Raw genomic sequence first — 115343 nt, 5'->3', positions numbered from 1 at the left:
GCGGTCTTCGCGGTCGGACTCGATCTGTTCCCCTCGGCCGGCTACATACCGGCGCAGCAGGGAATCGGCCCGTGGCTCGCGCACATCACTCTCCCCGCGCTCGCACTGAGCTGCGATGTCGTCGCCGACGTCGCTCGCCAGCTGCGTACCGCTCTCGTCTCCGCCTACAGCGAGAACTACGTGACGGGCGCGGTGGTGCGGGGACTGAGTCCACGAAGGATCTTCTTCGGTCACATCCTGCGCAACGGCCTCGGGCCCACGCTCGCCACACTCGGCCTGAAGTTCCCCTCACTGGTCGGTGCCTCCGTCGTCACGGAGTGGATCTTCGGCCTGCAGGGCTTCGGCAGGTTCGCCAACGACTCCGCCCAGGCCGGTGACGTACCGGCGGTGCAGGGCGTCCTCGTGGTGTCGATCGTGCTGGTCGTCGCCTTCAACCTGATCGTCAACCTGGTGCTGGCACGCGTGACGCCGGCCTCTCAGCGAGGGGTGTGAACATGGTGCGCCGCGTACTCGCACTCACGTCCGGCAGGATCGCCGTCGCCATCCTGGCCGTCATCGCGCTGCTCGCGCTCTTCGGCCCGTGGCTCGCTCCGCAGGATCCCCTGGCCACCAGCGACAACACGCTCGCGGCCGCCTCGGGTGCCCATTGGCTGGGTACGGACTACCTCGGCCGTGACGTGTTCAGCCGCCTCCTGGACGGCTCGCGCGTCAGCGTGCTCGGCTCGCTCGAAGTCGCGTTGATGGCCCTGGTCGTCGGCGCGATCCCCGGCATCCTGTCGGTCTACTTCGGCCGGGTCTTCGAGTGGCTCACCCTGCGCCTGGCAGACACGCTGGTCGCCCTGCCGTTCCTGTTGTTCGCCGTCGCCGTGATCGCACTGCTCGGCAACGGCATCACTCAAGCCATGCTCGTCACGGGGGCGCTGGTCTCCCCCCTCTTCTACCGGGTGGCCCGCGCCGCCACGCTCTCCGTCGCCCGCTCCCAGTACGTGGAGGCCGCGCTCATCTCCGGCGCCTCCATCGGCTGGGTCGTACGCCGCCACGTCTGGGGCAAGGTGCTCCCGCCGATCGCGGTCGCACTCGCCCAGACCATCGGCGTCGGGTTCGTCATCGTCTCGAGCCTGACGTTCCTCGGCATCGGCATCCAGCCCCCCGCACCGACGTGGGGCGGCCTGCTCGCCTCTGACCTGGGCTACCTCAGCCACCAGCCGTGGGCTCCGCTGGCGCCCGCTCTGCTGATCATGGTCACCGTCTGGGCCAGCAATCTCCTGGCCGACGCGATTCGCGACGTCTCCGGCGAGGCGGGCCGGGCGTTGGTCAACAACCGCAAGGCCCGAGCCAACCGCCTCGGCAAGGGCCGTCCCGTCTCCGCCGGAGGTGCCCGATGACGATGCTGTCCCAGAACACCGTTCCGTCCCAGAACACCGCTCCCGAGCAGACACAGCACGGCGTGAGCGCCGATACGACCGGCCCGACGGCTCCGCCGGTACTCGCCGTCCGTGACGTACGCATCAGCGACCGGGTCACGGACGAGGAGATCGTCCACGGAGTCAGCTTCGAGCTCACGCCCGGCAAGGCGGTCGGCATCGTCGGCGAGTCCGGCAGCGGCAAGACGCTCACCTGCCGTGCCGCGCTCGGCATCCTGCCCCCTCACTTCGAGGTCACCGGTGGCCGCGTCGAGATCACCGGCACCGACATCGCCACCCTGACGCCCCCTCAGTGGACGGCACTGCGTGGCTCCACGATCAGCGCGGTCTTCCAGGACCCGGCGTCGTACCTCAACCCCTCGATCCGCGTGGGCGCTCAGATCGCCGAGGTCATCCGGGTCAAGAAGGGGCTGAAGCGGCGCGAGGCACGGCACCGCGCCGTCGAACTGTTGCGGGCGGTGCGCCTGCGTGACCCGGAGCTGGTCTACGGCCAGTACACCTACGAGCTCTCGGGAGGCATGCTCCAGCGCGTCCTGATCGCGGCGGCCATCGCCGCCGAACCGCGGGCCCTCATCGCCGACGAGGCCACGACGGCGCTCGATGTCACCGTCCAGGCCGAGATCCTCGACCTGCTCGCCGAACTGCGCGAAAGGGCCGGCCTGGCGCTCGTGGTCGTCTCCCACGATCTGGCCGTGGTCGCCCAGCTGTGCGATGAGGTCCTCGTGATGCGGCAGGGCGACGTGGTGGAGCACGGCCCGACGCGGGCGGTGCTGTACGACCCGCAGCACGAGTACACCCAGCTGCTCATCGCCGAGCACGACCAGTACGGCCTGGAGAAGTTTCTCGCACCGAAGGAGGAGTCGTGACCACCGAGCTCCCGGAAGGGACGGCGGAGAGCCGCGAGGAGACCCCGAGCGCGGCCCTGGAGGTCACCGGCCTCACGGTGCACTACGGCCGGGGCCGCCGACGCCGCGGCGCCCTGCACGGGGTCTCGCTGAGCGTCGCGCCCGGCGAAACCGTCGGCGTCATCGGCGAGACGGGGTCGGGCAAGTCCACCCTCGCCCGTGCCGTTCTCGGCCTGGTGCCCGCCTCGGCCGGCTCGATCGTCGTCGGTGGCGAGGACGTGACCCGGTACAGCAACCGTCAGTGGCGCGGCCTGCGCCGCCGCGGCGTGATCCAGTACGTCTTCCAGGACCCGCTGCGCAGCCTCGACCCGGACCTCATCATCGAGGACTCCCTGATCGAACCGCTGCTCGTCCGGGGCGTCCCGCGCAAGGAGGCGGCCGAGCGGGCCCGCTCGTTCCTCGACCGCGTCCGCCTCTCCGAGGACTTGCTCGGCCGGCTGCCGGGAGAACTCTCCGGCGGACAGCGCCAGCGTGTCGCCGTGGCCCGGGCGCTGGTCACCGAGCCCAAGCTGGTCATCCTCGACGAGCCGGTCAGCGCCCTGGACTCCGCGAACCGCGTCCAGGTCCTGGAGATTCTCAAGGAACTCCGCGCCGCCGGGGTGGCCCTCGTCTTCATCTCACACGACCTCGGGTCCGTCGCCGGGACCGCCGACCGCATCGCCGTGCTCTACCAGGGCGAGCTCGTCGAGGCCGGCGCCGCCCGTGACGTCATCAATCACCCGCAGCACGCCTATACCCGCCTGCTCGTCGGCTCGGCGCCCACCTTGCGTACGACTCCTGCCGACCGGACCGAGCGCGAAGCCCTTCGCGCGCTGCTGAGCGCCTGAACGCACCACGGAAGGAACAGCCATGTCCCGCAAGATCCACCTCGCACTGCACCCGTACGGCGTCGGAGGCCCCGGCCAGCACGGTCTCTGGAAGGACCCGCGCGTCGCGAAGAACTCCAGCATCGACATCAACTACTACATCCAGCAGGCCCGGGCCGCTGAACACGCGCTCTTCGACGCCCTCTTCGTCGTCGACAGCCAGTTCATCAATGCCACCTATCCGGCGCACTACCTCAACCGGCTGGAGCCGCTCACATTGCTGTCGGCGGTCGCGACCCACACCAAGCACATCGGCTTGGTCGGCACGGCGAGCTCGACGTACAACTCGCCGTTCAACCTCGCCCGCCGGTTCGCCTCCCTCGACCACATCAGCGGCGGCCGCGCCGGCTGGAACGTGGTGACCAGCTTCGACACCGGCACGTCCAAGAACTTCGGGCTCGACGAGCACCTCGACTACACCACCCGCTACGGCCGCGCCCTGGAGTTCGTCCAGGTCGCCCGCGGCCTGTGGGACTCCTACCAGGACGACGCCTTCCCGGCCGACGTGGAGAGCAACGTCTTCCTCGACCCGGCCAAGCTGCACGCACTCGACCACGTCGGGGAGCACTTCAAGGTCGCGGGACCGCTCAACATCTCCCGCTCGCCCCAGGGCCAGCCGGTCATATTCCAGGCCGGGGTCTCCGACGAGGGCCGCGACCTCGCCGCACAGGTCGCCGAGGGAATCTACGCGCCGGGCGGCTCCCTGCGGCAGGCGCAGGAGTACTACGCCGACGTCAAGAAGCGCACCGCGTCCTACGGCCGCGACCCCGAGCACATCAAGATCTTCATCCACGGCGGCCCGGTCGTCGCCGCGACCGACGAGAAGGCAAAGCAGCGCGAGCGGGAGATCTTCGCGGAGGACAACGACTTCGACCGGAACCTCGCGCTCCTGGGACGCTCGTTCGGCGCGTACGACTTCAGCCGGCATGACCTGGACGCGCCGTTCCCGGACGTCGCCCACCTTGCCGAGAAGGGGGGCAGGACGGGCGCCTCCAAGATCATCGGGCGCGCCCGGGCGGAGAACCTCACGCTGCGCCAGGTCGCCGAGTCGATCAGCGAGTTCCGCCGGTCGCCGTTCGTCGGGGCGCCCGAGACCGTCGCGGACAGCATCGAGCAGTGGTTCGACGCGGGCACCTTCGACGGCATCAACCTCGCCTTCCGAACCACCGACGACCTCAGCCTCTTCGTCGACGGCGTCGTTCCGATCCTGCAGAAGCGCGGGCTGTTCCGCACCGAGTACGCGGCCGACACCCTGCGCGGCAACCTCGGGCTGCCGCTTCCCGCCAACCGCCACACCCGCGAGGGCACGCCCGCGGCATGACGGCGCGCGGCGACTCGCCGCCGCCGTCCCCGACCTGACTCTCCGCCGGCTGACCCCTGAAAGGGAATCACCTCATGACCAGCGAGACGCCGCGCTTCAGGCTCGGCTTCCTCACCCATGTCCAGGGCCGCGACGACGACCTGGCCCGGACGTACCGTAACGCCCAAGAACTCTTCGTCGCCGCCGACGAACTCGGCTTCGACGTCGGCTGGGTCGCCCAGCACCACGTCGCTCCCGGAGGTGGCGGCCTGTCCTCACCGTGGACCTTCCTCGCCCACGCCGCGGCGAGAACCACCCGGATACGGCTGGGTACGGCCATCACGGTCCTTCCGCTGGAAGACCCGGTCCGCCTCGCCGAGGACGTGGCCGCCGTCGACCTGCTCAGCGGCGGTCGCGTCGAGATCGGCGTGGGCAGCGGCTCCAGCGCGCTGGAGTACGCCGCGTTCGGCAAGGACGTCGCCCGCAAGCGCGAGCTGACCAGCGAGAACCTCGAGGTTCTCCGCCGGGCCCTGGCCAACGAGGAAGTGCGCACGCCGGGCTTCCGCATCCAGCCGCCGGCCGCCGGCTTCACCGACCGCATCTGGCAGGGCGTCTTCAGCGGCGACGGTGCGGCGTACGCCGCGGCCGGCGGCTCGAACCTGCTGCTCAACCGTGCGGCGTACGGGTTCGAGGCCCCCACCGACGAAGTGCAGCGCCCGTGGGCGGAGACGTATCTCGCCGCGTGGAGCCGGCCGCGCCGCCCGCGGATCGGAGTGTCCCGGTTCGTGTTCCCCGCGAAGGACAAGCGCACGGCGCTCCAGCAGATCGGCGACGACGTCCACCGGGCGGCGCTCCGCATGGCGGAGAGCGGTGCCTTTCCGAAGGGCCTGGACAGGGACGAGGCGCTGCGCCGCTTCCACTCGTTCTACGGCTCTCCCGACGAGGTCGCCGCAGAGCTCCTGAAAGAGAAGGTCCTGCCCGTCGCGACCGACCTGATCACCCAGTTCAACCCCGCTGTCCCTGACCACGACGCCGCGATCCGTGCCCTTGAGCTCATCGCGACCGAGGTGGCACCCGCCTTGGGCTGGAAGCCCGCGACCGCGTCCGAACCCGCAGGAGTGTGAGATGACCGAGTACACCGACCACTACGGCCCCGAGGGCCTCCGCACGCGCGGCACGATCGTGGTGGTTCCCGGCCGGGGAGAGACCCGGGCGACCTACGCCCGGTTGGGCAAGCGGCTCGCCGCCGACGCCTACCGCGTCCGCGTCGTCGACGCCCCGGACATCGACGCCGACGACCTGACCGGCTCGCTGACCCGCTTCGGCGCCCGGCTCGCGAGCGCCGTCGAGGACACCTCGGCCGGGGACGGTGTTGTCCGCCCCGTCGTGCTGGTGGGGGCGGACACCGGCGCCGTCGCCACCGCCGCGCTCCTCGGACGGGAAGAGATCCCTGCCGCCGGGCTGCCGGACGCCGTGGTTCTCGCGGGGTTTCCTGGCCACACAGCCACCGCCGCCGGTCCCTGGGACCACGAGCTCGACGTACGCACCTTCTGTCCTGCCCATCGCCACACGCTCACCGATGACTCCCAGGTCCGGCGAGGCTCGCTCAACGACGCGGTGCCGGACGTACTGCTCGCGGCGGCATACGACAGCGACATCGCCGTCCCCGCGCTGATCCTGATCGGCGACGCCGATCCGCTCGCGGACCGCGAGGCGCTCGTCCGCACGGCGAAGTCACTGCCCCGTGCCCGCCTTTCGGTGGTCAACGATGCCCACCACGATGTCCTGAACGACGTGCAGCACCGCTCGGTGGCGGCTGAGATCGTCACATTCCTGGAGACACTGCGCAATGAACTGGTGCCGGTGATCGCGGTGGAATCGAGCGCGTGGTGAGCGCTGCCGTCCTGCCGGCGCCCCGTTCAACGGCGGAGACGTCGACCGCAGAGACGTCGACGGCGTCATCGGGGGCTGCCCCACATCCTCACAAGCGCACTGTCCGAGCCCACCCGATACTCCTGAACCCCGACCCTGGAAGGTCGCCACATGGCCGCCATACTGTCCGTCTCCGGAAGCCCCTCCGCAACCTCCCGTACCGCCCGGCTCCTGCGTCACCTTGACGACCGGCTCAGGCTCCAGGGGCACGACGTCACCTCGCTCGAGGTCCGTACCCTGCCCGCCGGCGCGCTGCTCGGTGCCGACTTCCGGCACCCGGCGGTCGTCGAGGCCACGGCGCTGTTCGAGCAGGCGGACGGTGTGGTGATCGGTACCCCCGTCTACAAGGCCGCCTACTCCGGTCTGCTCAAGTCTCTGCTCGACCTGCTCCCGCAGTACGCACTGACCGGCAAGACCGTGCTGCCGCTGGCAACCGGCGGCAGCACCGCCCACGTCCTGGCAATCGACTACGCGCTGCGCCCCGTGCTGAGTTCCATGGGCGCCGCGCACATCGTCCAGGGCTGGTTCACGCTCGACAAGGACATCACCGTCGGCGACGACGGCACGCTGACCGTCGCGCCGGGCTCCGCCGAGGCCCTGGAACAGGTGACGGACCGGTTCTCCGCCGCGCTGGGGGGCCGTACGCCGGTTCTGGCCGCCACCCCATGAGTAACGCGGCCGGGAGCTCACACGGCTCCCAAGCCCGCAGCAGTGAGGGATTGCGAACGGTTCTGACTCAGCCGGCGTGGTTTCAGGGCTGGTCATGCGGGACTTGGGTTCGTTTTGGTGTGGCTGAGCTGTGTGATGATGCACGGATATCGACCGGTCCTGGGGAGAGACTGGGCGCGTGAGAAGGGGCGGGAGCGCAGCGTGAGCAAGGGTGGGGCGTCCATACCGGACGAGGAGTGGGAGCGCTTCCTGCGGGAGGCCGAGGCCGGGACTCAGGGCGCGCCCGAGGAGCCGTCGGCGCGGGCCCGGATGGTGGGGCGGCGGCTGCGGGAGGAGACCGGCCGGCCGGAGGGGTGGCGGACCTACCAACCGGCCCGGCATCGACGGGGCAAGGGCTGGTACGCGGTCGGTCTGTTGGTCGCGGTCGGCTTGCTGGTCGTGGCGCTGGATCCGGGGCGGGTGGCTGGATGGTTCGGAGGCGGAGGCGGGGGCGGCGAGAGTGCGCCGCTCGCCGCGGAGTCGGAACGTCCGGATCAGCCGCCCGCGACGGAGGCGGCAGCCCAACTGCCCACAGTGGACGAACCGTTCAGGGGATCGCCCGCGGCGCGGTGGGGCGACGGGACGGCAGGGATCCGCCTGCCTGCGGCACGGGCGACCGGCTGGATGAGCAAGGAGCAGGTCACGCAGGCACTCGATCGGACCCGGGACTTCCTTGTCGCGTCCAGTCTGGATCCTGGCGTACTGCGCGGGGAGCGGCCGAAGAAGGCAATCGCGTTGATCAACCCGCATCAGCAGGATGTCCAGGACTACCTGGCGACCGCGTTCCGCGCGCCCAGCCGGGAGAACGATCCTCTGCTGCTGTTCAGCCGTTTCGCGAAAACGGAGGTGCGGCCTGTCGGGAACGTGGTCAAGACACGAGGACGGATCACGTACCGGGAAGGCAAGCGCGGTGCGGTCGAGGTGACCACGGATGTCACCTACGTCTATCCGGTCGTACGCGCCGCAACGGGCAGCGCCGAAGTCGTGCGCACCATCACGCGCCGCGAGGTCGTGATGAGCTGGGACAACCCGGCGAAGGTGGTCATCGAGCCGGGGACGTTCTCCCTCGTCTCCTACAAGGTGGACACCACCAACGGCGGCTGCGACACCTTCACCGGCTACCTCACCCCCGAGTTCAGCGCCGAACGCGCGGCCACGGGCTCGGGAGACGGCCCCGAGGTCGACCCGTACGACCGGAGCACGTCGATGGACGCGCGCATGCGGGAGACCGGCGAAGCGGGGTGCGGCACCGCCACCCGGTCGTGAGCGGCGGCGGCTTGCGCGTTCGAGAGGATCTCAGGACGGCCCTCAGACGAATCCCTCCCCTCGCATCTAACCTTTCCACAACGAAACCCGGGCATCTGATGGTTCGTCAAGTTCGTATGCCAGGGCGCTTCGTGGACATTCCGCAAGCCGTCAGCCGTCCCGTCGCGCAGGGCCGGTGCGCTGGTCAAGCCGGGTTTCGGTGGGCCGATTCGGTCATTCCGATTGGCCTCGGTGGGGACTACTCTCCGGGCATTCGTGACCGAGTTGGATCGTTCCTGCGCGGTTAGGTGCGCACGATTTTCGGCGATGCACGTCCGTTGCCACGCGCGACCGCTTAAGATCAGGCCGCGCCGCTGGGGCCCCCTCCGCCCCATCCGCAACGACGCACACGATGCACCACAGTTCCCACCGGCGCACCAGCGTCCCCACCGACATAGCAGCGTCCCCACCGACACCCCGCCACAACCCGTTAATAGGTATCTGCGTGTTACCGATACTCAGCACCGGTTCCGGCGATGGAGCCGCTCAGTGAAAATCAATCGTCGCCTCGCCCTGCTCGTCACCGCGCCTCTCGCCGTGGCCGTCGCCTTCTCGGGTCTGGCCCTCGCGCCGGCGACCAACCAGGCGCTCCAGGCCAACCGGCTGACCTCGATGGTCGAAGTCGCGGCCACCGCAGGAGAGTTGACCCACCACTTGCAGCGTGAGCGGGCGGCAGCCACCGCATTGGTCTCCGCACAGGGAGATACGGAGACGTTCCAGGAGAGTTCCAACGCGACCGATATAAGTGTCGCCAAATTCCGCAGCCAGACCGAACAGCTGTCCGAGGTGCCCGGCAACGCACAGGGCGCGCTGGACCGTATCGAGCGCTTCATCGAAGAGATGCCCTCCCTGCGCGCCCAGGTGCGCTCGGGCGGCAGCACCATCTCCGCGCTCGCCTTCGGCTACAGGATCGTGATCGCCGACCTCAACGGCTACCGCGACGGCATCGCGCAGGCCGACGGTGTCGACGCCGACATCGCGGACCGGATCCGCGCTGCCGCCGCCTTCTCCGAGGCAGCCGAGTACACGGCCCAGCAGCAGGTCACGGTGATGAGGGCGCAGGCCGCGGGCGGCTTCACGACCGCCTCGCAGCGGACGTTCGACGCCAGCCGGCTGGGCTACACCGAGTCGATCAGCGTGCTGTTCGACCTCGGCCCCGGCCAATGGCGGACCTGGCTGGAGCGCACCCTCTCCGGCGCGAAGGCGCTGGAGGCCCGACGGCTCGAGGACGAAATCGGGCGTACGGGAGCGGGCAAGGACATCGAGGTCACCCCGAAGGAGTGGCAGAAGGCTTCCAGCGACCGTCTGACGCTGCTGCGTTCGGTGGAGAAGCGGATCGACGAGTCCGTCTTCTCGACGGTCTCCGACGCGCGCACCACGCTCGTCTGGACAGCCGGGGCCGAGATCTCCCTGGTGGTGCTGACCCTGATCGGCGCCGTCGTCGTGGCCATCCGCCTCGGTCGCGTCATGATCCGCCGGCTGCACGATCTGCGTAACGCCGCGCACGAAGTCGCCCACACCGGGCTGCCCGCCGTGATGAGCGAACTGTCCCAGCCCGGCGCGCTGAGCGGCGCGACACCCGAGCAGGTCGCCCAGCGGACCGGCAACCCGATCAGGACCACGGGCGAGGACGAGATCGGCGAGGTCGGTGAGGCATTCAACGCCGTCCACCACGAAGCCGTCCGTCTGGCCGCTCAACAGGCCCACATCCACGAGCAGTTCGCGGAGACGCTGGTCGGTGTCGCCCGCAGGGGCGCGCAGTTGACCACCGTCATGGTGTCCGAGCTGGACATGGTGCAGCGCGACGAGGCCGACCCCGCGCGGATGAAGACCCTCTTCGCTCTCGACCACCTCGCCATCCGCATGGAGCGCAACACCAACAGCCTTCTGGTGCTGGGCGGTTACGGCCAGGCCCGGGTGCGCTCGCAGGACATCGACTGCTCCACCGTCATCATGGCCGCGGCCCAGCAGATCGAGCGCTTCGACCGCGTGTCGCTCGGCGTCATCGAATCGCAAATCGGCATCGCCGCCCGCGCCGTGCACGACGTGGCGCACATCCTGGCGGAACTCCTCGACAACGCGACCCGGTTCTCCCCTCCCGACAAGCAGGTCGGGGTCGCCGTATGGCGGCTGTGGGACCGGGCCGTCGTGCAGATCGTCGACGAGGGAGTGGGCATCACCGCGGAGCGCCGCGCCGTCTACAACGCCGCACTGCGCGAGCCGCAGTCCGGCATCGGAGACGTACGGTCCATGGGTCTGCACGTGGTGGCGCGGCTCGCCGCGCGTCACGGCATCGTCGTCGAACTGTGCGACTCGTCCGGCCCCGGCACCATCGCCGAGGTCGCCCTGCCGGTGAACGTGCTGGCCACGACCCCTCGGAAGGGCGCACCGCCGGAGGGCACGCTCGGCGGGGACCGCGGCAACGACAGCCACGGCATCGGTGTGCGCTACGAGGCGCCTCGTCCGATCACCCAGCCAGGACAGCCCGCACAGCCCGCACAGTCCGGACGGCCCGGACGGCCCGGACAGCCCGGGCGCAGGCAGCCGGCCGAAGCCGGCGGGTGGCCCGACCGTAACGGCGCCCCCGTCGGCGCGGGTGCCGGAGCCGCCACGGGCAGTGCTCCCGCCGGCGGCGACTACACGCCGGGCCGGCCCGGCTGGGCGCAGGGCGCGAACCAGGGCGGAGGCAACCGGGTCACGCCGCCCGGTGGCACCGCCGGAGGCAACGGATTCCGCGATGGCGGATCCGGCGCCGACACGCGCGAGCGAGAGCGCGGCAGCGCGCCTGCCCGCCGTGCCGTGCGAGACGAGCCGGTTTCGCGCATCGCCGGAGTCAGCTCCTCAGGACTGCCCGTGCGACAGCGCAACGCCCCGCAGCAGCGAGCCACCTTGGGCAAACGGGACGGCACCGAACAGCGCTCCGGCGCCGCCGTACCCAGGCCGTCGCCCCGCCGCCGGGACTCCCGGCAGGTCTCTGACGTCCTGGCGGCTTACGCCCAGGGGATCAGCAGGAGCACCAACCAGCGCGGGCGTTCCACCACCGACGACTCCGAACGGAGCAAGAAATGACCTCACCCGCCGACCTGAGCTGGATCCTGAGCGGTTTCGCCGGACGTATCCCGGAAGTCACCCAGGTGATAGCCGTGTCCGTGGACGGACTCGCGCTGGCTTACACCGGTGTGGATCGTGACGACGCCGACCGACTGGCCGCCATCGCCTCCGGCGTCGTCAACCTGCTTTCCGCCGCAGCCCAGTTGACGAACACCGATCCCGTCGAGCACAGCCTCACGGCGATGGAGGGCGGCTACATGTTCTCGATGGCCGTCTCCAGCGGCGCCTCGCTGCTGGTGACCACCACCAGGGACGCGGACATCGGTGAGGTCAGCTACATGATGTCCGAACTGATCAACCAGGTCGGCGACTCACTGTCTCCCCAGGTCCGCGAGGCGACCACCGAGCTTTCGCGCTGATCGCCACGCCGTTCCCGTACGACCGTACCGCCCGGTCTGTCCGTACCACCTGCTCCACCTGCTCCGCCCGCACCGCCCGCTCTGCCCGTACGACCCGCACCACCGCACCACCCCCCGGTCGTCGCCCGGGTCGAGCCCGCTCCACGGCCACTCGGCCCGTTTTGCCCGTTCCTAACGATGAGAGCCCTTATGTTCTTCGACGTGTCCATATCGCGCCGCCGCAGATTCCGGCCGGCCGGCGCTGCCGCCCTCGCCCTCGGTCTGGCAGCCGTCACCGGGTGCAGCAGTGACAGCGGAGCCGGCGACGACACCGTGAAGGTCGGCCTGGTGGCCTCCCTGTCCGGCACCTACAAGCCGGTCGGCACCGACCTGCGAGCCGGCTTCGAGCTGTACCTGAACACCCACGGCAACAAGCTGGGTGGTCGCAAGGTCGAGCTCATCGTGGCGGACGAGGGCGACGGTCCGCCGACCGCCGTTCCCGCGGCCACCAAGCTGGTCAAGAAGGACAAGGTCGACGTGCTGACGGGCCTCGTCGGCGGCGGTTCGGTCAACGCGGTGCTGCCGCTGGTCAACCAGGCCAAGATCCCCTTCTTGGGGTCGAACGGCCGGCCGCCCATCAAGGACCTCGAGTACGTGTGGACGACGAGCTTCCTGTCCGACGAGCCGGGCAAGGCCATCGCCCCGTACGTCAAAGAGAAGGTCGACGGACCGGTCTACGCGATCGGCCCCGACTACCAGGGCGGCTACGACGAACTGCGCGGTTTCACGGACGAGTTCAAGCGTGTGGGTGGTGAACTCGCCAACCCCGACGGCAAGACCACCTGGACGCCGTTCCCGAAGACCACCAACTTCATGCCGTACTTCGCCGAGATCGCCAAGACGGACGCCAAGGCGGTGTACTGCTTCTACGCCGGCAAGGCCGCGATCGACTTCGCCAAGCAGTACGCGCAGTCCGATGTCGCCGATCTGCCGCTGTACACGGCCTTCGTCACCGAGGGCAGTGTGCTCCAGGCGCAGGGCGACGCGGCGAAGGACATCTACTCGGTCCTGAACTACGCGGCCGACCTCGACAACGCGGCCAACCGTAAGTTCGCCGCCGACTGGACGGCCAAGCACGACACGCAGCCCACCACGTACGCGATGGCGTCGTACGACGCGGCTGCCGTGCTGGACAAGGCAATCGCCGACGCCGCGAAGGCCGGTGACGTGACGCCGCAGACCATCAACAAGGCCATCGCGGGCCTGGGCCAGATCGACAGCCCGCGCGGCGGCTGGGAGTTCGGCGACAAGGCGCACTCGCCGGTGCAGAGCTGGTACCTGCGCCAGGTCCGGCCGGACGGTACCCAGCTGGCCAACGTCATGGTCCAGGACCTGGCGACGCTCGGCGGCTGACATGGAACTCCTTGATGCCCACCTCATGCCGGCGGTGGACGGGGTGGCCTACGGGCTGCTGCTGTTCGTGGTCGCCGCCGGCCTGAGTCTCGCCTTCGGCACCGCGGGCGTACTGAACCTGTCGCACGGCACGCTGTACGCGATCGGCGCCTACACGGGCGCCGAGTTGAGCGACGGGACCTGGGGCGGCCTCGCCCTCGGGCTGGCCGCCGGAACCGCGGCGGCGAGCGTCGCCGGAGCGGGGCTGTCCGCCGCGACGCTTCCGCTCGCCCGGCGTGGGCATCTCGCACAAGCACTGCTGACATTCGGGCTCGCCCTGGTCGGCGGTGATCTGCTCATCCAGTTCTTCGGGGCGGACGAGCTTCCGGTACGCGTCCCCGAGGCGCTCGACTCCTCGGTGATGCTGCTGGGCCACCGGTACCCCGCGTACCGGCTCTGCTTCATCGTGATGGCCGTGCTGCTCGCCGCGTTCGGTACGTGGGTGCTGACCCGGACCCGCGTGGGCGCGGCGGTACGGGCCGCGGCCGACGATCCGCAGATGCTCGCGGCCACCGGCCACAACCCCCGGGCGGTGCACACCGGCGTCCTCGCGGCGGCGGGTGCGCTGGCCGGTGCGGCGGGCGTGCTCGGGGCGCCGATCATCGGTCCCGGGCCGGGCACGTCCGAGAACGTGCTGATGCTGTCCCTCGTGGTGGTCGTGCTCGGCGGGCTGCGCTCGCTGTGGGCGACGTTCTTCGCGGCAATCGCCGTGGGCGAGGTCCAGACGCTGGGCATCTCGGTGGCGCCGGACCTGGCGCCGTACCTGCTCTTCGCCGCGATGGCGGCGGTGCTGGTGCTCCGCTCCCGGTTCGCGGATCCGGCGACCGCGCACGGCCCGGAGGGGCCGTCCTCGGACCCGGTGGCCCGGCTCCGCCGCCACCTCGCCGCGCGGCTGCGACCGCGGCCGCGCAGGGCGGCGGGGGCGGGCCGGGCGGCGGGGGCGGGCGGGACGGACGACGCGAAGTCCGTTACGGCGTCCGTTACGGAATCCCTTACGGAATCCCTTACGGAGTCCGTTACGGAGTCCGTTACGGAGTCCGGCCGTTCGGCCGGCGCGGTGGCGTCGCCCGGCAAGGGCGGGGGCGCGCTCACGAAGATCGGGTGGCTTCCGCGCGGGGCTGGGGCGCTTCCGCGCGGGGCGACGTGGCTTCCGCGCGGGGCCGCGTGGCGGCAGGCCGCTCCGTTGCTCGTGCTGCTCGTGGTGCTGATCGCGCTGCCGGGGATGCTCGACGCGTACAGCATCTCGCTGGCCGGTTCCGCCCTGGCTCTGGGGCTGCTCGCGGTCAGTGTCACCATCCTCACCGGCTACGCCGGACTGCCCACCCTCGGGCAGACCGCGCCGTTCGCCGTCGGCGCGTACGCCACCGCGAATCTCGCGCAGGCCGGGTGGACCATGGGCCCGGTCCAGATCGTCCTCTCGGCGCTCACGGCCGCGGTCTTCTCCGCGGTGACGGGGCCCGCCGTGATCCGGGCCCGTGGCACCACCGTGCTGATGATCACGCTCGCCATCGGTGAGCTGACCGGCGCGGTCATCAACCAGTTCAAGTCCGTCACCGGCGGCGCCGACGGCCTCGTCGGCTTCCCGGCCACGCAGGCGCTGTGGGGCGGGGAGGGGATGTTCGAGGAGAGCGAGGTCTACAACTACGCGCTCGTCGTCGCCGTCATCGCCGTCGCCGTCACCCTGCTGGTGCTGCGCTCCCCGGCCGGGAAGCTGCTGACCGGCACCCGGGGCGCCGAGGCGCGGATGCGCGCGTCGGGGCACCCGGTGGGGCGCTACCTGCTGGTGGCGCACATCTGCGCCGGCGCGCTGGCCGGCGTCGGCGGCTCGCTGATGGTCACCGTCCAGCAGTACCTCTCCCCCGCGGACGTCGGCTTCGAGATCGCCGCGTTCGCGCTGCTGGCGGCCGTCATCGGCGGTACGACGTCCGTGATCGGCGCTCTGATGGGCGCCGGACTCATCGTCATCACCCGTGACTGGGTGGCCAGTTCGTGGCCCGGCCACGGGCCGCTGCTGCTCGGCGCGCTGTTCGTCGCCGCCGTGTACCTGCTGCCCCGCGGTCTGGCCGGCCTGCGCGGCGGATCCGGTCGGAGCGGGCCGACGCCCGACGGACCCCGGCCCGACGAGCCCCGGCCCGACGAGCCCCGGCCCGACGAGCAGTCCCCGGCCGCGTCCACGTCCGGGCACACCCCGACCCCCGCCGGGAAGGTCTCCCCATGACGCCCACACCGACCGCCGCATCGGCATCCCCGGTGCTGGACCTCACCCGTCTCACCCGCAGGTACGGCAGTCTCACCGCCGTCAACGACGTCAGCCTGCGGCTCCCCGCGGGCGCCCGGCACGCCGTCATCGGCCCCAACGGCGCCGGCAAGACCACCCTCCTCAACCTCATCGCGGGTACCGACCGGCCCGACCACGGCACCATCGTCCTGGGCGGCGCGGACATCACCCGTACGGCCACTGCCAAGCGCAGCCGTCTCGGTATCGCCCGCAGCTTCCAACAACCCTCGGTGATATCCGAGTTGACGGTGCTGGACAACGTCGTACTGGCCGGCTGGCCGCACCACCCGAAGCGCCGCGGCGCCTGGCGCAGCCCGTCCCGCTACCGGCTGCACGCCGAGTCCGCGGGCCGCCATCTGGAGGCCGTCGGCCTGGCGGACATCGCCCACCGGCCGGCCTCCACGCTCTCCCACGGACAGCGCCGCATGCTCGACCTCGCCGCCGCGTTGGCGGGCGACCCGCGCCTGCTGCTTCTGGACGAGCCGGCGGCCGGGCTGACCGACGGCGACATCGGCCGGCTGCTCGGCGTCCTCGGGGGGCTGCCGGAGAGCGTCGCGATCATCCTGGTCGAGCACCATGTCGAGGTTGTCGCCCAACTCGCCACGACGGTAACCGTCTTGGCGGCCGGACGGGTGATCGTCACCGGCCCGACGCAGGAGGCGCTCGCACACCCCGAAGTCCGCGACGCCTACCACAACACCGGCACGACGGCGGACAAGGGCACGGCCGACGTCCCGAACCCCGACATGGAGAACGGCGGCGCGTCCACCGCCGACCCGTCCGCCGACCCGTCCGGCGACCCGTCCATCGCCCCGTCCATCGCCCCATCCGCCGACGCGAGAAGATGACCGACCCCCGATGCTCGAACTCACCGGCCTGACCGCGGGCTACCACGGCGGCACCGTCCTCCACGATCTCGACCTGTCGGTGCCCGCCGGCACGGTCCACGCCATCGTCGGCCACAACGGCGCCGGCAAGACCACCCTCGTCCACACCGTCGCCGGACTGATGCGCCCCAGCGCCGGCGTCGTACGGCTCGCCGGCCGGGACGTGACGGGGCAGCCCGCACACAGGATCGCCCGCGCCGGGATCGGCCTCGTACCGCAGGGCCGCCGCGTGTTCGCCGGGCTCACCGTCGCCGAACACCTGCGGCTGTCCTACCGTCCGCCGCGCCGTGGCGACACCACGCGCCCCAGCGTGTGGACCCCCGCGCGCGTCCTGGAACTGCTGCCCCGGCTGGGCGAGCGCCGGGGCAACCGGGGGGCGGACCTGTCCGGCGGCGAACAGCAGATGCTGGCGCTGGCCCGCGCGCTGCTCGGCTCGCCGAACGTGCTGCTGCTCGACGAGCCGACCGAGGGCCTCGCGCCCGTACTCGTCAGGCAGGTCTACGAGTTGGTGACCACGCTGGCGGACGAGGGCATCGCCGTACTGCTGGTGTCCCCCAGCCCGGCCCAGGCGGCCGAGTGCGCCCGTACGCTCACGGTCCTCACCTCGGGGCGGACGACGCTGCGACTGGACGGCGCGGACGCCCGTACCGACGCCACCGCACTGCACGCCGCACTCGAACTCACGCCGACGGCGGTCTGAGACACGCGGTCTGATGACGCGAGCGGTACCAGCCACGAGGCGGTGACCAGACCACGGTCACCGCCCTCGGCCCTGTGCGCGCTCGGGGCCTACTCGGCCTTCATGCTGTGGCCGCCGAAGCCGCTGCGCCGGTCGGAGCCCTTGTTCTGGTCCTGCCACCACACGTCGAACTCCGGCTGGCCCATGGCGGACCAGTCCGGCGTGTTCTCGACCTGCGCGCTGCCCATCCTGCGGGCGAGCGCGACCATGGCCGCCCCGACGGGGCGGCGATTGGCGTCATACCTCTCCAGGATCTCCTGCCAACTGCCCCCGGTCACCCAGGCGGCCTCCAGGGCGGTGGCGTCCTGGAGCGCCTTCACGCTGCCGCCGCCGATGTGCGGCCGGGCGACGCTGGCGGCGTCGCCGACGAGCACCATCCGTCCCGAGGTGTAGTGCGGCACCTCCAGGTCGTAGATGGGCTGGATGAAGGTGGTCTCAGGGGGCGTACGGAGCACCCTCGCCGCCCAGTACGGCGGGAAGTTGTCGGCCACCAGGGCGCGCAGGTGCGCGGTGAGCTCCGCGTGCAGCCGGCCCGGCGGCAGGGAGGTCGGGGTCCGCAGGTCGGGGTGGAGGCCGTCGGTCTGCGGGGGCGTCGTGTAGAGCACCCAGTTGAGCCGGTGCCCGCCGACGCCGTCCGGGATGCGGTAGGTCATGCAATGGCCGCCGGGGAAGACGATGTTGTGCGCGTCATAGCCGTCCGAGGGAAGGTCGGCGACGTCCGACGACGTACCGCGCCAGCCGATGTAACCGGCGTACGTCGCGTCGGCGCCGGGGAACATGGCCTCGCGGACGACGGAGCGGTATCCGTCGGCCCCGATCACGACGTCGAAGTGCTCCTGGTACCCGTCCGCGAGCCGCAGCGTCACGCCGTCGGCGTCCGGCTCCACGCCGGTGACCATCGCGCCGGACCGGTAGGAGACCTCCTCGGGCACCCGGCGGCGCAACTCGCTCCACAGGGAACCCCAGTTGTAGGCACGGAAGGGGAACGGCTGCTCGCCGACGGCCCGGCCATGGTGCGCCTCGCCGTCGCGCATGCTCCACACCCGCCGGGTCAGCGGCGCCCAGGGCATCTCTGGGGCCACGTAACCGGCGTCCCTCAACTCGTCGTACCGGTCGTTGTGAAGGGCGATTCCCACTCCCCTGTCACGGAGTTGGGCGTCGGCTCGCTCGAAGACGGTGATCTTCTCGGCTCCACCGCGCGACGCGGCCAACGCCGTGGCACACCCCGCTATGCTGCCGCCGACCACGGCGATGCTGCCTCCACGCATGACTGACTGTCCCCTCACTTGATGTCCCGGCCACCGCTCCAGGCGCTGTCGCACCGACGTGACCGGCCGGAAGTCCACTTGAATGGGCGCTCGTTGCCCCGCTTACCCGCGGTCAGGCCCCAAACAGAATCCTATCGAGCAGCGCCCGCACGCCAGTTGAGCACCGCACACACCCCAACTGCGACTGGCCGTCGCCGACGGAGCAGCCGTCGAACGCGCGCATGCGGGGGTTTCGGACGTAGCGTCGGGATTGGGTGCCGGAATGAGACCGAGAGGATCCCGCCATCGTGGTGCGGCGTTCGAGGTGCTCGCCGTACTCGTAGGTCATGGTGAGGTCGTTGACGGTTTCAGATGTTCCCCGCCGGCGCGCACGCGACGGTGCCGGTCAGCGGCGGCCTCAAGGTCCGTTTCCCCAACGGAACTTCGGGCTGGCACGGGCTCGGACAGGATCGCAGCGGCGGATTTCGTATCGCCCCCCGGGCCGACAGCGTCGCCTCAGCGAAACGTGGCGGGAGGGCGTCGGCGAATTTCGGATCTCCACGCGAGGCCCCGGGACGCCGGACCCTCAGCTCAACCGGAACACCGGGCCGCGCGGTGTGAACGGCAGAGAGGCACCCTGCGGGATCAAGAAGGCGTGCTCGCGCCGGATCCGCAGCGTGTCGCACCAGCCGTCAGTGATGACGAGCACCGGGGCCGCCGGCGGGAAGTCGTCGGCCCTGTGCAACAGGTCGATGCCCGGCTGGAGTTCGGTACCGCCACGGCCGCGCACCCGGACCCGGCCCGCGATCTCGGCCGGTGGTAGATAGCCGGCGTCGTACGGTGCCGCATCGCAGAACACCACGCGCGCCGCGGGTACGTCGCGTGCCTCCGCGTACGAGGCGATGGCGCCGAGTGCCTTGCCGAGCACGGCGGTGTTCATCGATCCGGAGGTGTCGAGAACGACTCCGAAGGTGCAGCGTGCCGTCTCCTGAGGAGGGAAGTACCGGCCCGCGCGCGGGATGTCCGGTGTCGACGCCTGCCGCCGCGCCGGGCGAGCGTAGGACCGTACGGATTCCGGTCGGGGGACGTACTCGTCGAACCAGCGGGCGAGCCTCGCGTCCCACGGCACGGGCGGGTGGGCCAGCGCCCGGATCTCCTGGATCAGCCCGGCCGGCAGCAGGCCGCGCTCACCATACTGATGCAGATCGAAACCCTGCACCAGGCCTCGCCGATAGAAGTCGTCCAGGTCCGTGTACGGGCGGGCCTCCGCGTGCGGCAGCGCCTCGCCGAGGATGTCACCGGCACCCTTACCGCGCAGGGTCGCGAGCCGCCGCTGTCGGCGCAGGTTGACCGCGATACGGTCGTACACCTCCTCGGCGGACAGGTCCCGCAGGTCCGGGTCGTACAGCAGCCCCTCGGGCATGTCGCCGACGCGCATCTGGACGAGCCAGTCGTTGACGACATAGTCGGCCGCGACGTTGAAGAGGAACGGGTCGCGGCCAGCGCGGCGTTCGCCGTGGCGCAGCGCGGCGTGCAGCATCTCGTGGGCGAGGATGAAGCGCCATTCCTCATCGGTGAACGTGCGCAGTGGGTTGATGTAGATCTCACCCGCGGCAGAGCTGACCGCGGCGATGGCGATGCCCTGCGCACGGGCCAGTTCGGCGTCGGCCACGACAGTGAGGCCCGCGGCGAGTCCGCCGAGCAGCGGGTACGAGGAGACGAACCAGTTCAGGGCCCGGTCCCAGGGGCTCTGCGCCGTGCGCTCTCCGGTAGCCCGGTCGAGGCGTCCGCCCGCCACGTCCATGGTGGTGGAGACGCTCCGGGTGAGGGCGTGCGCGAAGGCGGTCTCCCAGTCCGGAACAGAGGTGTTCCATGCCTGCCACGTCGTGAGGACCTGGTCCGGGTGCCCGCCCGCGGTGCCGCAGAGCTCATAGGCGGCGGGGATGCCGTCGCGGCGCCAGCAGGCGGCGAGTTGTGCCTCGTCGCCGCCGGGATAGGACTCCGGCAGGTGTCCAGGGGGACGGCCTATCGGGAAGGTGAGCAGAAAGCGGTTGACGACCGTGCAGCGGGCCGCGAGGTCGAACCGGTCGGGCTGCTCGCGCGGGTCGTCCGTGGCGGCCGGAACGTGCCCGAAGCCCAGATGCAGCAGGCAGTGGGCAAGGACCCAGGCCCATTCGGCCGGATCCGCCCGCTTGGTGGGGTGAAGGTGGACGGTGCCGTTGGAGGTGACGGCGGCCAGGCCCCCGGCCGGGGTCAAGGCACACTTGGCCTGTCTGCAGACGGAAGCCGCGACAGCGGCGAAGGCCGGGTTCCGCTTGACCATCGCGAGCCCCGCCGCGAACGCCTCGGCAGCCGGGTCGGACCTGCCGCCTTTGCCGTTCTTCCCGCCCTTGCCGTTTGGCCCGCCTGCCGTGGCCTTCATCGCCGGGCCTCGACCAGCCTGGGCATGTCACGTGCCGCCTCGACGAGGAACCAGGCGGGCAGCACCGGCCGGCCGTCGGCGTCGTCCGCGATGACAGTCTGCGCGACCTCGACCGAGATCTCGGCAAGCTGCACGAGCAGCGACTTGGCCCGGTAGGAGGTCTGCCGCATCGACGCCGAGACGTGCTCCTTCTGCCGTGGCAGCTCCTTCACCAGCCGTCCGCGGAACGCCTCGGCCAGGTAGTAAAGGAGGTCACGGTCCTCGAGCCGGGCGGGCCAGGAGGCGTCGCCCTTGAGGATCGCTTCGATGCCGAAGTTATGGCGCACGATCTTCATGTAGCCGCAGAAGGAGACGGCATGTGCGGGCGTCAGCGTGCCGTGCACGATCACCTTCAGCGTCTCCTCGTCGATCTCCGGTCCGAAAGAGTGCAGGGCGTCGGAGAGCATGTGCCAGGAGCGGGGCGTGGAGAACGGCTCCTCAGTCTTGGGCGGCTGCGACCACAGGTGGTCGGGGCGGTCGATGACATAGTCCGTCACCCAGGGGTGGATGCCGTTCTCCCCCGCCCACACCAGCCAGTCCGCCGCCGATGCCCGCAGATGGACATGGGTGAGCCGGTTGACCAGAGCGGACGCGATGGGCCTCGCCAGCGCGTTGTCCGTGGCGCGGTTGCCTGCCCCGATGACGATCGAGCCGGCCGGGAGCTCGTACGATCCGATCCGCCGGTCCAGGATCAGCGAGTAGAAGGCCTTCTGGACGTCGGGGGTGGCGGCGTTCAGCTCGTCGAGGAAGAGGCAGTACGGTTCGTCGCGGGCGATGCTCTCCGGCGGGCAGAACACGGACCGCCCGTCACGGATCTGCGGCACGCCAATCAGGTCCTCCGGTGCGAGCTGCGTCCCGAGGAGACTGACGCACTCCAGTCCCAGCGACTCGGCGAAGCCGCGTACGAGCGACGACTTGCCGATGCCGGGCGCTCCCCACAGGAACACGGGCCGCACGGGGGCGAGCCCGAGCAGCAGGTCGGGAATCTGGGCGGGAGTGACGGTGACGGCAGCCTGCACGCGGAGGTGTTCCTTCGGGACGTGGGAGTTCGAGCCCGCTCAGTATGGGAGGCCCCACGGACCGCCGCAGCCGAATATCGGGCCGGTCGGCGCAGGGCCGTCCATACGAGGGGCGGCCGGAGCGCGTCCCGTCATCGCGAGGGGTAATTCCAGCGGGCCAGGCTGTCCTTGCCACCGGAAGATCCGCCGCCGGTGGTGCTTCCACCGGTCGACGAGCTGCCACCGGTGCTTCCTCCGCTGGTGCTGCTCCCGTGGTGCCTCCGCCCGAAGTGCCGTACGAGGGCTCGGGGTCGGGCTTCGGCTCGGGCTTCGGTTCGGGCTTCGGGACCTCGACCGCGCCTGCCGCCCTACTCGAAGAACTTGAGGCTCCAGCCGGTGTCGGCGGTCGGGCCTGGGACGTTGGCTCGGCTGTAGGTGGTGTTGCCCCACCAGGTGAACGTGCCGGTGTACCAGTACCGGTTCTCCCACGCGTACGGCGTTCCCTTCGGAACCGCGTGGAACATCAGGGGAAACTTCGGGCCGGCGGGCGGGCTGGTGTTGATGTCGCCGTTGAGCAGGACGAAGCTGTGGTGGCCGGGGCCGTTGACGTACAGCGTCGGATCCCAGCCGGACATCATCGTCGCGCGGTTGGAGCCGAACAGGCAGCCGTTCGACTTGTACCAGTCCCAGACGTATGTCGGGTCGCCGCCGGCCCGCAGCCGCAGGTCGGCCAGGCAGTACTGGTCGCTCCAGCTGCCGTTGGCGGAGTACACGATGTGCAACTGCCCGTTCGGGTCCTTGATGGCCTCGGGGCTCTCGTTGATGAACGGGTTGCCGACCACCCGTTCCCAGCTCTCCCGCGGCTGCGAGATGACGTACCGCGCGCCCGTCGGCGTGGTGGGACTGCTCATCCGCGCGATGTAGACGTTCTGCTCGACGTTGGTGTCGCCGGCCCAGCCGGACCAGACGAACCAGCGCTGCCCGTTGAAGGTGAACAAAGTCCCGTCGATGGCCCACTTGTTGTCCGGCAGGGCCAGTTGGCTCTCGCTGGTGTATCCGCTGTCCGGGCCGGCCGAGCTGATGACGTACATCCGGTGGGCCGACCCGCGGCCGGCCGAGAAGTAGATGTAGTAGCGGCCCCCGTCCGTGACGATCTCCGGAGCCCAGACCTCACCGCGGCCGGCCGTGTCCGACCACACCTGCCGGGCGGGCGCCGACGCCAGCGCGGCCGTCGACGACGCCTGCCGCACAGCGATGCCCCCACCGGCCGACTCCACCGATACGTAGGTGCTGCCGACCCGGATCACACTCGGGTCCGCGGCCCTGATGGTCTGTTCCGCCTGAGCGTGCTCGGCAAACGACAGGGACATGACGGCAGCGAGGACGCCGGACAGCGCAACGGCGGCGGCGCCGGAAAGAAGGCGAGAGAGCTTCATAGTCCCGTCCGGTTCCATGGTTGGCCTCCGCTGCGACGCCGAGCCGGCGGGGGGATTTACATCGATGGAAGAGTGCTCCCACAGCATCCCGACTAGTCCTGGACATGTCAACGTGTCGCGCGGGCTTGTGCGGCGGGCGCGGGGGCGCGCCGGCGAGGCTCAGGTCGTCCCCGCTCTCGAAGACGAGCGAGTGACCGGCCTTCACGGACGGGACGGCCTTGTACCACGGTCGCCGCTGATCTTCTCGGGCTCGCTGCCGATGGGTGCCATGACCGTCAGGTCGGCGTTGAGCAGGTCGCGGCGGTCTTGGGGGCGGTGTCGATGAGAACTTGCCGCAGGCAGGGGGCAAGCCGTTGCAGCGCCAAGCCCAGCCGCGCACCGCCGGACTCACGAATGTGCTCGAGCCGCGCACCGGTTCCGCCCACGATGTGGCGTGGTCAGCGCCTGAAGCTGTCCTTCGACCTCTCCTTGATGTCCCGGGCCTTGCCGCGGGCCTCCAATGCGGCTCCCTTGGCTGCGGTGGTCTCGTTCCCCACCGCGTGGGCCACCTTCCTCATGGCCTTCCCGACAACCTGCTCGGTCTTGGCCTTGGCCTTCTCTCCGGCACTCATGTCGGTCCTTTCGTAGGCACTCACTCATCCGCCTGCCCCTGGCCCCGGAGCGGAAACCATGGGCATCGCAGCGGCGCATGCCCGCGCGCACCTCAGAGCCGGCCGCACCGGCCTCCTCGACCGTCCCAGAGTTGCATCTGGCCCGCCTGCCCTCCCCGGCCGGCCTCGACCTCCGCGCCCACACGCCCGAATGCTCGCCGATGCCCGGTACTGTCACCGATGCCGTTCTTGCTTTGCGGTGAACTCGCAGGTCGGACCGCCTCCCCAGCCACACCGACCGCTCGACCCGTTGAGCGGAGGAAACAGGCCGAGCGGCCCACCCGAGCTACAAAGCCGCGGGTCAGGCGTCCTTCTTCACCGGCTCAAGGATCGCTACGCACTCCACGTGGTGCGTCATCGGGAAGAGGTCGAAGGCTCGTAGGGTGCGGGGGCGGTAGCCGCCCTCGTGGAAGTAGGCCAGGTCGCGGGCGAGGGCGGCCGGGTCGCAGGCGACGTAGGCGATGCGGCGGGCGCCGAGGCCCGCGAGGTGCTTGACCGTCTGCTTGCCGGCGCCCGCGCGCGGCGGGTCCAGGACGATCAGGTCCGTCTCGGTGATGTGTGTGCGCGGCAGCACCTGGTCGACCTTGCCCTGTTCGATACGGACCCGGGGCAGGTCCTGGAGGTTGTGCCGGGCGTCCTCCACGGCGCGCTTGCCGGACTCGATGCCCAGTACCGCGCCGGTCTCGCCGACGCGCTCCGCGATTGCCCCGGCGAACAGGCCCACGCCGCAGTACAGATCGAGCGCGGTCTCGCCCTTGCGCGGCATCAGGCCCTGCATCACGGCCTCGATCAGCAGTTGGGGGGCCTGCGGGTGGACCTGCCAGAAGCCGCCCATGCCGACGCGGTACGTACGGCCGTCGGCGCGCTCGCGGACGAAGGCGCGGCCGTGGACGCGGTGCACTCCCCCGTCGTGCTCCTCCACCCGCAGCACCGAGACCGGCTTGTCCAGCTCGACCAGCGGGAGCCGGCCGCCGGCCCGCGGGGTGAGGACCACCTGCCGGTCGCCGGAGCCCGACGCGGCGATGGCTTCGACCGTGGCCATCTGCGGCCACTCGCGCCGCTCGATGCCCAGCTCGCTGACGCCTTCCGCGGCGATCATGCAGTGCTCGACCGGCTCGACGTCGTGCGAGCGGTGCCGGCGCAGTCCCGCGCGCCCGTCCTCGTCGACCGCGTACTGCAGGCGCGAGCGCCACGCGGGCACCTCGCCCGCCGGCAGCTTGTCGCCGGGCGCGGGCATGACGGTCCCGTCCCAGCCGGCCTCCTCGGGGGTGAGCCCCGCGAGCCGCTGGAGCTGCTCAGCGATGACCTCGCCCTTGAAGCGCCGCTGCGCGCCGGGCTTGGCGTGCTGCCAGTCGCAGCCGCCGCAGCGGCCGGGGCCCGCGTACGGGCAGGGCGCCTCGACGCGGTCCTTGGACGCCTCGATGATCTCCACCGCGTCGGCGCGGAGATAGCGGGAGTCCGCCTCGCCCTCCGTCACCCGGGCGCGGATCTTCTCGCCGGGGAGCGTGTGCCGTACGAACAGCACCCGGCCCTCGTCGGTACGGGCGATGCAGTGGCCGCCGTGTGCCACGGGACCGACCTCGACCTCGTACACCTCCCCGATCAGCGAAGCCTGCGGTTCTGTTTGCATGAGGGAGTGGCTCCAAAAGATCAAAGGGTACGGCCGGACGACAGCCCACCAGTCTACGTGCGCGTCACCCGTCCGGCCGCCACCCCGAAGGACCGTCCGGCCGCCACCCCGAAGGACGCTCGGGAGGACGCTCGGGGCGACGGCAGGTGGCCGCTCACTCCTTGGGGCCGGGATCCTTCGGCCGCGAGTCGACAGGTCCGCGCCGGACCGAGCCCGGCGCCTGGTACGCGGCCCGCCTCTTCGCCCGCTGCTTCGCCAGCTCGGAGGACTCCAGCTGGTACGGCACCGAGGTCACCATGACCCCGGGGGTGAAGAGCAGCCGGCCCTTGAGCCGCAGGGCGCTCTGGTTGTGCAGGAGGTGCTCGTACCAGCGGCCGACCACGTACTCGGGGATGTAGATGCTGATCGCGTCGCGCGGGTTCTCGCTGCGCAGGCCCTTCACGTACTCGATGATCGGCCGGGTGATCTCGCGGTAGGGGGAATCGAGGATCTTCAGCGGCACATTGATGCCGCGCCGCTCCCATTCGTCCCTGAGCGCCTTCGTCTCGACCGGGTCGACGCTGATGCTGAGCGCCTCCAGGGTGTCGGAGCGCATCAGCTTGGCGTACGCGAGCGCGCGCAGCGTGGGCTTGTGGACCTTGGAGACCAGCACGATGGAGTGCACCCGGGACGGCCGGACGCTGTCGTCGGACGGCCCTTCGGCGGCGGCGATCTCCTCGGCGACCCGGTCGTAGTGCTTACGGATCGCGGTCATCGTCCCGTAGAAGATCACCATGCCGAGCAGCGCGACCCAGGCGCCGTGGGTGAACTTGGTGGCCAGGACGACGACCAGCACCAGGCCCGTGAAGAAGGCACCGAAGGTGTTGATCGCCCGCGAGCGGATCATGTGGCGGCGCTTGGCCACGTTCCGCTCGGTCCTCAGATGGCGGTTCCAGTGCCGGACCATGCCGGTCTGGCTGAGCGTGAAGGAGACGAAGACACCGACGATGTAGAGCTGGATCAGCCGCGTGGAGTCGGCCCCATACACGCCGACGAGCAGTGCGGCGGCCCCGGCCAGCAGCACGATGCCGTTGGAGAAGGCCAGCCGGTCGCCGCGGGTGTGCAACTGGCGCGGCAGATAGCGGTCCTGGGCGAGGATCGAGCCGAGCAAAGGGAAGCCGTTGTACGCGGTGTTGGCGGCCAGGAAGAGGACGAGCGCGGTGGCCGCGGCGAGCAGGATGAAGAAGAAGGTGCCGTCGCCGAAGACGGCGGCCGCGACCTGGGAGATGACCGGGTTCTGGACATAGCCCGAGCCGACCGGGGCGCCGTCGTGGATCAGGTCCGTGGCGGGGAACTCGGCCATCTTGACCTTGGTGGCCATCGCCAGGCCGATGATGCCGCAGAACATGGTGACGGCGAGGCCGCCCATCAGGGCGAGCGTCGTCGCCGCGTTCTTGCTCTTGGGCTTGCGGAAGGCGGGGACACCGTTGCTGATCGCCTCGACACCGGTCAGCGCGGCGCAGCCGGAGGAGAACGCCCGCAGCAGCAGGAAGACCAGCGCGAAGCCGGCCAGGCCCTGGTGCTCCGGCTTGATCTCGAAGTCGGCCGTCGGGGCCTGCATGGTTTCGCCGAGGACGAGCCCGCGGAAGGCGCCCCAGGCGATCATGATGAACACACCGCCGACGAAGACATACGTCGGGATCGCGAAGAGCTTGCCCGACTCCCGTACACCGCGCAGGTTCATCAACGTCAGCAGCACGATTATCGCGATGGCGCAGAGAACCTTGTTCTCCACGACGAAGGGGATGGCGGAGCCGAGGTTCTCGACTCCGGAGGAGATCGACACGGCCACGGTCAGGACGTAGTCGACCAGCAGCGCGCTGGCGACGGTGAGACCGGCCTTGGGACCGAGGTTGGTGGTGGCCACCTCGTAGTCGCCGCCGCCGCTCGGGTAGGCGTGCACGTTCTGCCGGTAGGACGCGACGACCGTGAACATCAGGACCACGACGGCCAGTGCGATCCACGGGCTGAAGTGATAGGCCGACACACCCGCGATGGACAGGACGAGAAGGACTTCTCCCGGCGCGTACGCCACCGAGGAAAGCGGGTCGGAGGCGAAGACGGGCAGCGCGATGCGCTTGGGGAGGAGGGTCTCTCCCAGCCTGTCGCTACGGAGCGCCCGCCCGATAAGAATTCGTTTGGGCACGTCGGTCAGTTTGGACACGCAGAGGATCGTATGCGTTCGAACAGCGAGCCGTGCGGCCACCACCCCTACTGGCTCGGAGTCATACGCCCACGGGGATGACGGGTTCGTGACCCTTGCCGCATAAGCTCGACCCAGGGGACGGCCGTATACGGTGTCCCGCTGGGTACCCGGCACGTCGACAAGGAAGAGTGAACAGGGTGTTTTCGCAGGTCAGCGAGATCAGGACTGCGGGGTAAGGCGACGTGCACATCGTCATCATGGGCTGCGGCCGAGTGGGAGCCGCACTCGCCCAGAACCTGGAGCAGCAGGGGCACACGGTCGCCGTCATCGATCAGGACCCCACCGCGTTCCGCCGGCTCGGTTCCGGTTTCGGTGGCCGTCGCGTGAACGGGGTCGGGTTCGACCAGGACACCCTGCGTGAGGCGGGCATCGAGGACGCCGGCGCGTTCGCGGCGGTGAGCAGCGGCGACAACTCCAACATCATCGCGGCCCGGGTGGCCCGGGAGATGTTCGGCATAGAGAATGTCGCGGCCCGTATCTACGACCCGCGCCGCGCCGAGGTCTACCAGCGCCTGGGCATCCCGACCGTGGCCACGGTCCGCTGGACCGCCGACCAGATGATGCGCCGGCTGCTGCCGTCCGGCGCGGAGCCGCTGTGGCGCGACCCGAGCGGTGGGGTGCAGCTCGCCGAGGTGCACACCTCGGGGAGCTGGATCGGCCACAAGATCAGCACGCTGCAGGAGGAGACGGGCGTCCGCGTCGCGTTCCTCACCCGATTGGGTGAGGCGATGCTGCCGACGTCCCAGACGGTGCTGCAGGAGGGCGATCTCGTCCACGTGATGATGCGGACCGACGAGATCGAGAAGGTCGAGGCGTCATTCGCCGAGGGTCCGGACGGAAGCGGGAACTGATGCGCGTCGCGATTGCCGGGGCAGGTGCGGTGGGCCGTTCCATCGCGGGCGAGCTGCTGGAGAACGGACACGAGGTCCTGCTGGTCGACAAGGCACCGACCGCCATCTCGGTGGAGCGGGTGCCGCTGGCCGAGTGGCTGCTGGCCGATGCCTGTGAGATCACCTCGCTGGACGAGGCGGCGCTGCAGCGGTGCAACGTCGTGATCGCCGCGACCGGCGACGACAAGGTCAATCTGGTCGTCTCGCTGCTCGCCAAGACGGAGTACGGCGTGCCGCGGGTGGTGGCCCGGGTCAACAACCCGAAGAACGAGTGGCTGTTCAACGAGGCCTGGGGCGTCGATGTGGCGGTCTCCACGCCGCGGCTGATGTCGGCGCTGGTCGAGGAGGCGGTGAGCGTCGGCGATCTCGTACGGCTGCTGCGCTTCAGCCACGGCGACGCCAACCTGGTCGAGCTCACGCTGCCCCCGGAGTCGGCCGTGACCGGCACCCAGGTCGGCGATGTGGCCTGGCCGGAGGACACCTCCCTGGTCACGATCATTCGCGGGACGCGCGTGCTCACGCCGAACCCCGAGGAGACGCTGGAGGCGGGCGACGAGCTGCTGTTCGTGGCAGCCCAGGCGCGCGAGGAGCAGTTGGAGGATCTCCTGTCGGTACGCCGCGAGGACGCGGCGGGCTGATCAGAGAACGTAGAAGGGCCCGGCACCACTCGGTGCCGGGCCCTTCTACGTCGTGAAGATCCGCCGGACAAGCTAGCGGCGGTGGCGGGCCTGGCCGTCTGCGGTGGGCGCGGCGGCGGCTGCCGCCTTGCGCTCCTTCTCGGCCTGCTCCTCCGCCTCCATCTCCGCGAACACGTCGATCGGCGGCGGCGCCTTCGCCAGGAAGACCCAGGTCAGGTAGACCGCCAGCAGGAAGGGCGGGATCTTGAGCGCGATCAGCACCCAGCCGAGCTGCGCGGTGTCGGCCCACCAGTAGAGCGGGAAGAGGATCGCGCACTTGGCGAGCAGGATCAGTCCCCAGGCCCAGCTGGCCTTGGCGTACGCCTTCTTGCGGCCGGGGTTACGGGTACGCCAGGAGAGGTTCTCCTTGAAGATCGGACCGAGGATCAGTCCGATCAGCGGCACGCCCGCGAGGGCGGTGGCGATGTACGCGACCGCGAGCCCCAGCGTGTAGAGCATGCCCGGCAGATAGAAGTCCTTGGCGTTGCCCGTCATCATCGCGAAGACGACACCGAAGGCGACTCCGAAGACACCGCTGAAGGCGTGCTTGACGGTGTCCTTGCGGACCAGCCGGACCGCGACGAGCAGCAGCGAGACGATCAGGGCCGCGATGGCCGAGGTGTGCAGGTCCTTGTTGATGGTGAAGATCGTGACGAACAGCAGGCCGGGGAGAACGGTCTCCACCATGCCGCGCAGGCCGCCGAATGCCTCGAAAAGGGCCGCCTCGGTGACGGCTTTCGCGTCACCGTCCTGATCGGGTGAGGCGGGGGCGTCGTTCGAGGCAGGGGCGTCGTTCGAGGCGGGGGAAGCGTTCGAGGCGGCGGGCTTGTCGAGTGACGTCACCGGCTACTCCTGTCCGAGCGGTCGGAGTTCGTATTTGGGATTGAACAGCACCCGCCGGCCGTGGCTCAGGGAGATCCGGCCGGAGGCGATCAGCTTACGGCCCGGCTCTATGCCCACGATGGAGCGCCGGCCCAGCCACACCACGTCCAGCGGCGCGGTGCCGTCGAACAGCTCCGCCTCCAGTGCGGGCACACCGGCCCGCGGACGCAGGGTGACCGTCCGCAACGTACCAGTCACCCGGACGATCTGCCGGTCGTTGCAGTCGGAGATCCGCGTGCACCCCGATGCCTGCGCGTCCTCCCGCAGCTCCTCGGACTCCAGATCCTCCTGGGAGCTGGACAGCCGGTCGAGCATCCGGCGGAAGCGGCCGGTCGGCTTCTCAGCACTCATGCGTTAGAGCGTACCGGGGTACGCGGGTGCCGAATCAACGCTCGAACCTGTAGCCCATGCCGGGCTCGGTGACGAAGTGCCTCGGGTGCGAGGGATCCGCCTCCAGCTTGCGCCGCAGCTGGGCCATGTAGACCCGCAGATAGTTGGTCTCGGTGCCGTAGGAGGGCCCCCAGACCTCCTGGAGGAGCTGTTTCTGGCTGACGAGCCGGCCGGTGTTGCGTACGAGCACCTCCAGCAGATGCCACTCGGTCGGGGTAAGCCGTACGTCCCTGCCCTCCCGGTTGACCTTCTTGGCGGCCAGGTCGACGGTGAATCCCTCGGTCTCGACGACGGCGACACCGTCGTCACCCTCCCCGCCGACGGGCTCGGCCCGCCGGACCGCGGCGCGCAGCCGGGCCAGCAGCTCGTCCATGCCGAAGGGCTTGGTGACGTAGTCGTCGGCGCCGGCGTCCAGCGCCTCGACCTTCTCGTCCGAGGTGTGGCGGGCGGAGAGCACCAGGATCGGGACGCGGGTCCAGCCGCGCAGGCCCTTGATCACCTCGACACCGTCCATGTCCGGCAGCCCGAGGTCGAGCACGACGACATCGGGGTGGCGGGCGGCCGCGAGTTCCAGCGCGCTCGCGCCGTCGGCGGCCGCGTCCACCTCGTACTTGCGCGCCTTCAGATTGATCACCAGGGCACGTACGATCTGCGGCTCGTCGTCGACGACGAGCACCCGCACGGGGGTCCGGGGATCCCCCCCGGAGGGATGCTGCATACCGGTCTGCCTTTCTGCTGTCCCGGTCATGAGACGACCCGGGCGGGTTGTTCGGGGCGTACCGGCGCGGGTCCGGGTGCCGCCCTGAGGGTGAGAACCATGGTGAGGCCGCCGCCGGGCGTGTCCTCGGCGGCGAGGGTGCCGCCCATCGCGTCCACGAAGCCGCGGGCGACCGCGAGGCCGAGGCCGACCCCGGCCCCGCGCGGCGCGTCGCCGTGCCGCTGGAAGGGTTCGAAGATCCGGTCCTTGGCCTCGTCGGGGACGCCGGGGCCGCGGTCCACGACCCGCAGCTCGACCCGCTCGCCGAGCGCGCTGCCGGCGACGTGGACGCGCCGGGCGTCGGGGCTGTACTTGACGGCGTTCTCGACGATATTGGCGACGGCGCGCTCCAGCAGTCCCGGGTCGACGGCCACCATGGGCAGCGATTCGGGGATGTCCAGGTCCACGCTGTCCTCCGGTACGCCGCCGAGCGCCATCGGGACCACCTCATCGAGGTCGATCTCACGGATCAGCGGGGTGACGGTGCCGGTCTGCAGCCGGGACATGTCGAGGAGATTGCCCACCAGATGGTCGAGCCGGTCGGCGCCGTGCTCGATGCCTTCGAGCAGCTCGGCCTGGTCCTCCTCGGACCATTCGACATCGTCGGAGCGCAGGGACGTCACTGCGGCCTTGATGCCGGCCAGCGGGGTCCGCAGGTCGTGGCTGACGGCCGCGAGCAGGGCCGTACGGATGCGGTTGCCCTCGGCCAGTTCGCGGGCCTGCTCGGCCTCTCCGACCAGGCGCTGGCGGTCGAGTACGACGGCGGCCTGGGCGGCGAAGGCCGCGAGCACCCGCCGGTCCTCGGCGGGCAGCACCCGGCCCGTGAGCGCCAGCGCCAGATGGTCGCCGACCGGCATGTCCACATCGGCGGACTCGGGGCGGTCCACCGGCTGCGGTCCTACGCTGCCCGCGCGGGTCCAGGGGTCGACATCGCTCGTACGTTCGAGGAGCGCCACGGACTCCATGGAGAAGGTCTCGCGGACCCGCTCCAGCAGCGCGTCCAGGGTGGTCTCGCCGCGCAGCACACTGCCCGCGAGGAAGGAGAGGACCTCGGACTCGGCGCGCAGCCGGGCGGCCTGATGGGTACGGCGCGCCGCCAGGTCCACCACGGAGGCCACCGAGACCGCGACCGCGAAGAAGATCACGATGGCGACCAGGTTCTTCGGGTCCTGCACGGTCAGGGTGTGGGTGGGCGGGGTGAAGTAGAAGTTCAGCAGCAGCGAGCCCACGGCGGCGGAGGCGAGCGCGGGCCGCAGCCCGCCCAGCAGCGCGGCCAGCACGGTCAGGAAGAGGAACAGCAGGACATCGTTGGCGAGCCCGAGGCTGTCGCTGAGAGCGGTCAGCAGCAGCGCGAGCAGGACGGGCGCGGCGACTCCGGCCAGCCAGCCCCAGATGATCCGGGAGCGGCCGAGCCTGACTCCGCGCGCCACGGGCAGTCCGCGGCCCTTGGCGGCCTCTTCGTGCGTGACGATGTGCACGTCCAGGTCGGGCCCCGACTCCCGGGCGACGGTGGCGCCGACGCCGGGTCCGAAGATGTACTGCCAGGTCCTGCGGCGGCTGGAGCCCAGCACGATCTGGGTGGCGTTCACCCCGCGTGCGAATTCGAGCAGCGCGGAGGGGACGTCGTCCCCGATGACATGGTGGAAGGTGCCGCCGAGGCTCTCGACCAGGGTCCGCTGGACCGCGAGTTCCTTGGGCGAGGCCGAGGTCAGGCCGTCGCTCCTGGCTATGTAGACCGCGAGCACCTCTCCGCCGGCGCCCTTCTCGGCCAGCCGCACGGCGCGGCGGATGAGCGTACGTCCCTCGGGTCCGCCGGTGAGGCCGACGACGATGCGTTCGCGGGCCTGCCAGGTGGTGCGGATGTTGTGCTCGCCGCGGTACTGCTGGAGGTATTCGTCCACCCGGTCGGCGACCCACAGCAGGGCCAGCTCCCGCAGCGCGGTGAGGTTCCCGGGCCGGAAGTAGTGCGAGAGCGCCGCGTCGACCTTGTCGGGCTTGTAGATGTTGCCGTGCGCCATCCGCCGGCGCAGCGCCTGCGGGGACATGTCGACCAGCTCGATCTGGTCCGCCCGCCGGACGACCTCGTCGGGGACCGTCTCGCGCTGCCGTACGCCCGTTATCGATTCGACGACATCGCCGAGTGATTCCAGGTGCTGGATATTGACGGTGCAGACGACGTCGATACCGGCCTGGAGCAGCTCCTCGACGTCCTGCCAGCGCTTGGCGTTGCGGGAGCCGGGGACATTGGTGTGGGCGAGTTCGTCGACCAGGGCGACGGCGGGCCGGCGCTCCAGGACAGCGTCGACATCCATCTCGGTGAAGACGGTCTCGCGGTATTCCAGGTCACGGCGGCGGACCTCTTCGAGGCCGCGCAGCATGACCTCCGTACGCGGCCGGTCATGGTGCTCGACGAAGGCCACCACACAGTCGGTGCCGCGCTCCACCCGGCGGTGTGCCTCGGAGAGCATCGCGTAGGTCTTGCCCACGCCCGGTGCCGCACCCAGATAGATCCGAAGCTTGCCGCGTCCCATGGCCCCATTGTCTTCCAGAAGCGCCGCCGCGTCGGACGCGCCGGCTGAGTCGAATTTACAACCAGCGATTACGGCAAATAGGGCAGATCAGGACCCCGGAATGGGTCTTGACGCGATTCTGATGCGCGGCCCGGGGCCTCGGGCTCCGGCCGGCCCGGCAGCCGGAGACGGCCCGCGGTGGTCGGTACGGAAGGGGACCACCGCGGGCCGCGGGCGAGCCGGGACGGCGTCAGCCGGCCAGCTCCCTGAGGGCGAGGTTGAGCGCGAGGACATTCACCCGGGGCTCCCCCACGAAGCCGAGGACGCGCTCGTCGGTGTGCTCCTCGACCAGCTTCTCCACCCGCTGGACGGAGAGGTGGTTCCGCTCCGCCACCCGGTGCACCTGGAGCTGGGCGTACGCCGGTGAGATGTCCGGGTCGAGACCCGAGCCGGAGGAGGTCACCGCGTCGGGCGGCACGGCGGACGCGGCGACCTGGTAATCGGGCGTGGAGTTGTCCTTCACGACGGCGGCCTTGGCGTCCTTGACCCACTGGATCAGCTCTTCGTTGTCGCCGGCCCGGTTGGTCGCCCCGGACAGGATCAGTGTGTACCGCGTATTGACGCTGTTGCTGCCGAGGCCGTTGGACGGGCGCGGCTGGAACCACTTGAGGTCGGGCGAGGGCGTCTCCTGCCCCTTCTTCAGCGGCAGGTCGTAGCGCTGGCCGATGAGGGACGAGCCGACGACCTTGCCCGCCTCCCTGACCTCGGAGCCGTTCGCCTGGTGGCTGAAGAGCCCCTGCGCGACGCCGGTGACGGCCAGCGGGTAGATCACACCGCACAGGACGGTGAGGACGAGGAGGGCGCGCAGCCCGGCCCAGAGCAGCCGTGCGGTACTGCCTGCGGAGGTGTTCATAGAAGACATGCCGTTCACCCGATGCCGGGGATGAGGGAGAGGACCAGGTCGATGATCTTGATGCCGATGAACGGGGCGATCAGCCCGCCGAGACCGTAGATCCCCAGATTTCTGCGGAGCATCCTGTCGGCGCTCATCGGCCGGTACCGCACCCCCTTGAGGGCGAGTGGCACGAGCGCGACGATGACCAGCGCGTTGAAGATGACCGCGGAGAGGATCGCGGATTGCGGTGAGGACAGCTCCATGACGTTGAGCTTGTCGAGGCCCGGGTAGAGCACGGCGAACATGGCGGGGATGATCGCGAAGTACTTCGCGACATCGTTGGCGATCGAGAACGTCGTCAGCGCGCCCCGCGTGATGAGCAGCTGCTTGCCGATCTCGACGATCTCGATCAGCTTCGTCGGGTTGGAGTCCAGATCCACCATGTTCCCGGCCTCCTTCGCGGCCGAGGTACCGGTGTTCATCGCGACGCCCACATCCGCCTGAGCCAACGCGGGGGCGTCATTCGTCCCGTCCCCCGTCATCGCGACCAGCTTGCCCCCCGCCTGCTCACGCCGGATCAACGCCATCTTGTCCTCGGGCGTCGCCTCCGCCAGGAAGTCGTCGACTCCCGCCTCCTCCGCGATGGCCCGCGCGGTCAGCGGATTGTCACCGGTGATCATCACCGTCCTGATCCCCATCCGACGCAACTCGTCGAACCGCTCCCGCATCCCCTCCTTCACCACATCCTTGAGATGGATGACCCCGAGGACACGGGCTCCGTTGTCGTCGTCCGAGGCGACCATCAGAGGGGTACCGCCGGCCGTGGAAATCGTGTCGGCGAGTGCCCGCGCCTCGTCGGAAACGGTGCCCCCGCGTTCCCTGACCCAGGCGATGACCGAGCCGGTCGCTCCCTTACGGACCGTGCGCCGCTCGGTGTCCACCCCCGACATACGGGTCTGGGCGGTGAAGGCGACCCAGTCGGCGCCGGCCAGCTCGCCCTGGTGCCGCTCGCGCAGCCCGTACCGCTCCTTGGCGAGTACGACGATGGAGCGGCCCTCGGGCGTCTCGTCGGCCAGCGAGGAGAGCTGGGCGGCATCGGCCAGTTCGGCCTGCGTCACCCCTGCGACCGGGACGAACTCGGCGGCTTGGCGGTTGCCGAGGGTGATCGTGCCGGTCTTGTCGAGCAGCAGCGTCGACACATCGCCCGCGGCCTCGACCGCGCGCCCCGACATGGCGAGCACATTCCGCTGGACGAGCCGGTCCATGCCCGCGATACCGATCGCGGAGAGCAGCGCGCCGATGGTGGTCGGGATCAGGCAGACCAGCAGCGCGACCAGCACGATCATCGACTGCCGCTGACCCGCGTAGACGGCGAACGGCTGGAGGGTGACGACGGCGAGCAGGAAGACGACGGTGAGGGACGCGAGCAGGATGTTGAGCGCGATCTCGTTCGGGGTCTTCTGCCGGGCCGCGCCCTCGACCAGGGCGATCATCCGGTCGATGAAGGTCTCACCCGGCTTTGTCGTGATCTTGATGACGATGCGGTCGGAGAGGACTTTCGTACCGCCGGTGACGGCCGAGCGGTCGCCGCCCGACTCACGGATGACCGGCGCTGATTCACCGGTGATGGCGGATTCGTCGACGGACGCGACCCCTTCGGCCACATCGCCGTCGCCGGGGATGATGTCGCCCGCCTCGCAGACGACCAGATCCCCGACGCGCAGCTCCGTGCCGGGTATTCGCTCCTCGGTGGCGCCGCGCAGCCGCCGTGCGACCGTGTCGGTCTTGGCCTTGCGCAGCGTGTCCGCCTGCGCCTTGCCGCGTCCTTCGGCGACCGCCTCTGCCAGATTGGCGAAGAGTGTGGTCAGCCACAGCCAGCCGGCGATGGCCCAGCCGAACCAGTCGCCCGGGTCCAGGGCGGCGAAGACCGTGGTCAGTACGGATCCGATGAGGACCACGAACATGACGGGTGACTTCACCATCACCCGCGGGTCGAGCTTGCGTATCGCTTCCGGGAAGGAGGTGAGCAGCTGCCCGGGGTCGAACAGACCCCCGCCGACACGTCCGCTCACGGAGCTGTGACCGGTGGGCACGTCCTGGTGCGGCGCACGGGTCGGAGTGACTGTGGACATCGAGTCCTCTTGCTTCAGACGAGTGGTCATGACGCCAGCCCCTCGGCCAGCGGCCCCAGCGCCAGCGCCGGGAAATAGGTCAGACCGGTGACGATCAGGATCGTGCCGACGAGCAGCCCGGCGAAGAGCGGCTGCTGCGTACGGAGCGTGCCCGCGGTCTCGGGTACGGGTTTCTGCTCGGCGAGCGAGCCGGCCAGCGCGAGGACGAACACCATGGGAAGGAAGCGGCCGAGCAGCATGGCGAGGCCGATGGTGGTGTTGAACCACTGCGTGTCCGCGTTGAGTCCGGCGAAGGCCGAGCCGTTGTTGTTGGCGCCCGAGGAGTACGCGTACAGGATCTCGGAGAAGCCGTGCGCACCGGAGTTGGTCATGGAGTCGGCCGGAGTGGGCAGCGCCATGGCCGCGGCGGTGAAGCAGAGCACCAGCGCCGGGGTGATCAGGATGTACAGCGCGGCGAACTTGATCTCGCGGGTACCGATCTTCTTACCCAGGTATTCGGGCGTACGGCCCACCATCAGGCCGGCGATGAACACCGCGATGACGGCCATGATCAGAATGCCGTAGAGGCCGGAGCCGACACCGCCGGGTGCGATCTCGCCGAGCTGCATGCCCAGCATCGTGATGGCGCCGCCGAAGCCGGTGTACGAGGAGTGGAAGGAGTTGACCGCGCCGGTCGAGGTGAGCGTGGTGGCCACCGCGAAGATCGACGAGCCGGCGATCCCGAAGCGGGTCTCCTTGCCCTCCATGGCGCCGCCGGCGATGTCGAACGCCGGTCCGTGGTGCGCGAATTCGGTCCACATCATCAGCGCGGTGAAACCGATCCAGATCGTCACCATCGTGGCGAGGATCGCGTACCCCTGCCGGACGCTGCCGACCATCGTGCCGAAGGTGCGGGTGATCGCGAAGGGGATGACCAGGATCAGGAAGATCTGGAAGAGGTTCGATATCCCGTTGGGGTTCTCGAAGGGGTGGGCGGAGTTGGCGTTGAAGTAGCCGCCGCCGTTGGTGCCCAGCTCCTTGATGGCCTCCTGGGAGGCGACGGCGCCGCCGTTCCACTGCTGCGAACCGCCCGTGAACTGACCCACCTCGTGGATCCCGGCGAAGTTCTGGATGGCGCCGCAGGCGACGAGCACGAGCGCGCCGAGGACGGCGATCGGCAGCAGGATACGGACGGTGCCGCGCACCAGGTCCGACCAGAAGTTGCCCAGTTCACCGGTGCGGGAGCGGGCGAAGCCCCGTACCAGCGCCACCGCGACGGCCATACCGACGGCGGCGGAGACGAAGTTCTGGACGGCGAGCCCGCCGGTCTGTACGACATGGCCCATGGCCTGTTCGCCGTAGTAGGACTGCCAGTTGGTGTTGGACACGAAGGACGCGGCGGTGTTGAAGGCCTGGTCCGGGTCGATCGAGGAGAAGCCGAGCGACCCGGGCAGGCTGCCCTGGACCCGTTGGAGCAGATACAGGAAGAGGACGCTCACCGCGGAGAAGGCGAGGACACCGCGCAGATAGGCGGGCCAGCGCATCTCGGTGGTGGGATCGGCGCCGATGGCCCGGTAGATCCACTTCTCGGCCCTGAGGTGCTTGGGCGAGCTGTAGACACCGGCCATGTAGTCGCCGAGCGGGCGGTACGCCAGACCGAGCGCCACCATGAGCGCGAGCAGCTGGAGCACACCGGCGAGGACGGGGCTCATCGCTCAGAACCTCTCCGGGAAGACGAGGGCGAGGACGAGATAGCCCAGCAGGGCGGCGGCCACGACGAGGCCGACGATGTTCTCGGCGGTCACAGCTTTGCCACCCCCTTGGCGATGAGGGCCACCAGCGCGAAAACCGCGATCGTGGTGACGACGAAGGCCACATCGGCCACCGTGTGCTCCTAGATGAGTTCCGGGAATTCTGACTCCCTGAGGAAACCCTCTGATCCGGCGGCCCAGCCGTTTGTTGACGGGTCCTGTACGGCGCGGGCCCCCGGCTTGACGTACTCCATATGGCAACGCGCGTGACCAGCGAAAACGCCGGTGGGCCGCACCCCTGGAAAAGGGATGCGGCCCACCGGCAACGGCTGTGTCGAGTCGGGGTGTCAGCGCACCTCGGTGATCTCGGGACCGCGCTGCAGCTGTCCCATGCCACCGGAGAAGCGGGAGCCCTCCTGCTCGTCCTGCTGGACGCCCTCCGCCACCATCTGCGCGTCGTCCGGCAGCTTGAGGACGATCGGGTCGCGGGGCGCCATCGGTCCCTCGCCGCGTACGACGACGGTGTCCCGGAAGATCTGCTCCAGCAGACCGGCGGCCTCGGGCTGCACCGCGCCCTGCCCGGAGATCACCCCGCGCAGGAACCACCGCGGTCCGTCGACACCGATGAAGCGCACCAGCTGTACGCCTCCGGTGCCGTCCGGCAGCTGTACGGGGACCTGGGCGCGCAGCTCCCAGCCCAGCGGACCCTCGACCTCGTCGATGATGCCGCCCTGCTGGGTAATGCCCGAGGCGATCTCCTCGCGGACCTCGCCCCAGATGCCTTCCTTCTTGGGTGCCGCGAAGGCCTGCAGCTGTACGGCGCTGTCGCGCACGACGACCGTGGCCGCGACGATCGCGTCACCGGCGACCTCGACACGCAGCTCCATCCCCTCGACTCCGGGGACGAAGACGCCGCCCAGGTCGACGCGGCCCTCGTCGGGCCTGGAGACCTCGGAGATGTCCCACGGCCCGTCGGGCCGGGGCGCCGGCGGAAGGTTCGCCCTGCGGGGCGCCGGCTTCGCGTCGGCTCCATCAGCGTCGGCGCCGGCCCCGTCTACAGACTGCTCGGCCTCGCCCGCTGCGTCCGCCGCGTCCTCTGCGGAACCACTTTTCTTGCGACGTCCGAACACGTCACTGTCCTTCCCGGTCGGATACGACCGAAGCGTATCGATTCCCACCCTGAATCCCGCCCACAGCGGCATGACCGCCGGTGGACCCGAAGCCCCCCTCGGCCCGCGCGGAGCCGGGAAGTTCCGCCACCTCGTGGAAGCGCACCTTCTCGACCTGCTGGACGACCAGCTGGGCAATCCGGTCGAACCGCTCGAACCGCACGCTCTCGCGCGGGTCCAGATTGACCACGATCACCTTGATCTCTCCACGGTACCCGGCATCCACCGTCCCCGGGGCATTCACCAGGGCGACACCGCAGCGGGCGGCCAGCCCGGAGCGCGGGTGCACGAAGGCGGCGTACCCGTCGGGCAGCGCGATGGACACCCCCGTCGGCAGCACGGCCCGCTCCCCCGGGGCGAGTTCGGCGGCTTCCGTGGTGACCAGATCGGCTCCGGCGTCGCCCGGGTGCCCGTACGACGGAAGCGGTACGTCCGGGTCGGTACGGCGGATCAGTACGTCGACAGGGGCTCGGCTCATGGGTTCACCTCGAAGGCGCGGACACGCTTGATCTGGTCGGGATCGGCCATCGCCGCCCGGATCTCCTCCGGGCGGCCGTGGTCGGTGAAGTGGTCGACCTTGACCTCGATGAAAAGGGCGTCGGCACGGACGGCGACGGGGCCTTCGGGGCCACCGAGCCTGCCGGTGGCCGTGCAGTAGATCTTGCGCCCGTGAACGCCGGTGGTCTCGGCCTCCAGATACAGCAGCGTGCCCACCGGTACGGGCCGTACGAAGTCGGTCTGCAGCCGTCCGGTCACCGCGATCACCCGCAGCAGCCAGTTCAGCGAGCCGAGCGTCTCGTCCAGCGCGGTGGCCAGTACGCCGCCGTGCGCGAGGCCGGGGGCGCCCTGGTGGGCCGGCTGCACCGTGAACTCGGCGGTGATCCGCACGCCCTCACCGGCGCGGGCCCGCAGCCGCAGTCCGTGCGGCTGTGCCTCGCCGCAGCCGAAACAGTGCTCGTAGTGCGCACCGAGCAGCTCACCGGGGGCCGGGGCATCGGGGTGCCGTACCGGCGGCTTCGCGTAGGCCGGCGGTGTCAGATACCCCGTTCCCGCGGGGGGTCCGGGGGGCGTCCCCGGGGATGGCGCGTTACTCACAGGCGCAGACCTTACCCGCGCGGTCGCCCGTGAACAGCACCGTGCCAAGCTTGGCTTCATGGAGCCATCCACCGCGCACTACGACGAACGCCTGACCGCACCCCGTTCCTGGTGGGCCATCGCCGCCCTGATCGCCGTCGCGGGTGGCCTGATCCTGCTGCCGCTGGGGTCGCTGCCGCTGCTCGGAGGGCTGATCGGAGCGGGCGCGCTGGCCGCGGCGGGGGTGAGTTCCTACGGCTCCGCCCGGATCCGGGTGGTGGCGGACTCGCTGGTCGCGGGCGACGCCAGGATCCCGGTCTCGGCGCTCGGTGCGGCCGAGGTGCTCGGCAGCGAGGAGGCGCGCGCCTGGCGGCTGCACAAGGCCGACCCCCGTGCCTTCATGCTGCTGCGCAGCTATGTGCCGACGGCGCTGCGCGTGGAGATCACGGACCCGGACGACCCGACACCGTACGTATATCTGTCGACCCGGAACCCGAAGGCGCTCGCGGCGGCGCTGGACGCCGTACGGACCGGCTGACGCCGGGCCGGAAGAAGGTGCGGGCCCGCTTCTCCGCGGGCCCGACAAGATCGATAAGACACCCCCAGGGCGCCGGACAGCCCTTAGCGGTCCAACTCCCCGGGCAGCTCGGGCGGAAGCTCCTTGGGCCCCTCCAGCGGGGGCAGCGCCGGCAGCGCGTCCCAGGGGATCTGGCGGGCGCGCAGATCCTTCCGGATGCGCTCGGCGACCTTCATGGTGTCCCGCCGGTTCATCATCGCGCCGACCGCCGCGCCGATCATGAAGGGAACCAGGTTCGGCAGGCTGCGTATCGTGCGCTTCATGATCTGCTGGCGCAGCTCGCGCTTCATCCGGCCGCTCAGCGCGCCGTTGAACGTCGACGGTTTGCTGATGTCGACCCCGCGCTCCTCCGTCCAGGACGTCAGATAGGCGGTGCTCCGCTCCTTGAGGCTGCCGGGCGGACGCTGTCCGTAGACCTCGTACAGCTCGGCGATGAGCTTCATCTCGATCGCGGCGATGGCCGTGATCTCGGCTGCCAGCTCGGCCGGCATCGCGGGCGGTACGGGCAGCATCGCGGCCGCGCCGATGCCCGCGCCGACCGTGGAGCTGCTGTTCGCGGCGCCCGCGACCAGCTTGTCGGCCAGCTCCTCGGGGCCGAGGCCCGGGAACTGTTTGCGCAGGGTCGCGAGATCGCGGACCGGAACCCGAGGAGCGTTCTCGATGATCCGGTCGGCGATATGGGCCAGCGCCGTCTTGGCGCTGTCGCTTCCCTTGCGTACTCCGCGCTTGACGGCGTCCAGGCGCCGGCCCCGGGTCGTGGGGCCGCCGTGGTCGTCCTGAGCCGCTTCGAGCGAGGCCGTGAGGCCCCGCTCGTCGTCGTGCGCGCCGGGGTGGGGCAGGAGGGCGGAGTGCTCGGCAGGTGGCTGAGTGCCATCTGCCGGGCCTGTGCCGCCCTCATGCACCTCCGGTGAACCCTTGCGCCGGAAGCGCCGTTTCCGGGACGGTGAATCGTCTGTCACGCCGACCTGGCCTCAGTCGCAGTCGCGGCAGATGGGCTGACCGTTCTTCTCCCTGGACAGCTGGCTGCGGTGGTGCACAAGGAAGCAGCTCATGCAGGTGAACTCGTCGGCCTGCCGGGGCAGGACCCGGACGGACAGCTCCTCGTTGGAGAGATCCGCGCCGGGCAGTTCGAGGCCCTCGGCCTGTTCGAACTCGTCGACGTCTACCGCGGAAGTCGACTTGTCGTTCCGACGGGCCTTCAGCTCTTCAAGGCTGTCCTGATCGACGTCGTCATCGGTCTTGCGTGGGGTGTCGTAATCCGTTGCCATGTCGCTCTCCCCCTCTGGGTGTCTGTGGTGTCTTCAGCGCACGTAACGCGTGAGAGGCCGGACTTGTGCCCGACCTGAGGCGGAGATTTTGCCTCACATCAAGGTCTGTTACTCAATCGACACCCAACCGCACTCTTGATGAGTGATCGGCTTCAGGTGGCGAAGGGGACCGTACACGGTCCTGAGGTCGCACTCCACGGGCGCCACCCCGTGTACTTCCCGTGATCCCGGCCCCTGGAAACCCGGACTTTACCGGCTTTCCACTGGAGTCCTGATCACGGAGAGTGGATAGGCGGGAATTCGACCCTGTGATCGATCACACATGGCCTCGCCGGAAATCCGTCCTGTAAATTCCGCGCAAAGCGAACAAAATAATCTGTCGCCGATCGCCGAGCGCTTCATCTCAGACCGGAAGAGTGACGCGCATCACGAGGCCGCCGCCCTCGCGGGGCTCCGCGAAGATACGTCCGCCATGGGCGCGGGCGACGGACCTGGCGATCGACAGGCCGAGGCCCACGCCCTTGTCACTGCCGGTCCGCTCCGTGCGCAGCCGCCGGAACGGCTCGAAGAGGTTGTCGATCTCGTACGCGGGAACGACCGGCCCGGTGTTCGACACCAGCAGGACCGCCTGGCCCTGCTGGATCTCGGTGGTCACCTCGACCCAGCCCCCTTCAGGAGCGTTGTACCGGACGGCGTTCTGCACCAGGTTCAGGGCGATCCGCTCCAGCAGGACGCCATTGCCCTGGACGACGGCGGGCACCCGCTCACCGCGGATCTCCACCCCCTTCGCCTCCGCCTCGGCCAGGCACTGGTCCACCGCGTGGCTGGCGACCTCGGCGAGATCGACCGGTTTTCGCTCCACGATCTGGTTGTCGCTGCGGGCGAGCAGCAGCAGCCCCTCGACGAGTTGCTCGCTGCGCTCATTGGTCGCCAGCAGGGTCCTGCCGAGCTGCTGGAGCTCCGTGGGCGCCCCAGGATCCGAGAGATGGACCTCCAGCAGGGTGCGGTTGATCGCGAGCGGTGTCCGCAGCTCGTGCGAGGCGTTGGCGACGAAGCGCTGCTGCGCGGTGAAGGCCCTCTCCAGCCGCTCCAGCATCTCGTCGAAGGTGTCGGCCAGCTCCTTGAGCTCGTCGTCGGGGCCGTCCAGCTCGATCCGGCGGGACAGGTCGGAGCCGACCACGCGACGCGCGGTGCGGGTGATCCGGCCCAGCGGCGACAGGACCCTTCCGGCCATCGCGTAGCCGAACGCGAAGGCGATGATGCTGAGGCCGACCAGGGCGAAGAGCGAGCGGGTGAGCAGATCGTCGAGCGCCTGCTTGCGCTGGTGGTTGACGCAGCTGTTCATCGCCGCGTTGAACTGCTCGGGCGGTGCCTGGTCGGGGAAGTTGCAGACGTCGCTGCTCACCTTGCCGGTCACGATCTTGAAGGGCAGCTCGCTGCCCACATGCAGGGCCTGTGCGGCCAGCAGATAGATGATCGAGAGCAGCAGGATGCCGGCGATCAGGAACATCCCGCCGTACAGCAGCGTCAGACGTATCCGGATGGTCGGCCGTACCCAGGGGAGGGCGGCCGGTTCCGGCCGCCTCGGATCCCAGGTGGGTTTCGGAGGTGCCGTGGGAGGCACCGGGGTCGTTGCCACGGGCATCAGATCCGGTAACCGGAGCCGGGCACCGTGACGATCACGGGCGGCTCCCCGAGCTTGCGGCGCAGGGTCATGACCGTCACCCGGACGACATTGGTGAACGGGTCGGTGTTCTCGTCCCAGGCCTTCTCCAGCAGCTGCTCGGCCGAGACGACCGCGCCCTCGCTGCGCATCAGGACCTCGAGCACCGCGAACTCCTTGGGTGCCAGCTGGATCTCCCTGCTCTCGCGGAAGACCTCACGGCGGTTGGGGTCGAGCTTGATCCCCGAGCGCTCCAGGACGGGGGGCAGCGGCACGGTCGTACGACGGCCGAGCGCCCGCACCCGGGCGGTGAGCTCGGTGAAGGCGAAGGGCTTGGGCAGATAGTCGTCCGCGCCCAGCTCAAGGCCCTCGACCCGGTCGCTGACATCGCCCGAGGCCGTGAGCATGAGGACCCGGGTGGGCATCCCCAGCTCGACGATCTTGCGGCAGACGTCGTCGCCGTGGACCAGCGGAAGGTCGCGGTCCAGCACCACCACGTCGTAGTCGTTGACCTCGATACGCTCCAGGGCGGCCGCCCCGTCGTACACGACGTCGACGGCCATGGCCTCCCGGCGCAGTCCGGTGGCCACCGCATCGGCGAGCAGTTGCTCGTCCTCGACGACGAGTACGCGCACGTCGCTGGTCCTTCCTCTGGGCCCGTCATCGCTGATCAGGGCAGCTTGTATCACTGGTTGTGCGGCTCCATCCTGCCCGTTACGCCCATAAACCGGCGGTAAGACGTTCCCGGTGACCAGGCACATCCGGGAATGGACCGGATTCTTTGCAGGTTGAGGTTTCTCGATGACGGTGCCTGGGCAAGACGACTTCACACCCGAGATCACGCCCTGTTTGTGGCATGCCACACCCTTATCTGTCATCCAGAGGCAGAGGGTGCGTGATCCATCCGCCGTCGGCACACCCCCGTGCCACTGACCAAGACGTCGGCACACCCCCGTGCCACTGACCCACGACGAGGGGGCGCAATGGACGCGTTCACCGCCGGGCTTCTGCAGCGCATAAAGGCCACGGAAACAGATCTCAACCATGCCCGTGAAACGGGCGACGACTTCCTTGTGGATGTCGATCAGGAAGAGCTGGACGATCTTCGCCGGCTCGCCGCCGAACACGGTGTGGAGGTCGGCGCCGCCAGCGTCTGACCCGCACACCCCAGCCGTACAGGTCCTGAACAGCCCTAACGATGGCTAGAGCCGCACAGAGCCGTACACCTGTCGAGCCGCACATCTACCGAGAAGGGCCCCGGTGCCAGGGGATGGCGCCGGGGCCCTTCCATGTGCCCCGCCCGGCGGGGCCACGTCTCAGTCGTGCCAGGCGCCGTACTCCTCCAGCAGCGCCGTCAAGGGCTCGAAGACGCCCGGCGCGGCGGCCACCGTCAGATCCCAGCCGGGCCGGGTGCCGGGGCGGCCGCCGGTGAGCGCGCCCGCCTCGCGGGCGATGAGATCGCCGGCCGCGAGGTCCCAGGGGTGCAGTCCGCGCTCGAAGTAGCCGTCCAGCCGGCCGGCCGCGACATCGCTGAGGTCCACGGCTGCCGAGCCACCGCGCCGGATGTCACGCAACTGCGGGATCAGCCGGGCGGCGATCTCCGCCTGGTGGCTGCGGACGGAGGTGACGTAGTTGAAGCCGGTCGACACCAGGGCCCGTTCCAGGGGCGGGGCCGGGCGGCAGGTGACCGGCCGGTCGTTGACGAAGGCGCCGCCGCCGAGCACCGCCCGGAAGGTCTCGCGGCGCATCGGGATCTCGACGACCCCGACGAGCGTCTCGCCGTCGCGCTCCGCGGCGATGGAGACGGCCCAGGTCGGCAGCCCGTAGAGATAGTTGACGGTGCCGTCCAGCGGGTCGATGACCCAGCGGATACCGCTGCTGCCGGCCGAGCTGGCGCCCTCCTCGCCGAGGAAGCCGTCGTCGGGGCGGTGCTCGGCGAGATAGCCGGTGATCAGCTTCTCGGCCGCGATGTCCATCTCGGTGACGACATCGATGGGGCTGGACTTCGTGGCGGCGACGGCCAGATCGTCGGGGCGGCCGTCCCGCAGCAGCGCGCCCGCCCGGCGCGCGGCCTCCAGGGCGAGGGAGAGCAGTTCGCCGGCCAGGGTGTCGGTCGGTGCGTCGGTCGGTACGTCGGTCACAGCTGGGCTCCTTCAGGCGTACGGGCTGTCGGCGCCCGCGGCCGCGGGCCTGGGGGCACGGGCCGGGCAGCAGCCGACCGGGCAGAGGTCATGGCTCGGGCCGAGCGCGCCCAGCGCGCAGCGTTCCACCGCGCGCCCCCGCTCGGTGGCGGCGCGTTCCAGGACGAGATCGCGTACGGCGGCGGCGAAGCGCGGGTCCGCCCCCACCGTCGCCGAGCGGCGGACGGGCAGCCCCAGCTCGGCGGCCTTGGCGGTGGCCTCGGTGTCGAGGTCGTACAGGACTTCCATATGGTCCGAGACGAAGCCGATGGGGGCCATCACGACGGCCGGGGCGCCCTCGCCGTGCAGCGTCTCCAGGTGGTCGCAGATGTCCGGGTCCAGCCACGGGATGTGCGGGGAGCCGCTGCGCGACTGGTAGACGAGCCGCCAGGGGTGGTCCACGCCGGTCTGCTCGCGCACGCTGTCCACGATCAGCCGGGCGACGTCGAGATGCTCTGCCACATAGGCGCCGCCGTCGCCGTGTGCCTCCGGGGGCCCCGAGGTGCCGGCCGCGGCGACCGGGATGGAGTGGGTGGTGAAGGCGAGGTGCGCCCCGGCGCGTACGTCCTGCGGCAGGTCGGCGAGCGAGGCGAGCACGCTGTCGACCATGGGACGCACAAAACCGGGGTGGTTGAAGTAGTGGCGCAGCTTGTCCACCCGGGGCGGTTCGAGCCCCTCGGCGGCCAGGGTGGCGAGCGCGTCGGCGAGGTTCTCGCGGTACTGGCGGCAGCCCGAGTACGAGGCGTACGCGCTGGTGGCGAGGACGGCGATCCGGCGCCGGCCGTCCGCGGCCATCTCGCGCAGGGTGTCGGTCAGGTAGGGCGCCCAGTTGCGGTTGCCCCAGTAGACCGGCAGATCCACGCCGTGCCCGGCGAAGTCCTTGCGCAGGGCGTCCAGCAGGGCACGGTTCTGCTCATTGATCGGGCTGACCCCGCCGAACAGGAAGTAGTGCTGCCCCACCTCCTTGAGCCGCTCCGTGGGGATGCCACGGCCACGCGTCACGTTCTCCAGGAACGGCACTACGTCGTCCGGGCCCTCGGGGCCGCCGAAGGACAGCAGGAGCAGGGCATCGTAAGGAGAAGTCGCACGCTGTTCGGGCATGTTTCGATCCTGCCATCCGGCCCGGTCCGCCGGACCACCGCGCCCCGGTTCCGCACCCGAAAATCCCGGCGCGCGCCGCGCGGACGCAGCCGTAAGCTGTACCGGCCCAATTCATTCCTTACCGGAGCGTTCCGTTGCCCAGTTCCTACCACGCGATCTTCGCCGCTCCCGGTACCAGGGGATTCAGTACGGCCGGCCTGATCGGCAGGATGCCGCTGGCCATGATGGGCATCGGCATCGTGACGATGATCTCCCAGCTCACCGGCCGTTACGGGCTGGCCGGAGCGCTCACCGCGACGCTGGCGATGTCGGCCGCCGTGCTGGGCCCGCAGATCTCCCGGCTCGTCGACCGGCACGGCCAGGGACGTGTCCTGCGCCCGGCGACCCTGATCGCGGTGGCGGCCGTCGCGGGGCTGCTGGTCTGTGCCCAGCGGGGCGCCCCCGACTGGACCCTGTTCGTCTTCGCCGCGGGCGCGGGCTGTGTGCCGAGCGTGGGCTCGATGGTGCGGGCGCGCTGGGCGGCGATCTACCGGGGCTCACCCCGCGAGCTGCACACCGCGTACTCCTGGGAGTCGATCGTCGACGAGGTGTGCTTCATCTTCGGCCCGATCATCTCCATCGGGCTGTCGACCGCCTGGTTCCCGGCGGCGGGGCCGCTCCTCGCGGCCGTCCTGCTGGTGGTCGGTGTCCTCTGGCTGACGGCGCAGCGCGCCACCGAACCCGTACCGCGGCCGCGCGACGAGCACACCGGGGGTTCGGCGCTCCGCTCCCCCGGTCTGCGGGTGCTGGTGCTGACCTTTGTGGCGACCGGGGCCATCTTCGGCGCGGTCGACGTGGTGACGGTGGCCTTCGCCGAGGAGGAGGGCCACAAGGCCGCGGCGAGTCTGGTGCTGGCGGTCTACGCGCTGGGATCGTGCCTGGCCGGCGTGGTGTTCGGGCTACTGCATCTCCAGGGCCCGGCCCCCCGCAGGTGGCTGGTGGGAGTCTGCGCGATGGCCCTGAGTATGATCCCCCTCCAACTGGCCGGGAATCTGCCGCTCCTGGCCGCGGCGCTCTTTGTCGCGGGCCTCTCCGTCGCACCGACGATGGTGACCACCATGGCCCTCGTCGAGGCGCACGTACCGCGCACCAAGCTGACCGAGGGCATGACCTGGACCAGTACCGGGCTCGCGGTCGGTGTGGCGCTCGGCTCGTCGGCCGCCGGCTGGGTGGTCGACGCGGCCGGGGCCGAGGCGGCGTACGTGGTGCCCGTCGCGGCGGGCGCGGCCGCGGCCGTGGTGGCGTTGCTGGGGTATCGCCGGCTGCGCGAGCCGGTACCGATTCGGGGAGGGCGCGGGGCGGATGACCAGAAACCGGACAGGCACGACGACCACGAGGGCGTGGCGCAACTGGGCGGGTAACGTCACCGGCCGCCCGGCCCGGGTGGTCTCCCCGGCCTCCGTCAAGGAGCTCATCGAGACCGTACGCGAGGCGGCCGAGGCCGGGCTCAAGGTCAAGCCGGTCGGCACGGGACACTCCTTCACCGCCGCCGCGGCCACCGACGGGGTGCTGATACGGCCCGATCTGCTCACCGGCATCCGGGACATCGACCGGGCCGGGGGCACCGTCACCTCAGAGGCCGGCACCCCGCTCAGACGGCTGAACGCGGCGCTGGCCAGGGAGGGTCTGTCGCTCACGAACATGGGCGACATCATGGAGCAGACCGTCGCCGGCGCGATCTCCACCGGCACCCATGGCACCGGCCGTGACTCGGCCTCGATCGCCGCCCAGATCCGTGCGCTGGAACTCGTCACGGCGGACGGCTCGCTGCTGCGCTGCTCCGCCGAGGAGAATCCCGACGTCTTCGCCGCCGCCCGGATCGGGCTCGGCGCGCTGGGCGTGATCACCGCTGTCACCCTCGCCGTGGAGCCGGTCTTCCTGCTGACGGCCCGTGAGGAGCCGATGACCTTCGACCGGGTCACGGCCGAGTTCGACCAGCACGTCACCGAGAACGAGCACTTCGAGTTCTACTGGTTCCCGCACACCGGCAACTGCACCACCAAGCGCAACAACCGCAGCGCGGGCCCCGCGGCCCCGCCCGGCCGGGTCGGCGGCTGGATCGACGACGAATTCCTCTCCAACGGCGTCTTCCAGGTGGCCTGTTCGCTCGGCCGGGCCGTTCCCGCGACCATCCCCGCCGTCGCCAAGCTCTCCAGCCGCGCCCTGTCCGCCCGTACGTACACGGACATTCCCTACAAGGTCTTCACCTCGCCGCGCCGGGTCCGCTTCGTGGAGATGGAGTACGCGCTGCCGCGGGAGGCCGCGATCGGGGCGCTGCGCGAGGTCAAGGCGATGATCGAGCGTTCCCCACTGCGGGTGAGTTTCCCGGTGGAGATACGGACGGCGCCCGCGGACGACATCGCGCTCTCGACGGCCTCGGCCCGGGAGACCACGTACATCGCGGTGCATCTCTACCGGGGGACGCCGTACCGCGCGTACTTCACCGCGGTGGAGCGGATCCTGACCGCGCACGGCGGCCGGCCGCACTGGGGGAAGATCCACACCCGGGACGCGGAGTATCTGTCCGGGGTCTATCCGCGATTCGGTGAGTTCACGGCGGTACGGGACCGGCTGGACCCGGACCGGCTGTTCGGCAACGACTATCTGCGGCGGGTCCTGGGGGACTGACGGCCGATGCCTGCCTTACGGACCCCGATGCCTGTCCTACTGACCCGCCGTGCCGGAGCCGGAACGGGAACCCGAACCGGTGTCCTGGTTCGCCGCACCGCTGTTGCCTGGGCCGGTGCCGGTGCTGTCGCCCGCGCCGTCGCCCTTGCTGTCGGAGGGGGTCGGCGTCGGACTGGGGGTCCGCGACGCGCCGTCACCCCCGGAGGGCGAGGGGCCGGGCGCCGGAGAGTGCGAGGCGCCGCTCCCGTCGCCCGGTCCCGTGCCGGTGCTCGGCCCGCCGTCGGGCGACCCGCTCGAGCCGGCGCTCCCGCCGTCGCCCGGGGTAGCGCCGCCCGGCGTCTGCCCCTGTTCCCCGCCGGGATCCGGGGAGTTGGCGGGATCGTCCGACGGTACGGTCCTGTCGCCTCCGCCGCCCACGACGGAACCGACGGTCGTCCCCCGGCCCCCGCTCAGCTCCTGACCGGAGATCAGCTCGTACCCGGTGATACCGAGCATCGCCACCATGAAGACGGAGACGGCCGCGAGGACCGGGCGCTTCCAGCCCCGTACCCGGGTGCCGTGTGTCGTGGAGTCGCCGAACTCCCCGTCCAGGCCCTCCGGCTGAGGCAGCATCCAGGTCGCGTCACCCGGATCGCGCGGATCACTCGGCTGCGCGTGGTCCGGGGAGCCCGGCTCACCCGGACGGCCCCGTACCGGAACCTGACGGCCTCCCGGCTTCGCCTGGACCGTGACCACGCGAATCTGCTCGCCGGTGCGCCGGAACAGGAACTGGAACACCGAACCGCCACATGTGGCCACCACACTCACCACACCCGCGCCGATCATCGTGCCGTACACGCCGAGCTGGGAGGCGAGCACCGCTGCCGTGACCGCCGCGAGCGCGCTGCCCGCGACCTGCGGCACGCTCAGATCGAGCCGCCGCCCCTTCTGCTCTGCCCCGCTTTCGCCGCTTTTCGCACTGCCGTCCAGCCTCTGATGCATCTCCAGCCCCTGCTTGCCCATCTGTCCCACCGTGCACCAGGAAAGGACAGTTGAGCGAAGCGAATAGTTCCGTTTTTGTAGATTCTGTGAAGCATGCCACTCGTTCGTGGCCGCTTCCGGACCCCAACTCCCCTGCCCAGGGAGAACTTGGGCGGCGCGGCGGTCCACCCGCATGGCCCGAATGGAGTACTGTGGCGAGCCCTGGGGCCGGACTCCCTCATGGGCGTCCGGGACCAACGGGAAGGGGGCCGAACGTGGCACTCGAACCGGCGGCGCCGCGGCACCGCACGGGCGCCTGCTGCACGGAGTGACCAGGTCTGTCACTCCGCGTCGCAAACAGGTAACCGTGCCAGAACGGCGATCCAGGGCCCATGCCCGACACGCCGGGCAACACGGCAATGTTGTGGCAGGCTGCACCCGGGCACGCCACACTCGACTAGCGGAAGCAGCGACGCACGTGACGTCGGCAGGCACCACCCGGGAGGTTCCCATGCCCGAACTGCGTGTCGTGGCCGTCTCAAACGACGGCACACGACTGGTGCTCAAGGCTGCCGACAGCACGGAATACACGCTTCCGATCGACGAGCGGCTGCGCGCCGCCGTGCGCAACGACCGTGCCCGTCTCGGTCAGATCGAGATCGAGGTGGAGAGCCACCTCAGGCCGCGCGACATCCAGGCCCGTATACGTGCCGGTGCCTCCGCCGAGGAGGTCGCCCAGTTCGCCGGGATCCCCGTCGACCGGGTCCGGCGCTTCGAGGGTCCTGTGCTCGCCGAGCGCGCCTTCATGGCCGAGCGTGCCAGGAAGACCGCGGTGCGCCGCCCCGGCGAGAACGCGGGCCCCCAGCTCGGCGAGGCGGTGCAGGAGCGGCTGACGCTGCGCGGCGCCGAGAAGGACACCGTGCAGTGGGACTCCTGGCGCCGTGACGACGGCACGTGGGAGGTCCTGCTGGTCTACCGGGTCGCGGGCGAGCCGCATTCGGCGAGCTGGACGTACGACCCGCCGCGGCGGCTCGTCCAGGCCGTCGACGACGAGGCGCGCGCGCTGATCGGTGACACCGACGACACGGTCACCACCCAGGAACCGAGCTTTCCGTTCGTTCCGCGGATCGCGCGGCTGCCGCGCGACCGTCCGCTGGACCGTTCCCTCGACCGTCAGCTGGAGCGGCCCGCGCTGCCCGAGTCCGACGAGACCAGCGAGCGGGACTCCCTGACCAGCCTGCTGGAGGCGGTGCCGAGCTTCCGGGGCGACATGGTGGTACCCGAGCGGCCCGCGCCGCCGGAGCCGCCGGGTATCGATCCGGCGGAGGACCCCGACGCCGAGGAGCCGATCGCGCCCGCCGCCTCGGCCGGCGCCGGGTCGGCGTACGCGGATGTGCTGATGCCCCGGTCGGTGACCGGTCACCGGGACCGGCTCACGGGCACGACGGACCGGCAGGCGGAGGCGGACGGCGTGCGCCCGGGCCGCCGCGCCGCGGTGCCGAGCTGGGACGAGATCGTGTTCGGTACGCGCCGCAAGAAGCAGGAGTAGCTCCGTACGACGGAACGGAGGGGCCCGCACGCCGTGCGCGTACGGGCCCCTCCGCCATGAGCGCGGGTCGCCCCGCCGGGCGCTCTACTGCGGGTCGGGGCCCTTGGCGACCGGGCGGGACTCGTCCGCGGACCACTCGGACCAGGAGCCCGCGTACAGCGCTCCCCGGTAGCCGGCGATCTCCAGGGCGAGGACCTGGTGGGCTCCGGAGACACCCGAGCCGCAGTAGACGCCGATCTCCTGGGTGTCGTCCGTGGCGCCGAGCCCGGCAAAGCGGGAGGCGAGCGTCCCGGGCGCGAGGAAGCTGCCGTTTTCAGCCACATTTTCCGTTGTAGGGGCGGAGACGGCGCCCGGGATATGGCCGCCGATCCGGTCGATCGGTTCGACATCGCCGCGATAGCGCTCGGCCGCCCGCGCGTCCAGCAGCAGACCGTCGCGGGCCAGCGCCGCCGCGCCGTCCGCGTCCAGCAGCGGGAGGGAGCCGGGGACGGGGTCGAAATCGCCCGCCGCCGGGGTGGGGGTCCGTGTGGAGAGCGGACCGGGCCAGCCGGCGAGGCCGCCGTCCAGGACCCGGACGTCCGCGTGGCCCGTCCAGCGCAGCAGCCACCAGGCACGGGCCGCCGCCCAGCCCTGGCCGCCGTCGTACACCACCACCTGCGTGTTCCGGGAGACACCGGCGCGACGCATCACCGCGCCGAAGGCCGCCACGTCCGGCAGCGGGTGCCGGCCGCCCGCGCCGGGCGGACCGGCGAGTTCCGTGTCGAGGTCGACATAGACGGCGTCCGGCAGATGCCCGGCCTCGTACTCCGGGCGGCCGGGAGGCCCGCCCAGCCGCCAGCGGACGTCGAGCAGCACGGGCCGGCGCGGCCCGGCCGACTCGCTGGCGAGTTCGGCTGCGGTGATGATGGCTGTCATGGGTGCCATCCTCCCGTACGCTCCGCCCTGCCCATAACGGCCGAAAAAAGGGTGGTAAACACCGAATCGAGATCACGCCAAGAGCGGCGCGGCCGGGCAGCGCCGCGCGCCGGCGGGTGCGAGCATCTGCTCCGGCGCACGGCCGTTCCACTCGGGGTCGCGCGCCCGGCCCCCCGCACGGCCGCCCCGATGGTCGGAGGAGAGAGTGACGATGACCGAGGCACCGATCCGGCGCACACCCGGCACACCCTGCTGGGTGAGTCTGATGGTGCACGGCCTTGCCGCGACCGAGGAGTTCTACGGAGCGCTGTTCGGCTGGGACTTCCACCCGGGACCGCAGCAGCTCGGACCGTATGTCCGCGGCACGCTCGACGGCAAGGAGATCGCGGGCATCGGTCAGCTGCCGCCCGACCGCCATCTCCCGATCGCCTGGACGACCTATCTGGCGACGGACGACGCCGATACGACCGCCGATACGATCAGAAGCCGCGGCGGTACGGTCGGCGTCGGGCCGCTGGACGCGGCCGAGGCGGGCCGGATGGCCATAGCCTCGGACCCCACGGGCGCGGTCTTCGGGATCTGGCAGGCCGCGGCGCACGTCGGAACGGCGGTGGCCGGGGCCCATGGCACACCGGTGTGGAACGAGCTGATCACGCGCGAGACGTCCGCGGTCGGCAAGTTCTACGAGGCGCTCTTCGACTATGACGTGGAGCCGGTCGTCTCCGCCGACTTCGACTTTCTGACGCTGCGCCTGGAGGGACGCCCGGTGGCCTCCCTGCACGGGGTGGGCCGGGCCCTCGCCCGCGACCGGGGCGCGCACTGGATGACCTACTTCGAGGTGGACGACACCGATGCCGCCGCGCGGCTGGTGACCGAGCTGGGCGGACATGTGCTCCAGTCGCCGCGGGAGAGTGCGAACGGGCGGCTCGCGACGGTCGCGGACCCGGAGGGCGCGGTCTTCACGATCGTACGGTCGGCCGATCACTGACCTCGACGGGCAGCACGTCCGGCGAGAGCGTGGCCGCCCGGGCGGAGGCCGCGGTCATCCGGCGCCGGTGATGGCGCCGGCACAGCACCTCGTACCCGACCTCGTCCCCGGACTGATGGACGTCCCCGACGACGACCTGGGCGCCCTCGACCACCATGGCGCCGCCTATCGTCCGCGCGTTGTGCGTGGCCCGGGCGCCGCACCAGCAGAGCGCCTCCACCTGCAGGACCTCGACCCGGTCGGCCAGCTCCACGAGCCGCTGCGAACCGGGGAAGAGCTTCGAGCGGAAGTCGGTGGTGATACCGAAGGTGAAGACATCCAGCTCCAGGTCGTCCACGACGCGGGCGAGCTGGTCGACCTGGCCGGGGGCCAGAAACTGCGCCTCGTCGGCGATGACGTAGTCGCAACGGCCGCCCTTCGAGAGCCGGTCGACGAGATACGCGTAGAAGTCGAAGTCCTGGGGGGCCTCGACGGCGTCGGTGACCAGGCCGAGGCGGGAGGAGAGCTTGCCCTCGCCGGCCCGGTCGTCACGCGTGAAGATCATGCCCTGAAGTCCGCGCGCGGAGCGGTTGTGCTCGATCTGAAGAGCGAGGGTGCTCTTTCCGCAGTCCATCGTTCCGGAGAAGAACACCAGCTCTGGCATCGGGGGGTGACGGCCTTTCGGGTCGTGGCTGCGCGAAGGGAGTCGCGATCGGGATGGCGCGAGGCGGCTAGGAGCGTACGTCGAGGAGCGGGACGAGCTGCTCGACCCGCTAGGAGCGTACTTCGAGGAGCGGGACGAGCTGCTCGACGGGGGTCATCGAGCCGTGCATCCCGACCATCGCCGACTCGTGCGGCTCCTGGACGGAGGCGGTGATCACCACATCGTCGTGGGCCGCGGCGACGACGTCGCCGATCCGTCCGTACACCCGCTCGTCCATCGTTCCGGGCGGGCCGAACCAGCCCGCGCTGATCGCCTCGTCCCTGCTCGCCACCCAGAACTGCTCGCCGAGCACCTCGCGCCAGACGGTGAGGACATCGGCGGCGGCGCCCGGCACCGCGTAGACGTGGCGGGCCCGGCCCTCGCCGCCCAGCAGGGCGACCCCGGCGCGCAGTTCCCAGTCCTCGTCGAAGTCGATGCGCGACTGCTCGTCGAAGGGGATGTCGATCATGCCGTGGTCGGCGGTGACGTAGAGGACGGCGCGGGGCGGCAGTTGCTCGGCGAGGCGCTGGACGAGCCGGTCGACGTACATGAGCTGGCCGCGCCAGGCGTCGGAGTCGACGCCGAAGCGATGGCCCTTGCCGTCGACCTCGCTGTAGTACGTGTAGACCAGCGACCTGTCCCCCGCGGCGAGTTGCTCGGCGGCCAGGTCCATGCGCTCCTCGCCGGAGAGCCGGCCGAGGAAGGAACCGCCGCTGAGCGCGACCTTGGTGAGCGGGGTGTGCGCGAAGGTCGGGGAGGACACCTGCGCGGTGTGGACGCCCGCCGCGTCGGCGAGCTGGAAGACGGTGGGGTACGGCTGCCAGACGTGCGGCGCGGTCCAGGGCTTCCAGCGCAGCTGGTTCATCAGCGCGCCGGTCGCGGGGTCGCGGACGGTGTAGCCGGGCAGGCCGTGCCTGGCGGGCGGCAGGCCCGTACCGACGGAGGCGAGGGAGGTCGCGGTGGTGGCGGGGAAGCCGGTGGTGAGGGGGCGGCCGGTGAAGCCGCGCGAACTGCCGAGCAGCGAAGTGAGATAGGGCGCTTCGTCCGGATGGGCCTTGATCTGCTCCCAGCCGAGGCCGTCGATCAGAAAGACGCAGTTCCGGTCGGCGGGGGTCAGCTCCGGGATGGCAGCGGTCAGGTTCGGTACGCCCTGGCCGGCCGCGAGCGTGGGCAGCAGGTCGGCGAGCGAGCCGCTGCCGTACTCGGGCAGCGGCGCGGTGTCGAGGGCGAGCGGGACGGTGTCCTGCCAGAGGGGCTCGGCTGCCATCAGCGGCCGGGCGCCGCGGTGGCCGCGGTGGCTTCTGAGAGGGCCTGGGCGAACGCGAGCGTCTGGCGGACGGCGTCCGGGCCGTCGCCGGCCTCGCTGACGCGCAGGCTCAGGTCGTCGGCGGTGGAGCTGCCGGTGTAGCCGTGGTCCGCCTCGCAGTTGGTGTCGCCGCAGGCGGCGGGCTCCAGATCGATCCGGGAGACGGCGCCCCAGCCGATGGTGAGGACGACCTCGCGCGGCAGTGTGCCGGGGGTGTACGACTCCGGGTTGGCGACGACGCGGCTGACCACGACCGAGGAGATCCGGTCGAGCTTGACCGACTCGGTGGAGGTGGTGGCGTACGGGGTCGGGGAGCTGGAGTCGGCGGTCTGCTCGTCGGTGTGGCTGACGATGAAGCGGTGGGCAGTCAGCACGAGGACGGTGACATGCCGGCGCACCTCGTTGGCGTCGAACGTGGTCTCCTGGTGCACCAGGTACGACCCGATCTGCTCGCCACCGACAGCGGCCTCCACCGCCTCGGCCACGAGAGCCGGGTAGTAGCCGCTGCGCTCGATCGCCGTGCGCAGCCCCTGGGTCGTCGTACCGGTCTTCGCCATGGGCTCCATCCTACGGTGGCCGGATGGCTGCCGGAGACGCTCCCGCAGGCGTTCGGTGGCTGGCTTGTGCGGCCGCTCAGTAGCTCGGGAGACGGCGCGGGCCGAGGTCGTCGCGGGCGGGGGGCGGCGCCAGCCGGACGCCGGCGCCGAGGACGGAGAGTCCGTGCGTGGCGACGACGACGGGCTCCAGGGTGACGGAGACGACCTCGGGATGGTCGTGGACCAGCCGGGACACCCGCAGGAGCAGCTCTTCCAGGGCAGGGGTGTCGACGGGTGCGGAGCCGCGCCAGCCGAACAGGAGCGGAGCCGTCCGGATGGATCTGATCAGCTCGGCGGCGTCCCGGTCGGTGGCGGGGACGAGCCGGTGGGCGAGGTCACCGAGCAGCTCGGAGGGCGCGCCCGCGAGTCCGAAGGAGAGGACCGCTCCGGCGGCGGCGTCGATGGCGGCCCGTACGACGGTGTCCACGCCGCGCGGGGCCATGGCCTGGACGACGGGCCGCAGCTCGGCGGGGGCGCCGAGCTGCTCGGTCAGCTCGCGGTAGGCGAGGCGCAGTTGCGCCTCGTCGGCGAGGTCGAGCCGTACGCCTCCGAGGTCGGCGCGGTGCCGCAGATGGGGCGCGGTCGTCTTCAGCGCGACGGGATAACCGAGCCGGGCCGCCGCGCCGACGGCGGCGTCGGGTCCTGGCGCGGGCAGGGTCGGCCGTACGGAGATGCCGTACCGGGCGAGGAGTTCCCGCGCGTCGTCGGCGGCGAGGGGCACACCGTGGGGATCGGCCGTCCCGCCGAGCAGCCTGTCGATCAGCGCGGCGGCGCCGCCCTCGTCGATGTCCTCGTACTCGGGCACCTTCCCCGGCTCGGCTGCCTGGCGCCGCCACTGCGCGTAGGTGACGGCTTCGGCGAGCGCCCGGACGGCCCGCTCGGCGGCGGGATACGCGGGAACGCGCCCGGGTCCGGGGGCGGGGGTTCCGGAGGCGGGGACCTCGTCGGCGCCGGGCCGGGCCTCCGCTCGCGCCTCGGGCTCCGCGGGCGCCGCGCCGGATCCGCTCCCGGCGCCCGACTCCTCACCCGGTGCGCCGGAGACGTCGACCGCCCGCGGGGCGCCCGCGGTGGCGGGGACGGCTCCCGCGCCCTCGGACGCGTGCCCCGGGCTGTCGCCCGGCGGGGCGGGGCGGGGATCCTGCTGGTCGTCCCCGAGAACGGGCTCCGTACCCGGAGCGCCGGAAAGGTCGGTCAGCGGCGCGACGCTCGTGGCGGCGGAGACATGCCACGCACCGTCACCGTCCGACGGGGCGGACGTGCCGGGCAGGACGCCGGATCCCGGTTCCGTACGGGGCAGGGCGCCGGATCGCGGTGCTGTGCGGGCCCTGTCCGCGGTGTGCGTCGCCGCCGCCAGCGCCTCCGCCAGACCGCCGATCTCCACATGGACCACCGCGACCGGCTTGGCCGGACCCCTCGCCGCCGCTTCACGGAGGGCGGTGCCCAGGGCGCCGCCGTCGGTGGGATCCATCGAGCCCGTCTCGCCCACGCGGGGAATCGCCGTGACGACGACCGCGTCGCAGGCGGGGTCGGACAGGGCCGTCGTGAGGGCGGCGCTGAAGTCCGCCGGGTGCGCGGCGGTCGTGAGGTCGAGGGGCGGGAGGGGGCGCAGGCCCTCCGCGAGGCAGGCGTCGTAGGTGAGGAGGCCGAGGGACTCGGAGTTGCCGAGGATCGCGACGCGCGGTCCTGCCGGAAGCGGCTGGGAGGCGAGCAGCAGGCCGGCGTCGACCAGTTCGGTGACCGTGTCGACGCGGATCACCCCGGCCTGGCTCATCAGCGCGGAGACGGTGGCGTCCGGGATGCGGGTGACGGGGACCGCGTGCCCCGGCGGCGCGCTGCCGCTGTGGCGGGCGCCCTTGACGACCACGACCGGCTTCACCGCCGCCGTACGCCGGGCGAGCCGGGTGAACTTCCGTGGGTTGCCGATCGATTCGAGGTAGAGCAGGACGACATCGGTGCCCGGGTCCTCGTAGCAGTACTGGAGGAAGTCGTTGCCGGAGACGTCCGCGCGGTTGCCCGCCGAGATGAACGACGACAGGCCCGCGCCGCGCCGGTAGAGGCCGGAGAGCAGGGCGATGCCGATCGCGCCCGACTGTGTGAAGAGACCGATGCGCCCCCGGTCGGGCGGCTCGGGCGCGAGGGACGCGTTCAGCCGGACGGCGCCTGCCGTGTTGATGATCCCGAAGGCGTTGGGACCGACGATGCGCATCCCGTACGAGCGGGCCTGCCGCACCAGTTCGCGCTGGCGCTCCCGGCCTTCGGCGCCGCTCTCCGCGTAGCCGGAGGAGAGGACGACCACTCCCTGGACGCCGTGTTCACCGCAGTCCGCGACGGCTTCCGGCACCCGCTGCGCGGGGACGGCGAGGACCGCGAGGTCGACGGGCTCGCCGATCTCCGCGACGGAGCGCACGGCGGGGACGCCGTCGATCTCGCGGAGGTCCGGGGCGAAGGCGCGGTTCACCGCGTACGTACGGCCGGTGAAGCCGGCGTCGAGCAGATTGCGCAGGACGGTGCGGCCGACGCCGCCGGGCGCGCGGCCGGTACCGACCACGGCGACCGACCCCGGCGTGAGGAGCCGCTGCACGGAGCGCGCCTCGGCGCGCTGTTCGCGGCCGCGCTGCACGGCGAGGGACTCGACGGTGGGTTCGAGGTCGAGGGTGAGGTGTACGGACCCGTCCTCGAAGCTGCGTTTCTGGGTGAAGCCGGCGTCCCGGAACACCTTGATCATCTTGTTGTTGGCGGGCAGCACCTCGGCGGCGAAACGACGGATACCCCGCTCCCGGGCGACCGCCGCGATGTGTTCCAGGAGGGCAGAGGCGATACCGCGCCCCTGGTGGGCGTCCTGGACGAGGAACGCGACCTCGGCCTCGTCGGCGGGCGTGGAGGCCGGCCGGCCGCGTCCGTCGATCCGGTCGTAGCGCACGGTGGCGATGAACTCCCCGCCCACCGTCACCGCGAGCCCCACCCGGTCCACGTAGTCGTGGTGGGTGAACCGGTGGACGTCCTTGTCGGAGAGCCGCGGGTAAGGGGCGAAGAACCGGTAGTACTTCGACTCGTCCGAGACCTGCTCGTAGAAGCTGACCAGCCGCTCGGCGTCCCCGGTGGTGATGGGCCTGATCCGGGCGGTGCCTCCGTCACGCAGCACCACGTCTGCTTCCCAGTGACCGGGGTACGCGTGGTCCGGCGGGGTCTCCATGACCCAAGCCTACGGCGCGGGCCCCTGGCGCACGCGCGGGTCGCGGCGGTGGATGCGCCAGGCCACTCTGAGGCACTCTGGGGGAGCCGATCGGCGGCCGGACAGGGGTCCGGGGTCAGCAGGAACGTACTCCGCGGCACATGAGAGACTGGTCTAGACAACATCATGAGACTTGAAGGGCAACACCATGGCTGAGCGCCGCGTCAACGTCGGCTGGGCCGAGGGCCTGCACGCCCGCCCCGCCTCCATCTTCGTCCGTGCCGCCACGGCCACCGGCGTCGCCGTGACGATCGCGAAGGCCGACGGCAACCCGGTCAACGCCGCGTCCATGCTCGCGGTGCTCGGCCTGGGCGCGCAGGGCGGCGAGGAGATCGTGCTCGCTTCCGAGGCGGACGGCGCCGATGTCGCTCTGGACCGGCTGGCGAGGCTGGTCGCCGAAGGGCTGGACGAGCTTCCCGAGACCGTCTGACGCCGATTTTCCCGGACGGCCGGGCCCGTACGGAACATTTCCATGACAGAGCCGCGATGCGCTGAATTCAGCCCACCGCGGCTCTGTTTATTTCGTGCGGGCAGCAGAAAACAGGTCCTGCGGAATTCTCTTCTTTGTATACGGCGCGATTGTTAAGTGCGGGCACTCGCGGTGTTTACATCATGTTGCGAAGCCCTCATCTTTTCCCGGCCGCGCTCGGGGCGCCGCAGCCGGTGCACCCCCGCGGTCCGCTCCGCGTGCAGCGCCGTCAGCGCCCGGGCGCGCTCCGCGTCGCCGCGCGCCACCGCGTCCACGATCGCGCCGTGCTCCGCCCAGGACTCCACCGGATGGGCGGGCTGCTCGACGGTGTACATCCAGGCGATCTTGTGTCTCAGCTGGGTGAGCGGAGCGGTGAGCGCGGGGCTCCCCGAGGCCTGGGCGAGGGTCTCGTGGAACCAGGCGCCGAGCGAGCGCAGATCCTCGCCCTGGCCCCGGCGGGCCCGCTCCTGGCCCAGCCTGACCAGGCCGCGGAGCACCTTGAGATGGGCTTCCGTACGACGCTGGGCGGCGCGCGCCGCACCCAGCGGTTCCAGCAGCAGCCGCACATCGAGGAGATCCGCCGCCTCCTGGTCCGAGGGCTCGGCCACACACGCGCCGACATGGCGGCGGGTCGTCACGAAGCCCTCCGACTCCAGGGTGCGCAGGGCTTCGCGCACCGGGACGCGGGAGACCCCGTAGCGCCGCGCGAGCTGCTCCTCGGTGAGCCGGCCGCCCCGCTCGAATACACCGGAGATGATGTCGTCACGGATCGCTGTGCATACCGAGTGCGCGGGAATGCGCATGTTCAAACCTCCGCTTTAATCCGCGCGAAACGCTGCCGATCGACACCTGTTCCGTGACTCTATTGCAATGCACGCGAATTTCCGATGGGTGCCCGGAATCGTTGGATATCTCTTGGCCGCGGCAGCCGGGCGGACGCGGAAGGCCCCGGCGGGCAGCCGGGGCCTTCGGGCGGACAAAGCGGGACCGGAGCGGTCCGGACGGTCAGAGGCTCACGCCGTGCGCGCGCAGATACGCGACGGGGTCGATGTCGGAGCCGTAGTCCGGGCTCGTCCGGGCCTCGAAGTGGAGGTGCGGTCCGGTGACGTTGCCGGTCGCGCCGGACAGGCCGATCCGCTGCCCGGGGGTGACGGACTGGCCGACCGAGACGCCGACCGAGGAGAGATGGCCGTACTGCGTGTACGTGCCGTCGTTCATCCGGAGGACGATGTTGTTGCCGTACGAGCCGCCCCAGCCGGCCTCGACGACGGTGCCCGTGCCCACGGCCACGACCGAACTGCCGGTCGCGGCGCGGAAGTCGATGCCCGAGTGGCTGCCGGAGGACCACAGGGAGCCGCCGGACTGATAGCCGGTGGTGACGTACGAGCCGGCGAGCGGCAGCCGGAAGGAGTTGAGACGCTTGCGCTCGGCGGCGCGGGCGGCGCGCTCCTCCTCCTCGCGGATCTCCTTGGCCCTGGCTTCCGCCTTGGCCTTCGCCGCGGCCCTGGCGTCGGCTTCCGCCCTGGCCAGGGCGGCGGCCCGGTGCTGCGCCTCGGCCTGGGCCTCGATCACTCCGGCGAGGGAGTCGTCGATGACGATGGCCCGGTCCTGGCCGCCCTGGCGGCCTGACGGGACGTCCGTACCGGCGGCGTGCGCCGGGGCGGCCAGAGTGCCGATGACGCCGGTGGCGGTGAGGGTCGCGAAGCCTGCGATACGCGCGCCCCTGCGGGTCGTTCGGCTCCGGGCACGATGCTTCCCGGTGGCACGGGTGAACGCCATGAAGTGGCTGGTCCTTTCCTTCCTTCTCGCCTACCGGGTTAGCTGACGGGTTCGGAGCAGGAAGGTCTCCTACGGACTCCTCCGCACGGGTGAGCGCGAAGGTGTCCGATTCACCCCAGGGACTGCGTGTGGGTCCCCGGCTCCCCAGGCTCGCGCCTGACGGGGACTCGGCGATGGCTGCCCGATGCCGCGAATACGGCGTAACTGGCGAACAGCCGGACCGACGCTAAGCGGGCCGTCTTTCAATCACCAAACAGACAGGCCCCTTTGTAGCGCACACCACAGGGCAGATAGGCGATCTCTCCAATAAAAGGGACATAAGAGAGCCCCGGCGACGGCGTCGCCGGGGCTCCTCTCACGGCGGGATCAGCCGGTGACCACCGTCACGTCACCGATGCCCAGAGCCGCGACCGGCTCCTTGATCTGCGCGGCGTCCCCGACGAGGACCGTGACGAGCCGGTCCACCGGGAAGGCGTTGACCGCGGCGGCCGTCGCCTCGACGGTGCCCGTCTCGGCCAGCCGCGCGTACAACTGCGCCTGGAAGTCGTCCGGGAGGAACTGCTCGACCTGGTCGGCCAGCGTGCCCGCGACGGACGCCGCCGTCTCGTACTTCAGCGGTGCGACGCCCACCAGATTCTGGACGGCCACATCGCGCTCGGCGTCGGTGAGGCCCTCCGCCGCGAGGGTGCGCAGCACCTTCCAGAGGTCCTCCAGCGCCGGGCCCGTGGACGCGGTGTCCACGGAGCCGCTGATGGCGAGCATCGCGGCGCCCGTCGCCCCGCCCGGGGCGGACGGCGCCGAGGAGCGCAGCACCTGGCCGAAGGACCGCACGCCGTAGGTGTAGCCCTTCTCCTCGCGCAGCACCCGGTCGAGCCGGGAGGTGAGGGTGCCGCCCAGGCAGTACGTGCCCAGCACCTGGGCCGGCCAGACCCGGTCGTGCCGGTCGGCGCCGATACGGCCGATCAGCAGCTGGGTCTGTACCGCGCCCGGCCGGTCCACGATCACCACGCGGCCCGTGTCGTCGGCCGTGATGGGCGGCATCGGACGGGGAGCGGCGGTGTTGCCGGTCCAGTCGCCGAGGGTGTCGGCGAGCACCGCGTCCAGATCGACCCCGGTGAGGTCACCGACGACCACCGCGGTGGCCGTGGCGGGGCGTACGTGCGCCTCGTAGAAGGAGCGCACGCCCGCGGCGTCGATCCGCTCCACCGTCTCCTCGGTGCCCTGGCGCGGCCGGGACATGCGCGAGGAGGCGGGGAACAGCTCCTTGGAGAGCTGCTTGGCGGCGCGGCGGCCCGGGTTGGCGGTCTCGTGCGGGATCTCGTCGAGCCGGTTGCGTACCAGCCGCTCGACCTCGCTGTCCGCGAAGGCGGGGGCGCGCAGCGCCTCGGCGAGCAGCCCGAGCGCCTTGGGCAGCCGGGAGACGGGGACCTCCAGGGAGATCCGTACGCCCGGGTGGTCGGCGTGCGCGTCGAGCGTGGCGCCGCAGCGCTCCAGCTCGGCGGCGAACTCCTCGGCGCTGCGCTTGTCGGTGCCTTCGGAGAAGGCGCGCGCCATGATCGTGGCGATGCCGTCGAGCCCCTCGGGCTCGGCGTCCAGCGGGGCGTCGAGATTGATCTCGACGGCCACCACCTGCTGGCCGGGGCGGTGGCAGCGCAGCACCGTCAGGCCGTTGGGCAGCGCCCCACGCTCGGGGGCCGGGAAGGCCCAGGGCCTGGCCTCGCCGGCGGTCGGCTGCGGGTGGAAGTCCATGGTCACGGCAGCGTCGGTCACTGGTCCGCCCCCTCGTGCTCGTCGGTCTCGTCGGCGGCCGTGTCCTCGGCGGTCACCGGTTCGTACACCAGCACCGCCCTGTTGTCCGGGCGCAGCCGCGCCGCGGCGACCGCCCGCACCTCGTCCGCGGTGATGTCCAGCACGCGCGTCACGGCGGTCAGCGCCAGCTGCGGGTCACCGAACAGCACGGCGAACCTGCACAGTTCGTCGGCGCGGCCCGCGACGGTGCCGAGCCGGTCGAGCCACTCGCGCTCCAACTGGGCCTGCGCCCGCTCCATCTCCTCCGCGGTCGGGCCCTCGGCGGCGAGGCGGGCCAGCTCCTCGTCGACCGCGGCCTCGATCTGCGGGACCTCGACGCCACCGGACGTCTTCACGTCCAGCCAGCCGAGCGAGGGTGCGCCGGCCAGCCGCAGCAGCCCGAAGCCCGCGGCGACCGCGGTCCGGTCCCGGCGCACCAGACGGTTGTGCAGGCGGGAGGACTCGCCGCCGCCGAGGACGGTGAGCGCCAGGTCGGCGGCGTCGCACTCGCGGGTGCCGTCCTGCGGCAGCCGGTAGGCGGCCATCAGCGCGCGCGCCGGGACCTCCTCGTGGATCTCCTCGCGCAGCTCCTGGCCGATGACGTCGGGGAGCGTGCCGTCACGCGGCGGGTTCTTGCCGTCGTGGGACGGGATCGAGCCGAAGTACTTCTCGACCCAGGCGAGCGTCTGCTCGGGGTCGATGTCGCCGACGACCGACAGCACCGCGTTGTTCGGCGCGTAGTTCGTACGGAAGAACGCGCGGGCGTCCTCCAGCGTCGCGGCGTCCAGGTCTGCCATCGACCCGATGGGGGTGTGGTGGTAGGGGTGGCCCTCGGGGTACGCCAGTGCGGTCAGCCGCTCGAAGGCCGTACCGTAGGGCACGTTGTCGTACCGCTGGCGGCGCTCGTTCTTGACGACGTCCCGCTGGTTCTCCATGGACTGGTCGTCGAGCGCGGCGAGCAGGGAGCCCATCCGGTCGGCTTCCAGCCAGAGCGCCAGCTCCAGCTGGTGGGTGGGCATCGTCTCGAAATAGTTGGTGCGCTCGAAGCTGGTCGTGCCGTTCAGGGAGCCGCCGGCGCCCTGAACCAGTTCGAAGTGGCCGTTCCCCGGCACCTGCGCCGAGCCCTGGAACATCAGGTGCTCGAAGAGGTGGGCGAGGCCCGTACGGCCCTTGACCTCATGGCGTGAGCCGACGTCGTACCAGAGGCAGACCGCGGCGACCGGGGTCAGGTGATCCTCGGAGAGGACCACGCGCAGGCCGTTGGCCAGCCGGTGCTCTGTCGCTGTCAGGCCGCCGGAACCGGCCTGCGCTGTGGCCGTGTGACCCATGGGCATGTACGTCCCTTCGATCGCGATATGGAGAAGTCCTGCCACTGTATGCAAGCGTGCTGACACCTGGCGAAGTTCCCGTGCCGCACACGCTCAACGACGGGTCGAGGTCGGCGGTGTCAGCGGCTCGGTCCACAATGGTCCGCGTCAGTTCCAGAAGTTGCCGTACAGAACCTGTGAAGGAGCCGCAGCAGCGATGGCCCGCCGCAGCACGAAGACCCCGCCGCCGGAGGACTTCGAGGAGAAGATCCTCGACATCGACGTGGTCGATGAAATGCAGGGCTCCTTCCTCGAGTACGCGTACTCGGTGATCTATTCCCGGGCCCTGCCGGACGCCCGTGACGGTATGAAGCCGGTGCACCGCCGCATCGTGTACCAGATGAACGAGATGGGCCTGCGCCCCGACCGCGGCTATGTGAAGTGCGCGCGTGTCGTCGGCGAGGTGATGGGAAAGCTGCATCCGCACGGCGACGCGTCGATCTATGACGCCCTCGTCCGGATGGCACAGCCGTTCTCGATGCGACTGCCTCTCGTCGACGGACATGGCAACTTCGGCTCGCTCGGCAACGACGACCCGCCGGCCGCCATGCGGTACACAGAGTGCCGGATGGCGGACGCCACGTCACTGATGACGGAGTCGATCGACGAGGACACCGTCGATTTCGAGCCGAATTACGACGGCCAGGAGCGGGAACCGGTCACACTTCCCGCCGCGTATCCGAATCTGCTGGTCAACGGCGCCTCCGGGATCGCGGTCGGCATGGCGACGAACATGCCGCCGCACAATCTCGGTGAGGTCGTGGCGGCCGCACGCCATCTGATCAAGCACCCGGGCGCGGACCTGGAGACGCTGATGCGTTTCGTGCCGGGCCCCGATCTGCCGACCGGTGGCCGGATCGTCGGCCTGACCGGCATCAAGGACGCCTACGAGAAGGGCCGGGGCACCTTCAAGATCCGCGCCACCGTGACGGTGGAGGATGTCACCGCGCGCCGCAAGGGCCTGGTCATCACGGAGCTGCCCTTCACGGTCGGCCCCGAGAAAGTCATCGCGAAGATCAAGGACCTGGTCTCCGCCAAGAAGCTCCAGGGCATCGCGGATGTCAAGGACCTCACGGACCGCGCGCACGGCCTGCGTCTGGTCATCGAGGTCAAGAACGGTTTCGTGCCCGAGGCCGTGCTCGAGCAGCTCTACAAGCTGACGCCGATGGAGGAGACCTTCGGTATCAACAATGTGGCGCTGGTGGACGGGCAGCCGCTGACGCTGGGGCTGAAGGAGCTGCTGGAGGTCTATCTCGACCACCGGTTCACGGTGGTGCGCCGCCGCAGCGAGTTCCGGCGGACGAAGCGGCGTGACCGGCTGCACCTGGTCGAGGGGCTGCTCGTCGCGCTCATCGACATCGACGAGGTCATCCAGCTGATCCGGTCGAGCGACAACTCCGCCCAGGCCAAGGAGCGGCTCATCGAGCGCTTCTCGCTGAGCGACATCCAGACCCAGTACATCCTGGACACGCCGCTGCGCCGGCTCACCCGGTTCGACCGGATCGAGCTGGAGAGCGAGCGCGACCGGCTCAACGGCGAGATCGACGAGCTGACCGGGATCCTGGACTCGGACACCGAGCTGCGCAAGCTGGTCTCGTCCGAACTGGCCGCGGTGGCGAAGAAGTTCGGCACCGCGCGGCGCACGGTGCTGCTGGAGTCCTCGGGTTCCGTGGCGGCGTCGGTGCCGCTGGAGGTCGCGGACGATCCGTGCCGGGTGCTGCTCTCCTCGACCGGTCTGCTGGCCCGTACGGTCAACGGCTCCCCGCTGGAGGGTGGCGACGGCAAGCGCGTCAAGCACGATGTGATCGTCTCGGCGGTGCCGGCGACGGCGCGGGGCGACATCGGCGCGGTGACGTCCACCGGGCGGCTGCTGCGGATCGCGGTGATCGACCTGCCGCAGCTGCCGGACACCGCCTCGGCGCCGAATTTGTCGGGCGGGGCGCCGGTCTCCGAGTTCCTCGCGCTGGAGGGGGACGAGTCGCTGGTCTGTCTCACCACGCTCGACGAGTCGTCCCCGGGGCTCGCGCTGGGCACGCTCCAGGGCGTCGTCAAGCGCGTGGTGCCCGACTATCCGGCCAACAAGGGCGAGCTGGAGGTCATCTCCCTCAAGGAGGGTGACCGGATCGTCGGTGGCGCGGAGCTGCGGACGGGCGAGGAGGATCTCGTCTTCATCACCTCCGACGCCCAACTGCTGCGCTACCAGGCCTCGCATGTACGGCCGCAGGGCCGGCCGGCGGGCGGTATGACGGGGATCAAGCTGGCGGACGACGCCACGGTGATCTCCTTCACGGCGGTGGATCCGGCGGCGGACGGAGTGGTCTTCACGGTCTCCGGCTCGCACGGCACGCTGGACGACTCGGTGCGTACGGCGAAGCTCACCCCGTTCGACCAGTACCCGCGCAAGGGCAGGGCGACGGGCGGGGTGCGCTGTCAGCGGTTCCTGAAGGGCGAGGACATGCTGGTCCTGGCCTGGGCGGGGGCGAGCCCGGCGCGCGCGGCGCAGAAGAACGGCACACCGGTGGAACTGCCGGAGCCCGACCCGCGCCGGGACGGTTCCGGTACGCCGTTCGCCTCGCCGGTCGATGTACTGGCCGGGCCCGCGCACTGACGGGCCCTGTCCACGACCTGTCCGGGTCCGGTCCTTCCGGCCCGGACCCGGACAGGTCGGGCACGTACCGCAGGGGCCCCGCCCGCCCAGGGCCGTGCCCCGGGCGGGCAGAGCGCTGAGCGGGCGAGGCCCCCGTAACGCCGGACGCTCAGCGGCGGTCCGCCGCCTGCTTTCCGCTCGCCGCGGCCGCGGGCTGCGGCCAGCTGTTGCAGTCGTTCCAGACGGTGTCCCAGCCGGAGTTGCCGCCGCCGTCGGTGACCGCGAAGGTGCCGCTGCCTCCCGGGAACGGGCAGTTGTAGATTCCGGCGGCGCCGAGGCCCGAGGCCTGGACGTTGCTGAACTTCGCCGACCCCGGGGTCTCCGCCTGGACCGCGACCGTGCCCGCTCCGTCGATCGTGGCGCGGTCGACGGTCACGTTCTGGACGGCCTTGCCCGTACCGCTGCCGGAGACGAATTCGAAGGCGCTGTAGGGGCTGTCGGTGAAGGTGGTGTCGGTGATGTTGACGTTCGCGTCGATGGAGCTGTCGTACGCGTCGACGCGCAGCGCCCCCATCGGATGACCCCAGTTGGGGTTGATCGCGCCGGTGCGGACGAGGGTGTTGCCCGAGACCGTGATGGTGCCGGCCAGCGGGAAGAACGGATCGGCGAACTTCTGGTTGGAGATCGCGATACCGCTGCCCAGGGCATTGGTGTCCTGCACCAGGTTGTCCTTGACCGTGATGTCGCGGCCACCGTAGATCGCGATCCCGTTGGCCAGGTTCGGCTGCGAGATCGTGTTGTTGGCAAAGGTGCTGGAGCTGTTGGTCGTATTGAGCGACCACATGGCGAGGGCATCGTCACCGTTGTTGCGCAGGAAGTTGTTGCGCACCTGGACACCGTTGGCGGTGCCGTTGAGGTTGAGGCCGTCGGCCGTCGTGTCGAGAATGCGGTTGTTCTCCACCACGAGGTTGTCGTTGTTCCCCATCAGCCAGAAGCCGACCTTGAGATGCTGGATCCACACCCCGGACACGGACGAGTTCGGACCGAGCGAGCCGTTGACGAAGTTGTCGGGGTTGTTGTCGACGCGCTCGGTGACCTCGCCGAAGACGGCGAAATCATGGAGCCCCACCTTGCCGGTCGGTGCGCCTGACTGGTCGATGAAGCGCGAACTGTGCACCACCGAGTGCCAGTTGCCCGCGCCCCTGATCTCGACATTGTCCACATTGCTCAGCGACTGGGTCAGCTTGTAGTCGCCCGGCGGGATCCAGACCACGCCGCCCCTGGCCGCGCTGATGGCGTCGCGGAACGCCTGGGTGGAGTCGCCCGCGCCGCTGGGGTCCGCGCCCTTGTCGACCACCGAGACCGCGCCGGGCGGGGCCTGGGCGGCGCCCGCGACCTGCTCGAAGTCGGCCACGTCGACGGCGGTCGGGATGGTCGCCTCGAACTTCACCTTGGCGCCGGCCGGCAGGTCCCGGCCGAGCAGCACGCGCGTGTTGTCGAAGAGATGGTGCGTCTTGGCGCCGGCGATCCAGGGGGTGTCGACGTAGGAGTACTTGGACGTGACGGCGAGCGTCTTGTCGATCTTCTGCCCGTCGATGTACACGGCGAGGGTGCCCGACTGACCGTCGGGGACGCTGTACGCGAGGTTCACGGCGTTGGCGGCCGCGGGGAGGGTGAACTCGACGCTCTGGCCGGCGTTCAGCTGGACCGCCCGGCGTCCCGACGCCTCGGAGGCGAGCGTGCCCTGCGTGTAGTCGGGGCCGATCGTGGAGCCGTTCGTGGTGGCGCTCTCCGCTTCGACGGACCTGAAGGGGAGGTTCGCGCCGGCCGCTGCCGCCGCGGTCGCCGTGGGGGCGACGAGGACGAGCCCCGTCGAGGCGACCGCTACCGCGGTGGAGAGAGCTATTGTCATGCGCCTGACATGCGTATTCATGTGCGGGTCCTGCACCTTCCTGTGGGGGGAGGGGTATGGAGGCCTGTGCCTCCGACTCGCGCGGACGGCGAGTGGTCTGCCGGCGGGCCGAGAAGGCCGCCGTGGGGGGCCGGGGCCGTGCGCGACAGCGTTGTCAGAGACGCTGCCACGCACCCCCGGGGCATGGAAGAGAAAGAGGAAGAGTTGAAAGGCCGGCGGCCTAGATCAGGTCCGCAACCAGGCCGCCGTGTCCTGCGGAAGCCGTCCGTCACCGTCCAGCGGGCCACTGGTGAGCAGGACATGGGCGTGACCGGGGAGCTCCGCCGGTTCACCGGCGAAATTGACCACACAGACCAGACCGCCTGCGTCCCCGGTGCGGGCGAAGGACAGTACCCCGGGAGCGGCCTCCAGCCAGTTCATCGGCCCGTCCCCGAAGCCGGGTTCGGTACGGCGCAGCCGCAGGGCCTCGCGGTAGAGGGTGAGCATCGAGGCCGGATCGTCCGACTGCAGGTCGGCGGCGTACGAGGGCCAGGACGCCGGCTGCGGAAGCCACGGTTCGGTGCCGGAGCCGAAACCGGCGTACGGCGCGTCCGCCGTCCACGGCAGCGGCACCCGGCAGCCGTCGCGGCCCGGGTCCGTACCACCGGAGCGGAAGTGCATCGGGTCCTGGATCCGGTCGAGCGGAATCTCTACTTCCGGAAGGCCCAGCTCCTCGCCCTGGTAGAGGTACACGGCGCCCGGGAGCGCCAGCGAGAGCAGCGCGGCGGCGCGGGCGCGACGGGTACCGAGCTCCGGATCCGTCGGGGTGCCGAAGGCCTTGGCCGCGAAGTCGAAGCCGGTGGCCTCACGCCCGTAGCGGGTGACCGTGCGCGTCACATCGTGGTTGCAGAGCACCCAGGTGGCGGGGGCGCCGACCGGCGCGTGCTCGGCGACCGTCTCGTCGATCGCGGTCCGCAGCAGACCCGCGTCCCAGGGACAGGCGAGAAAGTTGAAGTTGAACGCGGTGTGCAGCTCGTCCGGCCGCAGATAGCGGACAAAGCGCTCGGTGTCGGGCAGCCACACCTCGCCGACGTAGATGGCGTCGTACTCATCGGCAATGGCACGCCAGGAGCGGTAGATGTCGTGCAGCTCGTCCAGGTCGACATACGGATGCGGGTCGCGGCCCGCGGTGAAGTCCGGCAGGGCCGGGTCCTTGGCGAGCAGCGCGGCCGAGTCGATCCGTACGCCGGCGACACCGCGCTCGAACCAGAAGCGCAGCACGTCCTCGTGCTCCTGGCGCACCGCGGGATGGGCCCAGTTGAGGTCGGGCTGCTCCGGGGCGAAGAGATGCAGATACCACTCGCCGTCGTCGAGACGGGTCCAGGGCGTACCGCCGAACTCGGAGATCCAGTCGTTCGGCGGGATCTCGCCGTTCTCACCGCGCCCGGTCCTGAAGTGGAACAGTTCGCGCTCGGCGCTGCCGGAGCCGGCGGCCAGCGCCGCCTTGAACCACGCGTGCCGGTCGGAGACATGATTGGGCACGACGTCGATGATCGTACGGATGCCCAGCTCGCGCGCCTCGGCGATGAGCTTCTCGGCCTCGGCCAGGGTGCCGAAGGCCGGGTCGATCGTGCGGTAGTCCGCCACGTCGTAGCCGCCGTCGGCGAGGGGCGAGAGATACCAGGGGGTGAACCAGAGGGCGTCCACGCCCAGTTCCACGAGATACGGCAGCTTGGCCCGTACACCCGCGAGATCTCCGGTGCCGTCTCCGTCACCGTCGGCGAAGCTGCGTACGTAGATCTGGTAGATGGCGGCGTCCCGCCACCAATTCGTGTCGGCGGGCTCCAGAGGGCTGCCTTCCATGCGATGTTCCTTTCGGGCTGCTGCGGTGGCCCTCACGGCGGTGCCTTCCGTGACGAGGCGAGGGTGGTTCGTGAGCTGCGCACCGCCGCCCCACAGCGGGGACTGATTCAGGTGGCGGCGGTGCGCAGGGTGTTCGGCCGGACGTCGGGAGGGCCGGCGGGTAGCTGGTCAGCCCTTGGTGCTCCCGGCGCTGATGCCGGCGATGATGTGCCGCTGGAACACCAGGAACATCCCGACCATCGGGATACTGGCGATCACCATGGCGGCGATCAGTACGGACAGCGGGATGTTCTGCGACAGCTGGACCAGCGCGACGCTGATGGGCTGCTTCTCGGTGTCCGGGAAGACCATCAGCGGCCAGAGGAAGTCCTGCCAGACGGCGACCAGCGCGAAGATCGACACCACGCCGAGGACCGGCCGGGACATGGGCAGCAGGATCGACCAGAGGGTACGGAACCTTCCGGCGCCGTCGATCTCGGCGGCCTCCAGCACATCGCGGGGTATCTGGTCGAAGAACCGTTTGAGCAGATAGAGGTTGAAGGCGTTGGCGACGGCCGGCAGCCAGATGCCCAGCGGATCGTTGAGCAGGCTGACGTGGATCAGCGGCAGATCGGCGATGGTCAGGTACTTCGGTACGAGGAGCGCCTGGGCCGGGACCATCAGGGTGGCCAGGATGCCGCCCAGGATCACCTTCCCGAAGGCGGGCTTCAGCTTGGAGAGGGCGTAGGCCGCGGCCGTACAGAAGACGAGCTGGAGGATCCAGGCACCGGCGGCCTGTACCACCGTGTTCCACAGATGCGTGGGGAGCTGCATCAGGTCCCACGCGTCGGTGTACGCGCTGAAGTGCCAGGTCTCGGGGATCAGTGTCGGCGGCGTCTGCACCAGTTCGTCCGGGGACTTCATGGCGCCTGAGGCCATCCAGTACACGGGGAACAGGAAGGCCAGCACGAAGGCGAGGACGACACCGCTGAAGACGATCCAGTAGAGCGTCCTGCCCCGGGCGCTCGCGAGCGTGAGCGGGGACACGAGCGTGCGTACGGCCTGGCTGTCCGCTTTCTTGCCGGTGGCCTCGGCGGCCGCGGGCGGTGCCTGCCGGGGAGGCGGCGCGATCTGGGTCATGGCGCTGCGCTCCTCTCAGTCGTCGGTGCGGGTGAGCCGCAGATAGAGGGCGGAGAAGAGGCTGAGCACGATCAGCAGCATCACGCTCAGGGCGCAGGCCCCGCCGAAGTCGTTGTAGAGGAAGGCGTATTTGTAGATGAGATAGAGGATCGTGACGGTGGAGTTCTCCGGTCCGCCGCCGGTGATCACGAAGGGTTCGGTGAAGACCTGCATCGTGGCGATGATCTGCAGCAGCATCAGCATCAGGATGATGAAGCGGGTCTGCGGGATCGTCACATGGCGCACGCGCTGCAGGATGTTGGCGCCGTCCAGCTCCGCCGCCTCGTACAGCTCCCCCGGGATGCCCTGGAGCGCGGCGAGATAGATGAGGACCGTGCCACCCATGTTCGCCCAGGTGGCGACGATGACGAGGGAGAGAAGGGCGGTGTCCGCGCCGTTGGTCCAGTTCGACGTGGGCAGATGGAGGAAGCGCAGCCCTTCGTTGGCGAGGCCGGCGCCCGGATCGTAGAACCACTTCCACAGCAGGGCGCTGACCACCGGCGGGATCATCACCGGGAGGTAGACGACCACCCGGAAGAACGACTTCGCGTGCCGCAGCTCGTTGAGGACGAGCGCCATCACGAACGGCACCGCGAAGCCGATCAGCAGGGCGATCAGCGTGAAGGTGAGGGTGTTGCGCCAGGCCGCCCCGAACTCCGGGTCTTGGAAGACCTGAGTGAAGTTGGCGGTCCCCACCCATTCCGGAGCTGATCCGGGGGTGTACTTCTGGAAGGCGATGATCACCGCGCGGATCGCCGGGTACCAGGAGAACAGCGCGAAGCAGATCAGGCCGCCGATCAGGAAGCCGTAGGCACGCACCTGATGGGACAGCTTGCGGCGGAAGGGGCTGGGGCCCCCGCGGCCCGCCGGGCGCTGCCCTGGAGTGGAGGGCGGCGCGGCGGCGGACCGCTGGGGAGCCTGGGCAGTTTTCATCGGTACGTCAGCCTCGAGCCAGGATTCCGTCGATCTTGGTCTGCGCGTCCTTCAGGAGTTTGTCGATGTCGGCGTCCTTCTTGGTGAGGACCGAGGACACCGCTCCGTCGAGGACCGAGTAGATCTGCTGGGCCTTCGGCGGCTCCAGCTTCGCGGTGAGCTGCTGGCTGCCGTCGAGGAAGGCCTGGTAGTTCTCGACCGGGACGTTGGCGTACTGCTTCCTCAGCGCCTGGTCCTTGGTGTCGGTGGCGCCGGTCCACAGCCGGGGCTCGGGGAGACCGACCGGGGCCTTCAGATCGGAGGCGCGCTTCCAGTTGTTGAGGCCGGTGCCCGGGGCGTTCGTCTGGTACTCCAGCCACTTCAGGCCGGCCTTGATCTGCTCCGGGGAGGCCTTCTTGCTGAACATGTAGCCGTCGCCGCCGATGAGCGTGCCCTTGCCGCCCGGCATCGGGGCGAGCGCCAGGTCCTCGTACTTGCCGCCCTTCTCCTTGACCAGGATCGGCACATTGTCCGGGGCGGAGATGTACATGCCGAGCTTGCCGGAGCCCATCATCTGCTGGACGTCGTTGAGGATGAGCAGCTGCTTGGTGCCCATGGAGTTGTCACCCCAGCGCATGTCCTTCAGGTTCTGCAGGACGGCCTTGCCCTCGGGGGTGTTGACGGCGGACTGCTTGCCGTCCGGGCTGACGACGTCGCCGCCCTGCGAGTACATCTCGGCGGTGAAGTGCCAGCCGCCCTGGTTCTGGGCGCTGTAGTCGGCGTATCCGACGTAGCCCTTGCCCAGGCCCGCGATCTTCTTGGCGGCGGCCCGGACCTCTTCCCAGGTGGCCGGCGGCTTGTCGGGGTCGAGGCCGGCCTGCTGGAAGAGCTTCTTGTTGTAGAGGAGGCCCATCGAGTAGTTGGTGCGCGGGACGCCGTAGACCTTGCCGTCGACGGTGTAGACGTCACGCAGCGACTGCTGGATGTCGCCGTAGCCCGGCATGTCCTTCACGTACGACGTGATGTCCGCTGCCTGGTTGATGTCGACGACGTGCTTGGCGTCGGTGAAGTACGTGTAGAAGACGTCTTCCATCTGGCCGCCGGCGAGCTTCGCGTCGAAGGTCTTGGGGTCCTGGCAGGGGAACGCGTCGTGACCGACGACGTCGATGTCCGGGTTCGCCTTCTCGAACGTCTTGATGTCGTCCTCGAAGCTCTGCCGGTCGATCTTGGCACTCTTCGGAGGCATGCAGTTCACGGTGATACGCGTCTTGCCCCCCGAGGTGTCCTCACTGTCCGAGCCGCACGCGGCCAGTCCAGTGAGGGCCAGCGCGGAGGCTATGGCGGCGGTACAGGTACGGCGGAACCCGGGACTTCTCATCGGTGGGACCCCTCTTGGGCAGGAGCGTGGGAAACCCACAGCTGCTCGCTGTGTGGCGGCGCTCACTCAACCACTAACTACGGATGTCCGCAATATGTCGCTCCGATTTCGCAAATACTTGACAGCTAACTGCATGCACTGATGCTGTTGGAGGGTCCGAACCGGCTACTTTCGGGCCGTACCGTGAGAGGGTGGAGTGCTGTCCGCTCGGCGCTCGGAGGGTGCGATTCCGCCTGCGATGGCGGCAGCGCCGGGCCGGCGCGGGGCATTTTCGACGACGCCGCACCGAGCCCGGGGTGTCGCTTTTCTTGCGAATTTTGCGCTGTGCGAGCGCAAGCCTTTCGCAAAAACCGCAAGCCGCTTGCCCGCGCGCAGTCCCGGCGCAGTCCTGGCGCGGCCCGGAAGGTGCCGCACGCACGGAGGGCGGCCCGGTCTCAGCCGGGCCGCCCTCCGGCAGGTGTCCGTATTACTTCGTGCCCGTTTTATTTCGTGCCTGTTTCGACCCGGCCCGGGCGTCGGGGACGGCCCGGGGCCGTCAGCCGCGCGCCGCCGCTTCCACCCGAAGCGCCTGGCGGGGGGCCTGCGCCGTGGAGCCGCGTACCACCAGCTCCGGCTCGAACAGCAGCTCACCGGGCGGCACGGAACCGCCCTGGATCTGGGCGCTCAGCATCTCCACAGCGGCCCGCCCCATGGCCTCGATGGGCTGGCGGACCGTGGTCAGCGGGGGCTCGGTGCAGTTCATGAACGCGGAGTCGTCGAAGCCGACGACCGACACCTCGCGCGGTACGTCGAGACCGCGCCGGCGGGCTGCCCGTACCGCCCCCAGCGCCAGCGGGTCGCTGGCGCAGATGATGCCCGTGACACCCCGGTCGAGCAGGCGCGATGCCGCGGCCTGCCCGCCTTCCAGGGAGAACATGGTCCGCTCGATGTGCTCGTCGGGAAGCTTCGCCTTGGCCGCCTTCGCCGCCGCGAGCGCGGCGGCGAGCTTGCGCCGGGACGGCACATGGTCGGACGGGCCGAGCACCAGGCCGATGCGCTCATGGCCGAGCGAGGCCAGATGACGCCAGGCCTGTTCGACCGCGACCGCGTCGTCGCAGGAGATGCAGGGAAAGTCGAGATTCTCTATCGGGGCGTTGATCAGGACGACCGGAATCTTGCGCTCGGCAAGCTGCCGGTAGTGGTCGTGCGGGGCGTCCGCCTGGGCGAACAGTCCCCCCGCGAAGACGACCCCGGACACCTGCTGCTGGAGCAGCAGCTCGACATAGTCCGCCTCGGAGACACCGCCCTTGGTCTGCGTGCACAGCACGGGGGTCAGCCCCTGCTGGGCCAGCGCTCCGCCGATGACCTCGGCGAATGCCGGGAAGATAGGATTCTGCAGCTCCGGCAGCACCAGACCGACCAGCCGCGCACGCTCCCCGCGCAGCTGGGTCGGCCGCTCGTAGCCAAGGACGTCCAGCGCGGTCAGCACCGACTGCCGCGTGGCCTGCGAGACACCGGGCTTGCCGTTGAGTACCCGGCTGACCGTGGCCTCGCTGACCCCAACCTTCTTCGCCACCTGAGCAAGTCGTCGCGTCATACACGCAAGACTATCGCAAGAGATGCAAGCTACTTGCTTCAGAGCGTAAAGAGCCCGGCAAGCGCGGTGCCGGCCGGAATAATCCGGCCGGCACCACCTTACGGACCCGCTGCCTTCCTACGGGTTGATGTTGATCTTCATGGTGGAGGTGGTGTTCTTCACGTCCACGGCGTTGTTGTTGAGAGTCAGACCGTTGAAGGTGACTTCACCGACCGCCGGTCCCTGACCCGCCTCGGGCATCTCGTTCGCCCACAGTCCGAAGCCGGACTTGGCGTCGAAGGCGTCACCGCTCTTACGGGCGCCGGTGATCGAGATGTCGGTGAGGATGGTGTCCTTGATCGGGAACTGCGGCTGACCGCCCACATAGTTGGTCTGGAACATGATCCCGCTGTAGGTCGGATCGACGATGTCGACATTGTTGATCCGGATGCCCTGGAACACCTTGGACGCCGAGAACAACCAGATACCCGGGAAGGTCTGGCTGCCCCAGAAGTGCCCACCGGACCTGACGACCGACACATTCTCGATCGTCGTCGGTTCGGTCCCGAAGCCGTTCATCGCGTAGCCGAAGTCCAGCGAGCTGACCGTGATGCCCGAGTAGACCAGTGTGTCCGCGATGTGGATGTTGCGGAAGGTGTTGCGGTAGCCGCCGTATACGGCGAGACCCGCGGCACGCCACACGAGAGTCGCGGAGAGGTTCTCGTAGACGTTGTTGAACATGTCCGCGCCACCGGCGTCGATCGCCGAGAACAGCGCGAAGGCGTCGTCTCCCGTGGCCCGCGCGTCATTGTTGACGACGTGGTTGTCCGTGCTGCCGTTGGTCATGTTGATGCCGTCGGCGAACGTGTTGCGGATCCGGGAGTTCTTGATCGTGATGCGGTCCGCGTTGGCGCCCCAGTAGAGGCACACGGTGTGCTCGTTCCAGATGTTGTCGATCGTGATGTCGGTGACGTTCGACAGGTCGAACACCTTGCCGGGACCGTCGATGCGCGAGGTGTAGTTGCCGAAGTAGGCGAAGTTGGTGAAGGACGAGCCCTTCGCCGCGGCCTCCACCCGGAAGCCGACATCGGTGTTCTCCTGCGTCGACGGGGCGTGGAACCTGGTGTACCAGGGCCCCGCACCGACGACCTGCACCGGCTTGCCGTACACCTGGAACTTGCTGGACGTCTGGTAGTCACCGGCCGGCAGGTAGACACCGACCAGCTTGCCGGTGGTGTCCATCCGGACCTTGTCCAGCGCGTTCTGCACGTCCTGCTGGGCGAATCCGGTCGGCACCGTGTAGGTCGCCGGGTCCGGGTTGGCGACCTGCGAGACCTGCTCCAGGTTGATGAAGTCGATCGCGTACTTGGACGAGTTGGCCGCGTCCTTCTGAAGCCGGATCTTGCTGCCCGCGGGGACGGTCCTGCCCAGCATGACGTTGGCCTCGTCATAGATGTGCCGGGGTCCGCCGGCGCCGGGCGAGTTGCCGGGGCCGGTCTCCGAGCCGTACAGCCAGGCGTACTTCGAGGTGAGGTCGATGGCCTTGAGGAAGGTGCCGTCGACGTAGACGTTCAGAGTCGAGTCGATGCCACCGCCGCCCGCGGAGTCCGGGATGGAGAACCGCGTGACCAGCGTGTTGGTGCTGGCCCTCGTGGTGAACTCGACGTAGTTGCCGTTGTCGTTGAGGGTGACGGCCTTACGGCCGGACGCCTCTCCCGCGGGGTCGCCCACGTCCCGGTTCGGACCGACGACCTGCGCGCCACCGCCTGCGACGCCGTCCTCCGCCTCGTACATGTCGTACGGCATGTTGGCGCCGCGACCGACGAAGAGCGCCTGCGTGCTGGTGTTGTTCGCGCGCTTGACCGGCAGTTCGTTGGTGTCGTCGGCGAGGACCACCTTGACCGTGTACGAACCGTTGGCGGCCGCCCAGGTGCCGAGACCCACCGGAGAGGAGGTCGCGCCCGGGGCGATGGTGCCGTTGTACGCACCGGTCAGGGTCTTGACCGTGGCGCCTTTGGAGTCCAGCAGGGACAGCGTGATGCCGTGGCTGCCGGCCGCGGAGGCCACCGTGCCCTGGTTCTTGATCGCCACGGAGAAGGCGACGGTGTCACCGGCCGACGGCGAGGACGGGGACGTGGAGACCGTGGCGGCGATCAGGTCCGAGCTGGCGACCTGCTTCACCACCAGGGAGGTCGGGTTGATGTAGGTGTTGTTGGTCTCGTTCTGCTCGATGACCGCGTTGGCCGGGTCCGCGACAGCGCTGAGCTGGTACGTACCGGCGTCACGTGCACCGATGTTCGTCGTGACGGTGGCCGAGGCTCCGGCCGCCAGGGCGCCGACCGACGCGGTGCCCACCTTCGTACCGCTGAGCCGGAGCTCGACCGTGCTGGCCGGTGCCGCGACGGCCCCGGCGTTGCGTACGGTCGTCGACAGGGTGATCGGGTCGGACTCGACCGGCGCCGCGGGAGCCGCGGTCACCGCGGTGACCTGGAGGTCAGGGTTGGGCGCCGGGTCGCCGAGGATCTGGAACTCCGCCACCTGCCCCGCGCCGGAGCCGGTGTTGGAGGTGAACTTCAGCTGGACGTCGGCAGTGCGCGCGCTGACCGGGATGGTCACCGAGTTGCCGCTCGCCGGGCTGAAGTTGTAGTCCTTGGCGGCCACCAGGCTGGTGAAGCCTGATGCACTCTGCTCACGGCCCAGCACCTGGATGTTCTGGGTCCGCGCGCCCCAGCTGCTGTCCGGGTTGAGCTTGACGACCACGCTCTGGGTGTCGGCGTTGGCGCCCAGCTTCACGGTGAGGGTGTTGGGGTAGCTGCCGCCCGCACCCTCCCAGTAGGTCGTGAGGCTGTTGTCGTTGGCGTTCTCCGCGACGAAGGTGAAGACCGAGGAGGACGCGGTGATCGGCTTGCCGACGGCGAGGTTCGACGCCGTGCCCGTGCTGCCGTTCCTGGTCACCGTGTTGCTGTTGCCGGACTGGTTGCCCGCCGCGTCCTTGGCCCGTACGTAGTACGAGACCGTGGTGCCCGCGGCCTGGGTGTCCGTGTACGTGGTGACATTGCCCGCCACGCTGCCGCGCAGGACGTTGTTGGCGTAGACGTCGTAGGCCGTCACGCCCTTGTCGTCCGTCGAGGCGCCCCAGGTCAGCTTGATCTGTCCGGAGGCCGGCTCGGTGAAGGCGAGGTTGGCGGGGACGGTCGGCGCCTGGGTGTCCCCGGTGTCTCCCTGACGGGTGACGGTGTTGCTGTTGGGCGACACATTGCCGGCCGCGTCCTTGGCCCGTACGTAGTACGAGACGGTCGAGCCCGTGGGCTGGGTGTCCGTGAAGGTCGTGACATTGCCCGCGACGCTGGTGCGCAGCTCGTTGTTGGCGTAGATGTCGTAGCCCGTCACGCCCGTGTTGTCGGTCGACGGCTTCCAGCTGAGCTTGATCTGACCGGTGACCGGCTGCGTGTAGGTCAGCTCGGTCGGGGCGGTGGGCGCCTGGGTGTCACCGGTCTCGGGGCCGTAGATCTCCAGCTCGGACAGCTGGCCACCGGGCTGGCCGGTGTTGGCCGTGATCAGCACCCGCACATAGCGCGTGGTGGTGGCGTCGAAGGAGATCGTCGCCGCCTGACCGCCCGCGGCGTTGAAGGTGTACGCCTTGGAAGCGGTCAGATCCGTGAAGGCCGAGTTGTTGGTGCTGCCCTGGATCTTCAGCGTCTGGTCCCTGGCTCCCCAGCCGTCCGGCAGGCGCAGCACGACCTGGTTGACGCGGACCGACGATCCCAGGTCGGCCTGGATCCACTGCGGGAGTTCGTTGTTCCTGCTCTCCCAGTAGCTGGCCTTGTTGCCGTCGTTGGCGTTGCCGGGCCCGTAGACCTCGGTGAAGCTGCTCGCGGTGAGGGTCTTGCCGAGGGCGAGGTTCACCGACGCCGCGGCGGCGGTGTGCACCTCCAGCTCGGAGAGCTGCGCCTTCTTCCCCGCCGTATTGGCCGTGATGGTGGCCCGTACGAAGCGCGCCTTGGTGGCCGGGAAGGAGACGGTGACCTTGTTGCTCGCGCCCTTGCTGAAGGTGTACGTGGCGGAGGCCTTCAGCGTCGCGAAGCTGGTGCCGTCCTCACTGCCCTGGAGGGACAGGGTCTGCTGACGGGACTCCCACCCTGCGGGGAGCTTCAGCACCACCTGGTCGACGCGCTTGCTCGACCCGAGGTCCGACTGCACCCACTGGGGGAACTTCTTGCCGCCGCCCTCCCAGTAGGTCGACTGGTTCCCGTCCGTGACGTTCCGGGCGGTCGCGTCGCCCACGGTGGAACTCGCCGCCGCGGTCCGCCCCGCGGCGATGTTGGGGCCGTCTGCCGCCGCGGCGGTGAGTGACGGCCAGCCGATCATCAACAGACTGGTGGCTATGGCGGTGGAGAGGACCCGCCATCTCCGGCGTTGCGATCTCATGGATCCCCGATCTTCGGCCTCGGCGCGGGGGGCGGCGAGGGCGCGGCTCTGGCTGCGTGCTTGCGTGGCAAGCGTTTCTGCACTGATGAACGGAGTCTTTTGCGTTTTGCGGTCAGAGAGTTGCAGAGAAATGCGAGTCCGTCCACAGCTCCGACAGAACAAAATCGCGTCATCCGTCACCCGTGTTGGCGTCGACAGGGGCACAACTGCGGGTTTCTGGCCGCTCATCAGGCAAACGTAAGTGATCTGCAAAAGATGCAAACCATTTGCGTGATGATGGAAATTTCAGAAAGGGCGCCCGGCCCTCTACCGTTCGTACACATGAGCGCCGGACCGAACACCGCGGGCAGACGACGGCGATTCGGCTGGCCGCGCCGGGTCTTCTCGCAGGTGCTGCTGATGCAGCTCGCCATCGCCGCAGGCGTCACCGTGCTGGCCACCGGGCTCTTTCTCGCGCCCTTCAGCCGTGAGCTGGACGACCAGGCGATGAGCCGCGCCCTCGCCATCGCCGAGACCACCGCCTCCGCGCACGTCGCCGACGAGATGCTGGGATCACGGCCGGTGACCGACGGGCCCGTCCAGGCCGAGGCCGAACGCATCAGACAGTCCACCGGCGCCGAATACGTGGTGGTCATGGACCGGCGCGGAGTGCGCTGGTCGCACACCGACCTCAGCCAGATCGGCAAGGTCGTCTCCACCGACCCCAGCGAAGCCCTCGCGGGCCGGCACGTGATGGAGATCGACAGCGGCACACTCGGCCGCTCGGCCCGTGGCAAGGTCCCGCTGCGCGACCACCAGGGAAAGATCGTCGGGGCCGTCTCGGTCGGTATCGCGTACGACAGCGTCCGCGACCGGCTGCTCGCCGCGATCCCGGGACTGCTCGCCTACGCGGGCGGGGCGCTGGCGGCCGGGGCGCTCGCCGCCTATCTGATTTCCAGACGGCTCCAGCGGCAGACCCATGACCTGGCCTTCTCCGATATCTCGGCGCTGCTCACCGAGCGCGAGGCCATGCTGCACAGCCTGCGGGAGGGTGTCGTCGCACTGGACGGGGCCGGCCGGATCCGGCTGATGAACGACGAGGCGCAGCGTCTGCTGGGGCTCGGTCCCGATGCCACCGGACGGCCGCTGGACGAGGTGCTCGGCGACGGGCGCACCACCGAGGTGCTGACGGGACGGGTGCTGGGCGTGGATCTGCTGGCGGTACGGGGCAGCCGCGTCCTGGTCGCCAACCGGATGCCGACCGACGACGGGGGCGCCGTCGTGACGCTGCGCGACCGTACGGAGCTGGAGCAGCTGGGCCGTGAGCTGGACGCCACCCGTGGCCTGATCGACGCCCTGCGCGCCCAGGACCACGAGCACGCGAACCGGATGCATACGCTGCTCGGGCTGCTGGAGCTGGAGATGCACGAGGAGGCGGTGGACTTCGTGACCGAGGTCGTCGGCGTGCACCGGGCCACCGCCGAGCAGATCACCGAGAAGATCCACGATCCGCTGCCGGCGGCCCTGCTGGTCGGCAAGGCCACGGTCGCCGCGGAGCGGGGCGTCTCGCTGCGGCTGTCGCCCGGCACCCTGCTGCCTGACCGGCTGGTGGACCCGCAGGGGCTGGTCACGGTCGTGGGCAATCTCGTCGACAACGCGCTGGACGCGGCGGCCGGCTCGCAGGACCCGCGGATCGAGGTGGAACTGCGCGCCGAAGGCCGTACGGTCGTCCTGCGGATATCCGACACCGGACCCGGTGTCCCGGTGGAACAGCGGGAACTGGTCTTCTCGGAGGGCTGGTCGACCAAGAAGCTGCCGGCCCACGGCAAACGCGGTCTCGGTCTGGCCCTGGTGCGCCGGCTCGCCGAGCGGCAGGGCGGCAGCGCCCGGGTCGGTGAGTCCGCCCACGGCGGCGCCGAGTTCACGGTCGTACTCCCGGAGGCGCTGACCGAAGCGGGACGGGACGGGGCCGCCGGTCCCGGTACGGGGCCCGGTCCAGCGGCTGATACGACACACGAGCAGGCCACGGCAGGGGAGACACGATGATCGACGTACTGGTCGTGGACGACGACGTCCGGGTCGCACGGATCAATACGGCCTACGTGGCCAAGGTGGCCGGCTTCCGGGTCGTCGCCCAGGCCCACTCGGCCGCCGAGGCGCTCACGCGGATCTCCGAGCACTCCGTCGATCTCATCCTGCTCGACCACTACCTGCCCGACGAGAACGGGCTCGCGGTGGTACGGGAGCTGCGCCGGCTCGGCCATCAGACCGACGTGATCATGGTGACGGCGGCGCGCGACGTCGCCACCGTCCAGGCCGCGATGCGCCACGGCGCACTCCAGTACCTGGTCAAACCGTTCAACTTCGCCGGGCTGCGGACCAAGCTGGAGGCGTACGCGACGCTGCGCCGCACCCTGGAGAGCGGCGGCGAGGCCGAGCAGTCGGAGGTGGACCGGATGTTCGGTGCCCTGTCCGCCGCGACCGCCCCGTCCCTCCCCAAGGGCCACTCCCCCACCACCGCGGAGCTGGTGCGCCAGGTACTGATGGGCGCGGACGGACCGCTCTCGGCGCAGGAGATCGGGGAGCGCTCGGGGATGAGCCGGCAGACCGCGCAGCGCTATCTCAAGCTGCTGGAGCGGACGGGCCGGGTGCGGCTCAGCCTCCGCTACGGCGAAACGGGACGCCCGGAACACCGCTACACCTGGGCGGCAAGCGCCTGAGGCATGTCCGGAAGGCCCGCCCTACACCGCTCCCGCGCCGGTCAGCGAGCGGACCTCGGTCTCCGCGTGCCTGGCCTCGTCCGGCGGCTCGGACGACAGGACCGTACCGATCCAGCCCGCGAGGAAGCCCAGCGGGATGGAGACCACGCCGGGGTTCTGGAGCGGGAAGAGATGGAAGTCCGCCCCCGGGAAGATCGCTTCGGGGCTGCCGGAGACCACGGGTGAGAGCACCACCAGCAGCACGGCCGGAATCAGCCCTCCGTACACGGACCAGACCGCGCCCCGGGTGGTGAAGTTCCGCCAGAACAGCGAGTAGAGCAGCACGGGCAGATTGGCGGAGGCGGCGACCGCGAAGGCGAGACCGACCAGGAAGGCGACGTTCAGGTCCTGGGCCAGCAGGCTGACCGCGATGGCCACCGCGCCGATCCCGGCCGCGGCCACCCGGGCCACGGCGACCTCACTGCGCTGCTTGGCGTGCTTGCGTTTGAGCGAGGCGTACAGATCATGCGCGACGGACGCCGACGAGGCGAGCGTGATGCCCGCGACGACCGCGAGGATGGTGGCGAAGGCGACAGCCGCGACCACCGCGAAGAGGACGGTGCCGCCGGTCGATCCCGCTCCGCCGCCGAGGTCGAGGGCGAGCAGCGGGACCGCGGTGTTGCCCGCGGCGTTCGAGGCACGTACCGCGTCGGAGCCGACCAGCGCCGCCGCCCCGAACCCGAGCACGATCGTCATCAGATAGAAGCCGCCGATGAGCCCGATGGACCAGACGACCGAGCGGCGGGCGGCCCGCGCGGTCGGCACGGTGTAGAACCGGGACAGGATGTGCGGCAGTCCTGCCGTGCCCAGCACCAGGGCCAGGCCCAGGCTGATGAAGTCGACGCGCGCGGTCCAGTCCCCGCCGTACTTCAGTCCTGGCGAGAGGAACTCCTTGCCGTGGCCGCTGTGGGCGACGGCGCTGTTCAGCAGGTCGTCGACATCGCCGTGGAAGCGGACCAGGACGAGCACGGTCAGGGTGATCGCACCGGCCATCAGCAGGACGGCCTTGACGATCTGGATCCAGGTGGTGGCGCGCATCCCGCCGAGCGAGACATAGATGACCATCAACGCGCCCACACCGATCACGGTCCAGGCGCGCGCCGCCTCGCTCGTGCCGCCGAGCAGCAGCGCGACGAGGCTTCCCGCCCCGACCATCTGCGCCACCAGATACAGCACGGACACGGCGACCGAGGAGCTGCCCACCGCGATCCGCAGCGGGCGTTCACTCATCCTGGCCGCGACCACGTCGGCGAGAGTGAACCGGCCGCAGTTGCGGACCAGTTCGGCGACGAGGAACAGGACCACCAGCCAGGCGACCAGGAATCCCACGGAGTAGAGCACGCCGTCGTAGCCGAAGAGGGCGATCACGCCCGAGATCCCGAGGAAGGAGGCGGCGGACATGTAGTCGCCGGCGATGGCGAACCCGTTCTCCATGGGAGAGAAGAGCCGGCCGCCCGTGTAGAACTCCTCCGCGGAGCCACGGCGGTTGCGGCTCACCCAGGTGGTGATCCCCAGGGTGACCGCGACGAACGCGCTGAACAGCAGCAGCGCCAGGGTCTGGTGGTCGCCGCTCACCGTTCGCTCCCCCGCGCCTTCTCCTGGATCCGTTTCTGGTCGAACACGGTCCAGCGCAGTTCGAGGGCGGCGCGGTCCCTGCGCAGCCGGGCATGACGTGCGTACGCCCAGGTCAGCAGGAAGGTGGAGAGGAACTGGCCCAGCCCGGCGGCCATCGCGACATTCACCGCCCCCACCACCGGTCTGGCCATCAGCTCCGGCGCCACCGTCGCCGCCACCACATACGCGAAGTACCAGACGAAGAAGGCCAGCGAAGCGGGGACGACGAACCTCCGGTAGCGGCGGCGTACCTCCTGGAAGGCGGCGCTGCGCTGCACCTCCAGATAGATGTCCTCGGCGCTGTGGCCACGCTCGGACGCCGCGGTGTTGCCCTGCGGGGCAGGTGCCGAAGGTGTGCCCGTACCGTCCGGCTCGCCCCAGCCGTCGTCCAGCGCGTCGTACCACGGGTCGTCGAGCCGCACCGCTGCGGCGTCACGCCCTTCGTGCTTCTCCACCGGTCAGCTCTCCTTGTCAGCGGACCGTTTCGGCCGCGCCTCAAGGATGGGCAGAACAGGAAGATCCCGGACTCTTCTCTCCCCCGACTTCACCCCATCAGGTGATGTTGGTCGCCGGAGACGGAAAGCGGCCTCCACCCGTGGGTAGAGGCCGCCTTACGCGGACCGGCTTCAGACGCTTCAGACGCCTCAGGCTTCAGACGCCTCAGGCTTCAGGCGCCTCAGGCTTCAGACAGCTTCAGGCTTCAGACGGTTCAGGCATCGATACGCGAGCGGTCCAGGGTCGCCGCGGAGCTGGTGATGAACTCCTTGCGGGGCGCGACCTCGTTGCCCATCAGCAGGTCGAAGACCTGCTCGGACGATTCGAGGTCCCCGATGTTGATCCGCCGCAGGGTGCGGTGGCGCGGGTCCATCGTGGTCTCCGCCAGCTGGTCGGCGTCCATCTCGCCGAGGCCCTTGTAGCGCTGGATGGAGTCCTTGAAGCGGACGTTCTTGCGCTGGTACTCCAGCAGCGTCTGCCGCAGCTCGTTGTCCGAGTACGTGTAGACGTACTTGTCCTGGCCCTTCTTGGGCTGCACCAGCTCGATCCGGTGCAGCGGCGGCACCGCGGCGAAGACCCGGCCGGCCTCCACCATCGGCCGCATGTAGCGCTGGAAGAGCGTGAGCAGCAGACAGCGGATGTGGGCGCCGTCGACATCGGCGTCGACCAGGAGCACGATCTTGCCGTAGCGGGCGGCGTCGATGTCGAAGGTGCGGCCCGAGCCCGCCCCTATGACCTGGATGATCGCTCCGCACTCGGCGTTCTTCAGCATGTCCGAGACGGACGACTTCTGAACGTTGAGGATCTTGCCGCGGATCGGCAGCAGCGCCTGGAATTCGCTGTTCCGGGCGAGCTTGGCCGTACCGAGCGCGGAGTCGCCCTCGACGATGAACAGCTCGCTGCGGTCCACGTCGTCGCTGCGGCAGTCCGCGAGCTTGGCCGGCAGCGAGGAGGACTCCAGCGCCGTCTTCCTGCGCTGTGCCTCCTTGTGCTGGCGGGCCGCGATGCGCGTGCGGGCGGCCGCGACGGCCTTCTCCAGAACGGAACGGGCCTGCGCCTTGGCGTCGCGCTTCGTCGACGTCAGGAACTCCTTGAGCTCCTTGGCGATGACATTGGAGACGATGCGGTTGGCCGCGGACGTACCGAGGACCTCCTTGGTCTGGCCCTCGAACTGCGGCTCGGCGAGCCGCACCGTGACCACGGCGGTGAGGCCCTCCAGGGCGTCGTCCTTGACGACGTCGTCCTCGGCGACGCGCAGCATCTTGGCCGAGCGCAGCGCCTCATTGACCGTCTTGGTCAGGGACCGCTCGAATCCGCTCACATGGGTGCCGCCCTTGGGGGTGGCGATGATGTTCACGAACGACTTGACCGTGGTGTCGTACCCGGTGCCCCAGCGCAGGGCGACATCGACGCCCAGTTCGCGGGTGACCTCGGTAGGAGTCATGTGTCCGCGGTCGTCCAGGACCGGCACGGTCTCCTTGAAGGTGCCCTGACCCGTCAGCCGCAGCACGTCGCAGACGGCCCTGTCCTGCGCCAGATACTCACAGAACTCACTGATGCCGCCGTCGAAGCGGAACGTCTCCTCGATCGTGCCGTTGCCCTCGCTCTCGCCGGCGCCCCGCTCGTCCCTGACGACGATCGTCAGTCCGGGGACGAGGAAGGCGGTCTGGCGGGCCCGCTGGTGCAGCGTCTCCAGGGAGAGCTTGGCGTCCTTGAGGAAGATCTGCCGGTCGGCCCAGTAGCGCACGCGCGTGCCGGTACGGGCCTTCGGCACCCGCTTGCCCTTGAGAAGGCCGTTGGCCGGGTCGAAGGGGGCGTCGGGGCCCTGCTCGGTGAACATCCCGGGGACACCGCGCCGGAAGCTGATCGAGTGGGTGGCGCTGTTGCGGTCCACCTCGACGTCCAGCCGGGCGGAGAGCGCGTTGACCACGGAGGCACCCACGCCGTGCAGACCGCCCGACGCGGCGTACGAGCCACCGCCGAACTTTCCGCCGGCATGCAGTTTGGTCATCACGACCTCGATACCGGAAAGGCCGGTTTTGGGCTCGACATCGACCGGGATGCCCCGGCCGTTGTCCTTCACCTCGACCGAGCCGTCCTCGTGGAGGATCACATCGATGTGGTCGCAGTAGCCGCCCAGGGCCTCGTCGACGGAGTTGTCGATGATTTCCCAGAGGCAGTGCATCAGGCCACGGCTGTCGGTCGAGCCGATATACATGCCGGGGCGCTTGCGGACCGCTTCGAGCCCCTCAAGGACGAGCAGGTGCCGCGCGGTGTAGTTGGAGCCGTCACGGTCTGCAGTCAGCAGCGCAGTGGACGGCACGGACGTCTCGGCGGTCACGCGGTTCGCTCCTCGCTGAATTTGAGATGGGGCCCTGTGGGGTAAAGGCCCGGCGTCTGTCACCGGTCAGAGGGTACAGAGGCCTGGTAGAGCGGTTGTCACGCCACCCTCGTGAATTCTCATGCTAGTCCAAGGTCGCATAGGTGTTCGATCCCTCGCGGGAGTGAAGCACACATCACGTTCCCTTCGAGGCATGAACCATTTAGGCTCCGGGCACGTCCTCATCTACAACCGGCAAGCCGGCCGGGAGGGCGCACCCCCCTGACAAGCACTGTCAAGCAACGCGAAACCCGTAGAGCGAAGCCAAGCGAAGCAATACGGCTCATTCGCCGCCAACCACCAGCACCAGCCACCACGGAAAGAAGTTTCGAGGAAATGCCGCGAGCGGGAACGTTTTCGGCCTGGTTGGATGTTGACCCTGGTACGACAGCTCGTCGAGCTAGAGAAGAGGCGACGTGACTACTGTTCTGACCCCCGCGAGCCCGCTGACCGCGGCTGACCGCTGCGACCGCTGCGGCGCCCAGGCCTATCTGCGCGTCGTCCTGTCCAGCGGTGGTGAACTGCTCTTCTGCGCCCACCACGGACGTAAGTTCGAGCCGGAACTCAAGAAGATCGCCGCGGAAATACAGGATGAGACCGACCGACTGACGGCCGTACCGGCCGGCGGCGGTGAAGAGGAACACTGACACCTCGCATCCACGACGAGCCAAGGGGCGGTCCTGGACCGGCCGACGGGCGGCTTCTCTGCACAGCAGAGTGGCCGCCCGTTCTCATCATCGTGAGACGCGTGCTCCGATCGCCTCGGCGACCGGCTGCACGGCCGTGGTGATCCGGGTGTAGACCCCCGGGCTCCCCGCACGGCCACAACCACTCCCCCAGGAGACCAGGCCGATAAGCCGTCCCTGGGCCACCAGCGGCCCTCCGCTGTCTCCCTGGCACGCGTCATGCCCGCCCTGGGGATCGCCCGCACAGAGCATCGTGGAGGGCCTGTAGCGGCTGCCTGAGCCGCCGGGGTACGCCCGCGCGCAGCTGGCGTCCGGCAGGACCCGCACCGGCGCCGAGCGCAGCGTGTTCGCGTAGGTACCGTCGCCGCTGGTGTCGCCCCAGCCGTAGACCGCGGCCGCGGTGCCCGGCGCGGAGGCGGGATCGCCCGGATCCGCCGGCCGGATCGCGTACGCGGAAGGCAGCGGGTCCGACAGCGTCAGCACGGCCAGGTCCGGCGCTCCCGCGCCCATGACGTACGCCTGATCGAGCTGGACGGACCGCACGGCGACCTCCCGCCCGCCGCTGCCGCGCAGCCGTTCGCGGCCCGCGATGACCCGCAGGTCCCCCACGTCGTCCGGAGCCACTCCGAGGATGTCCCGGCCCATGCAGTGGCCCGCCGTCAGCACCTTAGTCGGGGCCACCACCACGCCTCCGCAGAACTGACCCGCGCGCGTACCGCCGAAGCGGTCACGGCTGGACAGGGCGACGACCCAGGGATGGTCCGCGGACCGTACCGGCCGGCCACCGATGACCACACTGTCCGCGGCGACCGGAACGGGCGAGACGAGCGGCAGCACGGCCCCCGTCGCGATCATGGCCAGTCCTCCGGTCAGGACTCGGGCAAGAGAATGACGCACTTCAGGCTCCTGACTCTCCGGTGGACTCCGATCTACCCAGAGTCATCCAACCGGTCGAGTCTCGCACCCCGCGCACAGCGCGAGGGCCCGGATTCTCGAAGGAATCCGGGCCCTCGGGCCGAAGTGCTTCGCGCGCCCCTAATCCAGGTAGTCGCGCAGCACCTGGGAACGCGACGGGTGACGCAGCTTCGACATCGTCTTCGATTCGATCTGACGGATGCGCTCCCGCGTCACGCCGTAGACCTTGCCGATCTCGTCCAGCGTCTTGGGCTGACCGTCGGTGAGACCGAAGCGCATGGAGACCACGCCCGCCTCACGTTCGGAGAGGGTGTCGAGCACCGAGTGCAGCTGCTCCTGGAGGAGCGTGAAGCTCACGGCGTCGGCCGGGACCACCGCTTCGGAGTCCTCGATCAGGTCTCCGAACTCGCTGTCGCCGTCCTCGCCCAGGGGGGTGTGCAGCGAGATCGGCTCACGGCCGTACTTCTGGACCTCGATGACCTTCTCAGGGGTCATGTCGAGCTCCTTGGCCAGCTCCTCCGGCGTGGGCTCACGGCCCAGGTCCTGGAGCATCTGGCGCTGCACCCGCGCGAGCTTGTTGATGACCTCGACCATGTGCACCGGGATACGGATGGTGCGGGCCTGGTCGGCCATGGCGCGGGTGATCGCCTGACGGATCCACCAGGTGGCATACGTGGAGAACTTGTAGCCCTTGGTGTAGTCGAACTTCTCGACCGCGCGGATCAGACCGAGGTTTCCCTCCTGGATCAGGTCCAGGAACAGCATGCCGCGGCCGGTGTAGCGCTTGGCCAGGGAGACCACGAGCCGGAGGTTGGCCTCCAGCAGGTGGTTCTTGGCGCGGCGCCCGTCCTCGGCGATGATCTCCAGCTCGCGCTTGAGCTTGGGCGCGAGCTTGTCGGAGTTGGCGAGCTTGTCCTCGGCGAAGAGGCCGGCCTCGATGCGCTTGGCGAGCTCGACCTCCTGCTCGGCGTTGAGGAGCGGGACCTTGCCGATTTGCTTCAGGTAGTCCTTGACCGGGTCGGCGGTGGCACCGGCGACGGCGACCTGCTGGGCCGGCGCGTCGTCCTCGTCGTCGTCGGAGAGGACGAAGCCCTTGTTCTCGCCTTCGGTCTCCTCCTCCTCGCCCTTGCCGGCCTGGGCCTCGTCGGCGAGCTCTTCGCCGTCCGCGGCCTCGTCGGAGTCCTTCTTGCCCGCGGTCTTCTTGGCTGTTGTCTTCTTGGCGGCGGTCTTCTTGACCGTCGCCTTCTTGGCCACGGTCTTCTTCGCGGCCGCCTTCTTGGCGGGGGCGCCGGCCTCGTCGGCCGAGGCGTCCACGGTCTCTGCCGCCACAGCGGCGCCGGCGGCCGCGACGGTCTTCGTCGTGGTCGTCTTGGCCGTGACGGTCTTGGTGGCGGTGCGCTTGGCCGGGCTCTTCGCTGCGACGCTCTTGCGGGTGCGCTTCGGCGACTCCGCGGCACTGACCATCAGCGTCACACCCTCTTCCTCGAGGATCTGGTTGAGGCTGCGCAGAACATTCTTCCACTGGGTTGGCGGAATCTGGTCAGCCTCGAAGGCCCGACGCACGTCATCGCCGGCGATCTGCCCATCAGCCTTTCCCCGCTCGATGAGCGCCATCACAGACTCGGACTCGGCGATCTCCGGCGGGAGCGTACGGGATGTGCTGGCCGACACGAACAACCTCTCGGAACGATGGAAACGGCTTCCGGCCCCGCCCATGATCGGGCCGGAGCCGACGACCGTCGGCTGGGGATGTTGCCGACGGCGCGGGCTTGGACCTCAGAGGGTGAATACAGCGCCACACGTGGTGGTCGTATTCCCTCCTCGGCTGTCACCTCTTAGGTCATCGCACTGCGCCGAGGAGTGTTACGCCCAATCCACGTGGCCCGAGTCACACCTCATTTGCGACAAAGCGGCCAGAAGGAGGATTTAAGACCCCACAATCGCGTCGCCGGACCCTCCGGGTCCGGCGACACACGATGCGTACACCCCTGTACGCCCTGGTCCGGGGCAGCGTTCAGTGCTCGCGCGGCGCGGGAACGACGCGCTCCACTTCCGGGTGAACCGTGAGCAGTTGACGCATGGCCGATTCCGCGGCGGACGCGTCACCGGCGCCGAGGGCCTCGACGATCCGCGCGTGGTGGGCGAGCGAGGCGTCGGTGGGCCGGTCACATCCGGCGATCGGGCCGCCGGAGACCTGCAGGGCCGCGGAGACGATGCCGGAAAGGTGCTCCAGCATGCGGTTGCCGGCGAGCTGGATCAGCAGGGAGTGATATTCGGCGTCCGCACGGGCAAAGGTGATCGAGTCGCTCTGAGCGAGGGCGTGGCCCATGATCTCCACCATGTCGGAGAGCCGCTGCTGGACGTCCGCCCGGCCGTGGCCGGCCGCCAGCCGGGCGGCGAGGGGCTCGATCGTCCAGCGCAGCTCGCTCAGCTCACGGCGCTGGTCGTCACGCTGCGGCCCGAAAGCGCGCCACTCGATGATGTCGGGATCCAGCAGATTCCAGTCGCTCACCGGACGGACACGCGTACCGACGTTGGGACGGGCACTCACGAGCCCCTTGGCCTCGAGAACGCGCAGCGACTCCCGCACCACCGTGCGGGAGACCTCGAAGCGCTGGCCGATCTCCTCGGGCACGAGCGGCCGGTCGGCGCCCAGGTCGCCGGAGACGATCATCTGACCGAGCTGCTGAACCAGTTGGCCGTGCAGCCCCCGGCCGCGACTGCTTGCCGTACGTCGTCCCACCCGGCCCAAATCGGTGTCGGCGCTGTCCCAGACGGGGGCGGCGGGACGGTCGGCTCCTGACGCCTCCGGGAAGGGGTAGCGGTCGAGTTCACCCGGGCCGGCGAGGCCGGAATCGACGGAGCGGGCGGCGGTCATCATGGTGTGCGCAAGGGTACTCACGCATCCTTTGTCGGCGTTGCTTCCACCACCCTTGAGGTCTTTGGTGAAAAGCACACGAAAGGGTGATCGGCGCCCGCCCTTCGATTGACGCCTTATCGGAAAGAAGCGGGCTTTATCAGGGGAGTTGTGGGCAGTAGGGCACACTCCGGTCGTTCTCCGGTCACCAACGGGCCCTGCGGCGAAGGCCGGTGAGCAGATACGCGCAGAGCAGGGCCGACAGCGACAACGCCAGCGCCGCGGCGACCGGTTGGGCGACGAGTCTGACCATGGCCATCAGCCACCGGTCGGCCTGCTGCGGCCATTCCAGCCACGCCAGCTCACGCAGTCTGACCGGGAGTCCGACGATCGAACGGGCGGACGGGCCGGCCAGCGTCTTCTGGAGCAGGGGTACGACCAGGGTCGGTACGGCGACGACCGCGGCCACCCCGGCGGCGGCGACCCGGAAGACTCCGGCGCCCAGCAGCCCCGCCCAGGCGGAGCCGACGGCCAGTCCGGCCCAACCGGCGCTGAGCCCCGGCCAGTTGTCCGGCATTGGCACGGCGGCGGAGCCGTACACGAGGCGCAGGGCCTGGGCGTCCACGGCCACCACCAGAAACGCGAGCAGCAGGGCCGCGCCCGCTGTCACGGCGAGCTTGGCGAGGAGCAGACCGAGCCGGCGCGGGACGGTGCCCCGCGCACCGGCGAGGGCGGGATAGCGGAACTCGTCGCCGAACGAGAACGCTCCGAGCAGTCCCGCGCCGAGCGCGGCGGGCGGCAGGGGCAGGATGGCGGGCCAGGCCGCGAGCAGACCGGGCAGCGGAGTTCCGCCGGTGCGGGCGAGGGGCACGGCGAGGGCCACCGACACCGCGAGGACGGCGGCCACGACCAGCGCCGCGGTGCGGACACCGAGCATGCGGCGGAGTTCGTAACGCACCGGCCTGAGCGGGCTGCGGACCGGGCGCGCCGACAGCGGGGGCGGCAGCAACTCCCGGTCGTGGGCTGCCGGGCCGGCCTGCCGCGGCTCCGCGTCGAGGCCGGGCGCAAGGGCGGCGTCAGGGCCCGGTCCGGGGACCGGTGCGGGGTCCGGTGCGGGGTCCCGTGCGGGGACCGGTGCGGGGCCCATGTCACCGACCTCGTCGGCGAGCTGATGGACCAGCACACCGTGGCGGAAGGCGGTCTCACCGATCTCCGGGCAGCTGCTCCCGTAGACGGTGAGCCGGCTGCCCGCCTCGGCGACGACCTCGACGGAGCGCCGGTCCGCGCGGGCCTCGCGGCTCAGCGCGTCGGCGAGGCGGGCGGCGTGCGGAGTCCTGACGGCGACGCGGGGACGCAGCCTGGTACGGGCGAAGGAGACGCCGTCCTGGTCGGCGACGAGGCGCCCCTCGTCGATGGTGACGACGTGATCGGCGGCGCGGGCCGCCTCCTTGGGGTCGCTGGTGGTGTACAGGACGGTGCCGCCCTCAGCGGCGTGGGCGCGCAGCAGTGCGTGCAGCCGACCGCTCTCGTGGGATGAGAGGCCCTCGGTGGGCGCGTCGAGCAGGAGCGTGTGCGGGTCTCCGAGGAGCGCCGAGGCGAGCCCAACTCTGCGGTCCATGCCGAGCGAGAGGGTGCCGAGACGTTCGTCGCGCAGAGCGCCGAGACCGATGACGTCGAGGAGTTCGTCGGCGCGCGAGGCGGGGACACCGGTGGCGGCGCAGAGCATCCGGAGCTGGCCCCTGACGGTGCGCGCGGGATGTCCTGGCACATCACCGAGGAGCACCCCGATCTCGCGGGCGGGGTGGGCGATGAGATGGAGCGGGCGGCCACGGAAGTACGCGGCCCCGCGGCCGGGTTCGAGTTCGAGCATCAGTCGCAGCGCGGTGGTCTTGCCCGCGCCCGGCGCGCCGAGAAGCGCCGTGACAGAGCCGGCCCTGGCCTCGAAGGTGAGATCGTCCACGGCGCGCGTGAGGTCTCGGCGGGGGGTGCTGGTCAGTCCGATGGCCTGGAGCATCGCTTCTCTCGCGGGGAGGTGAGACCGCTCGGCGGCAGAGTGGGTACCGCAGCAAGATAACGCGACATGTCGGACTTGTGGCGCAGGGTCGGTGTCTGGGTGTCTGACATTGAGAGGCGCCGGGCCCTGGACGCCGGGCGCCGCGAGCGCGAGAGCGCGCGAGACCGGCCGGTACCCGGATCCCGGATCCGTCGGGCCGTCCCTCGACCCGTCGGACCTCGGGACGCGGCTCAGACCTCGGGACGCAGCATCGGCGGATTGAGCACGGTCGCCCCGCCGGCCCGGAACAGCTGGGCGGGCCGGCCGCCCTGCCGGGTGGTGGTCCCCCCGGACGGGACCAGGAATCCCGGAGTGCCCGTCACCTTGCGGTGGAAGTTACGGGGATCGAGCGCCACGCCCCACACCGCCTCGTACACCCTGCGCAGCTCGCCGACGGTGAACTCGGACGGGCAGAAGGCCGTGGCGAGCGAGGAGTACTCGATCTTGGACCGGGCCCGCTCCACGCCGTCCGCGAGGATCCGCGCGTGGTCGAAGGCGAGCTGGGCGGGCTGCTCGTCCTCGCGGGCGAATCCGCCCTCCTGGTTGAGCAGGGCTTCGACGGGGGCCCAGCGCGCACTGTTGGCGTCACCCCCGGCACGCGGCGCGGGAAGGTCGGGCGAGAGCGCCAGATGCGCCACGCTGACCACCCGCATCCGGGGATCACGCCCGGGGTCTCCGTAGGTGGCGAGCTGTTCGAGGTGGGCCGCGTTCCCGGGCGCCGGTGACACCGGATCGTGCGCGCAGAGCCCGGTCTCCTCGACGAGCTCCCGGGCCGCCGCCTCGGCGAGGTCCTCGTCACCCCGGACAAACCCCCCGGGCAGTGCCCACCGGCCCTGGAACGGTGCCTCTCCGCGCCGTACGACCAGCGCGCAGAGCATATGGCGGCGCACGGTGAGCACGACCAGGTCGACGGTGACAGCGAAAGGCGGGAAGGCCGACGGGTCGTAGGGCGACATGCCGCGATCATAGTCGTCTTCCTGACGATAAACACTCCTTCCACCATCCCGCCGTCCACTTCTTCGCCCGGGTCACGGCCGTCATCGCCCGCTCCGCGTCCCACGCCGGCCGACGCGCCGGACACCACGGTTGCGGGCCGCCGTCACACCGGGGCGTGCCGCGGGTGGCAGGTCCTTCCGCCTCCCGGGCGGCCGCACCGAACGGGTCTTGGGCCGGCGCCCCGTCTCGCGCGCGCCGCGCTCCGCGCGCAGACACTGCCGCAGCGCCTCGGGATCCAGGCCCTCATTGCATGCCTGGTGCAGCAGTTGGGCGAAGACGTACTGCGGGTCGAGCCGCAGGGCGAGCCCGAGAGCGACCCGGGCGCTCGGCTCGTCTCCGGTGGACCAGGCGACCCAGCCGGCCAGGGTCAGCGGCGCGGTCGCGTGCTCGGCGTACGGACCGACGCAGCGCCGGGACAGCGCCCGCCAGAGCCGTAGCGCGGGCCGCGCGTCCGGTCCCTCCATCCACTCCGCGGCCCGGTCCCGCGTCTCCCTGTCCTGCAGACCGAGAATGACGGCGGCCGCCTCCTCGTGGCTGATCAGCCGGTCGTCCTCGGCGTCCGGTCCGGCCGGGCCGGCGCTCGGCGATTCCCCGAGCCGCTTCATCAGCCCGCGCGCCAGCCCCAGGGTCTCCACGGCGACCTGTTCCCGGTTCCCCTCGACCAGAATTCTGGGTACGAGGGCGGCGCCCGCGTTGTCCAGCGCCTGTTCCTGCTCCGCGGCGGCCGGGGTTCGCCAGGGCTCCAGGCGTGCCTCCATCTCCCTCAGCGATCCCCGCACCTGGACGCCGGCGTACGTGGCGGCGGCGGCCATCACCGACGTACCCGGCATGGCCAGCCCGGTCCCCTCGGGCGGGCAACAGCGGACATCGGGGCAGCAGTAGGACCAGAAGCGGCCGCCGGAGATGCACAGAGCTTCGTACACGGGCACGTCACGGCTCCCGCACGCGGTACGCAACCGCTGGGCGAGGGGGCGCAGCCGCTCCATCACCTGCCGGCCCGTCTCCCCCGCCGCCGGATCCTGACAGAGGAAGACGACGATGCCGGCGGGGCGGGAGCCGCGTCGCTCGCTTCCTTCGATCAGGCATTCGGCCAACTGCTCGGCCACCGGCGGCCACTCCCTCGGCGCGCGGGGAATACCGAGCCTGAGCCGCCCGCCGAAGCGCCCGCGATCACCGTGGAGCGCGACCATGACGACGGAGTCGGTGGGGTGGAAACCCAGCAGATACGGGAGAGCGTCGGCGAGCTCCGCGGGACTGCGCAGGGTGATCTGCTGCTCGTCGGCGGATCCGGTCGGTTCGTGGTGCTTGTTCATGGCACGACCGTCTCGTGGCAGGCCGGATTCCGCGACCCCTGTGGATAACGTTATCCACAGGCTGCCGGTCGCATTCGCGCTTTGTCCGAGCCATCAGGTTGCATGGGGGCATGACCAACGCAGACCGCGCAGCTCTCCGGGCCTCGGCCGACTCCGTACTCGCCCGCCTCGTCGGTGACGCCACCGGCACCGCCCGGCTGCGCGAGGACCAGTGGCGGGCCATCGAGGCGCTGGTCGCCGAGAAGCGCAGGGCGCTGGTCGTCCAGCGGACCGGCTGGGGCAAGTCGGCGGTCTATTTCGTGGCGACGTCGCTGCTGCGGGAGCGCGGCGCGGGCCCGACCGTGATCGTCTCGCCGCTGCTCGCCCTGATGCGCAATCAGGTGGAGGCCGCGGCGCGGGCCGGGATCCGGGCCCGCACGATCAACTCGTCCAATGCGGAGGAGTGGGACACGATTCAGGACGAGGTGGCCGGCGGCGAGGTCGACGTCCTGCTGGTCAGCCCCGAGCGGCTCAACAATCCGGACTTCCGCGACCAGGTCCTGCCCCGGCTCGCCGCGGCCACCGGCCTGCTGGTGGTCGACGAGGCGCACTGCATCTCCGACTGGGGCCATGACTTCCGGCCGGACTACCGCCGGCTGCGCACGATGCTCGCGGACCTGCCCGCCGGCGTTCCGGTCCTCGCCACCACGGCCACGGCGAATGCCCGGGTGACCGCCGATGTGGCCGAGCAGCTGGGCACGGGGGCCGGGACGGACGCGCTCGTGCTGCGCGGGCCGCTCGACCGGGAGAGCCTCAGCCTCCATGTGCTCAGGCTGCCGGACGCGGCACACCGGCTGGCCTGGCTGGCCGACCACCTGGACGAGCTGCCCGGCTCCGGGATCATCTACACACTGACCGTCGCGGCGGCCGAGGAGGTCACGGCGTATCTGCGGCAGTGCGGGCACACGGTCGCCTCGTACACCGGCCGCACGGAGAACGCCGACCGCCAGCAGGCCGAGGACGACCTGCTGGCGAACCGCGTCAAGGCGCTGGTCGCCACCTCGGCGCTGGGCATGGGGTTCGACAAGCCCGACCTCGGATTCGTGGTGCATCTCGCGTCGCCCTCCTCCCCCATCGCCTACTACCAGCAGGTGGGCCGCGCGGGCCGCGGGGTGGAGCATGCCGAGGTGCTGCTGCTGCCCGGCAGAGAGGACGAGGCCATCTGGCAGTACTTCGCCTCGGTGGCCTTCCCGCCCGAGGAGCTGGTCCGCCGCACCCTCGATGTCCTGGGGCAGGCCGACAGGCCGCTGTCGCTGCCGGCCATGGAGCCGCTGGTCGAGCTGCGGCGTACGCGCCTGGAGACGATGCTCAAGGTCCTCGACGTGGACGGGGCGGTGCGCCGGGTGAAGGGCGGCTGGACCACCACGGGACAGCCGTGGGTGTACGACACCGAGCGGTACGCCTGGGTGGCGCGTCAGCGGGCGGCGGAGCAGCAGGCGATGCGCGACTACGCGTCGACGGCCAACTGCCGGATGGAGTTCCTGCGGCGGCAGCTGGACGACGAGGAGGCCGCGCCCTGCGGTCGGTGCGACAACTGCGCGGGCGCTCGGTTCGAGGACAAGGTGACCGCCGCCGCCCTGGACGCCGCGCGGGGTGAGCTGGGCAGGCCGGGGGTGGAGGTGGAGCCCCGCAAGATGTGGCCGACCGGCCTCAGCGCGGTGGGCATCGACCTCAAGGGACGTATCCCGCCGGGCGAGCAGACCTTCTCGGGAAGGGCGTTGGGACGGCTGTCCGACATCGGCTGGGGCAACCGGCTCCGCCCGATGCTCGCCGCGCACGCCCCGGACGGCCCGGTGTCCGACGATGTGCTGAATGCCGTGGTGAGTGTGCTCGCCGACTGGGCGAAGGGACCGGGCGGTTGGGCGTCCGGCGGGTCCGACGCGCCGCCCCGGCCCGTCGGAGTCGTGACCGTCGCCTCGCGCAGCAGGCCCCAGCTCGTCGGATCGCTCGGCAGCCGTATCTCGGAGGTCGGCCGGATGCCGCTGCTCGGCACGGTCGCGTACGCGCCGGGCACCGCCGATGCCCGTATCTCCCGTACGAACAGCGCCCAGCGGGTGCGCGCGCTGCACGAGGCGCTGACCGTACCGGCCGCGCTGGCGGAGGCTCTCGCGGCGGCGGGCGGCCCGGTCCTGCTCGTCGACGATCTCTCGGACACCGGCTGGACTCTCGCGGTGGCCGCGCGGCTGCTGCGCAAGGCCGGAGCGGAGGGGGTGTTTCCGCTGGTCCTTGCCGTTCAGACGTGACACGAGGCATCAGCCGTGGCCGAACTGGGCAGGGATATCACCGTCATAATCAGGCATTCCGGTCAGCAGTGCCAATTGCTCGTTGCCGCACGCCGATACGCCAGCGAGAATTGAACTGCCCCCCGCACGGCCCCGATCCCGGTCCGCAAGGGCTGTGCCGCGGTGCGTCCCCACCCGACCCTGCCCGCACTGTGGGCGCGTATGCGAAGGGAGGAACGTGACCTTCGGATTCGCTCCGTCCGCAGCCACTTCGATCACCACCCCGGCCGATTCCGTCAGCCGCCTCGCCAGGATGCTGGAGCCCGCCGAATGGGCGGCGGCGGGGATACCGCTGCTGCGCAATCCCCGCGAAGTGGTCAGCGGTCTGCACAGCCGGCACCGGCCGGCGCCCGCGACGGCGGTGGTGGCCGTTCTCGACCATGAGGAACGGCTCGCCGCCAGCGCCTCGTTCGTCCCGCGCGCCGCGCCGGTGGACGGCTGGGAGTTCCGCAACGCGCTCCTGGCACACCTGCGTCGGGTCATCCCACACGATCTGCGCCGCCGTACGCCCGTCCGCACCGCCGTACTGCTCTACTGCCGCGAGGGCGACGAGCGCTGGACGGAGGAGGACGGGGCCTGGATGTGGGGACTGCGGGACGCCTGCACCCTGCACGGACTGCGCTGCGGTGCGTACATCACGCTGACGCGCGGCGGCTGGCAGGTGCTGGGCGAAGGCCGCGGTGGCCGCCGGCCCACCTCCGAGTCGCCGCCGGCCGGTCTGGCGGAGACGGCGGCCGACCCCGGACCGTCACCGCTGCGCAGTGGCGGCGGTTCGGTGGAAGCACTGCGCCGCACGGCCGCGCGGTGACTCCGGTTGCCCGGGGAACAGCGGCCCGTTGAGCGAGTGCCCGGCCGCCGTACGCCCGGTGCGCCGCAGCGGCCCGGCCACCCCTGAAAGGGGCAGCCGGGACACGACCGGGGCTCACGACGGGCGAACGCGCGACGCGGCGGGCGTCGTACGGCTCAGACGCCCGCGCCGAGCACGGCGTTGATCCGCTCGGAGTCGCCGCACACGACCAGCAGCGCGGCGGCCCGCTCCCGGGCCAGGGGCAGCACCTGAGCGGCGGCGTCGTCACCGCCTCCGTTGAACGCGACGACCACGACGGGCCGGGACTGCGCACGGGCGACCGCGGCGGCGTCCGCGAAGAACACATCTTCGCGGGCGTCGTCCTGGGCCCAGTAGGCGGTTTCGCCGAAGGACAGCTCGTGGGTCGCCCAGGGGTGCTGCTCACCGGTGGTGAGCACCAGGATGTCGCCCGGCGCCCGACCGGAGTCGAGCAGCAGGTCGACCGCCTCGTCGGCGGCGTCGAGCGCCCCGTCCACCGGAGCCGGGATCAGCTGGATCTGGGGAGCGGAAGAGGTGACCGGCCCGGACGCCTGGGGCTGCCCGGCGGAGCTGTGCGAGCGCTGCGCCGGCGGCGCGGGCCTCGCGGGACCGGGGCCCGGACGCCCGGGCCTCGGTGTGGCAGCGGAGCGCGGCCCGGGTACGGGACGCGGACCGGGTACAGGACGGGGGGTCGCTGCGCTGTGGCCGGTGGCCGGAGTGGCGCTAGGACCCTGGGCTCTCTCGTGAATCTGAGGCTCCTGAGGGATGAGAGGCATGGCTGGTTGTCTATCAAACACCGCTGCGAAAAGCATCGGCGGGTGGGTGCTTTCGCACCCGTGCCTGTGGCCGGAAGGCGCGCGGGCCGGCGGGTTCACCGGATGTTTCAGAAATCGAAGCCGAGTTGGCCCCCGCTTTCCATGGCGGCGGCCTCCAGGGAGAGCCGGACCTTCTTGAGGTGCCGCCACCGGGGCAGCGCGTCGAGATAGGACCACGAGAGCCGGTGGTGGGATGTCGGCCCCCACTCCTCCAGCGCCGCCTTGTGTACCGGCGAGGGGTAACCGGCGTTGGCGCCGAAGGCGAACGGAACGCATTCCTGCGACCCCGCGCCCAGTTCGGCCATCATCGCGTCCCTGCGCACCTTGGCGATGACCGAGGCGGCCGCCACCGAGACACAGGACTGGTCGCCCTTGATGACCGTACGCACCTGCCAGGCCCCTCCCAGATAGTTGTGCTTGCCGTCGAGGATCACCGCGTCGGGCCGCACCGGCAGCGCCTCAAGGGCGCGTACGGCGGCGAGCCTGAGTGCCGCGGTCATCCCGAGCGTGTCGATCTCCTCCGGGGAGGCGTCCCCGAGGGCGTACGAGGTGACCCATCCCGACAGTTCACCGGCCAGCTCCGTGCGGCGCTTGGGGCTGATCAGCTTGGAGTCGGTGAGACCGGCCGGGGGTCTGCGCAGTCCGGTGACGGCCGCGCACACCGTGACCGGCCCCGCCCACGCTCCGCGTCCGACTTCGTCGACGCCGGCGATGATCCTGGCGTCGGTGGTCGCGCGGAGCGAGCGCTCGACGGTGTGCGTGGGAGGTTCGTACGGCATGGCGCCAGCCAGATTACGCCGCCGGGACTCCGCGCGACAGACCGGGTACCGCACGTCCCGCACCACGGTGTCCGGCCGGCTCCCTCCGACCTCCTCAGGCGGTGCGCGACCGGAGCGGGGGCACCATGACCTGGACGGTCATTTCGACGATCTCCTAATCCGCCCGTTCGCTCACGCAATCACATCGAAGACCAGCCCACCGGTGACCTCGGGACGCATGGTGGACGGCTCGATGACTCCCTTGAGGATCAGCCCGCGGAATCGATCGGCGGTCGAAGAATCGCATTCGTGAAGGACCGAGCGGAGTGCGAAACCGGGCCGCGAGGCGCTGGCGCAAGGAATCTCGACCGCGTTCGTCACGGCGGTCGCCATGGGCGGAGGCGGCGGGTCCGGTGGCGTGGGCCACCGGACCCGTGATCCCGGCCTCCGTACGGGACTTCCGGAGGGGAACGTCCCGTACCGGATGTCACGACCCGTCGAAAACGGACTCGCCGTCGTAGCCGTCGCGCTCGCCGTCGTACGCGTCCCGCCCGTTCTGTCCCGGTCCGTAACAGCCGTCGGCAGGGCCGGAGAAGTCCTGCTTCAGGATGTCGCGGGCCCTGCTCTCCGCCCAGCTGGTGGCGTACCAGGGCTCGGCCTCGTCCCGCAGATTCCGTTTGATACCCGCCAGGGCGCACGAGCGCAGCGGCTCGGGCAGCCGGTCCAGCGCGGGCACGGCATCGGCGGACAGCTCCTGGAAGTACGCGATGTCGATCTTCTTCGAACTCTCGAACCGCTGCACGTTCCGCTCCGCGACCAGCGCGTCCGGCGAGAGCAGACCGAAGGCGAGGACCGCGGCCGCCGCGCTCGCGGCGACGGCACGCGGCAGCCAGCGCCCGCCGAAGGCCCCGGCCGCCAGGATCAGGACGATCACCAGACCGAGCCACAGTTCCATCGCAGCGACCGTGACCCGCAGCCGGGTCAGTCCGTAGGCGTCGACGTACAGATCCATCCGGCGCAGCGCGGAAGCGACCACGACCAGGGTCAGCACGCACAGGACACCGAGCACGGCCCGCACCAGGGTGCGGTCGGCGGCCCCATCGCGCGGGGCCCAGCGCCGGGCGAGCCCGATCACGAGGAGGACGAGCAGGGTGACCCAGAGCAGCTGCCAGAAGCCTTGGCGCGCGTACTCGGCGTAGGTCAGTCCGGTCTCCTTCAGGACCCTGTCGTATCCGCCGAAGAGCACTGCGAGCTGGACGGCGATGAAGGCCGCGAACAACAGATTGAGGACGATCAGCGGCAGCGCCCACTCCATCCGGCTGCGGGCCCGCCCAGGACGTACGGTGATGCGGTCCCAGCGCAGGGGTGCGGCCGCGCTGTGCGCGGCGGCCAGGGCGCCGACGAGACCGAGCACGAACAGGCCGGAGCGCCAGGGCCCGTCGGCGACCGAGACATCGGGGGTCAGCCCGCCGAGCAGATCGGCGAACGCCGCGTCGGCGCCGGCGAAGAGGGCGCCGAACACGATCAGCAGGACCGCGGCGACGGCGACCGTACGGATCACGGGCATCCAGCGGCTCCGCGACCCCTCGGCGCGCCGGCGCACTCCGCGCCAGCCCCACACCGTCCCGGACCCGATCGAGCCGAACAGCCCCAGCGGGCCCAGCACGACACCGGGCCAGGTGCGGCAGCCATGCAGGGCGAGCGAACCGAGGGCCAGCGCCGAGACGACCGCGAGGAATGTCGGAAGGCCGGCGTCCCGCAGGGCGGGGACGGCGAGCAGAGCCACGCCGCCGAGGGCCCAGACCAGCGTCCAGGGGCGCGGCCGGCGGCCGGCGCCCCGGGCGGCGAAGTAGGCGGCGAGCGCGGCGGGGGCCGCCACCATGAGCAGATTCAGACCGAGCCCGTCGCCCATGACCAGGGCGCTGAGCAGGGCGGTCGCCAGGGCCGACCAGAGCGTGGCGGCCCGGATCCCGGCCGGGGTGGCGGGCTGGATCTCGGTGAGCCAGACGGGCGGCTCGCTCCGCTGCGGCTGCCACTGCCGGTAGTCAGGAACCGGCGGCGGGCCCTGGCGCTCCTTGGTCGTCGTGGATGCGGCGGACGTGGCCGCGGCGCGCGGCCGCGGAGGCGCACCGTGCAGGACGGTGTCCTGCGGTTCCTGTCTGCGGCCCGGATCCGGCTCGGCGGCCGGCTCGGGTATGGACGGTGTGTCTGTCACGGGACCCCCTCCCAACCGGGTCCTTCGCGGCGACGGAGCGGCGCGCACGGCCCGGTGTCTCATCGGCGCCGCCGTCGAAGATCAACAAGGCGACGTGGCCGAAAGAGTAACCGCGCGCGGCCGGGTCGCCCCTCTCCCGCAGGCCAGGTGTGGCAGGACCGTGACAGTCCGAGCTGTCACGCCGTGTCGACCGATCAGCCGATCAGCAGCTCGGTACGTGAACTGCTGAACGGTTCAAAGGGTGAACGGGTCAACGGGTCAGCCGGCCAGGGCGGTCGACAGCCAGGCCGGCAGCGTCTCCGTCTGCGCCAGCCACCGCTCCGGCGGCGCCCCGGCCCGCGCGGCGGACACCACTCCCCCGACGATGGCGCAGGTCGTGTCCACATCACCGCCCACCTGGGCCGTGGTCCAGAAGCCCCGCTCGAAGTCGCCGAGCGCACGCGCCGCCGACCAGAGGGCGAACGGCACGGTGTCATGCGCACTGGTGCGTCGCCCGCAGCCGAGGACGGCGGCGACGGTGCCCGCGTCGTCGTAGTCCAGCATGTCCCGCGCCCGGCGCAGCCCGGCCCCCACCGCGCTGCGCGGTACCAGAGCCACCACACCGTCGAGCAGGGCCTCAGGCGTGGGCGGCCCCGCCGGGGCCGCGGCGAGGGAGGCCGCCGCCGCAACCGCCATGGCGCCCACCACGGCCTCGCGGTGCTGGTGTGTCGTGTACGCGGAGACCTCGGCCTGCCGCGTGGCCTGCTCCGGGTCCTCGGCGTACCAGGCACCGAGCGGAGCGATCCGCATCGCGGCCCCGTTGCCCCACGAGCCCTGGCCGTTGAAGAGCCCGGCGGCCAGCTCACGCCAGTCGCCGCCTTCCCGGATCAGCCGGAGCATCCGGTTCACGGCGGGGCCGTAGCCGCGGTCGAAGTCGTGCCGCTCGGCGAAGGAACGCGCGAGCGCGTCCTGATCGATACGGCCGTGCCCGGCCAGCACGGCCACGACCGACGCGCCCATCTCGGTGTCGTCGGTCCACTGCCAGGGGCCAGGCGGCAGCTCGCGCCGCTTCAGCAGCGGATAGTTCGAAGGTACGAAGAACTGGGAGCCGAGGGCGTCTCCCACGGACAGCCCGCGCAGGCTGGCCAGGGCGCGTTCGAAGCGCCGGTCGGGTGTGGAGTCAGCGGTCATCGCACGGTCACTCTATCCGGTGATGCCGTACGGCTCAGGGACGCGCCAGCGCTCGAATGGCCTGTCCAGGGTGTATTTACCGTCCGCGCCGAGCTCCAGAGTGCGCGTCTCCCCGTTGCCGGGGTTCGACAGTGATTCGAACTCCGCCACGGACCAGTGGAACCACCGCATGCAGAACAGCCGCATGGTCAGTCCATGGGTCACCAGCAGCACGTTCTCCGGTGAGTCCGGCGCCTCGAAGCTCCGGTAGAGCGACTCCAGGAAGGCTCCGACCCGGTCGTACACATCGGCACCGGACTCGCCCTGGGCGAAGCGGTAGAAGAAGTGTCCGTACGCGTCGCGGTAGGTCTTCTGCAGCCGTACGTCCTCCCTGTCCTGCCAGTTCCCCCAGTCCTGCTCGCGCAGCCGCGGCTCCTCCCGCGCCCGCACCAGTTCCGGGTCGAGGCCGAAGGCCCGGAAGGTCTCATGGGTGCGGCGGTAGGGGGACACATAGACGCTGACCGGCTCCCCGTCGAACAGCTCGCGCAGCCGTACCCCGGTCTCCTCGGCCTGACGCAGGCCGGTCTCGGTGAGCTTCAGGGCATGGTCGGGCCGACGTTCGTACACCGTGTCGTCAGCATTGCCTTCCGACTCTCCGTGCCGGACAAGGACGATGCGCCGCGGTCGTGCCATGCCACGACCCTAGAGCGGCCCCGATCGGGCCGTGCGGCCGCCCTGTCCTCCGGGCAACCATCCGGCGTAGCAGGGCGGGCCGGCCGGGCTCGCCGGAGGCAGCCGGGTCAGACCGTCCAGGACGACTCGAGGTCGACGACGTCCCCCGCGAGCGCCGCCACATCGGCGGCCGTCTGCGCGCGCAGTGTCAGCCGCTCCACCCGTTCGACCCGGTACTTTCCGTGCTCGGCCGCCGACTGCCACATGGACAGCACAAGGAACTCGTGCCCCGGCGCTTCCCCGAACAGTCCGCGCAGCATCCCGGGCGACCCCGCCATCGCGGGATTCCACACCTTCTCCTGCATCAGCGCGAAATGCTCGACCCGGTCCTCGTGCACCTTGCAGTGTGCGACCCGGACCACATCCGCGTCGGTGAAGCGCGGCTCGAAGCCGGTCTTCACATCGAAGCGGTAGTCGAACAGCTTGGCCTGGACGTCCTTGAACGTGCCGGACTGCGCGGCGGCCAGCCGGTCGTGCGAGCGCGCCATGAACGAGTCGTAGAAGGCACGGCTCTCCCAGAACGCGAAGACATGGGCCACGCCCGGCCTCGTTCTGCTCCATCCCCCGCTCTGCCCCCGGAATCCCGGCTCACCGAGCAACCCCGCCCATTTCCGCTGCCCGCGTTCGAAACCACGTCGGTCGATCACGGTGCAGCGAATCCACTTGACCAGCACCGCGCCATCGTACGGCGCGGAACGTGGCAGGGGTTCCGCTCGGACAACACGGGGTGGACGACGCGGGGCGGGCCTGCCGCGAGTCGAGTATCGGCCAAGGTGGCGTCAACTGGACAGACCGCGCCGCGTGTTGTCGGTGTCCCGGTCTAGCCTTACTCATGAAGGCCGGAGATCCGGCCGGTTCCGAGGAGGGGTAACGACTGGTGAGCAGTCTCAACAGAGGGGTGGCGAAGGTCGAGGTCACGCTCAAATGGGATCCCAGTCCCCTGGGCAGGCCCCCGCATGATCTCGACCTCGTCGCCGCGACCTACACATCGGACGACCCGAGCGGCAAACCCGCCTATCTGGTCCATTTCGGCAGCCGCTCACCGGACGGCACCATCACCCTGGACCGGGAGAGCCGCACCGGTCAGGGCTTCGGCTCGGACGAGGAGATGACGCTGGAGCTGGACCGGCTGGCGGCCCGCTACAGCCGTGTGGTGGTGGGGGTGGCGATCCAGCAGCGCGACGGGCGACGGACGTTCGCCGACATAGTCAGTCCCGGAGTCCGCATCCTGGAGGGGTACACCGAGCTGGCGGAACACGACTTCGCCGCTGTCCCCGGCTCCACCGCGGCGACATTCGCGGAGTTCACCCGGGACGGATCGGGAGCCTGGCAGTTCCGCACGTCCGTCCGGGGGTTCGACACCGACCCGCAGTCCTTCGGCGCCCTGATGGGCGGCGCCTGACCCAGGCCCCGGACAAGCCCCTGAGGGGCGGCGAGCCACTCCGGCTCACCGCCCCTCAGAACGCTCAACTCTTCCGGACGGCTCAGCTGCAGCCGCTCGTGGAACCGCATCCCTCGCAGATGTAGCAGGACCCGGCCCGCTGCATCTTCGTACCGCAGGAGAAGCACAGCGGTGCGTCGGCGCTGATGCCGAGCTGCATCTCGACCAACTCGGCCGAGGTGTGCGCCTCCTTGGGCGCCGGGACCACGGCCGCCTTGGGCGGAGCGGCCGGGGACACCGCCTTCAGCGGCTCCGGCCGGCGCGGGGCCGACTGGACCAGGCTCTCGATGTCCAGGTCGTCATCGTCCATGAAGGGCTCGTACGAACCGGTGTCCAGGTGACGCTGGCGCTCCTCGGCCGAGTGGATCCCGAGGGCCGAGCGGGTCTCGAAGGGCAGGAAGTCCAGCGCGAGACGGCGGAAGATGTAGTCGACGATCGACTGCGCCATCCGTACGTCCGGGTCGTCCGTCATACCGGCCGGCTCGAAGCGCATGTTGGTGAACTTGGAGACGTACGTCTCCAGCGGAACGCCGTACTGCAGACCGACCGAGACGGCGATCGAGAAGGCGTCCATCATGCCCGCGAGGGTCGAGCCCTGCTTGGACATCTTGAGGAAGACCTCGCCGAGACCGTCGTCGGGGTAGGAGTTGGCGGTCATGTAGCCCTCGGCGCCGCCCACCGTGAAGGAGGTGGTGAGACCGGGACGGCCCTTGGGGAGGCGCTTGCGGACCGGGCGGTACTCGATGACCTTCTCCACCGCCTGGCGGATGGTGTCCTCGGCCTTCTCCGCGACCTTTTCTTCCTTCTTCTTCGCGGAGAGCGGCTGACCGACCTTGCAGTTGTCGCGGTAGATCGCGAGCGCCTTGACGCCCAGCTTCCACGCCTCGAAGTAGACCTCCTCGACGTCCTCGACGGTCGCGGTCTCCGGGAGGTTCACCGTCTTGGACAGGGCTCCGCTGATCCACGGCTGGATGGCCGCCATCATGCGGACGTGGCCCATGGCGGAGATGGAGCGCTCGCCCATCGCGCAGTCGAAGACCTCGTAGTGCTCCGTCTTCAGGCCGGGCGCGTCGATCACATTGCCGTTCTCGGCGATGTGGGCGACGACCGCCTCGATCTGCTCCGACTGGTAGCCGAGCCGGCGCAGCGCCTGGGGCACCGTGCCGTTGACGATCTGCATCGAGCCGCCGCCGACCAGCTTCTTGAACTTGACCAGCGCGAGGTCGGGCTCCAGGCCGGTGGTGTCGCAGGACATCGCGAGACCGATGGTGCCGGTGGGCGCGATGACCGAGGCCTGGGCGTTGCGGAAGCCGTTCTTCTCGCCGAGGCGGAGCACGTCCTGCCAGGCCTCCGTGGCGGCGGCCCAGATGGGGGTGTCCAGGTCGTCGATGCGGACGGCGGTGCCGTTGGCGTCGGAGTGCTGCTTCATGACGCTCTTGTGCGGCTCGGCGTTGCGGGCGTAGCCGTCGTACGGACCGACGACCGCGGCCAGCTCGGCGGAGCGCCGGTACGACGTGCTCGTCATCAGCGAGGTGATGGCGCCGGCCAGGCCGCGGCCGCCGTCGGAGTCGTACGCGTGACCCGTGGCCATCAGCAGGGCGCCGAGGTTGGCGTAGCCGATGCCGAGCTGGCGGAAGGCGCGGGTGTTCTCACCGATCTTCTGCGTCGGGAAGTCCGCGAAGCAGATGGAGATGTCCATCGCGGTGATGACCAGCTCGACGACCTTGGCGAAGCGCTCGGACTCGAAGGACTGGTGGCCCTTGCTGTCGTCCTTGAGGAACTTCATCAGGTTCAGCGAGGCCAGGTTGCACGAGGTGTTGTCCAGGTGCATGTACTCACTGCACGGGTTCGAGCCGTTGATCCGGCCGGACTCGGGGCAGGTGTGCCAGCGGTTGATCGTGTCGTCGTACTGGATGCCCGGGTCGGCACACGCCCACGCCGCCTCGGCCATCTTGCGGAAGAGGGACTTGGCCTCGACCTCTTCGATGACGTCGCCGGTCATCCGGGCGCGCAGCCCGAACTTGCCGCCGGCCTCGACGGCCTTCATGAACTCGTCGTTGACCCGGACCGAGTTGTTGGCGTTCTGGTACTGGACGGACGTGATGTCGTCGCCGCCCAGGTCCATGTCGAAGCCCGCGTCGCGCAGGGCGCGGATCTTCTCCTCTTCCTTGACCTTGGTCTCGATGAAGTTCTCGATGTCGGGGTGGTCGACGTCGAGGATGACCATCTTGGCCGCGCGGCGCGTGGCGCCACCGGACTTGATCGTCCCCGCGGAGGCGTCGGCACCGCGCATGAAGGAGACAGGGCCCGAGGCATTGCCTCCGGAGGAGAGCAGCTCCTTGGAGGAGCGGATCCGGGAGAGGTTCAGGCCGGCGCCGGAGCCGCCCTTGAAGATCATCCCCTCTTCCTTGTACCAGTCGAGGATCGAGTCCATGGAGTCGTCGACGGACAGGATGAAGCAGGCCGAGACCTGCTGCGGCTGGGGCGTACCGACGTTGAACCACACCGGCGAGTTGAAGCTGAAGACCTGGTGCAGGAGGGCGTACGCCAGCTCGTGCTCAAAGATCTCGGCGTCGGCGGGCGAGGCGAAGTACTGGTAGTCCTCGCCGGCCTTGCGGTACGTCTTCACAATGCGGTCGATGAGCTGCTTGAGCCCGGTCTCGCGCTGCGGGGTGCCGACGGCCCCCCGGAAGTACTTGCTGGTGACGATGTTGACCGCGTTCAGCGACCAGAAGTCGGGGAACTCGACGCCACGCTGCTCGAAATTGACCGAGCCGTCGCGCCAATTGGTCATGACGACGTCACGGCGCTCCCAGACCACCTCGTCGTACGGATGCACGCCGGGCGTGGTGTGGATTCGCTCGATACACAGCCCCTTGGCGGCCTTCGGTCCCTTGGTTCGGGAACCTCGTGCCGGGCCGCTCGCCGTCTCTGTCATGCCGCCTCCCATATACGTACAAAAACGCCCTGAAATGCCATGTTCTTCCCGTGGCGCAGGGTGTGTGTCTGATGCCTCGGGCGCCCCCACAGAGCGCCCGCGACAGGTCTTGTTACCGCGGAGCGGCCGGGCGAAGGCCGTCCGCTCCGGCCGGCCGCGCGAGGGCCGGCCGGTCAGTCCGCGGTGATGGTGGCGGGCACGGGGACCTCACGGCCCTCGCCGACGCCACTTTTCCCGCCGGGGGGCCGCTCGCGCAGTTCCGCGATGGCGGCCTCGAAGTCTTCGAGCGAGTCGAACGCCCGGTACACGGATGCGAAGCGCAGGTACGCGACGAGGTCGAGCTCCTGCAGTGGGCCGAGTATGGCCAGCCCCACGTCGTGGGTGGTCAGCTCGGCGCTCCCGGTGGCGCGCACCGCTTCCTCGACCCGCTGGCCGAGCTTGGCGAGGGCGTCCTCGGTGACGGGCCGTCCCTGGCATGCCTTGCGTACGCCGGAGATGACCTTGGTGCGGCTGAACGGTTCCGTCACGCCGCTGCGCTTGATCACCATCAGCGAGGCGGTCTCCACCGTCGTGAAACGGCGGGAGCAGTCGGGGCACTGGCGGCGGCGGCGGATCGACGTCCCGTCGTCGGTGGTGCGACTGTCGACGACCCGGCTGTCGGGGTGCCTGCAGAAGGGACAGTGCATGGCTCCCAACCCTCCTTACACAGCGCGACGAAATAGCCCCGTCGGGGCCCGTGAAGAGCCCCTCGAAGCAAGCCCCAGCATAGGCGATGGCCTTGACCGTGAAAGACGGGGGACCACAACTTCTGGGTGGCTGAGACAATCCAACCACTAGATCTGGGGTTCGGCCGCATCCTATGCCCCGGCGCGTGTCGCGCGTCGCGGCGGGTGCGGCGGGCCGCGCGGACCGGCCACGAGCGTACGAGAAGGGCGCGGCGGCCCGGATTCCGGGCCGTCCGGTGGAAGACTGGGGACCGCTCCGGATCACGGGGCGCGGCGCCGAACGGTACCGTGAGGACGGGGCCGCCGGTGCCTGCGGAGCCCGGCCCATACACCCAGCCAGATGCTCGCGTAAGGGCCTCTTCGATTTTTCACTCGAACGTGTGTTTGGCGCAACCTTTCGAAAGCTACTACCGTTGTCCAGCTAGGGAGAACACTTCGAGAGGGGCCGACGTGACCACCACCGCAGACAGTGCCACCATCACTGCCCAGGACCGCTCCCAGAGCCGACTCGAGCCGGTGCATGCCATGAATGACGCAGTCACGAACCCGGAGGGGCCCAAGCCCAGCCGTTCGATGCCCGGCCGACCTCCCGGAATCCGGGCGGACAGCTCCGGACTCACGGACCGGCAGCGCAGGGTCATCGAAGTCATCCGCGACTCCGTGCAGCGGCGTGGGTACCCGCCTTCGATGCGGGAGATCGGCCAGGCCGTGGGCCTCTCCAGCACCTCGTCGGTCGCCCATCAGCTGATGGCTCTGGAGCGTAAGGGCTTCCTGCGCCGGGATCCGCACCGGCCCAGGGCGTACGAGGTACGGGGGTCGGACCAGCCGAGCACCCAGCAGACGGACACGACCGGCAAGCCCGCCGCCTCGTACGTTCCGCTGGTCGGCCGGATCGCGGCCGGAGGGCCGATTCTCGCGGAGGAGTCCGTCGAGGACGTCTTCCCGCTCCCCCGCCAGCTGGTGGGTGACGGAGAGCTGTTCGTCCTGAAGGTCGTCGGTGACTCGATGATCGAGGCAGCGATCTGTGACGGTGACTGGGTGACGGTCCGCCGTCAGCCCGTCGCGGAGAACGGCGACATCGTGGCCGCGATGCTGGACGGCGAGGCGACGGTCAAGCGCTTCCGGCGCGAGGACGGCCATGTCTGGCTGCTCCCGCACAACGCGGCATACCAACCGATCCCCGGCGACGAGGCGACGATCCTCGGCAAGGTGGTGGCGGTCCTGCGCCGGGTGTGAGGACTCCACCGGCTTCGACCGGGCCCCGGGATCCGCTGCGCCGGTCCCGGGGCCCTGCTGTGTGCGGTGTACCGCGACAACCAATCGTGTACACGGCCACGGCTACCGTCCGTCGGCCTTGGCCACGGCATCGATCGACGCGAGGGACCGCCGCGCTTGGTCGCGGTCCGTGGTGTACCAGAAATCGGGCAGTGAGCTGCGCAGAAAGCTGCCGTACCGCGCGTTGGCCAGCCTCGGGTCGAGAACGGCCACGACCCCACGGTCTCCGCTCGCCCGCACGAGCCGTCCGGCGCCCTGGGCCATCAGCAGGGCGGCGTGCGTCGCCGCCACCGCCATGAACCCATTGCCGCCGCCCTCCTCCACCGCCTTCTGGCGTGCGCTCATCAGCGGGTCGTCCGGACGCGGGAAGGGAATCCGGTCCATCACCACGAGCTGAGAGCTCGGACCGGGCACATCGACCCCCTGCCACAGGGAAAGCGTGCCGAACAGGCAGGTCTTCGGATCGGCGGCGAAAGCCTTGATCAACTCGCCGAGAGTCTCCTCGCCCTGCAGCAGAATCGGGGCGTCCAGCCGGCCGCGCAGCTCCTCCGCGGCGGCCTGGGCGGCCCGCATCGAGGAGAAGAGCCCGAGCGTACGACCGCCCGCCGCCTCCACCAGCTCGGCCAGCTCGTCCATCATGTCGTCGCGCGAGCCCTCGCGGCCGGGAGGGGAAAGATGGCGGGCGACATAGAGGATGCCCTGCTTGCGGTAGTCGAAGGGCGAGCCGACGTCGATGCCCTTCCACTGGGGAATGTCGTCGCCCTCCGTGCCTTCCGGCGCCAGACCGAGCGAGGCGCCCACTCCGTTGAAGTCACCGCCGAGCTTGAGCGTGGCGGAGGTGAGGACGACGGAGCGGTCGGCGAAGAGCTTCTCCCGCAACAGCCCCGATACGGAGAGCGGGGCGACCCGGAGGGACGCGCCGAACCGCTCGTGCCGTTCGTACCAGACGACGTCGTACTCGGAGCCGTTGGCGATGCGCTCGGCCACGCCATGGATGGCTTCGACCGAGGCGAGCGCCTGCTTGCGTACGACGTCCTCGTCCTGCACGGACTTGTCGCGGGTCGAGCCCAGCGCCGAGATGACCGTGCGGGCCGCGTCACGCAGCGCCATCAGGGCATAGCCGAGGTCCTCGGGGATCTCTTCGAGCCGCCCGGGAAGGGCGAGCTCCATCAGCCGTTCGAAGGTCTCGGCCGCCGTCTGCAGCGCGTCCGCGGCCTTCTCGTTCACCAGTTTCGCCGAGCGGCGCACGGCGCGGTTGACCTGTCCCGGGGTCAGCTCGCCGGTGGCGACTCCGGTGACGCGTGAGACCAGCTCATGGGCCTCGTCGACAATCAGCACCTCGTGCTGCGGAAGCACCGGGGCGCCCTCGATGGCGTCGATCGCGAGGAGCGCGTGGTTGGTGACGACGACCTCGGCGAGCTTGGCGCGCTCACGCGCCAGCTCGGCGAAGCACTCGGCGCCGTACGCACATTTCGTCGCCCCCAGGCACTCCCGGGACGAGACGGAGATCTGGGACCAGGCGCGGTCGGAGACACCGGGCGTCAGGTCGTCGCGGTCGCCGGTCTCGGTGGCGTCCGCCCAGTCCCGCATCCGCAGCAGGTCCTGGCCCAGCTTGCTGGTGGGAGCGGCCGCCTCGAACTGGTCGAAGAGCCCTTCCTCCTCGTCCTGCGGCATGCCTTCGTGCAGCCGGTGCAGACACAGATAGTTGGAACGGCCCTTGAGCATGGCGAACTCAGGGCGCCGGCGCAGGAGAGGGTGCAGTGCGTCGACCGTACGCGGAAGGTCGCGCTCCACGAGCTGGCGCTGCAGCGCCAGGGTCGCGGTGGCCACCACGACCCGCTCTCCGTGCGCCAGCGCGGGCACCAGATAGCCGAGCGACTTACCGGTGCCGGTGCCGGCCTGGACGAGCAGATGGGACGGGGCGTCGATGGCTTCGGCGACGGCCTCGGCCATGGTGACCTGGCCTGGCCGTTCCACGCCGCCCACAGAGGTGACGGCGGCATGGAGGAGCTCGGGAAGTGATGGCTTCGTCATAGCCCGACCACCCTACGGGGCACCACTGACATCGGCGATCACTCGCTCGGCTGCCAAGACGCCAGCGGGTTGGGAACCGTGCCGTGCACGGCGGCGTGCGGCCGGACCGAGCGGTCCCGGTACCCGTCGAGATGAAGACGGTTGCGGTTGAGGCAGAGGCGCTCGATACGGGGCGTGAGCAGGTCGAAGG

92 protein-coding genes, 1 pseudogene and 1 riboswitch (2 of these 94 cut by a window edge) are annotated in these 115343 nt (G+C 70.2%); of the genes and pseudogenes, 32 read left to right on the top strand and 61 right to left on the bottom strand.

The window, feature by feature from the left end; translation table 11 throughout:
* From ACZ6MZ_RS08270 to ACZ6MZ_RS08200, 15 genes are all read left to right on the top strand, one after another.
* Window positions 1–492: the final stretch of an ABC transporter permease gene (locus ACZ6MZ_RS08270; RefSeq protein ID WP_469351106.1), read on the top strand. Its footprint begins 513 nt before the window's first position; 492 of the gene's 1005 nt are visible here — the last part of the coding sequence; its start codon lies beyond the left edge, outside the window; it ends in the stop codon at window positions 490–492.
* 2 nt (window positions 493–494) lie between these two features.
* A complete protein-coding gene (locus ACZ6MZ_RS08265; protein ID WP_469350531.1) occupies window positions 495–1385 on the top strand; it encodes an ABC transporter permease in 891 nt (296 codons plus the stop codon).
* Entirely contained in the window at window positions 1382–2290 is a 909-nt protein-coding gene (locus tag ACZ6MZ_RS08260) for an ABC transporter ATP-binding protein (RefSeq protein WP_469350529.1), read from the top strand. The genes ACZ6MZ_RS08265 and ACZ6MZ_RS08260 overlap by 4 nt, the downstream gene beginning before the upstream one ends.
* The gene (locus ACZ6MZ_RS08255; RefSeq protein WP_469350528.1) at window positions 2287–3156 is read left to right on the top strand and encodes an ABC transporter ATP-binding protein; all 870 of its coding nucleotides are present in this window, start codon (window positions 2287–2289) and stop codon (window positions 3154–3156) included. Before ACZ6MZ_RS08260 ends, ACZ6MZ_RS08255 begins: the two co-directional genes overlap by 4 nt.
* Before the next feature lie 22 nt (window positions 3157–3178).
* Window positions 3179–4516: an LLM class flavin-dependent oxidoreductase gene (locus tag ACZ6MZ_RS08250; RefSeq protein WP_469350526.1), complete on the top strand. Its 1338-nt coding sequence runs from the start codon at window positions 3179–3181 to the stop codon at window positions 4514–4516.
* A 74-nt stretch (window positions 4517–4590) separates the two neighbouring features.
* On the top strand, window positions 4591–5619 hold the full coding sequence (locus ACZ6MZ_RS08245) for an LLM class flavin-dependent oxidoreductase (protein WP_469350524.1): 1029 nt from the start codon (window positions 4591–4593) through the stop codon (window positions 5617–5619).
* Between the two features lies 1 nt (window position 5620).
* Window positions 5621–6388: an alpha/beta hydrolase gene (locus ACZ6MZ_RS08240; RefSeq protein WP_469350522.1), complete on the top strand. Its 768-nt coding sequence runs from the start codon at window positions 5621–5623 to the stop codon at window positions 6386–6388.
* Window positions 6389–6538: 150 nt separating this feature from the next.
* Complete coding sequence (gene ssuE / locus ACZ6MZ_RS08235; protein ID WP_386876567.1) at window positions 6539–7096, top strand: NADPH-dependent FMN reductase; 558 nt, start codon at window positions 6539–6541, stop codon at window positions 7094–7096.
* 201 nt (window positions 7097–7297) lie between these two features.
* Window positions 7298–8401 carry a hypothetical protein gene (locus ACZ6MZ_RS08230; protein ID WP_469350520.1) on the top strand — a complete coding sequence of 368 codons (1104 nt, stop codon included), beginning with the start codon at window positions 7298–7300 and terminating at the stop codon, window positions 8399–8401.
* 528 nt (window positions 8402–8929) lie between these two features.
* Window positions 8930–11509, top strand: a complete 2580-nt coding sequence (locus ACZ6MZ_RS08225) for a sensor histidine kinase (protein ID WP_389782419.1) — start codon at window positions 8930–8932, stop codon at window positions 11507–11509.
* Complete coding sequence (locus ACZ6MZ_RS08220) at window positions 11506–11910, top strand: roadblock/LC7 domain-containing protein (protein WP_389782421.1); 405 nt, start codon at window positions 11506–11508, stop codon at window positions 11908–11910. The genes ACZ6MZ_RS08225 and ACZ6MZ_RS08220 overlap by 4 nt, the downstream gene beginning before the upstream one ends.
* A 189-nt stretch (window positions 11911–12099) precedes the next feature.
* On the top strand, window positions 12100–13302 hold the full coding sequence (locus ACZ6MZ_RS08215) for an ABC transporter substrate-binding protein (RefSeq protein WP_469350518.1): 1203 nt from the start codon (window positions 12100–12102) through the stop codon (window positions 13300–13302).
* A 1-nt stretch (window position 13303) separates the two neighbouring features.
* Window positions 13304–15559, top strand: coding sequence for an ABC transporter permease subunit (locus ACZ6MZ_RS08210; RefSeq protein ID WP_469350516.1), 2256 nt, complete (start codon window positions 13304–13306; stop codon window positions 15557–15559).
* Window positions 15556–16467 (top strand): ABC transporter ATP-binding protein, encoded by a 912-nt coding sequence (locus ACZ6MZ_RS08205; RefSeq protein WP_469350514.1) that lies wholly within the window; start codon window positions 15556–15558, stop codon window positions 16465–16467. Before ACZ6MZ_RS08210 ends, ACZ6MZ_RS08205 begins: the two co-directional genes overlap by 4 nt.
* Before the next feature lie 10 nt (window positions 16468–16477).
* The gene (locus ACZ6MZ_RS08200; protein ID WP_389677025.1) at window positions 16478–17206 is read left to right on the top strand and encodes an ABC transporter ATP-binding protein; all 729 of its coding nucleotides are present in this window, start codon (window positions 16478–16480) and stop codon (window positions 17204–17206) included.
* 89 nt (window positions 17207–17295) lie between these two features.
* On the opposite strand, the gene ACZ6MZ_RS08195 is transcribed toward ACZ6MZ_RS08200, so the two are convergent.
* The 7 genes from ACZ6MZ_RS08195 to ACZ6MZ_RS08165 form a co-directional block, all read right to left on the bottom strand.
* Complete coding sequence (locus ACZ6MZ_RS08195) at window positions 17296–18513, bottom strand: FAD-dependent monooxygenase (protein ID WP_389677023.1); 1218 nt, start codon at window positions 18511–18513, stop codon at window positions 17296–17298.
* Between the two features lie 565 nt (window positions 18514–19078).
* Entirely contained in the window at window positions 19079–20914 is a 1836-nt protein-coding gene (locus tag ACZ6MZ_RS08190; protein WP_469350512.1) for a vWA domain-containing protein, read from the bottom strand.
* Complete coding sequence (locus tag ACZ6MZ_RS08185; protein ID WP_469350511.1) at window positions 20911–21972, bottom strand: ATP-binding protein; 1062 nt, start codon at window positions 21970–21972, stop codon at window positions 20911–20913. The genes ACZ6MZ_RS08190 and ACZ6MZ_RS08185 overlap by 4 nt, the downstream gene beginning before the upstream one ends.
* 347 nt (window positions 21973–22319) lie before the next feature.
* Window positions 22320–23387 carry a glycoside hydrolase family 43 protein gene (locus ACZ6MZ_RS08180; protein WP_469350509.1) on the bottom strand — a complete coding sequence of 356 codons (1068 nt, stop codon included), beginning with the start codon at window positions 23385–23387 and terminating at the stop codon, window positions 22320–22322.
* A 437-nt stretch (window positions 23388–23824) separates the two neighbouring features.
* The gene (locus ACZ6MZ_RS08175; RefSeq protein ID WP_389941188.1) at window positions 23825–23998 is read right to left on the bottom strand and encodes a hypothetical protein; all 174 of its coding nucleotides are present in this window, start codon (window positions 23996–23998) and stop codon (window positions 23825–23827) included.
* 340 nt (window positions 23999–24338) lie between these two features.
* Window positions 24339–25667, bottom strand: a complete 1329-nt coding sequence (locus tag ACZ6MZ_RS08170; RefSeq protein WP_469350508.1) for a class I SAM-dependent RNA methyltransferase — start codon at window positions 25665–25667, stop codon at window positions 24339–24341.
* A gap of 154 nt (window positions 25668–25821) precedes the next feature.
* The gene (locus ACZ6MZ_RS08165; RefSeq protein ID WP_389782439.1) at window positions 25822–27870 is read right to left on the bottom strand and encodes an APC family permease; all 2049 of its coding nucleotides are present in this window, start codon (window positions 27868–27870) and stop codon (window positions 25822–25824) included.
* Between the two features lie 224 nt (window positions 27871–28094).
* Here ACZ6MZ_RS08165 and ACZ6MZ_RS08160 point away from each other — a divergent pair, with 224 nt between their 5' ends.
* Window positions 28095–28763, top strand: a complete 669-nt coding sequence (locus ACZ6MZ_RS08160) for a potassium channel family protein (RefSeq protein WP_389782441.1) — start codon at window positions 28095–28097, stop codon at window positions 28761–28763.
* Window positions 28763–29440: a potassium channel family protein gene (locus ACZ6MZ_RS08155; RefSeq protein WP_384183357.1), complete on the top strand. Its 678-nt coding sequence runs from the start codon at window positions 28763–28765 to the stop codon at window positions 29438–29440. The genes ACZ6MZ_RS08160 and ACZ6MZ_RS08155 overlap by 1 nt, the downstream gene beginning before the upstream one ends.
* A gap of 72 nt (window positions 29441–29512) precedes the next feature.
* Here ACZ6MZ_RS08155 and ACZ6MZ_RS08150 read toward each other — a convergent pair whose 3' ends face one another.
* From ACZ6MZ_RS08150 to ACZ6MZ_RS08100, 11 genes are all read right to left on the bottom strand, one after another.
* A complete protein-coding gene (locus ACZ6MZ_RS08150) occupies window positions 29513–30322 on the bottom strand; it encodes a DUF3159 domain-containing protein (protein ID WP_389782442.1) in 810 nt (269 codons plus the stop codon).
* A 3-nt stretch (window positions 30323–30325) separates the two neighbouring features.
* Window positions 30326–30712, bottom strand: a complete 387-nt coding sequence (locus tag ACZ6MZ_RS08145) for an OB-fold nucleic acid binding domain-containing protein (RefSeq protein WP_382883779.1) — start codon at window positions 30710–30712, stop codon at window positions 30326–30328.
* Between the two features lie 34 nt (window positions 30713–30746).
* Window positions 30747–31469: a response regulator gene (locus ACZ6MZ_RS08140; RefSeq protein ID WP_384183362.1), complete on the bottom strand. Its 723-nt coding sequence runs from the start codon at window positions 31467–31469 to the stop codon at window positions 30747–30749.
* A 26-nt stretch (window positions 31470–31495) separates the two neighbouring features.
* The gene (locus ACZ6MZ_RS08135) at window positions 31496–34039 is read right to left on the bottom strand and encodes a DUF4118 domain-containing protein (RefSeq protein ID WP_389782447.1); all 2544 of its coding nucleotides are present in this window, start codon (window positions 34037–34039) and stop codon (window positions 31496–31498) included.
* A 229-nt stretch (window positions 34040–34268) separates the two neighbouring features.
* Window positions 34269–34931, bottom strand: a complete 663-nt coding sequence (locus tag ACZ6MZ_RS08130) for a potassium-transporting ATPase subunit C (protein WP_469351104.1) — start codon at window positions 34929–34931, stop codon at window positions 34269–34271.
* Between the two features lie 14 nt (window positions 34932–34945).
* On the bottom strand, window positions 34946–37045 hold the full coding sequence (gene kdpB, locus ACZ6MZ_RS08125; protein ID WP_389782579.1) for a potassium-transporting ATPase subunit KdpB: 2100 nt from the start codon (window positions 37043–37045) through the stop codon (window positions 34946–34948).
* A gap of 26 nt (window positions 37046–37071) precedes the next feature.
* Window positions 37072–38736 (bottom strand): potassium-transporting ATPase subunit KdpA, encoded by a 1665-nt coding sequence (kdpA, locus tag ACZ6MZ_RS08120; protein WP_389782449.1) that lies wholly within the window; start codon window positions 38734–38736, stop codon window positions 37072–37074.
* A gap of 3 nt (window positions 38737–38739) precedes the next feature.
* The gene (gene kdpF, locus ACZ6MZ_RS08115) at window positions 38740–38829 is read right to left on the bottom strand and encodes a K(+)-transporting ATPase subunit F (protein ID WP_340491115.1); all 90 of its coding nucleotides are present in this window, start codon (window positions 38827–38829) and stop codon (window positions 38740–38742) included.
* A gap of 293 nt (window positions 38830–39122) precedes the next feature.
* A complete protein-coding gene (locus tag ACZ6MZ_RS08110; RefSeq protein ID WP_389782451.1) occupies window positions 39123–39905 on the bottom strand; it encodes a DUF3710 domain-containing protein in 783 nt (260 codons plus the stop codon).
* 1 nt (window position 39906) lies between these two features.
* Window positions 39907–40422: a dUTP diphosphatase gene (gene dut, locus ACZ6MZ_RS08105; RefSeq protein ID WP_384188343.1), complete on the bottom strand. Its 516-nt coding sequence runs from the start codon at window positions 40420–40422 to the stop codon at window positions 39907–39909.
* Window positions 40419–41039 carry a PaaI family thioesterase gene (locus ACZ6MZ_RS08100; RefSeq protein WP_389782454.1) on the bottom strand — a complete coding sequence of 207 codons (621 nt, stop codon included), beginning with the start codon at window positions 41037–41039 and terminating at the stop codon, window positions 40419–40421. The genes dut and ACZ6MZ_RS08100 overlap by 4 nt, the downstream gene beginning before the upstream one ends.
* Before the next feature lie 58 nt (window positions 41040–41097).
* On the opposite strand from ACZ6MZ_RS08100, the gene ACZ6MZ_RS08095 reads away from it, so the two are divergent.
* Window positions 41098–41556, top strand: coding sequence for a DUF3093 domain-containing protein (locus tag ACZ6MZ_RS08095; protein WP_469350503.1), 459 nt, complete (start codon window positions 41098–41100; stop codon window positions 41554–41556).
* 83 nt (window positions 41557–41639) lie between these two features.
* On the opposite strand, the gene ACZ6MZ_RS08090 is transcribed toward ACZ6MZ_RS08095, so the two are convergent.
* From ACZ6MZ_RS08090 to ACZ6MZ_RS08075, 4 genes are all read right to left on the bottom strand, one after another.
* Window positions 41640–42554, bottom strand: a complete 915-nt coding sequence (locus ACZ6MZ_RS08090) for a hypothetical protein (protein WP_389782458.1) — start codon at window positions 42552–42554, stop codon at window positions 41640–41642.
* A 12-nt stretch (window positions 42555–42566) separates the two neighbouring features.
* Complete coding sequence (locus tag ACZ6MZ_RS08085) at window positions 42567–42863, bottom strand: DUF4193 domain-containing protein (RefSeq protein WP_030902691.1); 297 nt, start codon at window positions 42861–42863, stop codon at window positions 42567–42569.
* Between the two features lie 403 nt (window positions 42864–43266).
* Window positions 43267–44502: a sensor histidine kinase gene (locus ACZ6MZ_RS08080; RefSeq protein ID WP_469350501.1), complete on the bottom strand. Its 1236-nt coding sequence runs from the start codon at window positions 44500–44502 to the stop codon at window positions 43267–43269.
* Between the two features lie 5 nt (window positions 44503–44507).
* A complete protein-coding gene (locus ACZ6MZ_RS08075) occupies window positions 44508–45161 on the bottom strand; it encodes a response regulator transcription factor (protein ID WP_384188350.1) in 654 nt (217 codons plus the stop codon).
* 348 nt (window positions 45162–45509) lie between these two features.
* Here ACZ6MZ_RS08075 and ACZ6MZ_RS08070 point away from each other — a divergent pair, with 348 nt between their 5' ends.
* Window positions 45510–45683, top strand: coding sequence for a hypothetical protein (locus tag ACZ6MZ_RS08070; protein WP_384188351.1), 174 nt, complete (start codon window positions 45510–45512; stop codon window positions 45681–45683).
* 159 nt (window positions 45684–45842) lie between these two features.
* On the opposite strand, the gene ACZ6MZ_RS08065 is transcribed toward ACZ6MZ_RS08070, so the two are convergent.
* Both ACZ6MZ_RS08065 and ACZ6MZ_RS08060 read right to left on the bottom strand, forming a co-directional pair.
* On the bottom strand, window positions 45843–46667 hold the full coding sequence (locus tag ACZ6MZ_RS08065) for an inositol monophosphatase family protein (protein WP_469350498.1): 825 nt from the start codon (window positions 46665–46667) through the stop codon (window positions 45843–45845).
* A gap of 12 nt (window positions 46668–46679) precedes the next feature.
* Window positions 46680–47807: a ferrochelatase gene (locus tag ACZ6MZ_RS08060; RefSeq protein WP_469350497.1), complete on the bottom strand. Its 1128-nt coding sequence runs from the start codon at window positions 47805–47807 to the stop codon at window positions 46680–46682.
* Window positions 47808–47941: 134 nt separating this feature from the next.
* On the opposite strand from ACZ6MZ_RS08060, the gene ACZ6MZ_RS08055 reads away from it, so the two are divergent.
* Window positions 47942–49207: an MFS transporter gene (locus tag ACZ6MZ_RS08055; protein WP_469350496.1), complete on the top strand. Its 1266-nt coding sequence runs from the start codon at window positions 47942–47944 to the stop codon at window positions 49205–49207.
* Window positions 49149–50474, top strand: a complete 1326-nt coding sequence (locus ACZ6MZ_RS08050) for a D-arabinono-1,4-lactone oxidase (protein ID WP_469350495.1) — start codon at window positions 49149–49151, stop codon at window positions 50472–50474. The genes ACZ6MZ_RS08055 and ACZ6MZ_RS08050 overlap by 59 nt, the downstream gene beginning before the upstream one ends.
* A 36-nt stretch (window positions 50475–50510) precedes the next feature.
* Here ACZ6MZ_RS08050 and ACZ6MZ_RS08045 read toward each other — a convergent pair whose 3' ends face one another.
* Complete coding sequence (locus ACZ6MZ_RS08045) at window positions 50511–51476, bottom strand: hypothetical protein (RefSeq protein ID WP_469350493.1); 966 nt, start codon at window positions 51474–51476, stop codon at window positions 50511–50513.
* A 469-nt stretch (window positions 51477–51945) separates the two neighbouring features.
* Between ACZ6MZ_RS08045 and sepH the strand changes: the two genes are divergently transcribed.
* Window positions 51946–52983 carry a septation protein SepH gene (sepH, locus tag ACZ6MZ_RS08040; protein ID WP_384188362.1) on the top strand — a complete coding sequence of 346 codons (1038 nt, stop codon included), beginning with the start codon at window positions 51946–51948 and terminating at the stop codon, window positions 52981–52983.
* A gap of 84 nt (window positions 52984–53067) precedes the next feature.
* On the opposite strand, the gene ACZ6MZ_RS08035 is transcribed toward sepH, so the two are convergent.
* Entirely contained in the window at window positions 53068–53898 is an 831-nt protein-coding gene (locus ACZ6MZ_RS08035) for a sulfurtransferase (RefSeq protein ID WP_469350492.1), read from the bottom strand.
* A 211-nt stretch (window positions 53899–54109) separates the two neighbouring features.
* Between ACZ6MZ_RS08035 and ACZ6MZ_RS08030 the strand changes: the two genes are divergently transcribed.
* The gene (locus tag ACZ6MZ_RS08030) at window positions 54110–54886 is read left to right on the top strand and encodes a VOC family protein (RefSeq protein WP_469350490.1); all 777 of its coding nucleotides are present in this window, start codon (window positions 54110–54112) and stop codon (window positions 54884–54886) included.
* Here ACZ6MZ_RS08030 and ACZ6MZ_RS08025 read toward each other — a convergent pair.
* From ACZ6MZ_RS08025 to ACZ6MZ_RS08010, 4 genes are all read right to left on the bottom strand, one after another.
* Window positions 54858–55529 (bottom strand): thymidine kinase, encoded by a 672-nt coding sequence (locus tag ACZ6MZ_RS08025; RefSeq protein ID WP_384188367.1) that lies wholly within the window; start codon window positions 55527–55529, stop codon window positions 54858–54860. The genes ACZ6MZ_RS08030 and ACZ6MZ_RS08025 overlap by 29 nt on opposite strands.
* Window positions 55530–55638: 109 nt before the next feature.
* Entirely contained in the window at window positions 55639–56835 is a 1197-nt protein-coding gene (locus tag ACZ6MZ_RS08020) for an alkaline phosphatase family protein (RefSeq protein ID WP_469350489.1), read from the bottom strand.
* Window positions 56835–57431, bottom strand: a complete 597-nt coding sequence (locus ACZ6MZ_RS08015; RefSeq protein WP_384188369.1) for a DUF5998 family protein — start codon at window positions 57429–57431, stop codon at window positions 56835–56837. The genes ACZ6MZ_RS08020 and ACZ6MZ_RS08015 overlap by 1 nt, the downstream gene beginning before the upstream one ends.
* 76 nt (window positions 57432–57507) lie before the next feature.
* A complete protein-coding gene (locus ACZ6MZ_RS08010; protein WP_469350488.1) occupies window positions 57508–60663 on the bottom strand; it encodes a bifunctional acetate--CoA ligase family protein/GNAT family N-acetyltransferase in 3156 nt (1051 codons plus the stop codon).
* A gap of 187 nt (window positions 60664–60850) precedes the next feature.
* Here ACZ6MZ_RS08010 and ACZ6MZ_RS08005 point away from each other — a divergent pair, with 187 nt between their 5' ends.
* Window positions 60851–61132 carry an HPr family phosphocarrier protein gene (locus tag ACZ6MZ_RS08005; RefSeq protein WP_384188372.1) on the top strand — a complete coding sequence of 94 codons (282 nt, stop codon included), beginning with the start codon at window positions 60851–60853 and terminating at the stop codon, window positions 61130–61132.
* A gap of 152 nt (window positions 61133–61284) precedes the next feature.
* Here the strand turns inward: ACZ6MZ_RS08005 and ACZ6MZ_RS08000 are convergent, their stop codons facing one another.
* From ACZ6MZ_RS08000 to ACZ6MZ_RS07985, 4 genes are all read right to left on the bottom strand, one after another.
* Entirely contained in the window at window positions 61285–61974 is a 690-nt protein-coding gene (locus ACZ6MZ_RS08000; protein WP_384188374.1) for a GntR family transcriptional regulator, read from the bottom strand.
* Window positions 61975–62176: 202 nt separating this feature from the next.
* Window positions 62177–62950: a M23 family metallopeptidase gene (locus ACZ6MZ_RS07995; RefSeq protein WP_469350486.1), complete on the bottom strand. Its 774-nt coding sequence runs from the start codon at window positions 62948–62950 to the stop codon at window positions 62177–62179.
* A 13-nt stretch (window positions 62951–62963) separates the two neighbouring features.
* Window positions 62964–63133: riboswitch (cyclic di-AMP (ydaO/yuaA leader) on the bottom strand.
* Between the two features lie 183 nt (window positions 63134–63316).
* Entirely contained in the window at window positions 63317–64699 is a 1383-nt protein-coding gene (locus tag ACZ6MZ_RS07990) for a M16 family metallopeptidase (RefSeq protein WP_389941274.1), read from the bottom strand.
* 17 nt (window positions 64700–64716) lie between these two features.
* Window positions 64717–66072 carry a M16 family metallopeptidase gene (locus ACZ6MZ_RS07985; protein ID WP_469351102.1) on the bottom strand — a complete coding sequence of 452 codons (1356 nt, stop codon included), beginning with the start codon at window positions 66070–66072 and terminating at the stop codon, window positions 64717–64719.
* A 190-nt stretch (window positions 66073–66262) separates the two neighbouring features.
* Here ACZ6MZ_RS07985 and ACZ6MZ_RS07980 point away from each other — a divergent pair, with 190 nt between their 5' ends.
* The gene (locus ACZ6MZ_RS07980) at window positions 66263–68713 is read left to right on the top strand and encodes a DNA gyrase/topoisomerase IV subunit A (protein ID WP_469350484.1); all 2451 of its coding nucleotides are present in this window, start codon (window positions 66263–66265) and stop codon (window positions 68711–68713) included.
* A gap of 190 nt (window positions 68714–68903) precedes the next feature.
* Here the strand turns inward: ACZ6MZ_RS07980 and ACZ6MZ_RS07975 are convergent.
* From ACZ6MZ_RS07975 to ACZ6MZ_RS07945, 7 genes and pseudogenes are all read right to left on the bottom strand, one after another.
* Window positions 68904–70625 (bottom strand): annotated as a pseudogene (locus ACZ6MZ_RS07975) (glycosyl hydrolase family 28-related protein); the annotation flags it as partial.
* Window positions 70626–70829: 204 nt separating this feature from the next.
* Window positions 70830–72446, bottom strand: a complete 1617-nt coding sequence (locus tag ACZ6MZ_RS07970) for a glycoside hydrolase family 13 protein (RefSeq protein ID WP_469350483.1) — start codon at window positions 72444–72446, stop codon at window positions 70830–70832.
* 168 nt (window positions 72447–72614) lie between these two features.
* Window positions 72615–73565, bottom strand: a complete 951-nt coding sequence (locus ACZ6MZ_RS07965) for a carbohydrate ABC transporter permease (protein ID WP_384188381.1) — start codon at window positions 73563–73565, stop codon at window positions 72615–72617.
* A gap of 15 nt (window positions 73566–73580) precedes the next feature.
* Complete coding sequence (locus ACZ6MZ_RS07960) at window positions 73581–74537, bottom strand: carbohydrate ABC transporter permease (RefSeq protein ID WP_384188383.1); 957 nt, start codon at window positions 74535–74537, stop codon at window positions 73581–73583.
* 7 nt (window positions 74538–74544) lie between these two features.
* Window positions 74545–75894: an ABC transporter substrate-binding protein gene (locus tag ACZ6MZ_RS07955; protein ID WP_389782479.1), complete on the bottom strand. Its 1350-nt coding sequence runs from the start codon at window positions 75892–75894 to the stop codon at window positions 74545–74547.
* Between the two features lie 535 nt (window positions 75895–76429).
* Entirely contained in the window at window positions 76430–77470 is a 1041-nt protein-coding gene (locus ACZ6MZ_RS07950; RefSeq protein ID WP_386876635.1) for a LacI family DNA-binding transcriptional regulator, read from the bottom strand.
* 117 nt (window positions 77471–77587) lie between these two features.
* Window positions 77588–81877, bottom strand: coding sequence for a discoidin domain-containing protein (locus tag ACZ6MZ_RS07945; protein WP_469350481.1), 4290 nt, complete (start codon window positions 81875–81877; stop codon window positions 77588–77590).
* A 321-nt stretch (window positions 81878–82198) separates the two neighbouring features.
* Between ACZ6MZ_RS07945 and ACZ6MZ_RS07940 the strand changes: the two genes are divergently transcribed.
* Window positions 82199–83902 (top strand): sensor histidine kinase, encoded by a 1704-nt coding sequence (locus ACZ6MZ_RS07940; protein WP_469350480.1) that lies wholly within the window; start codon window positions 82199–82201, stop codon window positions 83900–83902.
* Window positions 83899–84576, top strand: a complete 678-nt coding sequence (locus ACZ6MZ_RS07935; RefSeq protein ID WP_384188393.1) for a response regulator — start codon at window positions 83899–83901, stop codon at window positions 84574–84576. Before ACZ6MZ_RS07940 ends, ACZ6MZ_RS07935 begins: the two co-directional genes overlap by 4 nt.
* Window positions 84577–84597: 21 nt before the next feature.
* Here the strand turns inward: ACZ6MZ_RS07935 and ACZ6MZ_RS07930 are convergent, their stop codons facing one another.
* The 3 genes from ACZ6MZ_RS07930 to ACZ6MZ_RS07920 all read right to left on the bottom strand — a co-directional run bounded on the left by ACZ6MZ_RS07930 (window position 84598) and on the right by ACZ6MZ_RS07920 (window position 89065).
* Window positions 84598–86190, bottom strand: a complete 1593-nt coding sequence (locus tag ACZ6MZ_RS07930) for a solute symporter family protein (protein ID WP_469350478.1) — start codon at window positions 86188–86190, stop codon at window positions 84598–84600.
* Window positions 86187–86684: a DUF485 domain-containing protein gene (locus ACZ6MZ_RS07925; RefSeq protein ID WP_389782485.1), complete on the bottom strand. Its 498-nt coding sequence runs from the start codon at window positions 86682–86684 to the stop codon at window positions 86187–86189. The genes ACZ6MZ_RS07930 and ACZ6MZ_RS07925 overlap by 4 nt, the downstream gene beginning before the upstream one ends.
* A gap of 254 nt (window positions 86685–86938) precedes the next feature.
* Window positions 86939–89065: a DNA gyrase/topoisomerase IV subunit B gene (locus tag ACZ6MZ_RS07920; protein ID WP_389782486.1), complete on the bottom strand. Its 2127-nt coding sequence runs from the start codon at window positions 89063–89065 to the stop codon at window positions 86939–86941.
* Between the two features lie 455 nt (window positions 89066–89520).
* Between ACZ6MZ_RS07920 and ACZ6MZ_RS07915 the strand changes: the two genes are divergently transcribed.
* The gene (locus ACZ6MZ_RS07915; protein ID WP_040025353.1) at window positions 89521–89751 is read left to right on the top strand and encodes a DUF7455 domain-containing protein; all 231 of its coding nucleotides are present in this window, start codon (window positions 89521–89523) and stop codon (window positions 89749–89751) included.
* An 87-nt stretch (window positions 89752–89838) separates the two neighbouring features.
* Here ACZ6MZ_RS07915 and ACZ6MZ_RS07910 read toward each other — a convergent pair whose 3' ends face one another.
* The 6 genes from ACZ6MZ_RS07910 to ACZ6MZ_RS07885 all read right to left on the bottom strand — a co-directional run bounded on the left by ACZ6MZ_RS07910 (window position 89839) and on the right by ACZ6MZ_RS07885 (window position 97924).
* Window positions 89839–90645 (bottom strand): S1 family peptidase, encoded by an 807-nt coding sequence (locus tag ACZ6MZ_RS07910; protein WP_469350476.1) that lies wholly within the window; start codon window positions 90643–90645, stop codon window positions 89839–89841.
* 180 nt (window positions 90646–90825) lie between these two features.
* Entirely contained in the window at window positions 90826–92376 is a 1551-nt protein-coding gene (locus tag ACZ6MZ_RS07905) for an RNA polymerase sigma factor (protein WP_389782491.1), read from the bottom strand.
* A 343-nt stretch (window positions 92377–92719) separates the two neighbouring features.
* A complete protein-coding gene (locus ACZ6MZ_RS07900) occupies window positions 92720–93586 on the bottom strand; it encodes a FadR/GntR family transcriptional regulator (RefSeq protein WP_389782586.1) in 867 nt (288 codons plus the stop codon).
* A gap of 181 nt (window positions 93587–93767) precedes the next feature.
* Complete coding sequence (locus ACZ6MZ_RS07895) at window positions 93768–95576, bottom strand: ATP-binding cassette domain-containing protein (RefSeq protein WP_469350474.1); 1809 nt, start codon at window positions 95574–95576, stop codon at window positions 93768–93770.
* Window positions 95577–95806: 230 nt separating this feature from the next.
* Complete coding sequence (locus ACZ6MZ_RS07890; RefSeq protein WP_389782494.1) at window positions 95807–96571, bottom strand: NUDIX hydrolase; 765 nt, start codon at window positions 96569–96571, stop codon at window positions 95807–95809.
* 81 nt (window positions 96572–96652) lie between these two features.
* Window positions 96653–97924: a DUF4192 domain-containing protein gene (locus tag ACZ6MZ_RS07885; protein WP_469350472.1), complete on the bottom strand. Its 1272-nt coding sequence runs from the start codon at window positions 97922–97924 to the stop codon at window positions 96653–96655.
* A 110-nt stretch (window positions 97925–98034) separates the two neighbouring features.
* On the opposite strand from ACZ6MZ_RS07885, the gene ACZ6MZ_RS07880 reads away from it, so the two are divergent.
* Entirely contained in the window at window positions 98035–100206 is a 2172-nt protein-coding gene (locus ACZ6MZ_RS07880) for a RecQ family ATP-dependent DNA helicase (protein ID WP_469350470.1), read from the top strand.
* A gap of 217 nt (window positions 100207–100423) precedes the next feature.
* The gene (locus ACZ6MZ_RS07875; protein WP_384179955.1) at window positions 100424–101053 is read left to right on the top strand and encodes a hypothetical protein; all 630 of its coding nucleotides are present in this window, start codon (window positions 100424–100426) and stop codon (window positions 101051–101053) included.
* A 155-nt stretch (window positions 101054–101208) separates the two neighbouring features.
* Here the strand turns inward: ACZ6MZ_RS07875 and ACZ6MZ_RS07870 are convergent, their stop codons facing one another.
* The 7 genes from ACZ6MZ_RS07870 to ACZ6MZ_RS07840 all read right to left on the bottom strand — a co-directional run bounded on the left by ACZ6MZ_RS07870 (window position 101209) and on the right by ACZ6MZ_RS07840 (window position 107414).
* Window positions 101209–101847: a hypothetical protein gene (locus ACZ6MZ_RS07870; protein WP_384336949.1), complete on the bottom strand. Its 639-nt coding sequence runs from the start codon at window positions 101845–101847 to the stop codon at window positions 101209–101211.
* Window positions 101848–101954: 107 nt separating this feature from the next.
* Window positions 101955–102665: a ribonuclease HII gene (locus ACZ6MZ_RS07865; RefSeq protein WP_384179952.1), complete on the bottom strand. Its 711-nt coding sequence runs from the start codon at window positions 102663–102665 to the stop codon at window positions 101955–101957.
* A 171-nt stretch (window positions 102666–102836) separates the two neighbouring features.
* Window positions 102837–103037, bottom strand: a complete 201-nt coding sequence (locus ACZ6MZ_RS07860; RefSeq protein WP_469350468.1) for a hypothetical protein — start codon at window positions 103035–103037, stop codon at window positions 102837–102839.
* 94 nt (window positions 103038–103131) lie between these two features.
* Window positions 103132–104922: a DUF4153 domain-containing protein gene (locus ACZ6MZ_RS07855; protein WP_469350466.1), complete on the bottom strand. Its 1791-nt coding sequence runs from the start codon at window positions 104920–104922 to the stop codon at window positions 103132–103134.
* Between the two features lie 195 nt (window positions 104923–105117).
* Window positions 105118–106029, bottom strand: coding sequence for an ADP-ribosylglycohydrolase family protein (locus tag ACZ6MZ_RS07850; RefSeq protein WP_469350464.1), 912 nt, complete (start codon window positions 106027–106029; stop codon window positions 105118–105120).
* A gap of 12 nt (window positions 106030–106041) precedes the next feature.
* Window positions 106042–106701, bottom strand: a complete 660-nt coding sequence (locus ACZ6MZ_RS07845) for a histidine phosphatase family protein (RefSeq protein WP_469350462.1) — start codon at window positions 106699–106701, stop codon at window positions 106042–106044.
* Between the two features lie 107 nt (window positions 106702–106808).
* Window positions 106809–107414, bottom strand: a complete 606-nt coding sequence (locus tag ACZ6MZ_RS07840; RefSeq protein WP_384179944.1) for a YdbC family protein — start codon at window positions 107412–107414, stop codon at window positions 106809–106811.
* Window positions 107415–107617: 203 nt separating this feature from the next.
* On the opposite strand from ACZ6MZ_RS07840, the gene ACZ6MZ_RS07835 reads away from it, so the two are divergent.
* Window positions 107618–108142 carry a TerD family protein gene (locus ACZ6MZ_RS07835; RefSeq protein WP_469350460.1) on the top strand — a complete coding sequence of 175 codons (525 nt, stop codon included), beginning with the start codon at window positions 107618–107620 and terminating at the stop codon, window positions 108140–108142.
* A gap of 82 nt (window positions 108143–108224) precedes the next feature.
* On the opposite strand, the gene ACZ6MZ_RS07830 is transcribed toward ACZ6MZ_RS07835, so the two are convergent.
* Window positions 108225–111119, bottom strand: a complete 2895-nt coding sequence (locus tag ACZ6MZ_RS07830; RefSeq protein ID WP_384179940.1) for a vitamin B12-dependent ribonucleotide reductase — start codon at window positions 111117–111119, stop codon at window positions 108225–108227.
* A gap of 173 nt (window positions 111120–111292) precedes the next feature.
* Window positions 111293–111805, bottom strand: coding sequence for a transcriptional regulator NrdR (nrdR, locus tag ACZ6MZ_RS07825; RefSeq protein WP_389782512.1), 513 nt, complete (start codon window positions 111803–111805; stop codon window positions 111293–111295).
* A 489-nt stretch (window positions 111806–112294) separates the two neighbouring features.
* Here nrdR and lexA point away from each other — a divergent pair, with 489 nt between their 5' ends.
* The gene (lexA, locus tag ACZ6MZ_RS07820) at window positions 112295–113080 is read left to right on the top strand and encodes a transcriptional repressor LexA (RefSeq protein ID WP_389782514.1); all 786 of its coding nucleotides are present in this window, start codon (window positions 112295–112297) and stop codon (window positions 113078–113080) included.
* 102 nt (window positions 113081–113182) lie between these two features.
* On the opposite strand, the gene ACZ6MZ_RS07815 is transcribed toward lexA, so the two are convergent.
* Complete coding sequence (locus ACZ6MZ_RS07815) at window positions 113183–115153, bottom strand: ATP-dependent DNA helicase (RefSeq protein WP_469350457.1); 1971 nt, start codon at window positions 115151–115153, stop codon at window positions 113183–113185.
* Window positions 115154–115191: 38 nt separating this feature from the next.
* Window positions 115192–115343, bottom strand: partial view of an IucA/IucC family protein gene (locus tag ACZ6MZ_RS07810; RefSeq protein WP_469350455.1) — the final stretch only. It continues 1687 nt past the right edge of the window; 152 of the gene's 1839 nt are visible here — the last part of the coding sequence; its start codon lies off the right edge, out of view; it ends in the stop codon at window positions 115192–115194.

It is taken from the genome of Streptomyces sp. NPDC042201 (assembly GCF_055582185.1).
Note: the sequence above shows the minus strand (reverse complement) of the source record. Positions and strands in the feature narration are given on the sequence as shown.

What these genes read in the sequence shown, in the direction of transcription:
- ACZ6MZ_RS08265 (WP_469350531.1), top strand. Translation starts at nt 495, where the DNA reads ATGGTGCGCCGCGTACTCGCACTCACGTCCGGCAGGATCGCCGTCGCC.
- ACZ6MZ_RS08260 (WP_469350529.1), top strand. Translation starts at nt 1,382, where the DNA reads ATGACGATGCTGTCCCAGAACACCGTTCCGTCCCAGAACACCGCTCCC.
- ACZ6MZ_RS08250 (WP_469350526.1), top strand. Translation starts at nt 3,179, where the DNA reads ATGTCCCGCAAGATCCACCTCGCACTGCACCCGTACGGCGTCGGAGGC.
- ACZ6MZ_RS08245 (WP_469350524.1), top strand. Translation starts at nt 4,591, where the DNA reads ATGACCAGCGAGACGCCGCGCTTCAGGCTCGGCTTCCTCACCCATGTC.
- ACZ6MZ_RS08240 (WP_469350522.1), top strand. Translation starts at nt 5,621, where the DNA reads ATGACCGAGTACACCGACCACTACGGCCCCGAGGGCCTCCGCACGCGC.
- ssuE (WP_386876567.1), top strand. Translation starts at nt 6,539, where the DNA reads ATGGCCGCCATACTGTCCGTCTCCGGAAGCCCCTCCGCAACCTCCCGT.
- ACZ6MZ_RS08220 (WP_389782421.1), top strand. Translation starts at nt 11,506, where the DNA reads ATGACCTCACCCGCCGACCTGAGCTGGATCCTGAGCGGTTTCGCCGGA.
- ACZ6MZ_RS08215 (WP_469350518.1), top strand. Translation starts at nt 12,100, where the DNA reads ATGTTCTTCGACGTGTCCATATCGCGCCGCCGCAGATTCCGGCCGGCC.
- ACZ6MZ_RS08210 (WP_469350516.1), top strand. Translation starts at nt 13,304, where the DNA reads ATGGAACTCCTTGATGCCCACCTCATGCCGGCGGTGGACGGGGTGGCC.
- ACZ6MZ_RS08205 (WP_469350514.1), top strand. Translation starts at nt 15,556, where the DNA reads ATGACGCCCACACCGACCGCCGCATCGGCATCCCCGGTGCTGGACCTC.
- ACZ6MZ_RS08200 (WP_389677025.1), top strand. Translation starts at nt 16,478, where the DNA reads ATGCTCGAACTCACCGGCCTGACCGCGGGCTACCACGGCGGCACCGTC.
- ACZ6MZ_RS08195 (WP_389677023.1), bottom strand. Translation starts at nt 18,513, where the DNA reads ATGCGTGGAGGCAGCATCGCCGTGGTCGGCGGCAGCATAGCGGGGTGT.
- ACZ6MZ_RS08190 (WP_469350512.1), bottom strand. Translation starts at nt 20,914, where the DNA reads ATGAAGGCCACGGCAGGCGGGCCAAACGGCAAGGGCGGGAAGAACGGC.
- ACZ6MZ_RS08180 (WP_469350509.1), bottom strand. Translation starts at nt 23,387, where the DNA reads ATGAAGCTCTCTCGCCTTCTTTCCGGCGCCGCCGCCGTTGCGCTGTCC.
- ACZ6MZ_RS08175 (WP_389941188.1), bottom strand. Translation starts at nt 23,998, where the DNA reads ATGAGTGCCGGAGAGAAGGCCAAGGCCAAGACCGAGCAGGTTGTCGGG.
- ACZ6MZ_RS08170 (WP_469350508.1), bottom strand. Translation starts at nt 25,667, where the DNA reads ATGCAAACAGAACCGCAGGCTTCGCTGATCGGGGAGGTGTACGAGGTC.
- ACZ6MZ_RS08155 (WP_384183357.1), top strand. Translation starts at nt 28,763, where the DNA reads ATGCGCGTCGCGATTGCCGGGGCAGGTGCGGTGGGCCGTTCCATCGCG.
- ACZ6MZ_RS08145 (WP_382883779.1), bottom strand. Translation starts at nt 30,712, where the DNA reads ATGAGTGCTGAGAAGCCGACCGGCCGCTTCCGCCGGATGCTCGACCGG.
- ACZ6MZ_RS08140 (WP_384183362.1), bottom strand. Translation starts at nt 31,469, where the DNA reads ATGCAGCATCCCTCCGGGGGGGATCCCCGGACCCCCGTGCGGGTGCTC.
- ACZ6MZ_RS08135 (WP_389782447.1), bottom strand. Translation starts at nt 34,039, where the DNA reads ATGGGACGCGGCAAGCTTCGGATCTATCTGGGTGCGGCACCGGGCGTG.
- ACZ6MZ_RS08130 (WP_469351104.1), bottom strand. Translation starts at nt 34,931, where the DNA reads ATGAACACCTCCGCAGGCAGTACCGCACGGCTGCTCTGGGCCGGGCTG.
- kdpB (WP_389782579.1), bottom strand. Translation starts at nt 37,045, where the DNA reads ATGTCCACAGTCACTCCGACCCGTGCGCCGCACCAGGACGTGCCCACC.
- kdpA (WP_389782449.1), bottom strand. Translation starts at nt 38,736, where the DNA reads ATGAGCCCCGTCCTCGCCGGTGTGCTCCAGCTGCTCGCGCTCATGGTG.
- dut (WP_384188343.1), bottom strand. Translation starts at nt 40,422, where the DNA reads ATGAGCCGAGCCCCTGTCGACGTACTGATCCGCCGTACCGACCCGGAC.
- ACZ6MZ_RS08095 (WP_469350503.1), top strand. Translation starts at nt 41,098, where the DNA reads ATGGAGCCATCCACCGCGCACTACGACGAACGCCTGACCGCACCCCGT.
- ACZ6MZ_RS08085 (WP_030902691.1), bottom strand. Translation starts at nt 42,863, where the DNA reads ATGGCAACGGATTACGACACCCCACGCAAGACCGATGACGACGTCGAT.
- ACZ6MZ_RS08070 (WP_384188351.1), top strand. Translation starts at nt 45,510, where the DNA reads ATGGACGCGTTCACCGCCGGGCTTCTGCAGCGCATAAAGGCCACGGAA.
- ACZ6MZ_RS08060 (WP_469350497.1), bottom strand. Translation starts at nt 47,807, where the DNA reads ATGCCCGAACAGCGTGCGACTTCTCCTTACGATGCCCTGCTCCTGCTG.
- ACZ6MZ_RS08050 (WP_469350495.1), top strand. Translation starts at nt 49,149, where the DNA reads ATGACCAGAAACCGGACAGGCACGACGACCACGAGGGCGTGGCGCAAC.
- ACZ6MZ_RS08045 (WP_469350493.1), bottom strand. Translation starts at nt 51,476, where the DNA reads ATGGGCAAGCAGGGGCTGGAGATGCATCAGAGGCTGGACGGCAGTGCG.
- sepH (WP_384188362.1), top strand. Translation starts at nt 51,946, where the DNA reads ATGCCCGAACTGCGTGTCGTGGCCGTCTCAAACGACGGCACACGACTG.
- ACZ6MZ_RS08035 (WP_469350492.1), bottom strand. Translation starts at nt 53,898, where the DNA reads ATGACAGCCATCATCACCGCAGCCGAACTCGCCAGCGAGTCGGCCGGG.
- ACZ6MZ_RS08030 (WP_469350490.1), top strand. Translation starts at nt 54,110, where the DNA reads ATGACCGAGGCACCGATCCGGCGCACACCCGGCACACCCTGCTGGGTG.
- ACZ6MZ_RS08025 (WP_384188367.1), bottom strand. Translation starts at nt 55,529, where the DNA reads ATGCCAGAGCTGGTGTTCTTCTCCGGAACGATGGACTGCGGAAAGAGC.
- ACZ6MZ_RS08020 (WP_469350489.1), bottom strand. Translation starts at nt 56,835, where the DNA reads ATGGCAGCCGAGCCCCTCTGGCAGGACACCGTCCCGCTCGCCCTCGAC.
- ACZ6MZ_RS08015 (WP_384188369.1), bottom strand. Translation starts at nt 57,431, where the DNA reads ATGGCGAAGACCGGTACGACGACCCAGGGGCTGCGCACGGCGATCGAG.
- ACZ6MZ_RS08010 (WP_469350488.1), bottom strand. Translation starts at nt 60,663, where the DNA reads ATGGAGACCCCGCCGGACCACGCGTACCCCGGTCACTGGGAAGCAGAC.
- ACZ6MZ_RS08005 (WP_384188372.1), top strand. Translation starts at nt 60,851, where the DNA reads ATGGCTGAGCGCCGCGTCAACGTCGGCTGGGCCGAGGGCCTGCACGCC.
- ACZ6MZ_RS08000 (WP_384188374.1), bottom strand. Translation starts at nt 61,974, where the DNA reads ATGCGCATTCCCGCGCACTCGGTATGCACAGCGATCCGTGACGACATC.
- ACZ6MZ_RS07995 (WP_469350486.1), bottom strand. Translation starts at nt 62,950, where the DNA reads ATGGCGTTCACCCGTGCCACCGGGAAGCATCGTGCCCGGAGCCGAACG.
- ACZ6MZ_RS07990 (WP_389941274.1), bottom strand. Translation starts at nt 64,699, where the DNA reads ATGGACTTCCACCCGCAGCCGACCGCCGGCGAGGCCAGGCCCTGGGCC.
- ACZ6MZ_RS07985 (WP_469351102.1), bottom strand. Translation starts at nt 66,072, where the DNA reads ATGCCCATGGGTCACACGGCCACAGCGCAGGCCGGTTCCGGCGGCCTG.
- ACZ6MZ_RS07980 (WP_469350484.1), top strand. Translation starts at nt 66,263, where the DNA reads ATGGCCCGCCGCAGCACGAAGACCCCGCCGCCGGAGGACTTCGAGGAG.
- ACZ6MZ_RS07970 (WP_469350483.1), bottom strand. Translation starts at nt 72,446, where the DNA reads ATGGAAGGCAGCCCTCTGGAGCCCGCCGACACGAATTGGTGGCGGGAC.
- ACZ6MZ_RS07965 (WP_384188381.1), bottom strand. Translation starts at nt 73,565, where the DNA reads ATGACCCAGATCGCGCCGCCTCCCCGGCAGGCACCGCCCGCGGCCGCC.
- ACZ6MZ_RS07960 (WP_384188383.1), bottom strand. Translation starts at nt 74,537, where the DNA reads ATGAAAACTGCCCAGGCTCCCCAGCGGTCCGCCGCCGCGCCGCCCTCC.
- ACZ6MZ_RS07955 (WP_389782479.1), bottom strand. Translation starts at nt 75,894, where the DNA reads ATGAGAAGTCCCGGGTTCCGCCGTACCTGTACCGCCGCCATAGCCTCC.
- ACZ6MZ_RS07950 (WP_386876635.1), bottom strand. Translation starts at nt 77,470, where the DNA reads ATGACGCGACGACTTGCTCAGGTGGCGAAGAAGGTTGGGGTCAGCGAG.
- ACZ6MZ_RS07945 (WP_469350481.1), bottom strand. Translation starts at nt 81,877, where the DNA reads ATGAGATCGCAACGCCGGAGATGGCGGGTCCTCTCCACCGCCATAGCC.
- ACZ6MZ_RS07940 (WP_469350480.1), top strand. Translation starts at nt 82,199, where the DNA reads ATGAGCGCCGGACCGAACACCGCGGGCAGACGACGGCGATTCGGCTGG.
- ACZ6MZ_RS07935 (WP_384188393.1), top strand. Translation starts at nt 83,899, where the DNA reads ATGATCGACGTACTGGTCGTGGACGACGACGTCCGGGTCGCACGGATC.
- ACZ6MZ_RS07910 (WP_469350476.1), bottom strand. Translation starts at nt 90,645, where the DNA reads ATGATCGCGACGGGGGCCGTGCTGCCGCTCGTCTCGCCCGTTCCGGTC.
- ACZ6MZ_RS07900 (WP_389782586.1), bottom strand. Translation starts at nt 93,586, where the DNA reads ATGATGACCGCCGCCCGCTCCGTCGATTCCGGCCTCGCCGGCCCGGGT.
- ACZ6MZ_RS07895 (WP_469350474.1), bottom strand. Translation starts at nt 95,576, where the DNA reads ATGCTCCAGGCCATCGGACTGACCAGCACCCCCCGCCGAGACCTCACG.
- ACZ6MZ_RS07890 (WP_389782494.1), bottom strand. Translation starts at nt 96,571, where the DNA reads ATGTCGCCCTACGACCCGTCGGCCTTCCCGCCTTTCGCTGTCACCGTC.
- ACZ6MZ_RS07885 (WP_469350472.1), bottom strand. Translation starts at nt 97,924, where the DNA reads ATGAACAAGCACCACGAACCGACCGGATCCGCCGACGAGCAGCAGATC.
- ACZ6MZ_RS07880 (WP_469350470.1), top strand. Translation starts at nt 98,035, where the DNA reads ATGACCAACGCAGACCGCGCAGCTCTCCGGGCCTCGGCCGACTCCGTA.
- ACZ6MZ_RS07870 (WP_384336949.1), bottom strand. Translation starts at nt 101,847, where the DNA reads ATGCCTCTCATCCCTCAGGAGCCTCAGATTCACGAGAGAGCCCAGGGT.
- ACZ6MZ_RS07865 (WP_384179952.1), bottom strand. Translation starts at nt 102,665, where the DNA reads ATGCCGTACGAACCTCCCACGCACACCGTCGAGCGCTCGCTCCGCGCG.
- ACZ6MZ_RS07860 (WP_469350468.1), bottom strand. Translation starts at nt 103,037, where the DNA reads ATGGCGACCGCCGTGACGAACGCGGTCGAGATTCCTTGCGCCAGCGCC.
- ACZ6MZ_RS07855 (WP_469350466.1), bottom strand. Translation starts at nt 104,922, where the DNA reads ATGAGACACCGGGCCGTGCGCGCCGCTCCGTCGCCGCGAAGGACCCGG.
- ACZ6MZ_RS07850 (WP_469350464.1), bottom strand. Translation starts at nt 106,029, where the DNA reads ATGACCGCTGACTCCACACCCGACCGGCGCTTCGAACGCGCCCTGGCC.
- ACZ6MZ_RS07845 (WP_469350462.1), bottom strand. Translation starts at nt 106,701, where the DNA reads ATGGCACGACCGCGGCGCATCGTCCTTGTCCGGCACGGAGAGTCGGAA.
- ACZ6MZ_RS07830 (WP_384179940.1), bottom strand. Translation starts at nt 111,119, where the DNA reads ATGACAGAGACGGCGAGCGGCCCGGCACGAGGTTCCCGAACCAAGGGA.
- nrdR (WP_389782512.1), bottom strand. Translation starts at nt 111,805, where the DNA reads ATGCACTGTCCCTTCTGCAGGCACCCCGACAGCCGGGTCGTCGACAGT.
- ACZ6MZ_RS07815 (WP_469350457.1), bottom strand. Translation starts at nt 115,153, where the DNA reads ATGACGAAGCCATCACTTCCCGAGCTCCTCCATGCCGCCGTCACCTCT.